The sequence below is a fragment of the bacterium genome (genome assembly GCA_016786595.1).
In the GTDB taxonomy this organism is placed as follows: Bacteria; Bdellovibrionota_C; UBA2361; order SZUA-149; family JAEUWB01; genus JAEUWB01.
Genome location: JAEUWB010000051.1, coordinates 1 through 105,846 on the forward strand (window position 1 = coordinate 1; position 105,846 = coordinate 105,846).

Genomic DNA, 105,846 nt, shown 5'->3' on the forward strand with positions numbered 1-105,846 from the left:
TTCTCAAGTGAATCGGTAGATCCCATTAGCAAGTGCGGCACTAAAATATTTTCAGTTGCACGCAACACGTGTCTAAATCTGGACGATAATGTAGTTGGAGTAGTATCTAGGGACGGCGCACAATACGCTAAAAAGTAACCCCGTACCCACGGCCATGCTACGACCATTAAACTTTTTCGGTGTCATCTTGAGCGAGCATGTTGCAAAACGGAAGTTTTGCAACCGCGCAGTTGAAAGATCTCCAAAAATGCGTTGACCTCGACACGGGAAAGAATTGGAGATCTTTCGACTCACCTTGCATTCACTTCGTTCATCGCAAGACTCGCTCAAGATGACGCCCTGAGACGATAAAGCGATAAATATAAATAATAATACTAGAGGCTATTGGGCGATAGCATCCGACTGAGCTGCATGCTGGTTACCTAAGCCGGATTTAGTTGCTCGCGGTGAAGGCAATAGTGCCTTCTGAGTCGGAGTCTTAATTTTATGTGTTAGAAGTTTTGCGAGCGTCCCTTCAAAAATAACTCTTCCACCTGCATCGCCCGGCCCTGGACCAAGTTCGATGATGTGGTCTGCCGCTCTAATCAAGTCCAAGTCATGCTCAATCACTAACACTGAATTACCTTTCTCTACTAAATCCTTAAGGACCCGATTTAAGCGTTCCACATCTTGCATGTGGAGCCCTGTTGTTGGCTCATCGAGAATGTAAAGTGTGTGGTTAGTGCTTCTGGTCGAAAGTTCACGAACGATCTTTAGGCGCTGTGCCTCCCCTCCTGACAATGTTGCAGTTGGTTGACCGAGAGTTAAATATCCAAGGCCAAGCTTTTCTACGTATTTTAAAGTCGTGTGAATTTTTGGAAAATTTTCAAAAATTTCAATCGCTTCACGACACGTTTTTGACAGCACATCAGCAATCGAGAAGCCTTTAAATCGGATGTCACAGATTGCCGGGTTATAACGACGTCCATTGCAAGCTTCACAAAGTGTAATGGCATCCGGAAGAAAACTCATCGGGACTTTTAAACTGCCGCGACCTTTACACTGCGGACACTGGCCGACTTTATTATTAAAAGAAAAAGCGCTTGCTTTTAGACCTTGCGCTTGAGCATCTGGTGTTAAGGCAAAGACCGAACGGATTTGATCGAAAATTCCTAAGTATGAAGCAGGCACTGAACTTGAACTTTTCCCTGGAGGGCTTTGATCGATTTCAACGAGCGCATCAATCTTATCAAGCCCGGCAATTGTCAGTGTATCAAAACCCTTGCCTTGCTTGTGGTAATACTTAACAAGGCTTTCGTGGACGAGGGAGCTTTTGCCGGCGCCGGAAACTCCGCAAACTACGGTAAAACAATTAAGCGGAATACTGAGGTCAATATTCTTTAGATTATTTGCTGTTGCGCCGCTAATGTCTAGAGTTAGCGGATGTTTTACTTGAGAGTTCTTTTGCTTACTCGGGCGTGATGACAACTCACTTCCAGTATTCATGCGCTTACGAATTGCAGTTGCAGTGGGAGAGGTTTGACTACTTAAAATTTGTTTAAAGCTACCAGTAGCGATAATTTCCCCACCTTCGGCGCCGCCACCTGGCCCCATATCGATAATGTAATCAGCATTACGGATAGTCTCTTCGTCATGTTCGACAATTAAAAGAGTATTACCTTGGTCACGCAGTTTTCTTAAGGTCTCTAGGAGTTTTACGTGATCTTCAAGATGTAAGCCAATCGTAGGCTCATCAAGTACATAGCAAACTCCGCTTAATGGCGAACCCAAAGCGCGAGCAAGTCTTAAGCGCTGGGCCTCGCCTCCAGAGAGAGTCGAAGATTCGCGGTCGAGTGCAAGATAGTCAAGTCCGATATCGGAAATAAGTTTCAGGCGACTCAGTAATTCGAAGATAATTGGGTCAGTGATAGTTTTTAATCGTGCATCAAATTTTAAATTTTTTATCTGCTGATATAATTCTGGCGCGCTGAGCGAGACAAATTGATGAATATTTTTTTGATCAATTTTAACTGCTAGTGCCTCAGCATTCAGTCGCTGCCCAGCACAATCCGGGCAGACTACTTCGCTACGTCGTTTCTCAATCTTTCCGCGCCCTTCACAGGTCAGGCACATTCCACGTCGGCTGCGAAACGAGAACAATAAGGGGTCTGGAGGTAGAAACCCCTTTTTACAGACCGGGCAAGAGCGGTCGAGTGAGCGTGTGCTGGTTGATGCATGCTTATCTCCACAGGCAATTTCAATTGAACCGTTACCTAAGGCTAAACATTGCTCAATCGCTTGAGTTAAAAGTTCAAGATCACAATCATTTACTTTGAGTTGTGCAAGTAGTAGCGAAACCCAGTGAACTTTGTGTCGGTCAAGCCGCAGGCCTTCACTAATGCTTTGGACTTTGCCGTCAATTTTTGCAGCAGTGATGTCAGCTCGTAAGGACCGCGCAAAAAGCTCTGCGTAGTGACCTTTTCTGCCTAGAACAACTGGCGCAAATAAGAATATTCTTTCGTTACAATTGTTCCTCACGAGCTCCTCGGCAATTGCTTGAGCTGAGGTAGTGACGATTGGTTGCAAATGAGTCGGACAATGCTGCGTGCCTACTTTTGCAAAAAGTAGACGTAAGTATTGGTAGAGTTCAGTTGTCGTGGCAATTGTTGTGATGCCCAGTGGTGGGGCTGTTTTTTGAGAGATTGCAATTGTTGGAGGGATATTATCGATGAAATCAACTTCAGGCCGGGTTAATTGCGTTAAAAATTGACGCGCATAAGGAGAAAGACAATCGATATAGCGACGCTGTCCCTCAGAAAAAATTATATCAAATGCCAGGCTAGATTTCCCCGAGCCAGAAGGCCCGGTAATGACATTTAACTTGTTAGTTGGAATTTTTACGGAAATATTTTTAAGATTATGATGCTGCGCGCCAGTGACAGTAAGCTCTGTTGCAGTTTGCGTAATCTGTTTAGCAAGCGCTTTAGTGCTGATTTTTTCACTGAGCTTTTTTGCCTGTAATTTGCTCTGCTGCGTCCCACGCCGCAAAATCTCTAGTGTTTTTGTATTAACAGTTGATCTTAAGAGTTTGTGTAAGTTATCGGCTACAAGTAATTCTCCGCCACTGGCTCCACCGCCAGGCCCAAGCTCGATTAAATAATCACTTGCCCCGATTAGTTGCAAATTATGTTCAATGCAGATCACGCTATGTCCGTAATTAACAAGTGTGCGTAGCGCCTGAATTAAATTTTTTACGTCATGCGGATGTAGGCCAGTTGTCGGTTCATCGAGGATAAATAAAATCGGGTCAGCTTGTGTTTGCGCAAGGTATGAAGCTAATTTTACTCGCTGTGCTTCGCCGCCAGATAAACTATTGAGTGGTTGTCCAACGGTTAGATAGCCTAGGCCAAGTTCAAGCAAGGGGTTAATTAACTTACTGATTGCTTGGGCTGATTCGATCTCGACAGCCGACTTAAAAAATTCAGGAACTTCGGCAAGGGGCAGGCGTAAAATATCTTCGATTGATTTTCCGCCAAGCTTAATCCCCAGCACAATCTCGCGGAAACGCTTACCTTGGCAGCGCTCGCACTCGACAAAAACGTCAGCCAGGAATTGCATTTCAATTTTCAACTGCCCTGCACCTTTGCAAATTGGGCAACGTCCACCATCGACATTAAATGAAAAAGCAGATTTGTTTAGCCCATGCTTGATTGCATCCTGACTAGCTGCAAAGCACTCGCGAATAATATCCCAAGCCTTGGTATAAGTTGCGGCATTTGACCGCGGTGTATTTCCAACCGGCGATTGGTCGACCAAAACAATTTCTGAAAAAATTTCATAGCCACTGATTTGTGAGACTTTATTGCCAGTTGTGGTTTTAGAGATTTCTAAAATTTCACCAGCCCTCAGGCTGCGTACAGGTTCATATAAACAATCATAAAGTAAAGTTGATTTTCCAGAGCCACTGACTCCAGCAACTGCGATTAACTGCTGCAGTGGGATACTAAGACTAATATTTTTAAGATTATGCGCACTGGCACCTTTAATTTTAAGCTGCTCAGACTGCGCTTGGGATAAAGCTGCGTCAGCTAAAATTACTGTGGAGTCTAGATATTGCCCAGTGAGAGATTTTTTTTCACAAGCTAAGTCCTCTGGGGAACCTTGGAAGACAACCTCACCACCATGCAGACCTGACTTAGGACCAAGGTCTATTACGTGGTCAGCTGCTTTGATAATTTCTGTGTCGTGTTCGACTACGAAAACTGTATTATTGCGCTTGCGCAGATTCTTAATGACTTCAATTAATTTTGCTGAGTCAGTTGCGTGTAGACCGATTGAGGGTTCATCTAGGACAAGTGTTGAATTTGTTAATCTGGATCCGAGCAAGGCAGTCAGATTCACACGCTGCATTTCACCACCAGAAAGCGTGCGCGATTGACGGTCGAGTGTCAGATAGTGCAGTCCTACATCTAGCAAGTAGCTAAGTCGGCTAGATACTTCAGCGTGAGCAGATCTTACCGTATCGCTAATTGTCAAAGGTAAAACTAATCGAGTAATCCATTGTTGCAGTTCCTGAATCGAGAGCTTCCAGAGCGCGCCAATTGGCATGCCAGCTAGGCGATAGGCCGCCGCGGTGCTAGTTAACCTCGAACCATTACAGCTGGGACAGAGTTCCTGAGTGCGGTAGCGTGAAAGGAAAACGCGCACATGCATTTTATATTTTTTGCGCTCGAGCATTTTAAACCAGGCATAAATCCCTCTGAAGCCGTGTGCTTTGCGAGTAGCATTAAAAATTAGCTCTCGCTGGGCAGTAGTTAGTTCATGCCAGGGAGTAGTGATTGAGATTTTTTGTTCAGCGCAGAATTTTTTCAGCGCACTAAATTCCCGGCGCGTTGCGGGACTAGACCAACAGGCAAACGCTCCCTCTGCAATACTTAGGGTCGTATTCGGCACGCAGCGTTTAGGATCAATCACTAAGACGTGCCCAAAACCTTTACACTCTGGGCACGCCCCGAGTGGACTATTAAAGGAAAAAAGTGAAGGTTTGGCGTTTTGAAAAATTTGTTCACAACTTTCGCAGCGAGCGATTTGAGAAATATTTTCAATGTGCCAGCTAGCTTTTTCTTGAGCATAAAAAAGCTGAGCTTGGTTGTGACCTAGTTTATAGGCTTCGGCGATGCTGTTACGAATCAGGGTTAGGTCTTGGGCTTTAGGCTGTGGATAGCGTGAGGCAATAACTGTGATTTTTTTCGACTCGAGCCTAAAGTTACTGTTGTCAATTTGATCAATTGATAAAATTTCCTTTTGTGTCACATAAAAGAAACGACTGTAGCCTTGTAATTGGAGGGCATTTTTGATTGCTTCAATGTTACTAAATGACTTGAGGTCAATATTAAATCCGATTGCAAGTAACACTGTCTTTTCTTTTTCTAGTTGATCAATCACATGCCCTGCAGCACTTGCTGGAGTGTGAATTTTAACTTCCCGTTGACAGCTTTCGCAGTAAGCTGTGCTGAATTCAGCAAAAACAACTTTTAAATAATCATTGATTTCTGTTACTGAACCCACAGTCGAGCGCGAATTATTGATGCGATTGCGTTGTTCAAGTGCTAATGCTGGCCTCACCCCACTCATTGAGTCGAGATCGGGTTGATGGAGCCGGTCTAAGAACTGCCTTGTATAGGGACTGAAGGTTTCAATGTAGCGCCTAGCGCCTTCAGCATAAATAGTGTCGAAGGCCAGAGTTGACTTGCCTGATCCGGAAACACCTGTAATCGCTACAAAAGTATTATGTGGAATCTCGAGGTTTAATTCTTTAAGATTGTTTTCACGGACACCACGTAGAATTAAAGTGTTAGCTAAGTTTTGTTGTTTTGCTGATGACATCTGAGTGATTGAAAATAGCTTGGCTGACAAAGCAGAGCAAGGCTGGAACAGTAAAAGATTTATGAAAATTTTAATTAGCGGAGCATCGGGATTTATTGGCCAGAGGTTAGTTAAGATGCTTACTGAGTCAGGACACGATGTTGCGCGACTTGGGCGCGGGACTACCCGACCAATTCATACACAAGACTTTGTATGGAATATCGAGACTGGGACTTGTAGTTTAAAGTCGCTAGATGGATTTGACGCAGTGATTAATCTTGTCGGGGAAAGTGTTGCCGCCAGGCGTTGGACTAGCGCTCAGAAAAAGCGCTTGGTCGATAGTCGAATTCAATCAACAGCACTGTTAGCCAAGCTTTTCAAGGCAAGTGCTATTCCACCAAAAATATTTTTATCGGCTTCAGCAGTTGGAGTTTATGGCAATCGTGGTGATGAAAAATTGACTGAATTAAGCTCTCCCGGGATAGGTTTCCTTGCGGTCTTGGCTCAAACCTGGGAACAGTCGGCGACTTTGCATGACTCGAGAATACGACAAGTTCTTATGCGTTTTGGAGTAGTGCTTGATCCTGCTGGTGGTGCACTGAGTAAAATGCTTCTCCCATTTAAACTTGGGCTTGGTGGTACGCTTGGCTCGGGGCGGCAGTACTTCAGTTGGATTAGTTTAGCAGATGCTTGCCGGGCGATTGTTTTTTGTCTTGAAAACCAAAAAATTTCTGGACCAGTAAACATTGTTGCTCCAGATGCGGTGACTAATAAAGAGTTTACAGCAACGCTCGGGAAGGAGTTACAGCGCCCAACGATTTTCAAGCTACCAAGTTTAGTGCTTAAAATTGTGCTTGGTGAAATGGCAGAAGCATTACTGCTGAGCAGTCAGCGCGTTTATCCAGAAAAACTTATTGGCGCAGGATTTGAATTTAAGCACGCAAAGCTCGTAGACTGTATCAAGTTGAAAGTTGAGGAGTAAGATTTTTCAGCTTGCTTCAAGCGAGAGCGCCTGCGCGAAGCTAACAATTCTTCGAATTAAAGAATTGTATATTGAAAATGCGCGTTTTGGCTCCCGATCGTTTAACTGAGTATAGAGCGTATGCTCATACGGGGTGGGAACATGAGTGGTCTGTGGAATTTTAATCCCCAAACCGCTAAGCCGCTCGCTGGCAATTAATACCAAAAGCGCTTCGTCTGTAATATTTTTACTTTTCAAATCACTTAATCCCTTCAAAACAAGATCGCCCCCGGGGAGCAGATTCAAGGAGACTTTAGATGAATTACTTTGCATTATGCACTAAGCTCTAGAACTATTTTCTTTAAGCGCGCTTCAAGGTCAACGGGGTTGAGTGCGGGGTAGCGAATCAAATTTGGCTTGATCTGTTCAAAATACTCACTGAGCTTTTGTGGATTAACTTTGCCTTTTTTAACAAACTCTCTAACATCAGATAAATCGTGTTGATGGCCACGCTCAATCTTTGCTAGAGCTTGTCCGTAGAAATCATAGTGATAAAATTCTACTTGGCCACTACGGGCAATAAACTCACTGCGCTCTTGCCAGCCGGGCAGAGCTGGCACAAAGTCATCCGGTGCAGCCAATTCTACATTAATTAAGAGTTCATCCTTTAATGTTGCAATTCTTTGAAAGACTCCTGGTGGTTCAGGATCCAGTTTAATATCGATATCAATAGTCTGATTACGTATACCTAATAATAGCGCGGTTGAACCTCCGACAAAGTAGACCCTTCCAGGCCCAGAGCTTGATTTGCCAATAGCCTCAATAAAGGCTTGAAGTTTTTCTTTTGTGACAGCATCGCGCATAGCTAAATATTAACTTTTGTTGGTTAATTTGTAAATGCTGTGTAACTGGATTGTCGAGTGAAATTTACTTCTCAACAATTTCAATGATGTTGCCTGTTGGGTCAGATAAAAAAGTAGAGCGCCAGCCTTCCCGACGCTCTTGTAGCTCGCCCAATGCACTTGCATCTTCCCGCACAAATGCCAGGTGCGCAGGCTCTTGGCTAGGTAGCACTAGCGTTAATTTAACATTCTCAAACTGCAATACTGCACGCTGCAAATCTTGATATTGAACTTCACAGGCATAGCTTGTCGTGTACCAGTTAAGGGCAGCTTTTAAATCTGCAACATTAATGGCGATATGATGAATTGTATCCAGGGTTTTCATGGCTTAAAATAATCACATTCTTTGGTTATTGGACAGCTTTCGCAAAGTGGATTTCGCGCCTTGCAAACGCGCCGTCCGTGAAAAATAAGCACGTGAGAAAACTTACACCAATCTTTAGGCGCTAAAAGCTTATTGAGGATTGCCTCAATTTTTACAGCATCTTCCGTCTGGCAGATACCGAAGCGATTACATAAGCGTGTCACGTGAGTATCGACAGGCAATCCAGGCTTGCTGAAAGCATTCCCTAAAATAACATTTGCAGTTTTTCGCCCAACACCAGGGAGTTTGACGAGCTCCTCCATCGTATCGGGGACTTTGTTGCCATGTTCCTTGATAATTGCAGTCATAGCGCCGCGAATACTTTTTGCCTTATTCTTGTAAAATCCAGTTGAGCGAATGAGCTTTTCTAATGTAGCTGGAGTAGCCTTGAGATAATCCTCAGGTTTTTTAAATTTCTTGAATAAGTCTGCTGTCACAAGATTGACCCTGACGTCGGTGCATTGTGCCGAGAGGATTGTCGCTACGAGTAATTCGAGAGAATTTTTATAATTTAATTCACACTTGGCATCGGGGTGCAATTTTTTTAGTGCGCGATAGATTGAATTAATTTTTTTACCATTCTTTGTATTCATGATTTATCTTGAAAATATTTACCTATACGCGCACAGTCAAAAGTATTCAAAATCTGTTCGGCAGTAGCACCTGCCTTCTGCGCCATGGCGATACCCCAACGCACATGAGTGATTTGATTGAGTGCATGCGCATCAGGGCAAATCGCTAAAATTAGTCCGCGCTCTAACCCACGCTTGGCAAATGACCAGTCTAAATCAAGTCGCCGCGGGTTAGAATTAATTTCAATGACAACTTTATTTGCAATGCAAGCATCAATAATTTTATCAAGATCAATCTGATAACCTTCGCGTTCGAGTAGAAGTCTGCCTGTGGGGTGCCCAAGAATTGTTGTCGCTGGATGCTCAATTGCACGAATCACGCGTGCGGTCATTTCGGCCTTAGCAAGGTTAAAACGTGAATGCACTGAGGCAATCACGAAATCAAAATTCTTTAAAAACTGATCACTATAGTCAAGCGACCCATCAGCTAGAATATCTGATTCGATGCCTTTAAAGATCTTGAAATCTCTGTTTGCGGCGTTTAGTTTTTCAATTTCGTGATGCTGAGCTTGGACTCGAGCTTCAGCCAAGCCGCCAGCATAGGCGGCACTTTTTGAGTGATCGCTGATGCCTAGGTATTGATAGCCTTGTTGGGCGAGGTAAGCTGCTAAGCTTACTAAACTGTCTTCACCGTCTGAATAAATAGAATGCACGTGGAGAATGCCACGCAGGTCTTGGACTTGAACTAAAGACTTAAATTCTTCCTCCAGTTTTTGGGCCTTAGATTTCCGTGTTAAATATTCTTGGGCACTAAGACTATAAAAAACTACAGGAGTTTGACTGCTGAGGGCATACTGCAGGGCTGAAGCTGATTTAGTTTTTAAGTTTAATTCTGGTAATTCCTGTAACAAAGTCTCCAGTGCATCGAGCTTCAGATCGGTTGCAAATTCGAGTTTAGTGTAGGTTGTTTCGCGACTTTCGAGCTCGCCAATTGGAAGTAAATCAAAATTCTTATTTTTCAATACAGTTTCAATTGCCGTAGCAATGCTGCAGGCTTCTGAAATTAAGAGTTTACCGCGATTTTCTTTCAACATCGCAATATTTGTCAGTAACTCTGCCTCAGATTTTTCGGAAAAACCTTTAAGCTTTTGAACTAGACTTTTTTTGCAAGCTTGCTCGAGATCTTCAATGTTTTGGATGCAAAGTTCGCTGATTAAGAGCTTGATTTTCTTCGGACCAAGTCCTTTAAGTCGCATTAGCTCTTTAATTTCTGGCGTATATTGCTTTGCTAGCTCAACTAAGTAGGGCATTTTGCCGGTCTCAATTAAGCTCAAAATATTTTCCGTTAAAGCTGGGCCAAAACCTTTAAGTTTCTTTTCGCTGAGATTTTTAATCAGTTCAGCAATTGTTGGTTGCGGAGTTTGAGCTTCAAGTAAGGCTGCCGCTTGCGACCACGCACGAACTTTAAAGATGTTTTCTCCCTCAAGCTCAAGTAGCTCCGCTACTTGTTTAAGAGAGAAAATGATCTCGGAAAGATTTATACCCACGTTAGGAAACGATGAAACTCAGGCGTATCGCCGTGAACAGTTTTTAAGTAATAGTCTTTAATTTGTTTGGTGATGGGGCCAACTGTGCCAGTGCCAATTGCGCGGTCATCAATTGAGCGAATCGGCACAACTTCAGCTGCCGTTCCCGTAAAGAAAGCCTCTTCGGCTTCAAAAGCCTCATCCAGTTTAAGTTGCTTTTCTACGATGCTATAACCTAAGTGTTTTGCGATTTGAATTACGGAGTCTCGTGTTATTCCCGGGAGGATCGTCCCTAGGCTTGGCGTATAAAGAGTATTTTTCTTGATGATAAAGAAATTTTCACCTGGGCCTTCAGCAATATTACCTTGAAAATCCAAAAATAGGGCTTCGTGGTATTTAGTGCCTTCAACTTCCTGAGAGGCGAGAATACTGTTGATGTAGTTACCGGCAATTTTTGCATCAGCAATTGAACTACGGGGGTCAATCCGAATATATTTACTGACTTTAAGATCAACCTGATCGTGCGGGAGATAAGCGCCCCAAGGCCAACAGATCATCGAAACATCTCGGGTGGCTCCACGTGGATTTAAACCCATCTTACCTGAACCGTAATAGGCAATCGGCCGAATATAAGCTTCTTTAACTTCGTTTTTCCGGATCAAGTCACAAGCTGCTTGCGAGAGTTCTTCTGTCGAATAGGGAATCGTAAGCTTAATCGAATTTGCAGAATAAATTAAGCGCGTCATGTGTTCGCGTAAGCGAAAAATTGCAGGACCACGCTCAGTATTGTAGCAACGCACACCTTCAAACACGGAAGTGCCGTAATGCAGGGCGTGAGTTAAGATGTGAACTTTCGCGTCCTCCCAGGGAATAAAATTACCGTTAAGCCAAATTAACTTTGTACTATTCATGCAACCACCTTTCCGTTCTTGATTTGCAGGCCTTCATGCTTTAATAATTTTTCTTTTATACCTACACCGCAGGCAAAGCCAGTCATTTTGCCAGTGCTACCCACGACACGGTGGCAAGGAATTACTAATAGTAATGGATTTTTGTTTAACGCATTTCCAACTGCCCGAGCTGCTTGAGGTTTTTTGACCATTTTTGCCAGTTCTCCGTATGTAATAACTTTCCCAGCTGGTATCATTTTAAGTTTACTAAATACTGTTTTTTGAAATGGAGTAAATTGGGCATCGATCGGGAGTTTTTTTACTGGGCTAAAATTCCCCTGCTGGAAAGCCTTAAATGCAGTGTCAATTTGTTTGCCTAATTTTGTATTTGGGAGTTTTGAAAGAGTTTGTTTGGGCTTCACCGCGGAAACTGATTTAATCCCGCGCGCAGTTATTTCAATGTAAAACTTGCCAGTGGGTGAGGAGACTGCGAATGTTTGAGTTGATATGTTTTTCATAGTCCTTACTCCTAGTTTGAATTATACGATACACCCGCGACGCGGGAGATTGCCACGACCGCTAACACGGCCTCGCAATGACACGTCGTGCGAGAGGATTTCAGTTTTGAAAAAGACGAGGCGCGGAAATTTTTCAGGATTTCCAATGTATTGTAATACATGAAATCTGAAAAAATGTTCTGCAACGAAGTATTTTTCCAAAATTGGAATCCTTTTTAGAAGGCAAAACATAGTTGAATTATCGCCTGCTGCTCCAGCGCATGCGCCTTGGGTGAGCCTGTTGCAGGGCTTGCACTAGCTGAGCGCTTTACTGTGCGCACAGTTTTATCACCTGCTAAACGGTCTAAGAAAGGCTTCACAAAAAATAGCGCACCCATATTTGCTGGCTCTTCTTGGACCCAGACAATTGAATTAGCTCTAGTGTAGCGGTCTAGTTCGATGCGTAACTCTTCCTCTGGAAAGGGGTAAAGTTGTTCGAGGCGGACAATTGCCACGCGGCGATCGTCACGTTTGCGACGCTCTTCTGTTAGTTCGTGAGAGATCTTGCCTGAGCAGATCAGCACGCGCTCTGCTTCAAAATGCTCTGCATCTCCAATTACCGTCTGAAACTGTCCATTTTCAAGTTCACTTACGGGAACAGTTGCTGGAGCTGCTCGGAGCATGCTCTTAGGCGTCATGACAATCAGTGGTTTTCTCCAAGGGCGTTTAACTTGTCTTCTCAACAAATGAAAGTGCTGGCCGGCATTAGAAGGCACGCAAACCTGCATATTATCCTCGCCGCAAAGTTGTAGGAAGCGTTCAAGTCGGGCACTTGAATGCTCTGGGCCTTGCCCTTCAAACCCATGCGGGAGAAGTAAGACTAAACCAGAAAGTAATCCCCATTTGTCTTCACCTGCCGAGAGAAACTGATCGATGATGATTTGCGCACCATTTACAAAGTCGCCAAATTGAGCTTCCCAGCAAACAAGGGCCTCTGGGTAGTCACGACTAAATCCGTATTCGAAGCCAACAGCAGCGGCTTCAGAAAGTTGGGAATCGTAGACTGCAAAGCGGGACTGGTTATTGTTTAACTGGCGCAGCCCAATATATTCTTGATTTGTTTTCATGTCGTATTGGACGGCATGACGATGGTTAAATGTACCGCGGCGACTATCTTGACCGACAAGACGCACTGGATGGCCTTCAAGTAGTAATGATCCAAAAGCAAAAAGCTCAGCTGCTCCCCAGTCCACATTGCGTTTGCCTTGAGACATTTCAATGCGTTGTTCCAGAAGTTTTAAGACCTTCGGGTGGCAGTTGAAATTCTCAGGCGTTTTACAAATCGTATTGGCAATTTGCTGAATTGTCTCCAGCGCTACTCCGGTACGTGCCTCATATTCTTTTTTATAGATGCCACCTTCATAGCCGTTCCAGTATTCAGGGAGCACAAAGTAGGTGGGCTTTTCTTTATAAGTTCTGCCCTCGTCAAGGTCATGGCTATAGACTGTGGTAATTTCTTCTTCAATCTTGGCAAGCTTCTCTTTGGTGTAGCCAATTTGCTCAGCATAGATTTTATAAAGTTGTGGACGCTTCTTTAGCGCCTCATAGAGCACTGGAGAAGTTGCTGTCGGGTCGTCGGCTTCGTTGTGTCCGTATTTGCGATAACCAATCGAATCAATCAGCACGTCATCTTTAAATTCATGACGGTAATTAAACGCAAGCTCGGCAACACGCACCGCTGCATCAACTTCTTCACCGTTCACGTGAAAAATTGGTGCGGGCAGTCGTTTCATAGCGTCAGATGCGAAGCGTGATGAATGCAATGAACTTGGCACTGCAGTGAATCCCATTAAATTATTAGTAATGATCTGAATTGTTCCGCCGATGTTAAAGCCACGGAGTTGAGCAAAGTTTAATGTTTCAGCAGTAATCCCTTGGCCAGCAAAGGCAGCGTCTCCATGTAGAATAATGCAAAGGACTTTCTCGTGCTTAGTATCGTGGAGGCGCTCCTGGCGCGCGCGCGCACGTCCCATGATTACAGGATTGACTGCTTCAAGATGGCTGGGATTTGAAGAAAGATGCACACGGATAGTTTTGCCATCGGGCGTTTCGTAGACTCCGTTTGCGCCGCGATGATACTTTACGTCACCACTACCAAGCACACTTTTGGGGTCAACATCTTCAAAATCTGCAAAAATCTTTGCAGGAGAAGAACCGAGGCAGTGTGAAATGACTGTTAAGCGTCCACGGTGCGCCATCGCAATCATCGCAATATCGTAATTGGCTTCAGCGGCAAGTGTGAGAATGCGATCCATTATTGGAATAATTGCAGCGCTACCTTCGAGTGAGAAACGTTTGGCCGCAACATAACGTGTATGCAAAAACCCCTCGAAAAGTTCTGCTGAAGCAAGTCGCTTAAGCACCCATTCTCTATTTTTTGGGGAAGCTTTTGTGTTCTCTAGTTCGTTAGTAATCCACTCGACTCGATCGCGAAACGGGATGTGCATGAACTCAGCACCGATCGGGCCACAGTAGATCTTCTCGAGTCTTTCTCTCTCGGAAGGATCGATTTTTAATTCGGCAATATCAGGATGTGTAATCGGTTCTAAACGATTGAAATAATCAAGATTTGCTTTGAGGTATCCCCAGGATCGGTATGCAGTTAGAGCTGTATTTTTCGACATAAGTATTAAAAAACAAACAAAATTTAAGCGGACTATAAGTATTAAGGATATGCCGACAAGTCAAATTTTACTTAATTTGGCTGGTATACCTATTGCCAAAAGTTTTCTTGGGTAAAGAAACTTTCGCCAACGCGGTTGTATGTATTTGTCCAGTAAAATTAGTTTACTGGACGGTTAGGGATTGCCGTATGAAGCTAGACTGTTTTGCTCTAAGAACGTTGGTTAGCTGGAAGAATATTCTTACGCAGGCGAATTGAAACCGGAGTAACTTCAATAGATTCGTCGTCGCGGATGAATTCAATCGCAAGCTCAATATTCATTGGCTGAACTGGACTTAAAAGCACGTTATCATCTTTTCCGGATGCACGGACGTTGGTCAATTTCTTAGTTTTACAAGGATTGACGTTAAGATCGTTATCACGGTTATGCTCACCGACAATCATGCCTTCATAGACAGGAACGCCAGGAGGAACAAAGAGCACTCCACGCGGTTCGAGATGGAAGAGGGCATAAGGAATCGTATCACCATTACGGTCGGAGACAAGTGAGCCAGTCACACGGCTTGGAAAATCACCCCGGAATTCTTCATAGCCGAGTAAATATGAGTTCATAATTCCTGTGCCACGTGTGTCGGTTAGAAATTCAGTGCGATAACCGATTAAGCCACGTGAAGGCACAGAAAACTCAACACGCACGCGTCCAGTGCCGTGATTGATTAAGTTGAGCATGCGTCCTTTACGGATTGATAGTTTTTCGGTGACAACCCCGATAAACTGCTCATCGGCATCGATAAAAAGATGCTCAATCGGTTCGTGTTTTTGTCCGTTAATTTCTCTATAGATAATCTGCGGCTTGCCGATCGTAAGCTCGTAGCCTTCACGGCGCATAGTTTCAACGAGAATTGCCATTTGGAATTCGCCGCGCCCTTTGACCGTAAAGCTTTCGCTGCCAGCTACCTCTTCAACGCGGATAGCAACGTTATGTAGCGCTTCTTTTTGTAAGCGTTCTAGAATCTTGCGAGATTGCACAAATTTTCCTTCACGTCCGGCAAGCGGGGAGGTGTTAGGCCCGAAGGTCATTGACATCGTCGGCTCGTCAACTGTGACGCGGGGCAGTGCTTTTGGGTTTTCTTTAACGCAGACAGTATCGCCAATTTCAGCATCTTCAATGCCAGAAAGAACAATTACGTCTCCAGGATGAGCTGCTTGACTTTCGCGAAAAGCAACACCTTCGTAGGTTTGAATTTTTGAGACGCGTAAAGGGACGATATCTCCGTGCTTATTTAAGCAGACAAGCTGATCGTTTACCTTAGCACTACCGTTATAGACGCGTCCGATCGCAAGTCTCCCAAGATAGTCAGAGTAGCCGATATTGATCACTAGCATCTGAAAAGGTTCACTCGTGTCGTATGTTGGAGGTGGAACGGTTTGGATAATTGCTTCAAATAATGGTCTGAGGTCCGAACTCTCATCAGTCAGAGATTTTTTCGCCATGCCTTCGCGACCAATTGCATAGAGTACGGGAAAATCGATTTGATCTTCATTTGCATCGAGATCGATAAAGAGATCGTAAATTTCATTTAAAACTTCTTGAGGGCGAGCATCTTGCCGGTCGATCTTGTTAATCACAGCGATGATTGGCAATTTTGCTTCAAGTGCTTTACGCAGCACGAAACGAGTCTGTGGTAAGGGTCCTTCGGAACTATCAACCAGCAGAATTGCCCCATCTACCATTTTTAACGCCCGCTCTACTTCACCTCCGAAATCAGCGTGTCCAGGAGTATCGACAATATTAATTTTAATGTCACCGTAACGAATCGAACAGTTTTTTGCGGCAATCGTAATCCCGCGTTCGCGTTCTAGATCCATCGAATCCATTAAGCGTTCAGCAACATCTTGGTTTTCTCGGAATGTTCCGCTTTGGCGTAAGAGATGATCGACAAGTGTGGTTTTGCCATGGTCGACGTGAGCGATGATGGCAATATTACGGATCTTATTGTTTTGTGCAGTTGTACTCATAGGAGCGGGGGGTCATATTGAATTATTTGGATTCTGGCAAGTTCCATGCTGCAATTGCCACAACTGTCAGTTGTGCGATGCAACCGACAAGAAATGAGAACATTGCGATTGTAAGACCGCTGGATGATTGAGTAAAAACTCCATAACCAAGCACAATCAATAGACTTAGCACCATAGCAATCACGCCATAGGTCATATTTTTTGTTTTTCCAGCCGCAATATTTAATCCTTCGTAATAGTTAGCTAGCGCTGCAGAGAGTGGTAAACAGAAACAAATCCACAGCGAATTGACGCCTTGTTTGGCTAATTCTGGCTCAAGCCCTGAAATGTCTTCAAACCAAAGACGGGCAAGGGGACTGATTAAAAACAGTAAAAATCCTAAAGTCGTATAAAAACCGATCCAAAGTGTGAAGCGACGAATTGCAGGTCGTGACTCAGGATAGCGCGCTAGGGCAATAATTAATTCGCAGAGGGAAACGCCAAATGAGCGAAAAATAAAAAGCGGACTTCCTGCAGCGGCCCAAACAGCTAAAGAATTAATTGCATCAGGCATGCGCGTTACCGCAGCTGCTGTAACGGGTCGCGACATGATCCAAATAATAGTTCCAATGGCCAAGGGCATATAGAATTTCATGAAAGAGTTAAATGACAGCTTATCGGTCTCGGCCGTATGGGAGTCAGGGAGGGTTGCTGCAATTGGCCGAGAGTAATACACAACGTAAAGCATTTCGCAGACAACGCCGCAGGAAAGTGCCAAGCCAATCATCATGCTGCCATTAATTAATTCAGGGAAAGTTTTTTCTAGGAGAATACAGGCAACGCAAGCTAGCGTCCCGGCAAGTAGACGCACGAATGTTCCCGCGCCAATTGCCCGGGTTTTCCCTGTATAAATCAAGACCCCTTGATAGAAGCGTCGGATTGCAATCGACCAGGTCCAAGGAATCAATACGATTAAGGCTGTTTGCGTTAGATCGTAGAGCTCATCAGGTGTTGCGATCAGATGCTCTGAGACAAATCCATAGAATGGTTCGAACGAAATTAAGATATGCAGCGCTGTGAGGCTTCCACCAATCCACATCGTGTAGCGAAAAACTTTGTGTAATGCGTCTTTGTTTACGCAAAGCGCTGTCGAGGCTGAAAGTAGCGCAATCACTGGGGCTTCAATCGTCATCGCAATCGGTAGGGCAATTCCTCCGGCAGCCGCGATATGTATTTTAGGATCAGCTAAATACGAAAGTGCAAAAGTAATTAAGGGAAATTCTAAGCCCATCATTAGCCAACTTAGCGCCATGGGAATCCAAACTGGAATGATTTCAGCAATCGTAGTTGGAGGTTTTTTGAAGTGGAGCATTAGCGTTAGCGGTTAAGAATTAAAAGAACCAAGAGCCCTAACCCAATTCGGTAGAATGCGAATGGTTTCAAGGAATGGGTGGAGAGGAATGTGATTAAAAAGCGAATTGCAAAGATTGAAACAATAAATGCGGTGATAAACCCAGTTGCAAAAATAATCAGATCATTGGCACTCAAAAATTCCCGGTGGCTCACCAGGTCATAAACGGAAATTACTGAAATAATAGGCACTGCAGCGAAAAATGAAAATTCTGCTGCAGTTTTACGATCAAGCCCTGCCAGTATGCCGCCAACAATTGTACTTGCTGCGCGAGACATTCCCGGCCAGAGCGAGAAACACTGAAACAACCCAATATAGAAAGCTTGATGATAAGTGATGTGATCAAGGCTTGCGGTGCGACTCCGATGCTTTGTTTGTTCAACCGCAAGCATTAAGATTGCACCTGCAATTAAGCCAATCGCCACAACGAGTGGGTCGAAAAGCAGTTTAATCTCTTTGCGTAAAAGATAACCGATCACTAGTGCTGGCATCGAGCAAATGCAGAGCAACAGTAGTGCGCGAACCCCACTGAATGTATTGGAGCTTAAGGAATTTTCACTTGATAACTTGAGGTTAAATAAGGACCGAAAACGGTCTTGATAGAGCACAATCACTGCAAGGATTGCTCCGAATTGGATTGCGACTTCGAATACATCAGCAAATTCACCAGTAAAGTTAAGCGAATTACCGCAAAGAATTAAGTGTCCAGTGCTTGAGACTGGAATAAACTCAGTTAGTCCTTCGACTATTCCCAAGATAGCGGCTTTTAGGATATCGGTTAACATCTGCAGATTTTTAACATAGGAACGAGTTTCACACACGTATGGATTTAAGTTTTAACCCAGTTGAGTTGATCTTGCACATCGATAAGCACTTGCAAGAAGTTGTTAATTTTTGTGGTCCCTGGACCTACGTAATTCTTTTCTTGGTGATTTTTTGTGAAACAGGATTGGTGGTCACACCTTTCTTGCCTGGCGATTCATTACTTTTCGCAATTGGAGCGCTTGCGGGGATTTCAGTTTTAGATATTAAAATCGTGATTCCACTTTTGTTTGTTGCTGCAGTTGTTGGTGACGCTGTAAATTATAGCATTGGTCGCTATCTTGGTCCTGCCGCATTTGATCATCCTAAATTAAAACCTTTCTTAAAGCCGCAATACTTACGTAAGACCGAGGAGTTTTATGAACGCTACGGTGGCAAGGCAATTGTGATTGCCCGCTTCGTTCCGATCGTTCGAACACTCGCGCCATTTTTAGCTGGCGTAGGTAAGATGAACTATAAGAAGTTCTCTTTTTACAATATATCTGGTGGGGCTGTTTGGGTACTCTCGCTGACAATCGCAGGCTATTTATTTGGTGAATTGCCGATCGTAAAAAATAATTTTGGTCTTGTCGTGATTGGTATTATTATCGTCTCTGTGATGCCAGCTGTGTTTGAGTATATTAAGGCATCTCGTGAGGCACGAACGGCTTAGTAGAAGATGAAACGTATTCTCGAACCTGAATTAATGGAAGATTTAGCGCAAGCCTCGGCATATCACTATGCTAATTTCAGTGAATCGCATGGTCGCAGAGTTGAAATCTTTAAGCAGTGTTTCCCAGGGGTAAAATTAGACAAAAAGGTTCTAGATTTAGGTTCTGGCTCAGGCGATGTGTTGTTTCGATTTGTCCGAGCGTTTCCTGAGGCAGGCTTTATTGGCGTTGATGGTTCAAGGGCAATGCTTGATATTGCAAACTCTGAGATTGAGAAGGATGCAGATTTGCTACGCAGAGTTACTATGCATTTAGCGACCATTCCTTCGCCAAGTATCCCTAGATTCCCCTATCAATTAGTGATGAGTCATAGCTTGTTGCATCACTTGCACGACCCACAAGTGCTTTGGGATACCGTCAGAACATTTACACCGAGTGGCGGGGCTATTTTTATTGCTGATTTGCAGCGCCCAGCTTCCGTTGAAGCAGCAGAAAAAATTGTCGAAGAATTATCTGCTAATGAACCTGAGGTGCTTAAACGAGATTTTTTTAATTCGCTTTGTGCTGCTTTTGAGCCAGAGGAAATTTATGAACAACTTTGTAAAAGTGGGCTCGAGCATCTAAAGATTGAAGCAGTTGGGCCAATCCACCAAGTCGTCTATGGCAGGCTCGGATAAAGAATAATTCGCGAAGGTGCGGCATCTGTCTTGAAGTGGGGGATTTGGATTGCAACCAAGTAATTCCCATCTTTAATGCTTTCAGGCACGTAAACCATTTCTGTAATTGTGGCATCCCTGCGTTCACCTGAGGTAAGCTCTCTTACCCCTGGAAGTACATTCCAAAAAATTCGATGATTACTGAGTAGTCCCTGATCGGCAGCACGATCGACTGAGGGGAGATCCACTAAGAGATGTCTTACTTTACGCTCAACGATAAACTGCATGGCCTCATTTGTGAAAAATGGCGCAGCTTGAATGCTGTAGTTGCGCGAACATTTCGTTTGGTCGTTAGGCTGTGTGCGGATGATCAGTGCCGAGGTAGTAGCCTCTGAGTTTAAAGCGTCCTCCAATTGTTGACGAGTGATTAAGCGGTCGTCAGCTTCAATTGTTGGCAAATAATGCTCAACTGTTGTTGTCTCGGGAGTTACAGAAATTAATTTAGCGTTAAAAGTTAAGTCTAGGCCGAGCACATCACAGATGGGAATTGCGTCTGAGAGGAGATGCGCAATACTTTCAGTGTGGGTGCCATTGCAGTGCGTAGTTAAGCTATATTGCTCGCAATTGAGGTAGCCACCACGACTAACTGAAGCGATGAAATTTTCTGCTTGAAGTGGTCGAGCGGTTGCGAGCTCGGCCCCATAAGCATTGGGTTGCAGACCGTTGAAATAAAGTGGAATTGAAATTTCAATTCCCTCGCGCAACTGACGATCGCTTAAAATTCCTTTTGCATCTGGGCTACTCACTCAGACAGCCTTTTGAGGAGGCTCCATTACTGCGTTACAAGCCTGACAAGTGCGTTTTGTGGAATCACTATAAAAGCGCTCGAACACTGGAGGTAATTGCGTAACGATATTTGTCAGATGAAAATATTCATCGTGCAACTTGGTATTGCATTTTTCACAGTACCACTGCACGCCATCATCTTCATCCTCCGCACGCTTGCGTTCAATCACCAGACCGATTGTGTTTGGACCGCGCTGTGGTGAGTGGGGAATGCGTGGAGGTAATAAAAACATCTCGCCCTGCTTAATCTGAATATCACGAGGTTTGCCAGCTTCGATAATCTTAAGGACAATGTCGCCCTCAATTTGATAATATAACTCTTCACCTTCATTGAAATGATAATCTTTGCGGGAATTTGGTCCACCAACAATCATGACAATAAAATCTGTGTCTTTGTAAATTGTTTGGTTGCCAACCGGAGGTTTGAGGAGATGACGATTCTGGTCAATCCATGTGGTTAGATTAAATGGCTGCAACATAAATCCCTCCCTTGTTTAGAGGCTTGAGTTTAACAGGAAACGTTAATGGAAATCAATGCTCATGGGGAAACAAGAAAGAGATGAATTTTTTGGTAATTAAATTTACTCACACGAGGTTTAATTACGATGCACTCACAGTGCAGAAGTACGGCCGCCGTCAACCGGGATACTAACACCTGTAATGTAACTTGCTTGAGGAGATGCTAGGAAGGCAATCGTCGCGGCAATTTCTTCAGGCTTACCGAAACGCCCCATTGGAATTTCTAACTGCATTTCACTTTCAATCAGCGCTTCACTGACCGATCGTTTTTCGGCTTTGTTCTTAATCAGTGCTGTTAAGCGGTCAGTTGTGGTTGCTCCAGGTAAAATATTATTTACAGTGATACCATAACGCGCAACTTCCATGGAGAGCGTCTTTGACCAACTTGCCATCGCGCCGCGTATTGTGTTTGAGACTCCAAGCCCAGGGATTGGCTGCTTGACTGAAGTTGAAATGATATTAATGATTCTTCCGTAATTTGCAGCACGCATTCCGGGGAGTAAGCGTTGGACTAAGCTGTGGCTACAAAGTAAATGCGTTTCAAAGGCGCTTTTAAAAGCATCAAGCTCAGCATTTAGAATTTCACCAGCTGCGGGTCCACCGGCATTATTAATTAAAATTTCAATCGGCTTGGCAAAGAGATTTGCGTTTGCGCTAAGTGCCGTTTGTAGAATTTCTACTTTAGTTAAGTCGGCGGTGATGTAGTGATGCCCGGTGCCTGGGAGTTCGCGCAGCGTTTGCTTTAAAGTTTCTTCACTGCGTGCAAGTAAAATAACCTCGCAGCCAAGACTGGCCAGTTCAATTGCTGCAGCTTTGCCTAGTCCTCGCGACCCGCCACAGACTAGTGCTCGCTTTCCCTCAAACCGATATTGATTACTGCTCATAAGTGTATATAAATCCTAAGCTGCGCTCTATTGTAGCTGGTAGTTTGGGTAGTTGCGAGCGCGGAATAAAGAGAGTTGTGATACTCATTAAATCTTTGAACACACGATGCGCTTCAATTGTTTTTATCAAATAGTCATAGCCTGAGGACCCTCCAGTGCCAGGCTTGGATCCGACCATGCGCATGACCATTAGCGCGTGGCGGTAACGCCAATGTGCCAATTCTCCGTCAATTCGCGAAACAGCTTCTAAAACTTTAAAGGGTAAGTGCACGATGGGCTCATCGCGGTAGAGAGAAATAAACAGTGCCGCAAGCATCGCACGGTAGGAGAATTTGCGGTTTCCAGCTGTAACTTCTTGATTGTGAGCATTTTCATCGAGTACGGTTGCAAACTGTCGGTTGATTTCAGTAATCCGCTTAAGGCGGATTTCTTTTTCATATCCAGCACATTTTTGTATTTCACACATTTCCTGCTCAACTAAAGACTTTGTTGCCTGCGCGAAAGCATCAACAAAAGAATAATCCTTAGATTTAATGAAGGGCATGCGCTCGAGCCAGGTTTCAATCACCGTAAAAAGTGTTGGGGCACTTTCTGCATCTGCGATTTGCTTTCTCTCGCCCTCAACTAGGTCGGCATCGACCGGACGATTGTTGTAAAGCAAACGTTCACTGCGCTTTAGGCCAAGCTTGGCCTCGATTAAGCGAAACTGGAAACTTTGAAACCCCGATGCGCCTACAAGTAGATTAGCAAAATCTAAAAAATCAAGTGGCGTCATTGTTTCCAAGACTTCAATTTGCTGGATAAAAAGCTTTTGAATTTCGGAGATGCGATTAAGGCGAGCATAGGCAATGCCAATATTACGCTCGTCGATAAAGTTGCTCTGGAACATTGACACTACGGAATCAAACTCAAATATAATTTGCTTCATCCAGAGTTCGAAAACTTGGTGCACGGTAACAAATAACATTTCATCGTGGGCAGGCTGATTGGTTTTGAAGCTAACCGGATGCTGGATTGATAGTAATTCAGGGATTTTAAGATACGAAGAATAATTGAAACGTTCAGTGCTCATATTTTCCTATTATCTTTTTTTATATACTCAGCAAGTACGGGGCTAAGTTCAGTTTCAATTCGAGAACGAGCATACTTAATATCAATTTGATCGTATTTGCCAAACTTTTGGCGAAATTCGGTAAGTAAACGATTTTCGATTTTGCCTGCTTCAAGTGCCACGCTGTATGGGACCTGGCTAAAACTTACAAGTCGATAGCGTGAAACATATAAATCCGGGAATTCGCGCTCAATTACTTTCTCAATTTGACGCTCGGCTTGAAAATACTCATCGGCAACACGGTCACGCATTTCAATGAAATTTTCTTCAGCTAAGTCAGCGATTGCATCTGTATTGATTTTCCGTCGCTGTTCAAGCTGGTTGAAAGCGCTTTCCCAATTTGCGCCAACAGTCTCAAGTATTGAGTCGAGCACCGTTAAATCTTCAAAGCCTGCATTCATGCCTTGGCCAAAAAAAGGCACAATTGCATGTGCCGCATCACCGAGTAGTAAGCACTTACCAGTGTGTCGCCAAGGCAAGCATTTTACTGTAAACATTTCTCCAGTCGGGTTAGAGAAGAAATCTTCACAAAGTCCGGGAAGCAATTTTACCGCGTCCGGGAATTCGTTTTGGAAAAAATCCTCAACGGCGCTTGTCGTTGTAAGTTGCGCAAAACTGACCGGTCCTTGAAAGGGAAGAAACAGTGTCGCTGTGAAACTGCCATCTAAATTGGGAAGAGCAATCAGCATGTATTGGGAACGTGGCCAGATATGTAGAGCATTTTTTTCAATCAAGAATTTATTGCCATTTGTGCCAGGTGGAATGACTAATTCTTTGTAGCCGTAGTCAATTTTTCGTTCACTTAAATTTGCACCTGGCTGATTAGCTAAAGCTCGACGTATGGCTGAGGCCGACCCGTCTGTCCCAAAAACTGGAGCACGGGAAATTTGGAAGGTAGTTTTTGTCTGGAGATTCTCACACTCAAGAGTTGAAGTCTCAAGCTCGTATTTCGTTACACGGGTATTAAAATGGAAATCGACCTTTCCTGTATTTTCTGCGGCACTGAGTAGCATTTTATTTAACTCACCACGTGAAATCGAATTAATTGCTTCACTGGAGTCTAGCCCGTAAGGATAAAAATGAGTTGTTGAGTCTTTTAAATGCACCATCCGACCCGGCATCGGTATTGCAATTTCTAAAGCTTGTTGTTTAAGCCCAGCAAGTTCCAAGGCATGCAGTCCGCGCACGGAGACGGCAAGATTAATCGAGCGACCACGGTCAATTACTTCTTTACGCATGTCGGGGCGACGTTCAAGTAAGTCTACTGTGTAGCCGCGCTTGGCGAGAAATACTGCTAAGAGCGAGCCCACTAAGCCCGCACCGATAATTATTACATCACCTTGAAAATTTTCTTTAGACATTTTTGTATTAGGCGTTAGTATATTCTCGCAAAAGCATTACAAATTTATAGACGTCTTGGTATGAGTTATAAAGCGGTGTCGGTGCAGCGCGCATAATGTCAGGCTCGCGAAAATCGCAAATTACACCACTGGCCTCTAGGCGCTTTTGAATTTCCCGAGGACGACCTTGCAGCCGCAGCGAAAGTTGGCAACCGCGGCTCTTTGGGTCGCGAGGTGTGACAATCGTGCAGAACCCTGGCGGTAAAATTGTTTCGAGTAAAAATTCTAGGTAACCAGTAAGACGAATGCTTTTTTCGCGGAGTGCATCGATTGTCGCAGCTTGAAAAATTTCTAAAGAGGCACGTAATGCTGCAAGCTGTAAAATCGGCGGGTTACTCAACTGCCAAGTCTCAGCGCCGCCAATGGGAGAAAACTCAGCTAACATTTTAAAGCGAATTTCTTTGTTATTTCCCCACCAACCTTCAAAGCGAGGGAGTTGTGCATCGGCGTGACGCTCATGCACAAAGCATCCAGCGATTCCTCCCGGCCCCGAGTTTAGATATTTATAACTGCACCAGGCCGCAAAATCGACATTCCAGTCATGTAAATTAAGTTTAATATTTCCTGCAGCATGTGCGAGGTCGAAACCAACCAGGCAACCTTTTTTATGGCCTGCCGCAGTAATTGCTTGCATGTCAAAGGCTTGGCCACTGAGGTAGTTAACTCCACCAAGGAGGATCACCGCAATTTTGTCACCTTGCTTCTCGATGAAATTTAAAATGTCTTCGGTGCGAAGAGTTTCTTCTCCCACACGTGGTGTTAACTCAACCACAGCACTCTTTGGATCGTAGCCATGGTAGCGTGCTTGCGAAGCAACTGCATATTGATCGGAGGGAAAAGCGTTACTTTCAATTAAAATCTTAAAACGTTCAGGAGTTGGTCGATAAAAAGATACGAGTAAAAAATGTAAATTCGCAGTTAAGGAATTCATGGCGACAACTTCAATTGGTTTTGCTCCGACAACGTGAGCGAGTCCCTGCGTGCAAAATTCATGATAGGGTAGCCAGGGGTGACGTGCGCGGAAATGTCCCTCAACTGCAAGATTCGCCCAGTCTTCAAGCTCTGCTAAGACACAGTCTTTGGTTTTCTTTGGCTGTAATCCAAGTGAGTTTCCTGTGAGGTAAAGTGTTGTTTGCCCAGAGGCTGTTTGTGGAAAATGAAATTGGTTGCGAAAGTCTCTTAAGGAATCCTGTCGATCTAGTTCTAGTGCGCAGCTTTCAGTTGCTTCAAAATTAATGATTTCTGACATAGCTATTTTCCTTGATGGCCATAGAGCCAAATCAAAGCATTATCTGTGAGTAGTTTACTTTTAACTTGAGCGCTAATCTCAGTTAAACCCTCGATTAATTGGCCAGGTTGATCTTCTCCTAGCGGGAAAGGGTAATCACTGCCAAGCATCACGTTACTCTCTCCAAAGAGCTTTACGATCTGTAATAATGTTTGAGTATCGTGGGTTAAAGAATCAACGTAAATTTTATGCAGTTGCTGGCGCGGTGAAATTTTAGTTTCTGTGGCAACTAGGTCAGGGCGACAGTAAAATCCCTTCTCGATACGCCCTAACATTCCGGCAAATGATCCTCCGCCGTGAGCAAAGGCGAGGCGCAGGGTGGGAAGTTTCTCGTAAATGCCGGATAAAAGCAGTGAGCTGATGGCAACGGCGATTTCAGTCGGCATGCCGATTAACCAGGGGAACCAAAATTTATTCATGCGCTCCGGAGCCAGCATGTCCCAGGGGTGAACAAAAATTGCAGCGTTAAGCTCTGCTGCTGCTTGAAAAAAAGGAAATAGTTTTTCTTCGCCGAGATTGGTTCCATTCACGTGCGAACCGATTTGAATGCCAGCTAGTTTGAGCTCTTTAATGCAGCGCTTCAGCTCATCAATTGCAAGTGCAGCGTCTTGTAGCGGCACGGTGCCTAGCCCTACAAACCGGTCAGGGTAATTGGCTACAGTTGTTGCGATTTGATCATTTAAGAATTTACTGACTTCAAGTGCATCCTTGGGTTTGGCCCAGTAACTAAACATCACAGGCACAGTTGAAAGCACCTGTAAGCGGATTCCAGATTTGTCGCAGTCGGTAATACGTTCAATTGGGTCCCAGCAGTTGCTTTGAATATCTCTAAAATGCGTACCGTCGTCACGGATCATGCGAGCCGTGCAGGCCGAGCAATGATCGAGTTCGATAAACCCGCCGTAACCAAAGCGTGATTTAAATTTAGGGATCTCACGCGGCAGGATGTGAGTGTGCACGTCAATTTTATGTAAATTTAAATTACTCATTTTTATTGATCAATTGTCGCAATGCATTTTAGCTCGATTGCAATTGGGGTAGGTAGCGAAAGCACCTCAATGGTTGTGCGGCAAGGTGGTGAAACTTTAAAATATTCTGCCCAAAGACGATTGTAGATCGGAAAATGTTCCTGCATATTCGTAAGATAGACTGTGACGTCAACTAAATTCTCCCAGCGACTACCGGCAGCTTCAAGAACTGCGCGCACATTTTTAAAGACTGCATGGCATTGAGCTTCTATATCTGAAGACAAAATCTCGCCATTGCCACCAAGCTCAACGCCGGGGATTTTTTTACTCCCGCGTTCGCGTGGCCCGACCCCTGAAAGAAAGAGCAAGTTACCAACACGTTTTGCATGCGGGTAGTGACCCACGGGTTCAGGTGCTTTGGAAGAATGAATTGCATCTGTCATGGAAGTGACAATTACACGTGGCAAAATCCCAAAGCAAGTTAGCTATATAAAGTGTTAAAAATCCAGGATTAAAAGAAGGGGAAGTTCTCACGCGAAAAAACGCTATATAACCGGTAGGACAGTATCACTACTGTCTTTAAGAACTTCTTACCTTCATCGCGATCGGTCAAATGCGAGTTGCGCGTTGACTAAGGATTCCCCCAATACGGGTTTTAATTTGGCTGACGACTTCGTCGACAGTACCGTATTCTGTTGTATATCCGCCTTCGACACCGAGTTCGCTGAAAAGGTTGCTCAGGGCGTTTTCGGTCGGTTCCATATTGTCCCGTATGAACTCTAATTGCTTGGAGGTCAGATTGGCTAGCCCAGCTAGCACATCGTCAAGTTTCGTTATCATTTATTGTTCTCCTGAAGACTGGCTTTAGTCATTCCTTAAAGTTTTCGCCTTAAGGAATAACTGAGAGTCTTCAGACCTAAGAAAATAAAACCTGAAATCGTGAGAACTACCCAAAAGAAATTTTAAAAGAACAACAACTAGTAACTAATGCAAATACTTTTAGCTTCAGTAAAGAAGTGCAGTGCTTCCACTCCACCCTCACGCCCAACGCCACTTTGCTTAACTCCTCCAAAAGGAGTCCTTAGATCTCTAACCATCCAGCAATTAATCCAAACTAACCCTGCTTCAAGAGCAGTTGCTACGCGATGGGCTTGTGAGATGTCCGTGGTCCAGACTGAAGAACTTAAACCATAGGCTGTGCCATTTGCAATTTTAATGGCTTCCTCTTCGGTTTCAAAGGGAATTAAGGTTGCAGCTGGGCCAAAGATTTCTTCTTGGTTAGTGCGGCAGCTTGGATCGAGCCCTTCAATTAAAGTTGGCTGATAAAAATAACCTTTAGCACAACGGCCTGGAACTGTTGCGGGCTGGCCACCACAGAGAATTTTTCCACCTTCACTGCGGGCGAGATCAATTGCTGCAGAAACTTTCTCAAAGTGCGCCCGAGAAACTAAAGCACCTTGGTTAGTATCCTCTAACAGCGGGTCACCAACTTTTAAGGCTTTAACTTTTTCTAAGAGCGCTTCTCTAAATTTGGGGTAAATTGATTTTTCGACAATAATTCGTGAACCGCAGAGGCAAATTTCACCTTGATTATTGAAGGCTGCTCTTAATGCTCCAGTCACGGCTTTTTCGAAAGTTGCGCTAGCGGAAGCCACGCTGGCAAAGACAACCGTTGGATTTTTACCACCCATTTCCAGGGAAAGTTTTTTAAATTGAGTGGCAGTGCTTGCGGCGATTGCTGCTCCAGTCTTAGTGCTGCCAGTAAAAGATATTGCTTTAATCTTCGGGTGGGCGGTTAGCGCTGCGCCAGCGCTCAGGCCAGTGCCGTGCACTAGATTTAGCACACCCGGAGGAAGCCCTGCTTCTTTAACAATAAAACTCAAAAGATGAGCAGTCATTGGAGTTACTTCTGACGGTTTAGCCACCACAGTATTTCCAGTGATTAGTGCCGGAGCAATTTTCCAAGTGAAAACATAGAGCGGTAAATTCCAAGGAGAAATTGTGCCGACAACTCCCAAGGGGCTGCGCGTGGTCCAATGCATCGCTCGAGGTTCGTCTGAATAATAAGCCTCCGAGGCAGCTTGAGAAATTGTATCTGCAAAGAAAGAAAAATTCTTAATACTTCGTGGAATATCAACGCTGCGAGCTAGTGAAACTGGTTTCCCGTTATCAATTGATTCGGCACGAGCAAGTTCTTCGTGTTTTGCAGTTAAAATATCTGCAATCCGACGGAAAATTTTAGCCCGCTCGATACCTGGAGTTTGTGACCATTGGGGAAAAGCAAGTTCTGCAGCTTCGACAGCTAGTGCAACGTCTTCTGAATCTGAATCTGGCACAGTAGAATAAACTGTGCCTGTGGAAGGGTCTTCGTTGGGCAGAGTTTTTCCGCTCAAAGCGTTTTGATGTTTTCCGCCAATAAAATTTTGTATTGTTTCCATTGTTTTCAAATAGCTATATAAACCCACTTATAGCAAAGATACAGTTTATACTTTCCTTATCTTAGTGGCCGTGACCCAATAGCAAAAATGTATAGCAAAAAGAGAGGGCTAATTCTATGAGTCGTGAATTACTGAAATCAACTAAGTTTTATGCCCCTAAATTTCGTTATACACCCTGCGTCAAAACTGGCCCCTGGTATACTTTATCAGGGATGGTGGCAATCGACCCAACGACGGAGAAACTTGTCAGTGGGGGACCATACGCAGAGACAAAACACATTTTAAGCTTGCTTCAAGCTGGCAGTAGCGAATGGGGACTGACTTTAAACCATTTGATTCAGGCAAGAATTTATACGACTAAATTCGATCAATTCCCGGAAATCAATAAAGCCTGGGAGGAGTTTTTTACGACAATTGACCCTCCGGCGCGAACCTCAATTGGAGTTGCAGCTCTGCCACTGGGGGCTACGGTTGAAATGGAATTTTCCTTCTACGCAGCTTAGTCGACCCGGGTGCTACTTACCAACGAGCGATCGATAAATTCTTACTCGTTTCGTAAGACTTGCTTGATTTGCTCAACTACGGCGGTGCATTCAGATTGTAACTGAGTGACTACGGTAACATGTCCCAGTTTTCTACCTGGACGCTCTTGCTTGCCATAAAGATGAATAAAACTCGAGTTGATTTTCTTAAGTGCTTTTAAGTCCGGATGTTTGCCGATAATATTTAACATTGCACAAAATCCAATAGCTTCGGTGTCGCCAAGTGGTAGATCGCTAATCGCGCGAAGATGATTCTCGAATTGACTCGTTTTAGCTCCTTCAATCGACCAATGGCCAGTGTTGTGGACTCGCGGAGCAAGTTCATTTGCATAGAGTTTGCCTTGCACTTCAAACATTTCGAGGGCCAGCACTCCGACATAGTTTAAGCTTTCAGCAATTGCTCTCACGTATTGTTGGGCAGAGTCGTCTTGGGTCTTAGAAACGTTTGCTGGTACGGTAGTTTTAAATAAAATCCCTTCAGTGTGGATGTTTTCTACGAGCGGGTAGAATTTCATTTCACCGCCTTCAGCGCGCACGGCAATTTGAGAGAGTTCGCGAGTGAATTCGATAAATTTCTCGGCGATGCTTGGGCCTGTAATTTGTGCTGCCTTTAGATCGTTTGCTGATTTTACTACTTGCTGCCCTTTGCCGTCATAGCCAAATTCGCACGTTTTAATGACAAATTTATCACCAAGCTTGGCCGCTGCGCGGGGCAGATCGAAATTGCTTGAAAGTTCAAAAAAGTCAGCGGCGGGAATTCCAAGTTTGGCAAATAAAAGCTTTTCATTAACTCTATTTCTGCCAACCGTAAAAGCATCAGGATTGGGTAAAACTGGCTTGAGCTTTGCGAGGAATTTTAAGCTTTGCGTGGGCACATTTTCAAATTCACAACTAATTACATCAACCAGCTCTGCAAACTCGGTGAGTAGTTTTGGATCCTCATAGCTGCCGCAAAGATGCAAACCCTGGGCACGGGCAGGTGCGTCTGGGGCAGGATCGAGGAAAACAAAGGTGTGGCCAAGAGATTTCCCAGCTAATGCCAGCATTTGACCTAACTGACCACCGCCGAGAATGCCAATTTTCATTATCTGCCTTTTGCGGTTTTTCTTTTCTTGGTTGGATTTTGCTTGGTACTGCGTGGGTCAGGATTTTTCAAGACAGCTTTAGTTTGAACCGCACGAAACTTAATTAATGCGCTTTTAATTTGCGGGTATTTGTTACTTAGAATCGCTGCTGCAAGCAGTCCTGAATTTGCAGCACCGGCTTGCCCAATCGCCAGCGTCCCAACTGGGATTCCCTTAGGCATTTGTGCGATTGATAATAAGGAATCAATCCCGGCGAGAGTACGGGATTCTACGGGAACGCCTAAAACTGGGAGATGAGTTTTTGCTGCAGTCATCCCAGGTAGATGCGCCGCTCCGCCTGCTCCGGCAATAATTACTTCAAGGCCGCGGTTGTTAGCTTGGGTAGCATACTTATAAAGTAGGTCTGGAGTGCGATGAGCGGATACGACCTTAACCTCATAAGCAACTTTCAACTGATCAAGTATTTCCGCAGCGCTACTCATCGTCGCCCAATCAGATTGCGAGCCCATAATAATGCCCACCAGTGGTTTTTTACTCATCGAAGTTGACCCTCAAGCTAGAGGTAAAGAAGCTATAATGATTCAAGGTAAATTTCAAGGAACTTTGCTGAAAGTATCGAAGATAGTGTATTTTGCTTTTATTCTTTTTGGAGGTTTAGACCCGATGAAAATATCTGTAGCTTTAATCAGTTTAACGAGTTTCGTCATGCTAAGTTTTTCAGCATGTATTCAGCGTTCAGAAGGCCCAGCCGAGAAAATGGGACGAGGTGTTGACGTTTTTATGAGTGGTGTTGAAGACATGCGCGCCAAGGATCGAGCTGCAAAAGCAGAGGAAGAAAAGGATCAGGCACGCACAACTTACAATCGTAACAACGATACTGATCGTACGGATACAAGATACGAAGACCCTTCAGATTACTATCGCCACCCAGCACCAGAAGGTAGGTACTAAATACTTGTAACTTATAAATGGATGAATGCTTGAACATGCGAACAATTGAAAATGATTATAATGAAGCCTTGGATAAACTTGGCCCGATTTGGCGAGTTGAGCGAACTTGCAAGCTGTACGATGCGATACGGGAAATGCTTGCGATTCAGATCCAAACAATGAACCCAGGCTTATCGTTAAAGGAATTGAAAGGTAAAATTGCAGAACGCATGTATATGTCTGATATAGAAACTTTAAAATTAATTCAGTTGGCTGATAAGTAATATTTATGGAAGATTTCAAGGAGACTTTGGTTAAAACTTTGAATGTACTAGCTGAGCTTGGCATTCCCCATTTAATTACTGGTGGGTTGGCTGCTTCATATTATGGAGAGCCGAGGTTTACCCAAGATATTGATATCGTAAAAGATTGATCCGAAGAATCCGATTGTCGACCGACTGATTGCGCTATTTTCTGCAGATTTTATTCTTTATCCTGAAACAATTAAAGATGCAGTCAGCAGGCAATCGATTTTTCAAGTCCTAGATAAGCAAACAATGATTAAAGTCGATTTACATGTTGGTGAGAACGTGCCGGGAGAGTACGAACATGTAGTCAACGTTGAAATTTTATCCGGCGTTTATGGACCGTTGATTTCTAAAGAGGACGCAGTCCTTTCAAAGCTGCTGTGGATCAAAAAAGGTAGCCATAAAAGTAGGCAAGATGTTCAAATGATTTTACGTCGAAAAGAGCCAATTGATTTGAACTATCTGGTAAAGCAAGCAAAACTATTATCTGTTTTCGAATTACTTAAAGAACTTGATGGCGGGGTGTTGATAGTCGAATAAAAAATTAATCTTCGAATTTAACTTTTCCGCGCATTTTTTTCTTTTTTCCGGTCAAGGTTTTTTGATTAAGCCTTTGTGCTTTTGAACCTAAGCTCGGTTTGGTTTTTTTGCGAACCATGGGACGATGCAAGGCTTGGCGTATCAGCTTGATAAATTTTTCTAGACAATCTTCCTTGTTGCGAATTTGGTCACGAAAACGGTTACTGGTGATAATTATTTCTCCGGCCAAACTGAGTTTTGTTGCGGACGAATTTTGAATTAATTTGCGCTGTAAAGCACTCAGGCATGGAGAATGAAAAACATTCCAACGTAACTCAGCCTTAGAATTAGTTTTATTTACGTTCTGCCCTCCTGGTCCAGAACTGCGCACATAGTTAAATTCTATTTCCGCACGTGGAATCTGCAGAGTTGAGTTGATAACAATTCTATTTGATGCCTGGGCCATTTGCTTAGCGTTTGACTTGCTTGCCTAAAACATACATTTTTTGACTGCAATTGAGTAGCTAAAAGGTAGTTATAAATATGTCACTTTCTATGCCATTTTCCCAACAAGCAAACTTTGCCAGTCGCCACATTGGGCCACGTAGTAATGAGTTGAGCGAAATTTTAAAAGTTATCGGGACAACATCTCTTGAAGAGTTAATCGATCGAACAATTCCAGCAGCGATTCGAATTCAGCGTAAACTCGATTTACAACCTGCACTTTCGGAGACCGAGGCTTTGGCATTACTACAAAATTATGCCAGTGAAAACCAGGTTTTTAGATCGTTCCTCGGAATGGGTTACTATAATACCCACACGCCACTTGTGATTCAAAGAAACATTCTAGAGAACCCAGGTTGGTATACACAGTACACTCCGTATCAAGCAGAAATCGCACAGGGGCGTCTGGAAGCTTTAATTAATTTTCAAACCATGGTTTGTGATTTAACGGCAATGGAAGTTGCGAATGCCTCGCTACTAGATGAAGGAACAGCTGCCGCAGAAGCGATGCAAATGAGTCATCGTGTTTGTAAAGACCAATCCCGGAATAAATATTTTATTTCTACGCACTGTCATCCGCAAACTATCGCTGTAGTAAAAACCCGTGCCCAGGCATTAGGCATTGAGGTGATGATCGCCTCTGAAGATAACTTTAAGGTCGACAATTCGTTTTTTGGCGCCTTGATCCAATATCCTCGAACAGATGGGGCATTGGGAGCGCCTGAAAACTTTATTCAAGCCGCACGTGCCTGCGAAGTATTAACCACAGTCGCTTCAGACTTAATGGCACTGTGTTTGATTACTCCGCCAGGTGAATTTGGTGCTGATATTGTTGTGGGCAATTCCCAACGTTTCGGCGTGCCACTTGGATTCGGTGGACCACACGCAGCTTTTTTTGCAACAAAGAATGAATACCGCAGGCAACTACCAGGGAGACTTGCCGGGGTTTCTAAAGACCGTTTTGGTAATCCAGCTTACCGCCTCACATTGCAAACACGTGAACAACATATTCGTCGCGAAACAGCGACAAGTAATATTTGCACAGCACAGGTGCTACTTGCTGTGATGGCTAGCATGTACGCAGTTTATCATGGACCTGAAGGTTTGCGAGAAATTGCAACAACTATTGCCACGCAGACTAAAAAACTGAGCACTGCTTTGAAAAACGCAGGCTGTAAAATCTTAACAGAGAATGTGTTTGATACAATTTGCGTGGCACCTCCCCAGGGAACTTCGGTGTCGACCGTGATGCAGCGCCTCAAAGAAAAGAAAATAAATCTGCGCAATCTTAACCAGGACTTTTTCGGAATTTCTCTCGACCAGACTACGACTGCAGGGGATCTTGTCGACCTCGTCTGGGCCTTAACTGGAAGCACAATCAAGCTCCAAGCCGGAAGTGAATTGCCTTTTGAGCAAAAGTACCAACGCAAGTCTACATATTTAAGCCATCCTGTTTTTAGTAAATACAGATCAGAAACTGAAATGTTACGTTATATTAATTGGCTCCAAGATAAGGATTTATCGCTAACGCATTCGATGATTCCACTTGGATCTTGCACAATGAAGCTGAATGCAACTGCACAGATGGTTCCTGTTACATGGAAGGAGTTTGCTTCGATTCATCCCTTTGCACCTGCCGACCAAACACGGGGCTATCAAAAACTTTTTGCTGACTTAGCAAGGGATTTGGCAACGGCAACAGGTTTTGCTCGTGTTTCTTTGCAGCCAAACTCAGGCGCGCAAGGTGAATATGCCGGGTTGATGGTGATTCGTGCCTACCTGGAGCAGCGCGGAGAAACAAAGCGCACAATTTGTTTAATTCCAGAATCTGCACACGGCACAAATCCAGCGAGTGCCGTGATGGCTGGATTTAAAGTTGTGCCTGTAAGTTGCGACGATTCAGGTAATATTGATTTAGGAGATCTTAAAGCTAAGGCCGACCAGTATCGTGACACGCTAGCAGCAGCGATGGTTACTTATCCCTCCACTCACGGTGTATTTGAGGAAGGCATTAAAGAGTTATGCCAAATTATTCATGCCGCAGGTGGTCAAGTTTATATGGATGGAGCGAATTTGAACGCTCAAGTTGGATTTACTAGCCCGGGAGATATCGGTGCAGATGTTTGCCACTTAAATTTGCATAAAACTTTTTGTATCCCACATGGTGGTGGCGGCCCAGGGATGGGACCGATTGCCGTCGCAGAGCATTTGGCGCCATTTTTGCCAGGGCATCCAGTGGTTGCCTGCGGTGGAGAAGCTGCAATTGGACCAATTAGCGCAGCTCCTTGGGGCTCTGCGCTGATTCTTACGATTCCATGGGTCTATATTAAGACTATGGGTGGTGAAGGATTAACTGCAGCAACTGCCATGGCCATTGCTAATGCAAACTATCTAGCCAAACGCTTAGCCCCGCATTATTCCATGCTCTATCAAGGCAAAAATGGTTATGTTGCGCATGAGTGCATTCTGGATTTACGCGAATTTAAGCACACTTTGGGAATTGAGGTTGAAGACATCGCCAAGCGCTTAATGGACTATGGATTTCACGCTCCAACTGTCTCTTGGCCAGTTCCGGGGACATTAATGATTGAGCCAACTGAGAGCGAATCTAAGGCTGAGCTTGATAGGTTTTGCGAAGCGATGATTGCGATCCGCGGAGAAATTCAAGCAATTGCCACAAATAAGTTTGACCTTCAGGATAATCCCTTGAAAAATGCACCACATACGATACTCGAACTAAGTTCAAATCAATGGAACCATCGGTATTCACGTGAAGAAGCAGCTTATCCGGTTGCGAGCTTGCGCACACAAAAATTCTGGCCTGCCGTTGCACGGATTGATAATACCTATGGTGATAGAAACTTATTTTGTAGTTGCATTCCGATCGGAGAATATCAATAATAATGCAATTTTCACTGCGCTTGTTCGCGGGAGTCTTAGCTGTTGCAGCGCTAGCCTTTACTGCTGGTCTGATTTGGGCCCGAATCAATACTCCCTTGTGCATTGAGCAAGTGCTTGAAGATCCACGCCAACTAAAATCAAGCGCAGCAGAGGACGCTAAACCCGATCACGATTCGGATCGCTCAGGTTCAGCAGTGCAGGCAAATCAAGCAGACCTCACAGGGGATCATGTAGAGTTGAAAGAAAAGTTTAATCAAGATCTTGCAGCCGGGGCTAATACCGATTTTGCCTTACGTCGCTTAAAAATTCTGCAGAAGTTTATTACAGTCGATGCTAAGCAGGAAGTCGAATTGCTTGAGGTCTTTCGTGGTAAGAGTAACAAGCAACTCGCTGATATAGTTGGTGAAGATCAGGCCAAGTTTTATCGTGAACAGGTTGAGCAGTCATTTAAAAAGTCAGAGTATGAAGGAATTGAGAAAGAGCAATTTTATTTCACTCGCAAATTGGCCTTGGCACCTCAGCAGGAAGAAGCTCTGCGTTCAATCTTATTTTCAACAGCTGCAGCGAATGCAGAACTCTTCGCGAGCGCAGATCATCAGAAATTGAGCATGCAGGAAAAGGTTAAGCTTTTCCTTGCTCAAGAGCGAAATCTAAGTAGTGCTCGAGATTCACAATTTAAAAAAATATTGTCCAAAGAGCAGTATCTGCGCTATCTCGAGTTGAAATCTAACTCTGCCTCTTCAGACTTAGAACTTTTTCACGATAGCGCTGACGTCAGCACTCAAATGAAGGCAAATAATGAGGGTATCAAATGAAGCATCTTAATAAACTATGGTTACTTGTGTTCCTACTCCCCAGCTTTTCAGCTTGTGGCGGGGCAATTTATGGTATGGCTAATGCATTAAGCTCTTCAACCGCGATGCAAGACCAACCTGCACCAGAATTGTATCAAGGTCGCTGGCTAAATTCAGATGCATTGTCACTAGCGAGTTTAAGCGGAAAAGTTGTGTTGATTGATTTCTGGAGAAGATCTTGCCCGCATTGTCGTAAAATGTCTCCCCAGCTGCAGTCCTGGCATAAAACTTATGGCAAGTCTGGATTGGCCGTGATTGGCATTCATACCCCGAATTCTAAAGACGACACGTCATTTTTATTGCTTCAGCAGTATGTGCTTGCAGAGGACGTTAGTTATCCAATTATGACAGATAATTCTGGCAAGAATTGGGAGAACTTCAAAATGGAATACTGGCCGACAATTTACTTGATCGATCGAAAAGGGATCATTCGTTATGTGCAAGTCGGCGCAGGAAAATATGAAGAAACAGAGGCAGAAATTAAGAAATTATTAGCAGAGTAAGGCGCTGAGCTAGGATTCGCATTTATGTTGCAGGCTGAAATTGGAAGCGCAATTAAGGCTTTAGAAATGTGGTCGAATGAAGTTTTTCAAGAGCTTGTTTCGACCAATAGTTTTTCTGAAAATTTTCCTGGCGTATTAGCCGCACAGAAAATATTAGAACGAGAATTGTCCGCTGCTGGTTTGGTATGCGAATATTTACCATCGACTGATTCTGCCAAGCATTTAGTTGCCAGGAATAATTCAGCGCAGTCATCAGCGAAAAGAATTGTTCTATCTTGTCATGTGGATACCGTTTATCCACCCGAAAGCTGGAGTGGTGGGCTTGAAGTTATCGATCGAGATTGGCTACTTGGGCCTGGTGCTGCAGACATGAAGGGCGGGGCGATCGTAATTTTACTAGCCTTACGTGCGATTTCCTCCTTGAAATTGATCGATAAAGTTCCAATTATGGTGATCAGCAATGCCTGCGAAGAGCGTCCCTGCAGCGGGTTTACCAATTTAGTTAATCAACTTCGTGATCAGATTAAATTTGCCTTAGTGTTTGAGGCAGCGCGAAAAAATCATGGGGTTGTGATTGCTCGAAAGGGGAGAGCTTGGGGAAATCTAACGATTGAGGGTATCGAAACCCATGCTGGTAACGACCCGCAGGGAGGAATTAGTGCGATCCTTGAGGCTAGCCGCATTATTCTTGCCTTGGATCAGCTCAATGATTATGCAAATGGCCTGACTTGTAATGTTGGCTTAATCCAAGGTGGAACTGTTGCGAATACGATTCCAGGATTCTGCAGTTTTGAATTTGAACTCAGAGCTAATACTCAACGGGACTTGAAGTTTTTAATTAATTCGATCACTAAATTTGATGGCAGAAGGGATTCTGGTGCAATTGTTAAAGTTAATGTCAAATCTGAGGGAATGCCCTTAGAGGAGAATCAATTATCGTTAGTTATTTTTAATTCATTGAAATCTGTTGGAAAAAATTGGCAGCTTAACTTAGAACTCTCGCCACGTGTCGGAGGCTTGAGCGATGCGAATTATTTTGCCTCTGCTGGAATCTCTTCAGTAGATGGACTCGGCCCATATGGCGAGAATTTTCACGTGATTGGCAAGGAACGCGTGCTGGTTAAGGAAATTGCACAACGTGCAGGCTTAGTTGCGGAGTGGCTGATTACTCAGCAGGCATAGCTGCCAGAATGCTTTAAGATTCAGGCAGCTATCTTAAAATGGCCTATCCGTTAGTCTTTTCAATCGCAAAATGAGCGCGACGGTTTTGGTAGAAGGCATCTTCACTAGCACCTTGAGCAAGTGGAATTTCTTCACCATAACTAACTGTGCGAAGTTGAGTTGAAGGAGCGCCATAATTTACAAGCGCTGACGCTACGGCTTGGGCACGACGCTCCCCGAGCGCCATATTGTATTCATTTGTGCCACGGCTATCGCAATGACCTTCAACTGTGATTGTAAACTCAGGGCTAGATTTAATCTGCGCAGCATATTGTTCGAGCTTGGTAGTGTATTCCGAACTAACTGCAGAGGAATCAAAATCAAAATGAACGTCTTCGAAAATGCTTCCGCCTTCAGCTAGTGGAATATTTCCAGAATTTGCTCCGCTGCCCCAACGATTACCTGCAGCTAAATCTGCCTCGGATAGATTGCCATTAACGGCATCTCCGCCAGGCTGGTTTTTTTTAGAACAACCAGAGATCAGAATAGTTAATGTGATGATTGTAATCAGTGCGATGTGTCGTTTCATATCTGTGTGCTACCTACTGCTGTTAAGAAAATTACTAGGATTGTTTTCCCAAAATACTAAATCTTAGGCAAGCGGTAGCAAAAGCCTGGGAATATGGCTACAAATAAATTACCTGAAATATTGAAATTCCTACTGCGGATCTAGCACTCCGGATCTAGCAATGTGCAGTCGCTTGGTGCTCAAGTGTGGAGATTACACCACCACAGGTTTTCACCCAGGCCATATACTGATCTGCTCCACAGGCATAGGTAATGAAATTTACAGCGTGTGATTCGGAGCTGCCATCTGCGCACTGCACGAAGATACCATGAATTTGTACATCAACTGGGACAACCATGCCGGGCAAGGCATTTGCTAAGTCACCAGCTAATGGTTCACCGAATTGTCCAGACCAGTCATCAATTAGCGCAATTCCTTCAATGCTTGATGAGCCAGCTTCGATTGCTGTTAGTCCGTTACGCTGTGCGACTTCAGCTTTGCCATACTCAGCTGCGTCAGAATAAATTTGTAGCGAGGAAGTCATAATGCCAGCAAGAACGCCGAGTATGCTGGTGATTACCATGAGCTCAAGTAAGCTCCACCCCGATTGATTATTGATACGCTTAAACATGTTATACCCTCGACCCCTGAAGCACCTTTTGTTATTTGTCTCACCCGCAACTAAGAACATAGAGTTATTAGTTGCATACATATCTTACTGATTTTTAACTAAGCAATTCTCGTACCACTAGGAGTTATTTCGGCACGATCTGAATTTAGCTTGAGATCTCAAGCTAGTAGAATAAGTTATTAACCAAAGCACTGAAGGAAAATGTCTCAACTAGTTAAGATCGTGTCAGATATTGTCTTAATTCCCGACTCTAAATCTGCTAAATTGGCTAGGATTGATAAGAAAAGATGCGACTGATACCGGTCGCCGTAGAAATAACCTGGATGGACCAAAATCCCACGCCCCAGCAGGCTCAATGCAAATTTTTCACTGTCGAAGTTTTCAAGCAGCACTTTCGGAAAAAGAAAGCACCCACCATCAGGTAGTGGGCAATCTAGTTCGGGGACGCTTGAGAGTAATTGCTGAGCTCGAGTAATATTTTCCTGGCAACGCTTATGGAGCAACTCGGTCCACTTGGAGCCCTCTGGGCTAAATAATTCGATAGCGATATTTTGCACTAAGTAACTAGCACTCAAGTATGTATCATTCAAAAATGCAAGTCGCTGGAGATATAAATCTTTGGCAACTTGATTCATGGCGATCCAGCCAAGCTTTAAGTCCGGCAAGCCGAATTGCTTAGAAAGACCACCGAGATGGAAAACTGGCCGGTTCTTGATTAAGCTGCCCGCATGTTGTCTCGGGTTAGTGTGCCATTGATATGGAAAGAATACCTGATCAGCAATCAGCGCTACTTCTGCAGGGACTAGTTCAAGCAAGTCGCTCTTCACGACTGCGCCAGTAGGATTATGTGGAGAAACTAAAATCACGGCACGCGCCTTAGCATCGTAAGCCTGCGCTATTCTTTCAGGGCAGTAGTTTAAAGTTAAATCGAGCGTAAAACTTTTTGGCTCGACTTTGGCATCGAGCGCAATAATTTCTGTGAGTGGATAACCGACGGCGGGCGTTAGGATTTTATCGCCAGCATCGCAAAGTAAGGTGAAAAGTAGGCGATACGATTCCGATGAACTTGAAGTGATCACAATTGATTCGGCAGTTATTTCTTCCAATCCACCTGAACGCCTGTAATCAGCGGCAATTTTTTCACGTAACGCAAATAGTCCCTGCGGATCGGGCTGATATTTGCGCGTTGCTAGATAGTGGGTGGCTGCTTGCTCTAGCACTGACTTGGGAAAAGCTAGTCCGAGGGCTGCAAAGTCACTATTAGATAAATCAAGTAAGCGCCTTTTAGAGCGAAGTGCTTGCTGCTTGGCTCTTTCAATTGAATTTGGTTCGAGATTTAGTGACGAAAATATGCCAGGCATGTTCTTTCAGCTTTGAACTATACGTTGTAAGATGATTTAATGCCAAATTCAATTTTTATAGCAGAACCAGAAAACTTGTCACTGCTCAATGACGAAATTAAAGCAACATTAAGCCCGCGGAAAGTAGAGAAAATTTCCGAACGTGCACTGCTGGTGAATCATAGTAGTTGTAAGAATCAGCCCTTATTGGCATTTGCGAAGCAAGTTCTACTCGAAGTCGATCAGTTTTCAGCGCCAAGCGTTTCCAAGGCAGCTAATTTTTTATTTCAGCTATTATTGGCCAGAGAAGAGTTGAAGCGGCCACTCTACCTCCATGTTTTTGATTTGTGGCGTGGTGTAACTCGCAGAAGTGACTTGATTCGTAACGAGCTATCGGAGTTACTTAAACAGAAAAGGCGCTCGATTTATAAAGACCTTGCCGGTGAACCATTAAGAACCGAGGAGTTTTCCGTGTTGCAACTTGCACTGGCGAATAATGAAGCTGGCTACGTATCGCTACAAAATTTTGTCCAAGGTCAGCCACTCTTTGATTGCGTATCTAAGTATCCTGGAGGCGATCTCAAGCTAGCAATCGACAAGAATCCGCCTTCGCGCGCTTATCTCAAGCTCGTTGAAGCTCAACTTCGATTTGGGGAAGCGCTGAAAACTAGAGATACTGTGTTGGACCTAGGGAGCTCTCCCGGCGGCTGGGCATATGTGGCACTGCAAGCTGGAGCAAATGTGATTGCAGTCGACCGTTCAGAGCTTCGTAGTGATTTAATGCGTAACCCCAGGTTACAATTTCATGCACAAGATGCCTTTAAGTTTGTGCCAGAGGCGCAAGTAGATTGGCTAATTTGTGATTTAATTGCTTTTCCTGAGAAAACTTTAAAGCTACTAGAGCTGTATTTAGAGAATAAATATTGCCGTAAGTTTATTGTCACACTTAAGTTTCGTGGCAATGAGGATTATCAAATCCTGAGTGCTGCGAAAAAAATTGTTCGTAAGTTTACTTCACGATGTTATGTTGGCCGGATGCAGTCAAATAAGAATGAAGTAACTCTTTGTGGAGAGTGTTTTTAATGCTGCGTTATTTTTTAATTTATTACTTTGTTGCCATGCTTGTTGTGAGTGAAAAAGCTGTAGCTGACCCAGTCAGTGAGATTCGTGCTCTTTTAGGTAATGGCGGGCTTTATGCAGAAACTTCAGCAGGTAACGTAGTCTTAAACATTCGTGGCAGGGAGCAATTCATCCCAGCCTCTGTGCTTAAGGTTCTGACAAGTTTTTGTGCGATTAAATTTCTTGGATTAGACTATCGTTTCCGCACTGAGTTTTACCAGGATTCAATGGGGAATTTAAGCATTAAAGGTTATGGTGACCCCAGCTTAACTTCGGAAGAGATAAAATTTATCGTTGAGCAATTGTCCTCACGTCTACGCGAAGTAAAAAATATTATTGTCGATACCAGCAGTTTCGCTCCGAAGATTAAACTTGATGGTTCTGCTAACTCTTTGAATCCATACGATGCACCAAATGCGCCGCTGGTTGCTAATTTTAATACCGCACTAGTCAAGCGCTTTAAAGCTGGAGGAGTTATTTCAGCTGAGCCGCAGACTCCACTGACTGAGATTAGTCGTAATGCCGGTAGAAACGTGAGTAGTTCTCCGCAGCGCATTAACCTAGGGGGAGATGAGGTGCTGAGTGCGAAGTATTTTGCAGAACTACTACAGACATTCTTAGCTGCTCGAGGAATTAATAGTTCTGGTAAAATTGAGCTTGGTGCGCCCGGGGAGGGTGCGCGTTTAATTTACGTGCATAACTCCAAGCCACTCAGTGAAATCCTTAAAGGTATGCTTGAATACTCTACGAATTTTACAACCAACCAAGTTTTTCTCAGTTTGGGCGCGCAACTTGCGGGCTATCCGGCAACTCCACAAAAAGCGCGCGAGGCAATTAGTCAGTGCCTGACGAAGTTTAACCTACAAGGTCCGGTGGTTGAAGAAGGTTCGGGGCTTTCGAGGAAAAATAAAATTTCCCCTCAGCAATTAGTTGCTGTGCTTAAGCAGTTTTCCACATATCAGAATTTATTAAAATTTGACGCTGGGAAGTTCCGTGCAAAGACAGGAACGCTTACCGGCGTGACAAGTTACGCGGGCTATTTTCAAAGCACACTTGGACAGGAAATCCGCTTTGCTGTGATTATTAATGATACCCTGCCAGCAGAGCGGAGGTTACAAATCGCAGAAATATTATATCGCTACGCTTCAACTAAGGCCAAATAGTCTTTAAAGCTTAGCGTGCTTTTCAGCGTGTAAAGTTTGGGGTGTAAAGTGACTTGCGCCTATTCGTCGTTTACAGGACCAACGATTAATAACCAAAGTTTTAAAAAATTTATTACTTGCTGATTAGTTAATTTTTGAGCCTTGAGATTGTAGGTGACTTCACTGTTAATCACGCGGGGCTCTTCCTCGGTTCCTGGGGTGTTAAGAAAAGTATCTTGATAGCTGATTGTTCCGCCAAGATGGGGGATATTTGGGTCAACTGAGAAAAATGCTTCTTCGTTAGGAAGTTCACTAAAAAAGCCTGACTCGTCGTTACGGTTGTCGTAGTTGGCCTCGTTTAGACGCAAGTTAAATTCATAGTAACCCTTGCCATTTACAAGTCTGTTTGGATCTTCAATCCATTTGATTGAACCAGTTACGATATCGCGGATTGTTTTCCCTTGGAAATGATAGCGAAACTCGATGCCGTTGGTGAGCCAATTTCCTGTGTCGTAATCAAAATCTAAATTCCCATTAACGATTGCTGTTGGATAAATCTCAAGTGGGCCAGCAGCGAGTTGCAGATTGCTGAATGCTAAAGGGTCGGTTTTACGTGTCTGCAGTTTGATTGTCTTTCCGCGTAAAATGCGAGTGTATTCGGTGATTTTATTTTTTAATGTTCTGGCCGCTTCTTTCTTGCCCAGAATAGTTCCACTAAAGTTGCTGCTTCTCTCAACTTGGCCCTTGGCATAAGTGCTTAAGCGCAGCCCCGCGTTATGCTCATTGTTGAAACTATATTGATTATCGCGGTCGACAAAAATTGAGCCGAGCATGCGCGCCATGCCGCGCGTTTCAGCGGTAACCCCCGATAGGGCCAAGGTGTAATTTAATTCCAAGGCGCGTTGTTCGCGGCCGAGAACTTGTGAAACTAAACGGGGTTTGCGCACAATATTACCTTTAACTCGTAAGCTATTGGGCACGTTTAAATCTAAACTATAAGTATCCACTGCTTTTTCGGGATGTTTTGAACTTTCATCCGCGTTAAGTGAGCGCGAAAGAAATTCAATTGTCATCTTGCCGGCGATTGCAGTGGGCACTGAATCAACTTCTGTAGTTTTTGTTGCCACAGGCTCGCTAGCTGGAGTGGTAACAGTTGTTTGCGCTGGAAAAGTTTGCGTTGAAGTTGGCACCAGCTCTTCGTTAGCAGGAACTGGTTCGGTAATTGTATTTGTTGCAACGGTTGTCGGCTCAGCTACAACTTGTGGAGCGTTCTCAGTTAAAAACGCGCTAGTCGAAGTGCGCGCTTCAGGCATTTGTGGTTCAAGTTCAGGACTGGTGGTTGTAACTGGAGCACCGGCAGTTGTAACTGTAGCCGGAGCCGTTGGATTAATATCTACGTTAATCTGTTCTTCGACATTTGGCGTTTCAGTTGTGGTTATAACTGTTGGCACAGCTACCGAAGTATTTGCCGCTAGTTGATTAGTCGGCGGCTTCTCTAGGCCAACTTTGGCAAGTGCCGGCTTGGCGGGTTTAGCTTTGACTTGCGTTTTTACTTCAAGATTTGCTTGCGAAGTCGTAGCGACGACCGGAGCTTTGGTCTCAGCTCTTCCCCCCTGCGCCTGCTGTTTCGCACACGCAGTAAGTATTGAAACTAATACAAAAAGAGAAACTAGTTTTTTCATATCTTACCTTCAAAAGCTTTCGCTTAGGGGTTGAGGTTGAGCTGAGGTCGAAGAACGGGAATTGCGAGGACCGTAAGCATATTCAAATATGTGCGGACCGGAGCAATTTCCCGTTCTGAAGAGATCGGCTCAAGATCGACCCCCAAGCAAAGCTTTTTATTCGTCGTTAGTTGGTCCGACGATGACCATCCAAAGTTTGAATAGATTTACGGCTTGCTGTTTAGTCAGCTTATTTGCATGCAGATTGTAAGCAACTTTGCTGCCAAAAACAGTTGGCTCTTCATCGGCAGCTGCCTGTGACATGCTGTCCTCAAAAGAGATTGCCCCTGTCATGCTGGGGATAGAATTATCAACCATAAAGAAGGCATCTTCGCTTGCCATTTCGTCGCCAGCAAAAGCAGCACCTTCATCACTGGCAGGTTTATTCTTTTCTTCATTGAAGCGTAAGTTGAATTCATATTGGCCTTTGCCGTTAGTTGAGCGATTTGCATCCTCGACCCATTTAATTGAACCTGTGACGACATCTTCGGTTTCAACTCCGTTGACTGTATATTTGAAACGAATGCCATTTGTGTACCAGTTTCCAGTATCGTAGTCGTAATCGAGGTTGCCGTTGACAATCGTGCGTGGGTAAATTTGGGCAGGACCTTCGCCGAGAATTAAATTGCTAAAAGTTAGCGGGTCACTTTTCTTCACAGTAACCTTCACTTTCTTGCCCTTAACCATACGAGTATACTCGGTGATTTTCTGGCTGAGCATGCCTTTCTTTTCTTCACTCTTACCGAAGATTCTTCCGCCGAAAGGTCCGACAAATGCTTGAGCTTTCCCTACGGCATCAATCGCCATACGCAGTTGGCTGGTATTGGGGTCACCAGCGCCAAAGTCATATACACCTTTGTTATCAATCGACACTGATCCGACCCACTTGCCGACAGTTTTCTTCTGTTCGAGATCTTTAGGATTTCGCACAGCCAGTCCGATGTCATAAATTAATGCTGCTGGTTGTAACTCGCGTCCCAGCAATTTGCTAACTAGTCGAGGTTTACGAGTAATTTTTCCTGAATATTCTGTGGTCTTAGCGACATTTAAATTGAGTTGATAAATATCTTGGCTATTTTCTGCAGGAGAGCCCTCGACGAGTTTCCCAGTCGTATCCAGATTCTTTCTTGTGCCAAAGTCAATATTCATCGTTCCTGAAATAAATCCGTTTTCAGATAAGACTTCAGGAGCTTGAGCGAGCACAGGAAGCACAAAAAACGAGTATAAACTAATTGTTATCAATGCGTGGGTGAAGATTCGAAACATGACATCCCTCCTAAATAAAGGCACGTAAAATAAATTCACGGCTGTAGTTATAATACATAACTGCAAGAAACCCTGAGCTGTAAGGGATATACTCTAGGGGGAAGTAACTGTAAAACAAAAGAAATTACTTGCGAGTTTTAAGTAAGCTGGCAAAAATACACCCAAATTCGAGGTTGGAAATAAGTCCATACCCGCTGATGAAAGTTTCGTTAACCGAAAAGTCTTTTAGCAACGAGTATAGCAGCCTGCGATCAAATATTTTAGGGAGCTAATGAGTTTATGGCTGATAGTCAAAATCCACCGCCAGCGTCCTCGTCTACTGCAACAGGCCAAGCGACAACAACAGAACAAACTAATCCAGCACCACGTCCTCCCGCAGTCGAGCGTAAACCGTCGGTTTGGGATATTTACTATCCACGCAACATCACTGGTCACCAAGATGCGATTTACTTGGCCTCATTTCCCGAAATAGTGTTTTTCTGGCCAACAATTTTAATGTTCTTCACGAATGCATTTCTTCAAGGAATTTTTGGAGTGAATACGAGCCTGCTCGGATGGTTTGCCGTGATCGTCTTGTTTTTTAACCTTGTGGCGCTCGTGCAGGACTTTGACCAGAAAAAATTTATTATCTTGATTCTGATTGTCATGACATCATTCTTGGCGCTGTGGATTCTCGATTTGTATGGCGTCTCGATCTTTAAGCGTTTTGCGAGTTGGGTATTTTCTTTCCAGCCGGCATTTAGCACCGATGCTTATTTTCTGATGGGCTCGATGTTTTTAATTCTTTTTCTTTGGGGGATTATTTATCCGCTGTTTGACTATTGGCGCCTGGAGCAAAACGAGTTCATCCATTATTCCCAACCGGTTGGCAAAGACATGAGTATTGCCCGAGTTGGCTGCTCAATTTATAAGGAAATACCTGATATCTTTGAGTGCATTTTAACCGGTGGCGGTGGAAATCTAATTATTAAGCGCGACAATAATATCTTGGCAACAATTCGTAATGTTCCATTTCTTGGTAAGCGCATGGCAGCAATCGAACACATGCTCTCAGAGACGCGCGTGATTATTGATAAGGAAGCATAGTATATGAGTCATGAAATTTCTCGCCGACAGGCAATTAAATTTATCACTGGAAGTGGCGTAGCCTTATACTTGACCCCACATTTAAATGCCTGGGCGCAAACAGTTCCAGGTATGGCGGGGGCAGCAACTGCCAGCGCTTTTAATTTAAGCAATTTTTCCCCGATCGATCGCAGTCTGCCACAAGTTGCAACAAAGGATTTTTTTGCAGATGATCCCGAACGTGCGCACAAGATCCTTTGGGATAAGGCGACTTACTTAAAAAGCATTAGTGGAAAAATTCCTGCAAATCCAGAGAAAGCTCCCTTGGTTGTTATCGGTGGGGGCATGTCCGGATTAGTCAGTGCATATTTGTTACGCGAGTATCAGCCGATTGTTTTGGAAATGGCTCCGCGCTTTGGGGGTAATGCTAAGGGGCAATCCTGGCAGGGCATAGATTATTCGATTGGTGCCGCATATTTTATTGAGCCTGAGGCTGAAACTGATATTGCGAATTTGATCACTGAACTGGGGATTGACCAAATTTGGAAGATTAAATCCGAGGAAGACCCAGTTGCGATTAATGGCAGTATTTATAAGGCTTTCTGGTCAGGTGAAACACTCGGGGATGATGCTTCTGCGAAAGAGCAATTAGAGAAGCTGGCCACTTACTTCAAGACTGTGAATGAAGGTGAAACAATCCCTTATCCAGATATCCCAATTACTGATCCCGAGCAGGAATCTTACATTAAGGAACTGGACAAGGTTTCATTTAAAAGTCACCTGGAGAAAGTCGCTGGCGGGAGATTGCATCCACACATCGAGACGGCAATTGAACAATACTGTTGGTCGTCTTTGAATGCTTCTGCTTCTGAGGTTAGTGCTGCAGCGGGACTTAATTTCTACGCCTCTGAGTTTAGTAACATCGCCTTACTTCCTGGCGGTAATGCCGCAGTTGCTGAGAGAGTGTTGGAGCGACTTTCTCAAGCTGTTCCAGCCGCGAACCTACGTGCTAATTCGCTAGTTTTTGATGTGACAGTCAAGAGCGATGGGGTGCATATCACTTATGTGAATGGCGCCGATCAAGTGCAGACGATCGTTGCCCAAGCTGCGATTATGGCTTGTCCTAAATTTGTTGCAGCCAAAGTGCTCAACGAAATTGAAGCAGAGCGTCTTAAGGAAATTCAAAAAATAAAATATCGTAGTTACTTAGTGGCTAACGTTTGTTTGCAGACTGAGTTCGGCCAAGATCCCTTCTATGACCTCTATATGCTGGGCGATGGCAAACTCGATACCTCAAACACTATGGCAGCAGCTCAGGGTCGCAAAGTTACCGACGTAATTCTTGCTAACTACGCTAAGTCTGTTGCCGGCCATACTGTGCTCACGCTTTATCGTGGGATGCCGTATGAAGGTGCCCGCGCCGATCTTTACGCACCTGGATCCTATGGCCGTTATCGCGATTCATTCGAAAGGCAAATTAATGAAACAATTTTGCCGCTACTGAAACTGAAGAAAGAAAGTGTTGTTGACTTGCGCATCGCGCGCTGGGGGCATCCGCTACCGGTTGCTGCAACAGGGATGATCGCCAATGGCACAACCGCTGCCTTACGCAAGCCTTTCCGCGGAAAAGTATTTTTCGTTGAACAGGATAACTGGGTCTTACCTGCCTTTGAAACTGCATTGACTGAGGCTTTACTTTGGGCGCCGGAAGTAAAGAAAGTTTTACCTAAGGCTAAGCAAGCGTAGCGGACATGAGCAGGTCAATTCACTAACTCCGTATCCAAAAGATACGTGATATGTAGACTTGGTTAGAGTATGCATACAAAATTCTCATATCGAATATCCACGATAATAATATCCTAAGCTAAAATTAATTGATTCTCGATTTTCGAAAGCTTGGCAAAATAGTTATCCAGCATAATCCGGGAAACTACACTATTGATAATTATTTATTAATAGTGTAGTTTCCCGGACTCTCTAATTTGAATATGGGTAGAAGGTAGCCAAAAGGTTTTATTACTAAGATGGCGAGTTCAAGTTCAGAAAACGACACTTTAAATGACAGTAAGTTTAGTGTCGCTTTTCTAGTTTGAACTCGCCATCTTCATCCCGACCATAATTTCTCTGGACAAAATCATGAAACACGCATTTCAACTTAAGACACTCGTCTTTGCGGTTCTGTTCGTGCTCGGCACGCTCAGTTTTGCTCAAGACACCACAACAATGAGATACAAGCAGTGGCAGGAGTCTCAACGACGTTTCTCGACTGCTGAGTCCCCAACATCCACTCAAAGGCACAATGTCCTGACGTCGAGTCAGGTTGAAGCCACTTCGATGACCTGGAGGGAGTATCGGGTTCTGCGCGCCAGCTCGAACACGACTAATCATCAAACAGGCCACAAAGAAGCTCCGACAGAAGCTAACACTACTGCGGGGTTCTTAGATACAGGCCCTACTTACGCCAGCATCGAACCTCCACAAGTTTTCGCCCGACAAGATCCGCCAAAGGAACCTTTGAAGGCCAGCGACTTTGTTAGAGAGGGAGTCATGCCACGGTCACAACGCAGTCGCCTGGAGCTAACTGCGGGACCAAAGGCCAGCACGGCCGTTATCGTCAAGGAACTCGGAGCAAATACTGCTCTTAAAGTTGCGGTAGCGAACTTCCGCGACACAGAACAGTCAGCACGTGAGCGTTCATTCACTTCTGCGCTTATTGATATGCGCTTCGGAGAGGAAGAACGTGGAGCGGCCTTTACTGCTGGAATTGGATCGCAAGACGGGTTGACATATGCACTTGGTTCGGCAAGGGCCTACTGGTTAGAGTCGCTTGGTAGAGATCTGTCGATTCAAGCTGAAACTGGCCTCTATTACTTGCCTTATCGAAGTTATTTTTTCCCATCTGGTGACGATCCGCGACTAACGCAAGATTGGTATCTTCCCAAAGGTGCCAAACCTGAACTTAGCGCCGCAACTCAACTTAGTGTAAAACACAGCTCTAGAATCAATGCCGGAGCAACTCTCGTAAGTGAGTTTAATCCAACTAAACACATTCTTGAGCGTGCTTACCTGAGCTACGACCCTCATCTTGTTTTACTTGCCGATCCAGGTACGGAACGTACAGGTCGATTCAAAGCTAGAGAAATTTGGCTAAATCCCTCGTTTGGTATCTCGACTATAGCAAGTGAAGCATTCCCGACAACTGGAACGTCTCGCGATCAACTAACTGGACTTGAGGCTGGAATGGGTGCCCACCTGATTTGGGGACCACTTCTGGCAGATCTTGATGTTCAAGTTTTCTCACCATTTGATCGCAAGATAAATCCACAACTGTCCCTTGGTGGGAAAATCAGTTACCGCATCAACGATAAAACAACTGCTGTTGTTGGGTATCAGCAAGGTAGTGGACAATTTCTTAACTGGAAAGATTCTAGTAGCGTAGCATTCCCGTTTCACTCCGGAAGTGGCACTTGGTATGCGGGCATTAGAATCAAACTCTGACAGGAAATGACAATGAAGATAGGAAACTTTCTCGGACTGCTCTGCGCAGCCATTTTCGTAGTTCTCGTCTCCACTCTGAGCGCTCAAGCACAACTGGGTGGAACCTCGACCAATAAAGCGACTGCTAATCCAGCACTTAATGTCGCCTTACAAAATGCAGACGGAGGCAAGACAAGCCTTGCGGATCTAGTTCGTAAAGGGCAAAAACCGCTTGTTGTTTTCGCAGTGGAAGTCGACTGCCAAGGCATGCCGGTGTTAAAACCATATCTTAACGAGCTGATCGAGCGGGTGAAAAGTCAGGCTGAAGTAGTCTTCATTTACACTTGTAAACCAACCTGCGCTCGAGAATTTCGAAAGACAGTTGGGATCAAAGGAGGTACCTGGCTTAGCGATACAAAGCTCCAGGTTCTTCAAGGATACGGTCGTCAAGAGAAAGATCGCCTGCCGCTGACCCTATCTGGGCAGTGCTTAGTCATAACTTCGGGTCTTACAGTCAGGCCAGTTGTTTTTCCTAAGCCTCCTAGTGGCGTTAGGAATTTTCAGCCCTATGCAGGAGTCGATCAGTTGATTGGCGCAAAAGGCCCGTGTGCTGCAAAAGTGACTGTTCCAGCTGGGCAGAAGCTGACGTACTGCCTAGTCGGTGAAAGCCCTCACGATCACTAAGATCTGAACATCTGGCGGGGTGACAATTCATCGTTTTAAATCGATTCGATGGCTATCTTCTTCCCGCCTTTTGTTCATTTCTCAAGTCGAGAAGCTCTCAGATAAATATTGATCTTGGCATCGAGCCACTTTGGCGCGTTCAAAAATATTCTGAATCACGCGCAACGAATAGATAAATCTGGACGATAATATAACTAACGGTGTATTTTCATCACATCAAGAAGGCTCGAACCCCGTGCCTAAAATTAAGTATGAGCTTGCCTTGACGAATCAGAAAGTATGCAGCACTACGAGCAGACGCCGCTACTTAATTAATCGCAAATGCTGGCCTTTATTTTTCTTCGGATCAGTCTCGCTTGGTTCAGTTTTCTCTGATGTTGTCGCTGCTTCAGGAAATTGAGTTTCGTCAGGACGTCGTTCTTTGATTTTCTTGCCAAAGAAAAGCTTTTTCATCATCAAGCCCAGCTGATTTTTTGCTAGCTGGACTAGTACTTCCTTAGGAATATCTTCAGGCCATAAAATTTGCTGGCCATGTGAAGGCGAAATGCCCCAGACTGAAGTCCAGGGTAGGATGCAAAGCTCGTATTTATTATTAAACAGTAGATATGCTTCAATTCCGCTATCGTTACGTTCGATTTTACCCTGAAACTGATAACTTAACTTGAGTACTAGCGCCGGGTTATTCAGTAAATTCTCAGGCACAGTTACGCCAGGCTTGCGGCTATCGACGTGCATCAGCACAAATTCGCCCTTCATCAGTTCATCAAACGCTTTAATTTTTTCTTCAGGTGTTTGCATTAAGTCGTTACTAAAGCCAATCCCAGTTATAGCCGTGCTCGATTGTATTCTGAGCGATTGATTCAATCAGCGCATCGTCGTTGTGGCTGAGTAGTCGCAAATTGCCACTGACCCGACGTTTTGCCTCGCTCAGGAAAAGTTTAAGTAAGAGCTGCTCAGCGACAGTCTGTGCTTTTCCTTGAGCTTCAATTGCACTGTGCACACGGCTTAACATAGATGATGCTACAAACAAGTCAATTGCTGAGTCAGCCACGCGCTTACTGAGTAATTGCTTGCCGACGATATTTTTCCCGTGTGCGCGCAGTAGGGCCTCAATTCCTCGAGCAAATTGAGTCGTGAGCCACTTTAATGAAGCTGTTTCGTCGGGTAGAATCCGTTCAGCAAGCTCGAGACGCTCTGATTTAATTGACGACCACGGCGAGAAGCGCCTTGCCGCATAAGACCCGAGCACCCCAAAACCCTTAATCGGGTCATGGAGAAAATTCCCTAAACCGGACTTTAATTCAGTAAAAACATTGCCAACTTCTTGGTATCCAGAGAGAGCAATGTAGAGTCTCAGGATTTCGTTTGTGCCTTCAAAGATCATGTTAATCCTTGAATCGCGCAGTAAACGTTCGTAGGGATAGTCCCGCATAAAACCGTTGCCGCCGGCAATCTGTAACCCCTCATTGACGCTCAGCCACAGTGCTTCAGTCGAGAAAATTTTACTTGCCGCAGCTTCTAGTGAGTAGTCGTCTGATTTTTCGTCGATTAATTTGCCAACGATACCCACAGCACTTTCAGCTGCGTAGCAATTCAGCGCCATGCGGGCCAGCTTCTCTCTGACCAAGCCGAACTCAACAATTGGCCGGCCAAATTGCTTGCGTTCCTTGGCATAAGTTGTAGCGAGTTCAAGCACGCGCTTCATTCCGCCTACCGAACCACCGCCTAAGCCGGTGCGACCGTTATTTAAAATTGACATCGCAATTTTAAACCCTTTACCAGCTTCGCCAAGTAAGTTTGCCTCAGGGACGATTACATTTTCAAAGACAACTGAGCTTGTTGCGGAAGCGCGAATCCCCATTTTGTCTTCCTTCGGCCCGACTGAAATTCCTGGCGTGTTGCGATCGACGATAAAGGCGGAAAGCTTACCCGAAGTTGCGTCGGTTCGCGCAAAAACTGTGAAGAGCCCGGCAATCGGTGCATTGGAAATCCAAATCTTTTCACCGTTTAATTTCCACGAGCCGTCTGGCAATTTCTCAGCAGTAGTGCGAATTGAGGCCGCATCGGATCCAGCACTTGGTTCAGTCAGGCAAAATGCAGCAATCAATTCTCCGCTAGCAAGCTTGGGAAGGTAGCGTCGTTTTTGTTCGGAATTGCCAAAGAGGATAATTCCCTTCATGCCAATTGAGCTATGCGCGCCGATTGTGATTGAGGTTGAAGGATCATACATGCTTGTTTCTTCAAGCACCCGAGCGTAGCCGAGATTTGATAAGCCGAGGCCGTCATGATCTTCAGGGATAATTAAGGCAAAAAGTCCAAGCTCACGTAATTCTTGAATATATGAGTCTGGATACGTGCCACTGACATCGGCAGTACGGAAAAAGTCTTCCCGCGGGGCAAGAAATTTACGGATCGAATCGAGAATGGCGCGCAGGGTTTCTTGTTCGGCTTGAGCAATTACCGGGAAGGGGAAAAGCTCTTGATAGCGGACATCGCCCAAGAAAAGCCCCTTAACTACCCCCTGTGCCTCAGCAATTTCTGCGGTAACTTCTTTTTGCATAAATCCTTAAAAAACTCGAAATTTCACCTACTTATAATCCTTATCGGTTGATCTGGCTAGTAAGCTTATGGGGATTTTTAGCCAACTCCGACTAGGAGAAAACACTAGTTAAGGTACTGACGTCGTATGTCGATATATCAGTTGTAAACTATATGGATCTGATTGTTTTTTAAACAGTTTTTTTTGAGTTCAAACGCTTTGCAACTGAGGTTTTTTAGACGTGAGAGTGCATCCTTCAATCATCACTAATTCTAGTGCCAAGTGGTATTTCCCAGCTAGCGTGATTGTGCTGCTTGCCATTTTAGGAATGAATATCGTGCGTGGTCCGAATAAATCCGCCACAGCCTCAATGCCAGATCAAGCTTCACGTCAAGTTATTGTTGCCAAAGTTGCACTGCTTCCAGGGAAAAAACTCAGCAAAGAAATGTTGATGATTGACACGCGACCGCTCAGTACTCTACCGGGCGATGTCGTCACACAATGGGATGAAGTTTCTAGTCAAGTTCCACTCGGTCCAATCCCAGCAGGATATCCTTTAGCCAAAGCGCTTTTTACTGACCCAAAGGAATTTAATAAAACTCAAACTTCAGCACCAACCCAGCAGCAACTTGCCGCAACGGCCAATGCGCTGGCTGAAGCGCGCCTGACTCCAGTGCGTGAGCGAACCGTTGCAGTTTCGCTGGCGCTTAAAGGCGCACGACCCGAACCAGGATCACGCGTGGCGTTATCTTTGCAAGGCCCCAAAGGAAACTCTGCCCTGGTCTGCGATGAAGCTTGGATTGAGCTTTCTGATCCGAAGTCGACTGAAATTCTTGTGCGGGTCAAACCGGTGATGGCTTTATTTTTAGAGGAAATTAAGTCTTTTGGAACTTTTTCGTATTTAGTAATTGCCGATCAAGGTGAAAGCCCATTTGCTGGACAAACTCTGGCAAGCGTTAAGGAATTGCGTGAGAAACTTATCCCTCCAACAACGCAATTAAGTAACCCTACTGCAGCGATAACGAATGCCACTTCAGGGAAATCTCAAAAAGAAGAAGTTCTCGGGCCGGGAAGTTTTACGAGTTATGCTTGGACCAATGGTGAGGCGATTAAATACAGCGTTGATAAGGATGGTAGGATTTTTGTGATTGATGAGCGCGGACTGGTGATTCCACTCCATGGTTATCCATTTTATAACGAGCGCTGGGTTAGACTTAAAACCGAAGAACTTGCGCATCAAGCGCAACTTGAAGCTGAGAATCAAACAAAAAAAGAAGAATTAAATCAAGAGTCCGAGGCGGCTGTAAAGAACGAGGCTCACGTACCTAGTGCTTTATAGTCCGAGGTAAGTTTTAAAATTTTTGGAAAATTTAGATGGCGCTTTTAAAGCAATTACAAAAATCGCAGAAAAAATTCGACTCAGCTGAGCGCGATGTGTTTGCTGAGGTTGATGAAACTGGTCGATTCGAGGCTTTGGCCGAGCATTTCCAGAAAAACGAAATAGAGCCTGAGGCTGAAGTAAATACTGCACAAAGTAAAATTAGACTTACCTCTGGATTGCCTGAACTAACATCAGAGCATCAAGCCAGTAGCTTACGTAGCGGCACTGCAAGTCAGCACAAGCGTGAGACCAATACAGCTAAAGTTGTGCGCCGTCATAATCCAGCCGGTCAACCCCGTGCACGGGCAAGTAACCTTGAAGAGGGGATGCCGTGGTGGCTTACCGAAGTAAAAAAACCTAACCCGCAGATTGAGCTTTTAGTTCCGCAAGCACGCAAAATGCTCAATGAGATTATCCCTAGCGACGGCAATATCTCGATTGATTTAAAAACCGCAGTACAACACTCTGTCGAACTAGCATCAGAACTAATGCGCGGTGAGGTGCGCATCACTGACCGTGATATTGAACAAGCTGCCAAGGAGCTTTATAGCCTTGTTGCCGGGAAGGGCCCACTCCAAGCGCTCTATGACGACCCCTGGATTACCGATATTTTTATCGATAATCATAAAAGCATTAAAGTAATTCGTCGTGGTCAGGCGCTTGAAACCCCATTCTATTTCCGCAGCAAAGAAGAATATAAGGCGTTTATTGCGGGAATGCTCCAATCTGTTGGGCGCGCACTGAACATGAGTTCGCCAATTATTGACTGTGTGCTCGATGATGAGCATCGCAGTCGTATTAACGCCGTGGATGCTTCGCTGATTGATGGAGATGAGCCGCGAGTCTGTATTCGCGTTCCGCGACTACAGCATGTGGCATTTTATGACATTATTCGTTCGAAAACTTTACCCCCTACATTAGCTGCATGGCTGACAGAGCTTGTCGGAACGGGTGAAGTTAATATTCTAGTAGTTGGTCCAACAGGCGCTGGTAAAACTGTCATGACCACGGCGCTGCTAAGTTGCGTGAATTCAGATGAGCGCATTATTACGATTGAAGACGTGCCTGAAATTTTTGTGCCAACTGCGCATCTAGAAAAATTAGTTTCGCGCCCAGCAAATTCGCAGGGCGAGGGCGAAATAAAAATGCCCCAACTGCTACGCGCCGCATTGCGTCGTGCCCCGCATCGTATCGTCGTTGGAGAAATTCGAGATGAAGAGGGGAGACTATTTTTACGTGCCTTGGAGACTGGACATGCCGGTTCGATTGCAACAATTCATGCTGAGTCAGCACGGGATAGTTTGTGGCGCTTACTGGATGTGGTTGCAGCCTATGAATCTGCTCCGCAAGAAAGTATTATGCGACGTATCGCACGTTCTGTGCATATCGTGATTACGATGAAGAAGATTGATGGTCGGGCGTGCCTGGTTGATGTCTCTGAAGTGCGAACTCCAGTTGAAGGTGAGTTTATCGTGCAGCCACTAGTTGAGTTTGAACGCGAAGAAGACGGGAAACGTCAATGGCGCTTAAAGACTAATCATTCATACTGGATCGATCGACTACGCGAAAAAGGCATTAATCTTTCTGCTGGTCCATACTTGCTGCAACCCGATCACGGGGAAGAGTAGGGAGTAAGCTATGCGGGAACTGGATCGCTTCAAAGCATTAAAAATTCAAGGTCTAACGGCTGCGCAGAAAACTGAGAAACAGCAAAGTCAAAAAAAGACGACCAAGGATGCTAAGCGTGGCAGCTACTCTGAAAGGCTGCTGCAAGCCGGAATTTATTTACCGAGTAGCGTTTACATTGTTGGAATAATGCTTGTAGCTATTTTCTTTGGCATTTTGATGGGGCGTTATATTGGGCCACTTGCTGGGCTGATTTTTATCCCTGCCTGCCTCTACTACTTTCTTGATGTTTATTTAGTAGCGCGCGCCGAAAAGCGCCGGCGTGATGCGGTGATGCAACTCCCGGGATTTGTGGATGCGCTCTCTGCCTCTCTGCAAACGGGCTATAACATGGAAAAGGCAATCGATCATGCAACGGTTGCTTTACCTCAGGGTGTTTTTAAGCGTGAACTTCGGCGCGTAACTGAGTTATTAGATAAAGGAGTTGCACTGGATGATGCTTTGATTGTGATCAGTAATCGCATTACTGGCCAAGAAATTGTTTCACTCTTAGTCACAATTCGTTTGTTTTCTGATATGGGCGGACGGGTGCTTGAGCCATTTCGACGTCTGGGATTTAAAATTCGTGAACAGCAAGCCGTGCTGGAGCGCGCACAGCGCGATTTAGTCGGCACCAAGCAAGCTTTTTTTGTAATTTTTGGCTTATCAATCATTGTTCCAATCTCACTGCTCTCAACGCAGCCGGATTACTTGCAGCAGGCATTTGCCGACCCGCGGATTGGGTTAGTGATGCAGCTTGCGATTGTGATCCAACTGGTCTGCTTTTTATTGTTCAAGCACTTCACGACGCTTAAGGTTTAGCTTATGTGGGCAATCTTATTTTGTGCAGTAATGCTGGTCGTCTGGATGGCTCACTTTGCTGAAGTGCAGCAGGCGCGTCAGCGCGAGCTAGGGCGTTTTACTGCCTTTCGCAGCATCCAGCGCGAGTCATTCGATAAGCGACTGGATCGTTGGTTTGAACTACTCGGACGTAGGCTGACTGGATTTAGCGCAGAGCGCCAAGAACAGTTACACCAGGACCGTGAAGTTAAACGTAAGCTCAAAGAGGCAGGCTTAGAGACTTTGAGTGATCAGGGGCGCTTTGTTTTAATCCGGATTGCTTGTTATTCACTCTGGCCGGTGATTACGATTTTTGCCTGGATTAATTTCAGAACCTATTATGCAAACGTCACGACAATTTTTAGTTTAGCTTTACTAGTATTAATCCCTGAACTCTGGCTCAGCCGAAAAACGCATAACCGCAAAGAACAAATTCGACGCGAGTTGCCCTTGGTGATTGATTTAACCAATTTAGCAACTTCTGCCGGCTGGGACGTGTCTTCAGCGTTGGAAAAAGTAATCGACTCACTTTCGGTTGAATTTCCGAATCATCCCTTAATTAAGGAGTTGCGTAAGGCACGCTGGCTTGCCACTAGCGGCTATACCTGGGAGGAAGCACTCGACCGTGTGGCGAAAAAACTTGATGATGATACCGTCTCCCGCGTGTCCGAGGCTTTGGCTTTAGCGCTTGATAAGGGCGGAGATCGCTCCTTACAGCTAAGTGGGATTGCGCAAGACGCTCAGCGCACATATTATGCAGCGCTAGATAAGCGCTTAGCGGCAATTCCGGTTAAGGCTTTGATTATTACGGTGGTATTATTTTTAACTTATTTTTGTATTCTACTTGCACCGGCAATGGTTAATGTGCAGGGCAAGATTTTATAGTAGCGCGGTTTAGATTTAACGATGGCTCACCGAGTATTAATTGTAGAAGATTCGCAAGCGCAGTCGGCTTTGATCGCAAGTATTGTCGAGCAGGCTGGCTATAAGCCGATTGTTTATAACGATATTACCACAGGGATTGGACAGATTCTTACGCGTGAAACTCCAGATATTGTGTTGCTTGATCTTAATCTAGTCACCCCTCAAGGCGTGCAGATGGCGGATGGGTTTCAAGTTTGCCGTCAAATTAAACGCCAGTGTCCGAATGTGCCGGTGATTATTGTGACTTCAGAAGGTGAAGATGAGGCTTGCGAGTGGGCTTTCCTCCAAGGTGCTGACGCCTTCTTTCAAAAACCCTTTTCTCCGACAGAACTGACAAAGCTTATACTTGAGCAGCTATCTCGTAAGTCAACTGACAGCTAGGGGGAGAGTTCTTTTTTTGAAGACCTGCTTCCCTCAAGGTCTCGTTCAAGATGATGAAATGGACCTTTTCTTTTCCTTTACTCTACGCTCCGAGTGCTCGAGTCGAAGGCACGCCGAGGTCTCCAAAAAACTTAAAGCTTAATTTATAAAAGAAGGTGGCTGCCAGGTTCATGTCTAAAACCTTATGTGACAGCCACTCAGAAGTTTGTCTCTAGTCTCTTTTCTCGAGAGTTTGGTAGAGCACCCAAACTGCATTCTGAGCATCTCCCAACTCATCGCGGCTTCTCTGGGAACGCTGTCCTTGATAGTCATGAGTGAGCGCATAGATAGACCAGGCAGTGCCTTCTCCCAAGCTTTGCATTAGTGTCCAGGCGTTTTTGTCATGATGATTCGTCACGGCGAGTTTCGGCGCAAGTTTCGTCAAGCACAAAAGTAGGTCGAGCATTGTCACCTGTGCGGTATGCGGGTTTTTCGTTGCAGTACCAGTCAAGACAGTAGCAAGGAGTTGAATATCTCCGAGTGAATTAGCCGCAGTGCGTGCCAGCGACCAATCTTTTTTGGCGATTGCATGCTCAGCCACATGACGTAGCAGCGCTTTGTGGCTAGTATTTTGGGCCATGCGGCAGACTGTTCCCCACTCGTTTTTAGCAATGTAGTGATCGGCGATTTCTCTAACTAAGGTGTGGTTTTTCGCCGCACATGCTGCTTTTTTTGCATCGTCCCATCTTCCAGCATCGATGTGGGCACGCGCCATGGACTTGAGCAGTTCACGGTCATTGGCCTTCGAGGCGCAAACCTTCGCACGATAGTAGTCTCCTTTGTCAAAGAACACCTGTGCGTAGGTTGAAAGCGTATGTTGGTCTTTCGAGGTCCGAGCAAGCCTAAAGGCTTCCTTGGGGTTTTCCTCGAGTAAGTGTCGAAATTCGATGGCAGTGTCAGTAGACATGTTTGTTCCGAAACAGCTCCACGGTCAATTGGGTGGAGCCATTCTTTTCTTAACTTGGTGTAAGCTCAGAAAAGAATGGCCCGCACTGCGGAGTTGAACTCACCGGGTTTAACTCCCCGGGTTGAACCCGTGCTACGAATGTAAATTTTTCAGTAAAACCTTAATGATTTTTGGCAGCCACGCTTTACAGATGCAATTTGGGGTAGACAAATTACAGACAAATTGAGCCTGCGAAGCGTGGTTGTGATACTTTACCCAGATAGAGTTGATGGAGAGCAAAAAAGAAGAAGTTAGATAGCACAGATAAAATTATCTTTAAACTTACCCTGAGAGTTTGCTAGCAGTACACAATAAATCTAGGTCTTTTCAAGCGCTTATCGAGTAAATTAGGTAGCAGTGACAATAAATTAACTAACTAACTACTTCGCAGTGGCATTTTTTATACTTATGTAGTATAGTTATATAGATATGGCGATTGTCTCGTTTAAAAACAAGGAAACGGAAGAAATTGCACATGGCAAGAAAACTAAGCGCACAGTTAAGTTGCTTCCGACAGAGCTCCACTATGTTGCCTATAAGAAGCTTATCTTTCTAGATAATATTAAAACGTTAGAAAGCTTACGTGCCTGGCCCGGACTTCGCCTTGAAAAGTTATCTGGGACAAGGAAGGAGCAATACAGCATTCGGATTAATGACAAGTATCGAATTTGCTTTAATTTTAATAACGGTGAAGTTTTAAATGTTGAGATTATAGATTATCACTAGGAGTTAATCATTATGCTACCAAATACAATACACCCAGGTGAATTCTTACAAACAATTCTCGAAGAGCGTAGCATTTCGCAATCGCGCCTAGCCGCACACATTGGAGTTGAGCCCGGTGTGATTAACCTTATTTGCAATGGTAAACGCGGCATTTCTGCGGTCATGGCAAAAAAGCTTGCAAGAGCACTTGGCACAGACTCAGAGTTATGGATGAATTTGCAAATCTCTTATGATTTAACTAATGCTGATGACCCAGAGTTTGGCAAGCTTAGAGCCTAAGGACTATCTGAGCATTCGAGACGAAGACGCATAGCAGCTGATAGTAACCTTCTAAGGCAGATTCAAAGCCAAAGCAGCCAAGTAGCGCAGTACTCTTAAAAAGCCTTATTTATTAGGATTTAAATCGCATATTAAGAATTGATGCATCGCGGCATATTTTAGGGTTATAACTCAACAGGTTATGAGAATTCTTGTTGTCGATAAGGATGAGGCTAGTCGCGCGCTTTTAATGTCTCGTGTGGAGGAGGCAATTCGCCAAGTCGGGCTAAAGCGTGTCGATCTCGCGCTTGGTGACTATAGCTTATTCAGTGAACTTGCCACGACCGAACCTTGTGGGGCAATTTTTCTTGGACCGTCTTTAATTGGCGAAGTCGAAAGTGCGATGCAACTTGCCCGCGCGGGCTTCCCCAGCGTTCCCTTGGCGCTTGTTCTCGATAATGAAGTTTATGCTGAGCGTGCCGTAGAGCTACGTAGACTTTTACCAATCCGCCTGATCGCTATTGCCGACATCCCACAAATGGCAGCTTTCCTCCTCGACTCAGAGACAGAATTAAATACTCTACCAGGGAATAAGAACCGCGGCGTTGTTGCAGTCACGCAACTCAAGGGTGGCGTTGGCTGCTCGACAGTTGCTGCCGCTTTAGCTTCTTGCTGGGCTAGACACGGCTTAAGCACCGCATTGGTTGACCTTGATGACGTAAACCCACAGCTTTCTGACTGGGCACGCGCTAACACTTCTCAACGCCTTGCCGTTTCCGAACTGCTACGCCAGGGAGAGGTTTCCAAGCAACGCATCAATGACTTGGTCAGTCCAGTTGATGGTTATGATGGAAAACTAGTCGTTGTTCCGCAACCTGAACTCTATCGCGAGAGCTTCCACTTTAAAGCTGACGTCCTCGAGCATGCGCCCAGTGCAGTAAACTTCGTAAAAACATTAATTAGTTTATTACGGGAGGAGTTCGATGTTGTTGTTGTTGATGTCGGTCGCTCCTGGGGCGTTGCCAGCTTTGCGATGCTACCGATTAGCCAGCACATTCTTTTAGTAATGGATGATGATGGCATGTCAGTGCGGCGAAGTATTGATAACCTTCAGCGTTTGGTTAAAGAGTCTGACGATGCCGAGGAGTTTGATTTAAGTCGTTGGTCAGTTGTGCTTAATGCTGTCACCGGAAAGTTGCTTACAGCTAAGGATGTAGCAACTGAATTACAAGAGTTGGAACTCTTTCCTGAGACTTCAAACTTATACACCATGCCTTTTTCCGAAACAGGCAGACAGTGGGGCGCGCCTGGGCAAAGCTACTTTGATCTAGCTGAGCCACAAGGGCGTCAGGCTGTGCAACATATCGCTTTTAGTATTATCCCGTTTCGTCAAGAGTTGGTGATTGAGCAACCACTAGAGAAGTTGATCAAGGGTGTGCAGAAACTCACCGGTCAAACTTTGTTTGGCCAGAAGCTTGCAAGTTTCGTGGGGGCTCCCGCTAGAAGCAGTGAGTCGGTAAAGAAATGAACGAACACAAGGAAGACCTAGAGAGTGCGACTTATAAGGTATTACACCAACCAAAAGAATTCATCTGCTTACTTGCCTATCTTCCAGCGCTATTAGTTTTATTTATCTATGCGGGGTTTTGTTCTCCAGTTGACCCTGATTTGGGTTATCATCTGACAGTCGGTGAACAAGTTTTAAGCCGCTTTGCCGTACCAACAATTGATAGTTTTCGTTTTGATTCTCAAGATCCAGAGCTTGCCTATTCATGGCTACCGGCAGTTTACTTATATTTCGCTCATAGCTTTGGCGGCGCATGGGGGCTTAAAGTTTGGCTGTTAATTCACGTAAGCTTCTTAGCGATTTTGCTTTCCTATACTGTCTACGATCGCATTCGCCCATTTAATGCCGCGGTTTTATTATTGCTTGCTTCAATTGCGCTGCTGCAGGTGGTCACTCCGCGCCCGCGACTTTTGGCGCTGATAGTTTTTGGCCTTTTTCTGGGCTACGTAAAAATACGCGATATCAACCATGAGCGTAGTCAGCAGAGATTTGGTGACCGCCAAACCATTGCGGCAGTCTTCTTGCTTTCGCTCGTTTGGGCTAACACGCATATTTCCTGCGTGCTGGCACCGCTAATTTTGCTGTTAGATTCGGTGATTGCGCTCTCGATTAATCCGCGACGCTCTAGTCTCGGTTACGAGTGCTTAAGACTACTGGCTTGCATTTTGGGGCTTTTATTTAATCCTTACGGGGCAAGAATTTTTCAAGCCGCCACACTCTATACGCCCGAGTCTCAAAGTATGGTTGCCCCCTATGTGCTCGAGCTACGTGGTTTTTTTGACGTGCTCCAGCCGTATCCGCTTTGGTTTTGGGCAACCTTGGCGTTTGTTGTCGTTGCCATACTCCAACTTGTGATTACGCTACGCATTGCCTTTGAACGCCGTAGCTTGTTGCAGCATTTACTAGTTGGCTTCGGGTTAGTAATCTTTACAGGGTATTTGACGCTACAATCTTCGAGAAATCTTTCCTTTTTTATTCTCAGCACAATTTGGATGCTTGCGACAATTAAAGTTCCACAGCCGAAGTGGGCAAGAAGTGCATCGTGGTTGGGAATTGCGCTAGCTGGAGTTGCTTTTGTGGTGGGCATTCAAGCCAGTCAAGCGCGTGGTAGATACGATCAAGTTGAAGGATACTTTGCTAAAGCCCCAATCAGCGAAGGGCTAGAGGTAGTGCGCCCCTTAATTTCTCAAGGTAAGGTGGGAACTAAGGTTTGGCGAATTTTTACAGCACCAGATAAAGGGCATTTTGTGAATTGGTGGCTTACGCATTATCGTCTACAGAAGCGTGCTAAGGTTTTTGTTGACGGTCGCACGGATGCGCTTGGCGTGAAGCGTTTTTTTACGGCGGAGGAAGCGCTTTGGGGACCGTGTTTCGAAAAAACTCTAGATGATATCCAGGCCGATATTGCTATTGTCAATCTCAAACACCCGCTCTTTGAGCAACTCTTGCAAAATAAAAATTGGGTCCCACTTGGCGGCGCGACAGAAGTTACCTTTGTTAGAGCACAACTGTGACTTAATTTTGCTCAGATTTCAATCTAATCTTTTCTAACAAGCCCTTGATTTTGCTTGGATGATAATTGCTAAAATAGCTTTTCCAATAAGTTTGTTCCCAGACTTCGTCATTTGCGTATAACAGCACATCGTTCATGGAGTTGTAAATCAAGCGCTTTGCTGATTTTTTTACAGAACGAGACTTTGGATTGTACGCTATCGATCGGCCAGCTAATTTTAGGGCACAAATATCATTTTCTCCGTCACCCACATACAACACTGACTGAAGTTCTATCTCTAATTTGTGGGCGATATGCAGTAGGACATTGGATTTACAAAACGTATGCGCTTTGCACCCGTTTGGATGAAGCATTAGTGGAGAAATCGTTACTTCCCCCGTCGATACTCCAGCTCTGTAGCGTAATATATGGGCGACGCAAAAATCAGCAAACACTCTTCTGCGAATGATCTCGGCTGGTAAATAAAAGCTGTCTGTCACAATTCCTACACGGTAGCCTATTCGCCTCAAAGAAATTATTGTTTCACAAATGTTGTTGGTCAGCGGGATTGATTTAGCCACTTTTTTGACAGTTTCGCGAGATGTACCCGCCAATACGTTTGCAATTTTTCTGGTTCTTTCCTCATCGCTGATAGAGGTGCTATCTAAGAACCTTTCTAATTCACTTGATTTCCTCTCATGATCTGCAAGAAATTTTATGAAGCGGCCTTGAATAATCGTCCCATCCATATCGAAGAGCGCAAGTTTGTCTGCTTCTCCAAGCTTGTTTAAAGCTACAGATAATTCTGCATGCGCGTGGTGCTCAATTTCCTCCACTTCTCTTAATTGCGCTACATGAAGACGGCCGTATCTTGAGGCACGGTCAATTATTACTCTAGATACCTGCTTTGCCATGTCCGCCAAGACATCCAGATCATGGCTGTCATGTTCGATATGGCCGATATCAATTTGAGTTATTTTTGCACCTTGGTAATGCGAATCCAAAAGCAGCCCAACGTCAACACCGTAATCAGTTTCGAAATCAACTCGCTTTAAAATACTTTTCTTCCCTGCGACAATACCCCCCAAGGGTTGGCTGATATGTGAAAGTTCAGGAAAGAAAGTTTGCAGTAATGGTTTGGCCGTTAGAGTCGTAACTCTGCCACTTTTCCTGGAGAAACTAGCCTTTACAAAATCACTTTCATCATTAATGATTGGCGTGCAAAGTTTCTCAACAATATCTTGGTCTAAATTCTGTAAATCTCCATCGAGAAACATAATTATCTCAGATTCTGCTATTCGGACCCCATCCTCTAATGAAGCACCCTTACCTAGTAGGGTGCTCATTATAACAGTAGCTCCAGCGGATTCTGCTAATTGTCGAGTTTCATCAGTAGAGCCATCGTCAATCACAATCACTTCTTTGACTAAGGGAGATTTTTTTACAAGGTTGACGATTTCATAAATACGCTCAGATTCGTTTAGCACCGGGATAAGAACTGTTATCATAAATATTGTGTCATATCCAAAAGAAGAATCTACCGCGAGGTTGTTGCATATAATATAGTGAATGCGCAAGGACAGAAATAATATGTCAATTATTAGCGTCGACTTTTCTAAAGAAGCAGAGGACCGTTATTTAACTTATGCGTTGAGCGTAGTGAATAACCGTGCGATTCCGGATGTGCGTGATGGCTTGAAGCCCGTGCAGCGCAGGATTTTATTTGCAATGTATAGTCATTTGCATCTAACTCCGGAGAAAAATTTCAGAAAATCTGCGGCGGTAGTCGGCGAGGTTTTAGCGAAATTTCACCCCCATAGTGACCAAGCTTGCTATGAAGCAATGGTGCGCATGGCCCAAGACTTTTCGCTGCGCTACCCACTGATTAAAGGTCAAGGGAATTTCGGATCGCTTGATGGGGATGGCGCGGCGGCATATCGCTACACTGAAGCCAAGCTCTCGAAGTTCGCACTCGAAGTGATTGGAGACATCGATCATAAAACCGTTGATATGCGTTTTAATTTCGACCAAACTACCGATGAACCGGTAGTGCTTCCCGCGCGCGTACCGAATCTACTTGTTAACGGATCGTCGGGGATTGCCGTTGGACTTGCAACCAACATTCCACCGCATAACCTCAGTGAAGTAGTTGAGGCGCTCAAGCTCATTCTAGCTGACCCAGAGGTAAAAGATGCAGAACTACTGAAAGCGATTAAAGGCCCAGACTTTCCAACTGGCTGCTCAATCGTCAATACCAAAGCTGAGATTAAAGAGATTTATGCAACTGGCCGCGGTACAATTTACATGCGCGGAGATTACTTAGTTGAAGATTTAAGTCGGGGGAAAAGGCAGTTAGTGATCACCTCGATTCCTTATGGCGTGAACAAATCGCAACTTGTCGAAAAAATAGCTGAACAGATCAGTAATAAAAAAATTCAGTTGATCAATGACATCCGCGATGAATCAACTGATGACATCCGGGTAGTTTTAAATCTCGTTGGTGATGCTGACCCAGATGTGGTGATGGCCTTTTTATATAAGCACACGCAGCTCGAATCTCCCTTTGCAGTAAACCTTACTGCGTTAGTTCCCACTGACAATCCTTTTGCGACTCGACCAAAAACGCTTTCCTTAAAGCAAGTCTTGCTGCAGTTTTTAAATTTCCGTCGTGATGTAACGCGCTCAAAACTTGAATTCGAGAAGGCAGAGTTGGAGAAGCGCATTCATCTGCTAGAGGGCTTAAAAATTGTCCTCGATGCGCTAGATGAGGCGATTAAAATTATCCGTAAAAGCGATGGGCGCAAAGATGCCGAAGAGAAGCTGATTAAACGCTTTAAATTGACTGAAACCCAGGCAAGTTACATCGTTGAGCTACGCTTATACCAACTCTCTAAGACTTCAGTTGATCAAATTCTTGAAGAATTAACTGAAAAGAAAAAGCGTGTTAAGGAAATTGTTAAAATTCTTGCTAGTGAAAAGCTTTTACTAGGCTTAGTTGATGCTGACTTAGATCGCGTTGTTGAGGAATTTGGCGATAAGCGGAAATCGAAAATTATTACCACCAGTCAGGAGTTTGAATATGATGCTGACAGCTATATTCAACACGAAGATGTTTCAGTCCTAATTACTAGAGACGGCTGGGTCAAGCGTCAAAAGAAGGGCTTGAGTGTGGATTCGGCAAGGTTACGCGAAGGCGACGCAGTGCAGTTTATTCTCGAAGCCTCAACGCAAGACACGCTTAGTGTGATTTCCTCGCAAGGCGTAGTCTATGGGCTGAAGGTCCTGGATTTGCCACAAACCAGTGGCTTTGGTGACCCAATTCAAAAGCACGCTAAATTTTCTGACAACGAGCGTATTGCCGGGATTGATTTAATTAAAAATGAGAAAATTTCTGGTGAAGCACTTGTGCTTACTACGCGTGGCTTAGGCATGCGCGTGCCACGCGAATTAATGCTTGGGGCAAAACGCGGTGGGAAGAAGCTCTGCAAAATCTCAGAGGGGGACGCCCTAACAGTTTATCTTCCAGTTGAAAAAAATAGCTTAATCTTTAGCCTAACGTCTGGCGCTTATGGACTGCTCTGGAAAGTTGAAGAACTGCCTCTCGTTTCAGGACCTGCCAAAGGCGTGATTACAATGAAGCTACCGACTGAAGAGCAAGTAGTCGGCGCCTTAGTTGTAACTAAAGACGCCAAAGTTTTGGCTGTAAAAGAATCTGGTTCGACCAGTCAAATTGACGTAAAAGACTTATCCCTTTCATCGCGAGCCAAACGTGGCCATAAATTGGTGCGTAACGGACTACCCCTAATTGGTTTAAAACAGGGATAAGCGCGAAAGGTTTTATAGTGATCGCAGTGAACGTGTAGGTACAAATGGGCAAAGATAAATCTGCCGCAAATTTAAATACTAAGAAGCGATACTCTGCCGAAGATATCGAAGTGCTTGAAGGTTTGGAGCCTGTGCGTGAGCGCCCCGGCATGTATATTGCGGGCACAGACACGCCCCAAGGCTTACATCAGCTTGTTTCAGAAATTGTTGATAACAGTGTCGATGAGGCGATGAATGGGCACGCTGACCAAATTACTGTCACTCTGCACAAAGATAGTTCGAGCGTAACTGTGACCGATAACGGCCGCGGTATTCCGGTTGATCAACATAAGAAATTTAAAAAATCTGCCCTCGAGCTAATTCTGACAACGCTCCATGCGGGCGGTAAATTTGGTGACCAAAACTATAAAACAGCAGGCGGTTTACACGGCGTGGGAAGCTCTGTCGTAAATGCGCTTAGTGTTGAACTAATTGCCCGCGTGCGACGAGAAGGTGGTGAATACGAGCAAACTTTTTCGCGTGGTAAACCGACTTCAAAACTAAAAAAGCTCCGTGACTTCCGCGGTTCAGGCACGACAATCTTTTTTAGACCAGACCCGGATATTTTTTCTTCGATTAAGTTTTCTAGCGATATCATCCGCCAACTTCTAAAGGGCAAGGCTTACCTTAACCCGGGGCTGATGATTACGTTTCTCGATGAAAAATCGGATACCAAGGAAGAGTTTAAATTTCCCGATGGCATTCGCTCACACCTGGCAGAATTACTAGCAGAAGACCAACAAGAGCCGCTGCAAGCCGAGACTTTTTATCTCGAGCGTGATGACAAAGCTCAAGTTCAAATTGCCCTGGCCTGGACTGAAGCAACAGCTGAAAGATTTTTCTCCTATGTTAATGGCATTCATACTCCTGATGGTGGCACGCATGAGCAAGGAGCAAAAAACGGCATCGTTAAAGCCGTGAAAAATTACTGCCAAACTCACGAGGTTTTACCCAAGGGCGTAAAACTAATTGCCGAAGACATTCGTGAAGGAGTGTTTTGCGTAGTTTCTGTCAAACTGCCTGGCGGGGCGTTTAAAACTCAGTTTCAAGGCCAAACAAAAAGCAAGCTTAATAATCCCGAAGTAACCCCACTAGTTGAGAATGTCACACGTGGACTAGAGAAGCTGCTTAACGAAAAGCCCAGTGCTGCCCAGGCAATTGTCGAGCGCATTATCCTTGCTGCCAAAGCTCGCGAAGCTTCACGTAGCGCCGTGCAAGCCGTAACTCGCAAACTTGCGGGAGGTTCGCGCTTAACGCTACCTGGTAAACTTTCTGACTGTAGTTCGGGTCGTGCGGATGAAACTGAACTTTTTATCGTCGAAGGGGACAGTGCCGGGGGAAGCGCTAAGCAGGGGCGCGACAGAAATTTTCAAGCCGTGCTCGCCTTACGTGGTAAAGTTTTAAATACAATTTCGGCAAACACCAAGCAGATTTTAGAAAATAAAGAATTTCAAAATATCATTTCAGCTTTAGGCTGTGGCTTTGGGGAACATCTTAAGCTTGATAAACTTCGCTACGGCAAAGTCATTATTCTTACCGATGCCGATGCTGACGGCATGCATATTTCAACTCTGCTACTTGCATTTTTCTTCACGCACCTCCGTGGCTTAATCGATCGCGGCGCGATCTATCTCGGGAAACCGCCACTCTACGGAGTTTTTCCTAAGGGTAGTGGTGAAAAGAAACCGTTCTTTGCTTTTTCTGATAAAGAATTAGAATCACAGATCGGCAAAAAAGGACTCTCCACTGCGCATATCACGCGCTATAAAGGGCTTGGTGAAATGAATCCCGATACGCTTTGGGACACAACTCTTAACCCCAAGACGCGCACGCTACTTAAAGTTAAGGCCGATGACCAAATAAAAGTCACTAAAAAACTCCAGGACCTGATGGGTAATGACTCCAAGTATCGCTTCGAATTAATCCAGTCCCGCGCGCACGAAATTGAGATTGATGTGTGATCGGCGCCCTTCGGCTTGAACTTATACTTTTCCATTTTACTTGAAATGGAAAGAGAGAAACTTAAGTATAAGTTGAAGCTGAAGGGAAAGCGCTAAAAATTAATAGGTTAAACTAGTTTCAACGCGCTTGATCCATGTGGAAAGTGACATGGCTTTACGCTTTTTCGAGCGTGGGACTTTCACTCTCACAGTATTTGTCACAAGCTCGCCGTAACTTGGGCACTGCAGGCGTGCGCGGAAATAAGCGTATTGAGATTTTTTCTTAATTGATTTTAGTCCAGTGCGTGAATAGAAGTAATCGATCCCTCCCGGAGCTGGTGCTGCTACAACCTGTGAGCGGAGAGACGAAAAGCTGCTTTTGTGTGATCCATCAAAAATTATTGTGCAGGCCTCGGCTAGTGTATCTGTATTTAGAGCTAAAGTTACTTGTCCACGACTCTTACTAAAAGATGCAGCAAGGGAGACTGATGGTGGTGGTGGGGGTGGTGGCTCCGGAGGAAGCGGTGGATCACCTTCTTTGAAAGTTAGGCAGGCAGTTCCCGAATCTGCCAGATGTGTAGCAATATCGTTCTGCGAGGTTGCAGAGAAAAATGCTTGTGCAGGATCGAAGAGTGCAGGATACATCAGCGAATAAGGCAGTGCTGTATCGTGCGGCGCTCCGAAGTTGTGACCAATCTCATGCGCAATGGTTAAGTGGTCAATTGCCGGATTAAATACTTGGGTTAAACCGTAGCTCCAAAGATTACCATAGAGGCAAGTGACTCCTGTATAAGCAAGGCCAATAATTGAGCTATCAATTTCCTTACCGGTAACTAAATGAAAAATACTTGCTGCCGGTTTGCTTTCCAGTGCATTAACATAGTCCTTAAACTGCGGAAGTAACACGAAAGAATCAGTTGAAGTAAAAGGCTGCGTCGAGCTTGTCTGCGTTTCCGTGGAAACGATATTAAACGCTAACCTCAAATCTCTTGCGTAAATTGTTTGCGCAGCATTCAGGATTAAAGCCATTTGATTGTTAGCGTTTACGCCATACTTTAGGTAGAGCTCGTAGTCTCCATACAAGGCAATTGGAGTTTCATAATATCCAATAGTGCTCGTGTGTCGTGAAGCCGACTGAGTAGCGGCATGTTCACCATCATCAGATCCGCAAGTGCTCGGTGTTAGTGCTGCCAAAGCGTCATCTTCAAGCATGCCTACTTGATCTGTGGCGCTATCAACTAGTGGCGCAGTAATCTGATAGGAGCGTTCCCCATAACGGTGGTCGTGGAAACTAATTTGTAGCGTCGTTGTGCCATTACGTTCGTCAATTCCACCAGCGACTGGAATAATATTGCCTTGGGAATCTTGCAGCGAACCACGTAAAAGCACTAGCTCGCTCTCGTCGGCGCTAATCTCTCCAGCATGATTAAAACTAGCATTCCAATTTTTGCGTTGCACCGCAGAGAATACTCCCTGCAGTTCTCCGAATTTATCTGAATTAATTCCAATTGGAATAGTTTGATCGATGCGTTCAGCAAGAGTGCTGCGCTGCGTGAGTAATTTATTGATTGCTGAAGATTGAATCTTTAACTGTGCTGTATCTTGTGCAATTGCATCGATGACAACTGTAAAAGTTAAAATGCTAAATGCAATAAATCGAATGCGATTCCAAAACATTAGTTAAAAACCTAAGTTAAAATATTGGGAACTAGCGCGAAAACCTGCTTGCCCCATTTAAGGAAGCGACATCTTTCGAGAATAACTTAAGAACTTCTTACTAATCTTTATGACCAGCCTGTTCGAATCTGTTGAAAATAGTAATTTTCAGGAGGAAACATTAGAATAAGCATTCTCTTGAATGCTTAAAATTAAGCTGTAATTATTGTAGAAAACTTGTTTCCAGCAATGTGCGCGCGCAGATCGCCTAAGAGGTAAAGTGAGCCAAAAATAAGGATGGTTGCAGCTTCAGGTGACTTTGTTGCTGCGCAATCAAGGGCAAGCTTGGGGTTTGGGATTACCTCTCCTGTCTGGAAGAAAGCTCTTAGCTCGTCTGGATCAAGAGCCTGAGGGTTTTCAGATTTAGTCCAAATTATCAAAGCACTTTGCCGCGTTTCAAGAAAATTTTTAACTCTACTGAGCATTCCCGGCCAATCTTTATGTGCTAAAATTGAACAAATAAATACGATTGGGCCCTTGAGTGTCGAGCAAAACTCTAAAAGAGCTTCGACCCCTTGAACATTATGTGCGCCATCTAAAATCACGCGTCGTGGCGGGTTCCCATAATTAAATTCTTCAAGCCTTCCCGGCCAACGCGCGGCTATTGCGCCTTGCTCAATAAATTCGCGATGAATTCCTAGTGCTAAGGCCGCACGCACTGCTAGTGCCAAATTATGCAGCTGATGTTCGCCGAGTAGTTTAAACCCGGTGAGATCGAGTTGGCATTTTTCCCCTTGGAAATAAAAAAAACGTAAACTCCGGTCGAGCTCAAAGTCTACCCCCAGTAACTCTAGATGGGCACCGCGCACAGTTGCCATCTCAACTAACATCGTTTCCGGCTCTTCACTTACTGGCCCAACTAAGCAAAGCTTTCCACGACGCATCACACCAGCCTTCTCTGCTGCAATTAGCGTGAGGGAATTTCCAAGAAATGTCGTGTGGTCAAGCGCAATCGTTGTCACCAACGAAAGTTCTGATGCTTTAATCGTATTGGTTGCATCTAATCTACCACCTAAGCCGACTTCGGTGACGACATAATCCAAATTTTTCTCTGCAAATACTAAAAATGCTGCTGCGGTGATGGCTTCAAAATAGGACGGAGTGAGTTGATGCTCGTTACTGACATTCATTACCTTTAGTAGTGCCCGGTCTAGTTCCTGCTCTGGCACGGGCAGCCCATTAATTAGGCAACGCTCGGTAACGCTAGTTAGGTGCGGAGAGGTATAATGACCTACAGTTGCGCCAGAGGCATAGATCATGCTTGCTAAGATTGCACCAGTTGATCCTTTGCCGTTTGTTCCTGTGATGTGAATTGTTTTGACCTTGTCTTGCGGATGATCGAGCGCGGCCATTAAGGCTTGCGCAGTTTCAAGCGTAAAGCCACGTGACTCAATAAAAGGCGGGCAAGAATTTAGGAAATCTAGTCCTGTCATAAATTATTAATTTAAAGCTTTGGCATGAACTTATACTTAACCTTAGTCTTATACTTTCCCTTTGAAGGATAAGACTAAGGTTAAGTATAAGTTCATGCCAACGTCAGTTTTCTCTATGAGTTTTTAACTATACCCCAGCACTTCCATGATAAGATCATGAATTTTTGGTCGAAATTCTCTGATTAACATGTTCTCCGCTGAAGGATGAATGCGATTAGCCAGTAAGATTACGGATAATTCCCGCGTAGGGTCAATCCAAACCGAGCAACCCGTAAAGGCTAGATGCCCGACACTTGCTGAAGAGAAATAGTTCCCACTAGTGCTTAAGCCCTGCGTCGGCGTATCCCAACCTAAGGCCCAAGTGCTTTTCGCAACACTTGTATCACGAGTCCAAAATCCACGAATAATTTCTGGATTAACAAAACTACTTTTTCCGATGTAAGAGCGGATTAATTCCATCGTAATTTTATTGACATCGTAGGCAGTTGAAAAAATACCCGCATGACCTGCAATTCCACCCATCGCCCAAGCATTGGGATCGTGCACTTCTCCACAAAGTATTTTTTTTCTCCAGGCGCATTTCTCAGTTGGTGCAATAATTGAAGTGTCAGGTTCATAGCCTTGCTTGCCGACACGGCTAAGATCGATAAATCCTGTGCTTTCTAGTTTGAGTGGAGCGATGATTTTTTCATAGGCTAGCTTGTCTAGTGTTTTACCACCGTAGCAGGCTTCGATAATCACGCCGAGTAAGATAAATCCAAGGTCACTATAGAGCGCAACTTTTCCGGGTAAGTTTTCAATGCGGCTACGTGAAATTAGGTTCAGCATCATTGTGGTTGCGGCACGGCTACGTAGCACTCCAGATTGAGACTTTTGTGAAGCCAGCTCAATATCTCGATAAAATGGCAAAGTCGCACTGAAGCCAGCAGAGTGGTTAAGTAAATTTCGAATTGTGATGCGCTCTTTTCCGAGCGAGCCAAAGTCCTGCAGAAATCGCGAAACCTTCCAGTCTAAATTCAGTTTACCTTCTTGTAGGGCCATGCTCACAAGCGTTGTGGTGATTAAGGGTTTAGTCAGCGAAGCAATGTCATAAACAGTAAAGACTGCGTTTTGGGTAAGATCGGGCTGAAGCGAGCGCAGTCCAAAAGACTTTAAAAATTTAATTTCCCCGGCTTGAGAGACTAACAGCACGGCACCAGGGAAGGCATGTTTGGGTTTAGCGTTTGCGCTATAGGGCTGGTCCAATCCATGACTGGCTGCTGCCATTGCTTGTTCAACTTTTGACCAGTCAGCTGTTGCCATGTGTCTATGCTTCTACTGCCGTATCCTTGGTCACTAACATACCTTCGGGCTTAATCTGAGCTTTGCTGCCGAAGGCAAGCGGTAAATTCTTTCCATCATGTCCAACCGGCAAGCCATAGAGAATTGGAAATTTTGTGCCTGCAAAGAGTTCATCAACGCTCTGTTTAATCATTTCATCGACAGTGCATTGACCACTAACGTTAGTCGTATTGTTGTGCGAGAAGCGTCCAAAGACAAGACCACTTAGCTGAGCTAATTTCCCAGCTTGCTTTAAATGTAAAAGATTACGATGAACTCGATACGGAGCTTCATTAACATCTTCGATCACTAAGATTGCCTGGTCAAAGCTCAGATCCCACGGCGTGCCTAGGAGTGAAATTAGCATCGTTAAATTTCCGACAATCAGCCGACCTGAGACTTTAGTAGTGCCAAATTGTAATTCTCTGGCAACTAAGCAATGCAAGGGTTTTTTATGTTTTTTCCCCTGCGCCAGGTCGAAAGCTAAATCTGAACTCAAGCGAGCTTCCGTATCGCTTTGAGCGCGAGCAAGTTCTGCACTTAAAGTTGCACCATGCACGCTGGCTAGTCCAGCTTGGCTGGCAAGCGCAACGAGTAGCACTGTGACGTCAGAGTATCCCATGAATAACTTGCGACTTTCCCGAATTTTTTCAAAATCAAGTAGCGTTAATAATTCAGCTGAACCATAACCACCGCGAGCGGCAAGAATTAGTCCAACCTCAGGATTGGAGACGAGATCCATGATGGCCTGGGCGCGTGCTTCTGGGCTTGCGCTGGTGAAGGCATTTTTGCCAAGGCCCTTTGTTGGGTCAAGCGGACAGAGCGCTTCAAAGCCGCGACGCTTAATTTCTGCAAGTCCTGCCGCAAAACGATCTTCGGACATGGCCGAGCCTGGCGCGATAATGCCAATTTTCTGACCAGCTTCTAGGGGCTTTGGTTTTAAGAAATTACTTGAGCGAATTTTTGCGATTCGTGCCATATTGTTACTAATGAGTAATGATCCTTCAAATTTATCTTTCTCGTCGCTATCTTTTTCATCCGACAGCTGGCTGCTTGATCATGTCGCCTATGCTGTAAATAATCTTGACTCGGCAGTCCAGCACTATCAAAAACTCTTTGGACTTAAACTCCTTTTTCGTGGAATTTCTGAGAAAGACCAGATTGAAGCAGCTTTTTTGGGTCTAGCCAATAGCGCAATTGAATTAATTGCCCCGCTGCCGGGAAATCAAAAAATCAGGAAATTTTTAGACACTCGTGGTGAGGGGTTGCATCATCTTGCTTTTGCGGTTCCCTCAGTTGCTGAGGAGCTTACACGCCTTACGGCACTTGGCGTGGAGCTGGTTGATAAAGTGCCTCGCCCGGGGCTTCGACATCACGAAATTGCGTTCCTGCACCCGCGCGCGACCGGTGGGGTTTTGATTGAACTATGCGGGAAATAGCACGATATACATTTTGGCACTCAGTCTAAAATCTGTTAAAATGATTAGACTTCCATGGAAAAAGATGCTGAAAAACAATCGATAAAAACTTGGCTTCAAGGGCAAGTCAATACACAACAACTTATTGCCGAAGAGCGCAGCAACAATCTCCCGAAAATGTCTGATGCTAAAGCGCTGCAGATATTTTTTTCGCTCTTAAATTTTGGCGGTAAAATACTACGTGATAATCCCGATTCAAATTCTGAATTACAACGTCTCGAGCAGCACGCAAAGCTTAGAAAGTTTTTTTGTAAGCTGCCGCTAGTAAAATAAAGTGAAAAGCAAGCAGACCAAAACGAACCTCGCAATTAGCCAAGAGTTTACCGAGGCTTTGCGTGAGGTAAATTCATATCTTACTAATTTGAACTTGAAATATTGCTTAATTGGTGGGCTGGCAGTGCAGTTACAAGGCGAGCAACGTTTCACCAATGATATTGATTTAACTGTTGCAATTTCAATTGCAGACGAAATGCTCGAGGAAATCGACCCGAATGATTCCAGGCTTGGACACTGGAGAGAAAGGCGCGCCGGCTAGCTTCTAGCAGTAGCTACTACGACCCCGACCACAACTGAGTCATCTCTCAGTCGGTCGGGGTTGTAGCGGTTTTTCAATATCTGGTTAGTAATTCCGTTAGCGCCATCTTGTTTGCTTTGCATGGCTTCACGGCAATGTCGTAGTTGTGTTAAACTATCTCAGATGAAACAGCTGATTCTCCTTTTCCAGAAAGAGTTTATTAGGCAATGACTAAAAACTACGAGCCCGCATTAAGGCATCTGGAAAAAGTGCTTGAGGGAAAAAAGGAGCTAAAAAAACAACTCATTGCGCTACCGTTTGCAGAGAAAATCCGCCGCATTATCGAAATGCAAAAGTTCGCTGCCGCCATCCGTAAACCTGGCTCGAAGCCAGTTTTTATTTGGGAATTGGAGTAGTGCCCTAAATTTGCTTAAGAATCAGCAAATCGGACCGAAATTAATCACAATATTCCAAAAAACACACCTTCTGTGTATTGATAGCGCCCACTATGTTTGATTCATTATCTAGTAAACTTGAAAGCACATTTTCTAAGCTGATTAAGCGCGGCGTCCTCGGAGAGAAGGAAGTCGATGAAGCTTTGGCTGAAATTCGGGTAGCGCTACTTGATGCTGACGTTAACGTCAAAGTCGTCAAAGAATTTGGCGAAACCGTCCGCCGCGAAGCTCTCGGAAAAAAAGTCATCAAATCCCTCTCACCTGGACAAATGGTGGTTAAAGTCGTCCAAGACGAACTGACAAAGCTGATGGGTAAGCACGAGCCGTTAGGTTTAAATCATGCTCCACCGGTAATCATCATGATGGTTGGTCTGCAAGGTTCTGGTAAGACGACTACTTCTGGTAAGCTTGCACGCTTACTTAAAGAAGACAAACGCCGCCGCCCCTTACTAGTTTCAGTCGACGTTTATCGCCCAGCTGCAATTGAACAGTTAAAAACCCTCGGCAAAAATTTAAGCATCGAAGTTTTCCCTTCAACGCCTGAACAAAAACCAATTGAGATCGCAACCGCTGCAGCTCAATACGCAAAAAACGCAGGCTTTGATACTTTGATTATCGATACCGCTGGGCGCCTACAGATTGACGCACAAATGATGAATGAGCTTGTAGAAATCGTTGAGGCAGTTGAGCCTCATGAAATACTGCTTGTCGTTGACGCCATGACAGGTCAAGAAGCTGTTAATGTGGCCCGTGGTTTTGACGAAAGCCTTGATTTAGATGGTTTAATCTTAAGTAAGCTTGACGGTGACACTCGGGGTGGGGCGGCGATTTCTATGCGCGCCGTTACGGGAAAACCGATAAAATTCATTGGTTTGGGCGAAAAAATGGACGCTTTAGAGCTTTTTCACCCAGATCGCCTAGTTTCCCGCATCTTAGGCATGGGGGATATCTTGACTTTGATTGAAAAAGCAAGCAAAGAAGTCGACCTTGAGGAATCGAAGAAGCTCCAGAAAAAGCTCAAGAAAAATGAGTTTTCCTTGGAAGACTTTTATGCCCAATTGCAAAGCGTTAAAAAGCTCGGCTCAATTTCCTCAGTAATGGGCATGGTTCCCGGCATGGGTAAAGTTGCCAAGGGAATTGATGAATCAGTTGCAGACAAGGAGCTTAAGCGCCTTGAGGCAATGATTCTTTCGATGACTCCGGGAGAGCGCCGCGATGATTCGCTCATTGACGGTAGCCGCCGCAGCCGAATTGCTAAAGGCAGTGGCACGACGGTAGAAGATGTAAATCGACTACTAAAGCAGTTTAGCGAAATGAAGAAAGTGATGAAGAAGGTGACCAGTGGGGCAAACCTTCAGAACTTACTTCGTGGCGGAATGCCCAGAATGACTGGACTACGCTAAGTTTATATATAAGGGAGAAAGAAAAAGTGGCAGTAATTATCAGACTTGCTAGACATGGACGCAGAAACCGTCCTTATTATCGTATCGTTGTAACCGACCATGAAAATAAACGTGACGGTCGTTACCTTGAATTGCTCGGCACGTACAATACCTTAACCAAGCCTTCAGCAATTACGCTTAAACAGGACCGCGTAAAATACTGGCTTTCTGTTGGGGCCAAGGCGAGCACCACTCTACAGTCAATCTTTGAGCGTGAAATGCCAGGACTATATAAGTCGATGGTCGAAAAGCGCCGCACCAAAATTAAAACTACTCGTGCAAAGCGTAAAGCGCGCATCAAGGCTCGCGGTGGAAAGAAGACCACTGCTGCTGCAACTAAAAAAGCTGCAAAAAAGGCTAAAGCAAAAGCCCCTAAGAAAGTTTCAAAGAAGAAAGAAGCTACAGCTTAGAGCGCAGCATATTTATATCAAAAAAGCGGCTGAGCAGTTTACTGCGCAGCCGCTTTTTTATTTATATGAGGCAGGGCAGGCTCGGTTGACAGATTGCAGTCCGCTTACTTTGCTAGTCGGTTGCCATTGCAAATTAGCTGTCATTGCGAGGAGCCGAAGGCGAGGAAGCAATCTGTTCACTTAGTAATTCATAGGTCATTGCGAACGCAGTGAAGCAATCTGTTCATTTAAAATGATAAATATAATTTAGCGGTAAACAGATTACCGCAGTCGAACAAACAAGTTTGTTCTCCTTCGCAATGACACGAAAAGCAAACAGATTGCCGCGCTTGCTATCGTAGCCTCGCAATGACACGTGGCGCAAACAGGTTGCTATCCTTAGACTCGCTCAAGGCAGGCACCGCAATCTGTTCACTGAATACAAGGAAATACAATTTAAAGACTTTCCTCCACTGCTACTGAATCGGCTGGGGAGGCTTAGCGGTTGTCAGAGACGTTGTCAGGTTTCCCAGCAAATCATAGAGCATTACAAATTTGGGAGAAATTTCTCTGAGTGTCGCGATATGCTTTTCGATGGTCTGCTTATCGCGTCTGATAAACGGGCCCGTTAAGAGTTTGGAGATTGCTTGACCTTCGTCTAAATTTTGTAAGCCCTGGCTTTGAGCAGTTAGTAGCGAATAGAGAATTTTCTTTACTTCATTTTCTGCGATCCCACTTGTGGCTAGAATTTCCCCGGCAACAGTGATTAGTGCCGCAACGTGACCTGCCGCCATAACGCATCCAGAATGGTAAAGAGTACGATTTACGTCGTTGAGCTTAATGAACTCATAACCAGCAGCCGTTATGACTTGCGTGAGAACTTCACCCAAATCTTTATCGCCGCAAAAAGTAAAAGCAGAGCCGGGAGTAAATTTCTCTACTGGGCTACTAATTGGGCAAGTTAAGTGCAGAGCTCCTAGTCGTGCCCCACGTTCGGCAAAAGGTTTTAATATTTTTTCATCAAAGCTTGCCGAGCCGTGGATTACTGAGCAATTTTTCCAACTCAACCTGAGTTCTGAAATTTGCTCAGCAACACGCTTAAGCTCATCGTCATGCACAGCGATAAGAACTAAAATGTCGCTCAAACCCTCCAGCTCATCGCTGAGAGTTTTGAGTTTCCCTTGTTGCTTGCTGTCGTAGAGTAATGTTTTTGGTGTGGATTTAAAGTTAAGTCTTAACGCCGCATTTGTGCGCGTGGTGCGGATTGCTAAATCCGCACCGGCTTGCTCGAGTAAATAACCAACACTTTGGCCAAATCTACCCGAGCCAATTAAGACAATGTTTTTATGCACGTGGTGTTTAGTCCTCTATCTCCAAAGATCTTTCCACCACTTATCACCACTTGAGCCATTTGATCCAGAATTAGATTGAGCGCCTGAAGTTCCAGGGTGTAAGCCCATTTTCCTCTCAATCGAATCAACCTCCCAGCCAGTTAGAGTTGAAAGCGTTTCAACTTCTTTAGTTTGACGACGCTTTAGCTCTTCACGATAGGAGTTAGCTTCGGGGCATTGATCGGATCCCTGCCAGGGGTGACGAAGCACGTAGCGCGCCTGGAAATTCTCCCTGTTACCGGTTTCCTGAAACATTAAATCCTCAGGAAAATGCTCTGCGTCGTAACGCACATGTAAACGAGTTACGTAGACATTGGCAGCTGCAGGAACTGGGGCAATTGCACTTCCACCCCAAGCATTTCCAACTTGGCCAGGTTGGCCGCTTTGGGGTTTACGATAAACTGGCATCGGCGTAGGGTCTTCTACCCAGAAAACGCCAAGTTCCTTAAGCTCCGAGTTCGATAAAGGATCTGCCGCACAAGGGTCACACCAGGACATATCCCAAGCGTATTCAAGAAATACCGCCTGCATGTCTTCTTTCTTAACTTGTGTGCTAAACATGTCGCGGTAGAAATTTGCGAAATCATCTTTGACATAAGCTGGAAGATCCATGCCTTCAGGGAGCTTGACTGTGCGATAGTTTGTGGACTCAACTCGCCCAGTTTTTGTTAGTGCGAAAACAAATAAATCCTGCGTGCCGTTAGCATTGACCGTGCCCAGGCGAATCGGCAGCATAAATTTCGGAGATTCAAAGGCAATTTGTAGCGGCCTTAAAAAGTTGAATCCAAGTTTTGATTGTTCCTCCAGGTTTACCTTAGCGACAAAGAATTTAACATTTTGCCGGATATAACTACCAAGCACTTCACTTGCTCCACTTGGAATTTTATAGCCGTTATCGGTTAGCCAAGTTTCCAGTCCGGAACTTTCTTTGGCAGATAAAATGAGAATGTCATACTCACCAACTGTGTATTCGGCTTCAATTGTAACACCAAGCTTTTTTGCAGCCTCGTTTCGTGCCGCGCCAGCTGGTGCAGCCGCATCCATGCTCATTGCGCTCATTGCTTTATAGACTCTTCGATTGCAAGGATTTTCGTCAAAGTATTCAACCAAACGCGGCGCAGTGTAGCTGTCTAGGTGGTCAATCAGTGCGGGGTTTGCCACATGGATTTGATCCTTTTCGAGCATGGTCGGCACAGGTACAACGATCGCAAACTCTTTTGGTTCGCCTTGATAGTCATTAGCCATAGTGAGGACTGTGCGATTGCCGTCGCGGACCATCACGACTTTTGAAGCTTTGTTAAAAAGTTTAGTGTCAGCTTTAGCAACGTAAAAACCACAAAAGGCTTTTGCAGCAAGTGGCGTGACAGTGACAGTGGCAAGCAGGATTAAATAGGGAATCAAACGTTTCATGTAGTCTCCTTTATGAGTTTCATGTTTTTTTGTGAAATACTTTCTTTGAGCCATTCGAAGCGGTCGGCCTTAAACAGCACGTCTAAGATTGGCACTAGCGGGGAGAGGAAATAAAGTGCGTAGAGCGGGGTATTATTCCAGTAGAGTTTAAAGCGTAAGTAATAAGCCAGCAGTGCTACGGCCACGCCAAAAAGAAGGCGAGGCAGTCGCGCATCGGGTGTGACTCTTGGGTCGGTAATCATGAAGCACGAGAAAATTAAAAGCGCGCCACTTTGCAGCTGATGTAGTGGAATCGACAGTGGGTCGCCAAGATAAAGTGCGCGTTGGAAAAGTAGTCCAGCGTAGCTTGCGAAAAATACAAGACATAAATCAATGCGCGCGGCTTTTGTGGTCACAAGCATGCCGCAGCAAATTAAGTAAAAAGCTAAGAGTGTAGTGCTACCCCACTGTGCCGGAGAGAGCCAAGCTTCCTCGCAAAGTAGTGCTAGGGTGATGATTCCAAAATTTGCCGGATTAAATACATGTTTGCCATTCACACGGATGATAAACTTGCTACCAATTGCCAAAAATGCGGCAAGGGCGCTGAAATAAAAAAAGTTTGAACGCAAGAGCAGACTGAGTGATAGCCCAGTGATGAGCCCGCTCTTATATTCAAATTTTTGCCCAAGATAGTAGCGGTCAAAAATATATTGAGAACATAAGGTGGTTGTGAGCGTTGTTAGGATGTGTTGAGAAGTGAGGTCGAGGCCCAGAAAGAAAAATCCATAGCAGAGTAGCGAGCCGAGCACTGCAATTTGAAAATATCTAGCGTCTTTGAGCCTCAAGGTGACACCTGTTAAGCAATCAGTTATATCCCTACATTCTTAGACAAACGTTTTACTATGAAGTTCCAAGTCCTCACACTTTTTCCTGAGCTGATTGAATCTTTTCGTCAGACTGGACTTGTACGCCGCGCTATTCAGGAGGAAAAACTGGCAATTGAGCCAATCCATTTAAGGACTTACGCGATTAATGCACATGGTCAAGTTGACGACACTCCTTATGGCGGAGGGTCAGGCATGGTGCTTCGGCCTGAGCCGACAGTGGCTGCAATTCGTGAGGCCAAGGCTAAGGACCCAGCGGGAACTGTAATTTACTTCACTCCTCGCGGGAAGCCCTTTACTCAGGCTTTGGCAAACCAGCTCTGTCAGCAGAGCATTGAGAGTAGTTCTGGATTTATTTTGCTGTGCTCGCGTTATGAGGGTTTAGACGAGCGCGTTGCGGCCAATTACGTTGACCATGAAATTAGTCTTGGAGACTACGTGCTGCAAGGCGGAGAGATTCCAGCGTTAGCTTTTATTGAGGCAGTATCGCGGTTAATGCCTGGAGTGTTAGGTAATGCCGAGTCTCTCAGTCAAGAAAGTTTTTCGGCAGGGCTTCTTGAATATCCGCAGTATACAAAGCCCAAGGAATTTGAGGGGCAGTCAGTGCCTGAGATTTTAACAACCGGTAACCATGCCTTGATTGAGAAATGGCGTGAAGAGCAAGCGTTAGCTGATACTAAAAAGCGCCGCCCTGATTTAATTGCACGCAAGGGGCGAGCAGGTGCTCCGCTTAAAGCGTCTGTCTATGTGGCCTTGATTCACCATCCGGTACTTGGCAAAAAGGGAGAGATTATTACCTCTTCAATTACCAATCTAGATCTGCATGATATCTCACGCAGTGCCAGAACCTTTGGACTTAAGCAGTTCTATGCCACTCATCCGGTGCGAATTATGCGGACCTTGGCGGAGAAGATTTGCGAGCATTGGGAAACTGGATTTGGTGCAAGTTACAACCATAACCGCTCGGAAGCCTTGTCACTGATGCGGGTAGTTACTGATTTAGATGATGTTTTAAATGACATTGAAGAAAAAACAGGTCAGTTTCCGGTGATTGTTGCCACATCAGCGCAAGTAGCTCCTGGAGTTTTAAGTTTTGAGCAGTTACGAGCGGAGCTTGTGAGTGATGAAAGGCCATACTTGATTTTACTAGGCACGGGCTGGGGACTTGCCCCTGAAATTCTCGTTCGTGCGACGTGTCGCCTTGGACCAATTAATGGCCCTGGCGAATATAATCACCTGTCGGTGCGTGCCGCTGCGGCGATTATTTTTGAAAAACTACTCGGGACTTCGGAGTAGTAGCGCCCTAGGGAAGCAGAGTCTCCCTAGGCAGCAAAACCTTTGCTACAAGCTACTGCTCAGATGAAAATGGAAAAGAACATATGAAGTATAACCACTTGAGGCAGTCATATCTACTTATCAGAGGCTAAGCTAAAACAGCGAATAAAATCAATCAAGGTATTAAATTTTAACTAGAATAAGAGGAAGGGCCAAAGCTTGTAGATAAAAGAGGTAGAGAAGGAATGGTTTTTATGCATTCCTTCTCGAAAAACCTCAGCTGCAAAATTTAGCCCTCGACACGGCAAATTCGCTTGTTCGGACGGCTGTTTTCGCGCCCCTCATAAGTGAGCCAGCGGTGCCAAGCTTGATACCATGCAGTTTTTGCTTCGCGATGGGTGTTGCGGTGGAGGGTGACAAAAAGTGCGTTTCCGTCATGCACGACAACAGGTCGATAGGTGCCCGTGCTTGCAGGATCCGAATTGAATGGAGACGCACTGAGGCTGCTAGCAACGACGAGAAGCGCTAAAGCGCTGATGATTCTTGTTCGCATCATGTTTTTCTCCGGTAGCCAGACAAATTTTGTTGATGTCTAACAAACCCTTGAGTAGTGCGGACATATTCAAGGGTTTGTTAGTAAAAACCATTGCTACAAGCTTCTGCCCGGATGCGTGATGGAAAGAACCTAAATCATTTCCTCAGAGGAAACAGTAGTAGATTACTATTTGTAGAATGCTTAAACAAGATAGGATTTTTGGGAAGCCTTATCGGCGTAATAGATAGTTACAGGCTCTAACTTCCACCATCGCGTGATTTATTGACGATCGTCAGCTTACCGTCCTTGATCATCTGGAACAGACGCGCGATCTCTTGTGATTCTGTTTCGTCAAGTTCCCCATCGCCATACATGGCTTCAATCAGCTCTTCATGTTCATCCTCAGTCAGGACGCCATCGGCGATTACGCGGTCTAATAAAGCTTTAATTTCTGACATAGACAGATTCTCCAGAGTGAGTTCCGGACTAAACTTTACACATTATTCAGCCTTAAAGGCAAACAATTGACTTGCTTCATTGGCACTTGAGTCATCCTCAGTTGAACTTGCCTCGGCCGTAAAGACTTTCACAATTTGATTAGTTAGCGTTGTGACTTTTTCAAGATTAGAGTCAATTACAATTAATTGCGCTAAGAAATTCTGCCTCACTGTGCTACTGTTCGCTACCGTAGCGTTAACTAAGCCCCAAATCCCAATCACTGTTTTCTCGTAGGTGCCGTCTCGAGCATAGACAATTTTATAAACCGGAAGGCCGCTTTCTTCATCGACCACCAGAACTTGTCTACCAGTAAGGAGAAAACCATCTTCTGGGATGATCTCGTAAATATAAACTTTGCGCGGAACATAAAAAGCAGCAGTTGGCATCCAGGCTGCTTGCTCAGGGTAACGCTTCGATTGATAGTTTAAATGCGCAATCCGCGTACTACCATCAACTGTCAGTTCTGGGCGTTCAACTAAAAACACCCCCTGGGCTGCGGGTGGCAGTGTATTGCTTGCAGCAGTGCTGGTTCCTGCGGCTTCTTCTGGGGCCGTTTCAGGAATTAACTTGTAGGGTTTGAGCCTGGCAAAGGGCACAAGCAAGGTGCGCTCGTCAATAAACTTTATTGTTGTCTCTGTCGGCTTGTTAAACCAGACATAGAAATCTTGCGGCGTGAGGTTGCTGTTTAGAATTGGGTCAGAAATGTTTGAATTAAAGACACGCCGTGTTTTGCCGGTCACTGGGGAAGAAATAAAAATTTCATCTTCACGCGCTGAATCGAAACGGAAGTTAAAAATTGAAAAGCCAAAAACTACAGCCGGACTTAAGAGACGAAAAACCGTGCGGCTTTCCAGTGCTGGGCCAAGTAAGGAAGCTTGCGTGGCACTTGCTGGATAGTATTCGGAATAGATCAATCCACTGGCAGTGCGTTGCGGTTCGCTTTGATTAGCACCAAACCAAGCAAGCTCAAATCCATTGACTAAACGCGGCGTTCCAGAGGTGCGAAAAATTATTGATTTTAATGTTTCTGCATTTCTCGTGACGTTAGATTTTGCTGCTGCTAGCGGACCTCTCCAGGGGAAATCGAGCCGTGAATATGTAGGCAAGGTAAGTAAACGGTTTTTTACCAGCGGGGCTAATGTTGAGAGGACAATTTCATGAAAAATTGCGATGTTCCCACTGTGAATTAATAATGGTTTCTCATCTCCAGTCGGTAGCGGCAGTGGCGGAAGATCTTGCGGAATGCTAGCAACGGCCGGCCGCATTTTTTCTTGGGCAAAAGTGGCAGTAGCGAATACTAACAAGCTGAGGTTCAGCACTAAGCCAACGAGGCAGCTAAGCTCAAAGCCAGGCTTCAATATCGAACTTCGACCTGCCCTAGTAGTTGCTGCTGAATGGATTTTTTTCGACATCTTGCATGTGCTGCAAATGCTCTTGCATTAGTGCTTCGGCACCTTTGGTTTCAAGCACTTTAGACCTGAGCATTAGTGTTTCCTTATCTTCAATAAACGCCCGCGGGTCAGCCGGATAAATTTCTGGGTGGATTCCAGTGTCCATGCGGATGGCATCAACTGGACAGGCATCAACGCAATAACCACAGTAGATACAAAGTAGCGTGTCGATTTCATAGCGGTCAGGAAATTTCTCGATATTGGGGTCATCGTGTTCTGCAGCTTTAATGTAAATACATTTAGCTGGACAAGCTGTGGCGCAAAGAAAGCAAGCAGTGCACTTAACGCTACCATTATCATGCAGCGTTAAACGGTGGCGGCCACGGAAGCGTGGCGAATAATTCAAATGCTCATTGGGGTATTCAATTGTTGCCCAAGGACGTTCTTTGGTTTTAATACCGACTACACTCAAGAGATAACGGGCAAGATTCCCAATCAGGTGCCTACTGGTAACGAGCACACCTTTGAAAATCTCTACGAAATATAGGCGCTCAAGGAGCGTCATTTGTTCGATACGTTTCACTGCTTTTAAACCGTCCTTTTAAGAATCAGAATAGTTCTTTAGCACAAACGGGTGTGTATTTGACAAGGTTTTGAAATTATAAGAGAAACTGGGGGAATATTTGTTATTTATAAAGAGTTTATACACATGACCCAAGTTGTCGAAATTTTCTACTCATTTCAATGTCCTTATTCATATCTAGGGATAGACCGCTTATCTCAACTCGAACAGAAGTTCGATGTCAGGGTTCTTTGGCAGCCGTTTTCAGCTAAAGCTGCAGGACAAGCCGGACCAAGCGCAACCTATTCGCCAGAACGCGCAAACTATATTCGCGAAGATGTAGTGCGTTTAGCTAAGCGTATGGAGTTGCCACTCGTGATGCGCGCTGATTGGCCAGAGAAGGAGCCTGATCCGGAGCGTAGTACGCGTGGCGCTGTGATTGCAGGTGATATGGGCCTTTCCATGGAATACAACATCAAGATGTTTGACTGTTGGTGGGGAACCGGAGAGGATCCAAATGATCAAGCCTTTTTAATTCAATTGTGCGATGAGCTTGATGTTGATCCAGGTGAGTTTCTGGCAAAGCTTTCCAGTCATGATACCCGTGAGCGTGTGCGCGGCCTTTATAAGCGCGGACGTAAGCTGATGGTGTTTGATACACCGATGATTATGATTGGCGAAGAGCGCTATCAAGGCATTGACCGCATTGCGATGGCCGAAGAGCGTTTAACTGAGATGGGATTAAAGCGCTCGCGCACAGTCTAAACGCACTTATCAACGCGTAACAAAATTAATTATTCGCGCCGCGAACTGGCAGCTTATTATTGTAAGGCATGCATAGGGAAGCTCTGATTACGAGGAGAAGCGAGCTTGCGTAAGATTCGATTTCTAGCCGAAGCAAATTTACGTGAAGTGGATTTACCGCTTGTTGCCAGTGCTGCATGCACGATCCGCGGCCCCGAAGCAAAGCATGCCGCCCAAGTTCTGCGTTTGGTCAGCGGGGTTTGCGTAGAAATTCAATTCCCAGATTTGCAACAAACCTGGCATGCACAAATTAATTCTCTCTCAAGTTCTGCAATTGAACTGACCTTGTTAGATCTAGTCATCACAAAAGATTTACCCATCGTGCACCTTGTCTGCGGTTTATTGCGCGGTCCCAAGAACGACTATTTGATCGAAAAAGCAGTCGAGCTTGGAGTTACTTCAATTTCGTTTTTTAAAGGAATTCGCTCTCAGGGCGAGGTAAGTTCAGATTCACGCTTGCCGCGCTTTAATCGGATTGCTCAAGCTGCACTCAAGCAATCGGGTGGAAGTTTGATCCCACAGATTGCAATCTATGACTCGCTTGCAGCAGCGCTAAAAACACTACATCCTAACTCTCAGCCGCGCTTGTCGTTAGCACAAAGGCAAACCCTTGATAGCTCACCAGCCGAGATTCGTTTATTCTGTTCGGAATATTCTCGCACGATGCTGGTGGGAGAAACACAGAGGCAAGTCACTGAAATTAATAGACAAATTAATCGTTTTGGATCGAATCAGTACAATCTTGAGAAATTTAGCAATCCTGCCGACATTAAGAGTACGGAAATCCAGAGTACTGGCAATGACTTATTACAAACATTCATTGTCATTGGTCCAGAGGGCGGATTAACTGCTGAAGAGGAAGCTCAGGGTTGTGAGGGATTTGGTTATAAACAAGTTTTATTAGGTTTTAAGACACTTCGCGCAGAGACTGCTGCAGTAGTTGCTTGTGGAACGCTGCTCCAGATTTTAAGCGAGGCCATGTTAGATTCAAATGCGTTGTCCAAAGTGTAGCTCAGTATCGTCAAACAAAAAGGACTTATGTCCCAAGTGTCGCACTGACTTACGCGCCTTAAAGAAAAAACTCGGAATTCCAATTCATCACCCGAAGTTGTCATATTCGGCACTACGCGCGGTTGAGCTAGGTGAAGAAAGCTCAAAATCGAAAATGAAAAAGGCTGAGGAAGCCAATCAGCCTGCAGTTTTAAACCAGCCACCACAGGCACAGCAACCTCAGAAGCTAGCGCCCCAGCTAGTGCAAGCAAAAATCCAGCAATCTCAAGCGCCAAACCCGAAGCAAGCGGCTCCGCAAGTTACTGAGCCAATGCAGGAAATTCAGTATGAAGAAGTTAGCGAGAAAAAATCCTTTTTCACCTCACTACTCGGCAAATTTAAGAAGACCTCTGGCTCAGTAGATGATGATGCAGAAGTGTTAGACATTAAAGCTCTGCCTACTGAAGAAGAAGAGCTTTTTGAAATTCCAGAATTGCTAACTCCAGGACAAAATTCAACCCAGCCGCTACCTCAGCTTCAGCAGACTAATGTCGGGCAGATACAATCTAAACCCACTCAGCCAATTGCCTCTCATTCGCAAACATTGCCAGCGCATCCAGTAACACAAAATTCTTCGAAGCTTGATCAATCAACACTTCAAGCCTCAACCCCTAGCAGCGCTACCGCAGATAAAATTACACCAATCATTGCCCAGCCTTCTCGCATTCCGCCCAAACCAGCAAGAACAAACACCGACGAATTGCAGAAACTTGTTTCTCAGCAACCGTCGACAATCAGCCTCAAGCCAACACAACCAGTCGTCAGTTCACAGCCTGGTGCGAGACTTTCTGCGCATCCTGCGGCGGCAGTCAATACTCAGGCAGTGCAGTCAGACACGCACAAAATTCCTCCACAACAACAGCGCGATCAAATTAACAACGAATTAATACAAACTGATTCCCCAGTGCGACATGCACTAGAAGGCGCGCTCCCGAGCATCGCTTCGCTTGAAGCCGTCGAGTTTAACGATGACTTGGCAGATTTAGAAAAGCAGCTCGATGCCTTACTCGGAGATGAAGTCGTTGACATTCAAGCTGTACGTGAGGAGGAATCGGAAACCTCAGCGCAAGGCGAATTTTGCTCACTTGAAGTTGATTTTGAAGGCGACGACGCAGACGAAGAAGAGCAAGAAGCGGCTGAAGAGCAAGCTGCAGTTAGTGAAAAAGACGCAGCTGTTGCCAAAGTCAAGAATGACCGATTGGAACTTGAACTTAGAAAGCTTGAGACGATGATTAGTCGGCTTGGTGGGTCTAAAGATGAAGTCAAAGAGCTAATTGAAATGGTTGCCGGCATGTATGGCATGACTGTTGAAGAAATTGAGTCACGCTTAGACCAGAAAGAAGTAGCTGCAGAAGCTGCGGCAGCGCCTGCCCCTGGAGTGATTTTAAGCGCGCCCGTTGAAGTCGATTTAGACGTGGTAGTTGAAGAGGCAGATGAAGATAGCCTTGAAAATCTTGATCAAGAGCTGGAAGCAGCAATCGCTGCGGAACTTAAGACTACTTCCGCAATCGATCAAGCCATTAACCTCGCAGATGGCATTGAGGCTTCATTTACTAACCTTCCTGCCTTTAATCCACTTAGTTCACTTGAAGCAACTTCTGATGTCGCACTTTGGGCGAGATTGACGCAAGATATTCAAAATTTCTACCAAGATGAATATGAAATCGCAGTTCACGATACAATTGGTTTTACGCGTCATAACGACTTTGACGTTCTTTTTGCTCTAGCTGAAAAGGAAATTCGCGACCCAACTACAATTTCTCGCTACATGAACGCCGTAACAATTGCCGATGCCGACAAAGCTCTCGATACAGTTGATTTGATGAGCGAATTTGCGAAATATTCCGAGCAAGCAATCAAGGCTGATGAAGACATTGAGGAAATGAAGAAAATCGGCAGAGCCGTTTTCGTTGCCGAAGAAGAAGAGTCACTGGCTTTGATTGAGTCTAAGCCGGTTGAGCGTTTGGCTGCGTTTGTTGTTGACTTTATCGCTAGTGCAGCGCTGGGTATTGTGCTTTTTTGGTGGTCGCTAGTTCCCCTCGCAGTGCGCCAAGCAATTATCGATGGCGACAAGGTTTACACCTTTGAAATTTACTTAGTAGCACCGAAGCTACTTGCCGCGATTTTTGTGTCCTGGCTTGTCTTAACTACATTGCAACTTGCCGCTAATGGTGCGACCCTAGGTAAAAAACTTTTTCGACTAACTGTCGTTACTCATCACGGCTACATGCTGAGCTTCAAGGAGGCCCTGCTGCGCACAGCACTCCAATCAACTGTTTTCCTCACCCTTGGGCTAACAGCCTTAACAATTCTGCAAAAGAAACCAGCCCTCTACGACCGCCTTGCTGAAACTGCGGTAACTAAACGCCAAACGGAAAAGAAGTAGAACTTTTTCAAGAAGGGGAAGAAAAAGTTAAAGCCTAAGCCTAAGTGGCAATTTCCCAGATAGCGAGGTCAGGCAAGAGCTTTCTTCAGAGTATCAAGCCACCCCGAGCACTCACTTAACCTTGGAAAAATTCAATCGTTTGACGACTTAAACGCCTCTGTCGTATGACCCTACACTTACTGATTTCATTCCAACTGCGCCCAGGTAGCTCAGTCGGTAGAGCAGCGGCCTGAAAAGCCGCGTGTCGGCGGTTCAATTCCGTCCCTGGGCACTCCGATGGGGTTGGAATTTTTCTAAAATCCTACTGCGACAAACACTTTTGGTCTGCGACTTCGTCAGCAACTATAAAAAATCCTGCAACGTATCGCAGGCTTATACGACTCGGATTTTTTATAGTCGCTTCCTCGTCTCGCCTCAAAATTGTTTGCCTCGCTACGGATTTTATAAAAACTCCAACCCCATATCGTTCGCTAAAAAGCTACATTATTTAGACTAAATTTATTGGGCAGTATGTATTTTGCCTCGAGATGTGTTCTAATGTGTTCTAGTTATTTTATGACTAATCGAATCACAGTTGATAAAATCTTGGCGGCACTGACAGGGGCAGGGGAGAAGTCACTACTTGAAGCCTTACGAGAATTAAATTGCACAAGTCCAGTTTTAGTCAGTGGCAAAGAACCCTTTCGGGTCACACGCTTTCTGGATTTTATTAAGGCCGAGGCTAAGCAGCGAAAACTCGAACCCGTAACTTTCTACGCCCAGGATTTTACTACCCAAGGTAAGCAACGCGAACTAAAAAGCCAGCTTGCTAACATTTCGCTCTTTTGCCCTGAATCATTGACGATCATTAAGGGACTTGAAGGCGCTAAGGCGGGAGTAATTGATTTTCTTAACAGCGCACTTGTAACGCTCCCCAGCCATTCGACTGTAATGCTCGTTGCCGCTGGTAGTGAAACCAATAAGGCCCTGGAAAAACTCGAGGTTAAATCAAATCTTGAAATTTCTGCACTTAACCCAGAAAACCTTAAACGCTGGATCTCACGCGAAAGCGAACGTTATGGACTAAAAGCAGTCGAGAGTGAAGCTGCAAGTTTGTTGGCAGAATTATTTCAAGAAGACCTTGCTGGTCTATCGCTTGAGCTTTCGCGCATCGCCTTAATCTTGAATCCTGGGGAAACTGTCACGCGCCAACATGTCGAAACGCTAACTCATCTTGAGCGTGAACAGTCGGGATATTTCTTAATTCGCTCAATCGCGGCACAAAACCTTTCTGCTGTGCTTGACCAAGTGCAACGCTTAATGCGCCAAGGTCAACATCCACTTCAAGCCGTCTATTTTTTGAGCCAAGCCACACGGGCATTAATCGCGGAAAAAGAATACGGGAAAGCGGCTTCGACTCAGGCCAAAGACGTTGCTAAGTTTTGGGTGCTGAAAAACCTTTCTGGCGTTTCTAATCGTTTTAGTCTGGAGGCTTTAACGCAGATGCTGAGCGAACTTGCTACTCTGGACCTTAGTATTAAAAGTTCAAATCTCACCCCAGAATTCCTCTATGAGCAGGCCTTACTTCGTAGTACGCTCTATCCATTAAGTCAGCAAATGGAGACAATTCGTGGCGCTTCCTGAAATCCCACCCGTACTGCAAAAGGCATTTATGCTTTTTTGCGATGAATTTGCCCAGCATGAGAAAATTTTTACAGCGGCGTTGAATGCCCCTGAGCAAATGACAGCTTTACTGGAGCAAGTGCGCCAGCGCCTACATACTATCCGTGGCGGCGCGGGCTTTTTTCAGCTCAATGAAATCGTCGACTCGAGTAAGGCCGGAGAGCTCTTGATTAAATCCCTTGGCGGCGCTGCTCCAAGTCCTGAGCAGCTGCAAGAAATTTCTGGGCATGTGCAAAAGGTTTTAGCCCTGGGCCGGGCTTTGGTTGCGGAAGTGAAGGGCGGAGCTAAATAAGCCTCTAATCAAAACAATCTTGTTATTAATGAATTTAATTGCCTGTAGATGGCAATAGTGAAGACAAAACTTGCAATTAGCTGTGACTGCGAACAAAGTCCATTCGGCGAAGCCCGCTCTGACTTCTACCCGAACGCTCACGCCGAGGGAAGCGAAGTCGAACGGGCTCAGGGCAAGCTCCGCAAGCTGTTCACTTGGTTCTTCACCCGTCATTGCGAACGAAGTGAAGCAATCTGTTCACTGAGCACGAGAAAAATATTGTTTACCGGTGAACAGATTGCCGCAGTCGAACAAACAAGTTTGTTCTCCTTCTCAATGACACGAAACGCAAACAGATTGTAGAACCTGGTCTGCGTTCAGCTCCGGCTATTCTTGCCCTGAGTGGGTCGAAGGCAGAGCAACCTCGGCCTTAATTTCTAGCTCTGCTTTGTTCCTTCGACCTGAATCTCAATCTTCACCTCATCGCCTACGGCAACTCCACCAGTTTCAAGTATTTTGTTCCAAGTCAGGCCGTAATCTTTGCGGTTAATTTCAGTGCTTGCGATAAAAGCTGCATGCTCCTTGCCATAGAAGGGGTCTTTAGCTGCACCTTCAAAAGTTGCACTTAAAGTGACGGGCTTTGAAATGTCTTTAATTTTTAAAAGCCCATGGATTTTGAAGTTCTTGTCATCGACTTTTTCGACAGACTTGCTAGTGAAAGTCATTTTCGGGAATTTCGTTGCGGCAAAGAAATCATCGCCACGTAGGTGGTCATCACGTTTAGTTTCATTCGTATTAATACTAGTCACATCGATTTCGGCATTAACTGCTGACTTTGTAATGTCCTTTGTGTCGAACATAAAGTCGCCTTTAAATGTATCAAAGCGCCCGACCACGGTGCTGATACCTAAATGCTTGATTTTAAAAATTACTTGAGAGTGCGCAGTGTCGATTGCATAGTTGTCGGCGGCTAAAGCCGAGGTTCCAGCAAAAATAGTTAGTATTGAAAGTAATTTAAAGCGTTTCATTCATATCTCCTTAGATCGGCAAGCACCCTTAAAAGCGGGCTTATTTAATAACAACAACCAGGCGCATTCTATCCGGAAAATCTTTCTGGGCAAGGCGCTGTGTATGCAAGAAGACTTGATACTTTTAAGCTTTCTGATAAACTTCATGCCTATTTCGTAATTCTAAGTTTTATTCTTTGGGTAGATGACTAATTACTTTTCGCCTCAAGTGCGTGACAGGACGCGTGTAACTTGCGGCGAGGAGAGAGAATTTTTAGGTTTTTAACATTGACGATCGACTTTTTTAAGTCTGTGGGCCGTTTTGTGAACTTTGATGGCAGAAATTGCTTATTTGAGTTTTCAAAACGGTTCAGGGACGCCTGTAATCGGTAATCCTTCCGGACAGGAGGGGGTAAGGAGAACGCAAGAAAGATGATCGATCTACAATGGTTAGGAAAGTGCATTAAGCTACTTGAAGGGCTCGAAAGAAACATCCGCGAATGCGGATTTGAAGACCAGGAATGCGGGTATGACGACGGAGATCTGTGCCTTGCTGCGGACGTATGCAAGGGCGCTGCCGCGATTTTGAGCGGTAAGGGCGAACCCAACAAAATTGGATCTCCTGAAACTCAGGACTTCAATAAGGGAAAAACCTTGACGACGCTGCTGCTCTTGATTGGCGGAGCACTTCGCGAAGTCGAGCCAATGATTCCCCACATGCAAGCTTCCGATGCTGCGCGGAGTGTTCAAGAGGCTGTTGATTCGCTCGACATGCAATTGAATGCGGTGAGGACTGCGATTACGAAGCGCAAGCAACAAAAGGACTTCGCACGAGCTGGTTCGGGATAGGTTCAAAAGGGAGGTGGTGACAGCACCTCCCCAGAACTTTTCAGGATTAATTCTCTCTCTCAGCCTTTTTCACCGAGCCTGCTTCTCCGCACCTGCTCTGGCTTTTTCCAGTTGCAATATCTCTAATATAATATTCCCAACTCACGCCACTTTAACTTAATCAAGCCCTGAGCAGGAAAAAATCTATCTTTTTTTACCTAAAACTAAGAAAAATATTTCAAAAATGAACACACGTTCCATTGCTTAACTAGATCCCGACTGCTACGAAATAATTTGAGACAAAGATCTTGCTCAACTCGGCAGATGATTTTCGAAAGATTACATCCAGCCAATGTCGTAAATACGAATCAGAGTATATGCCGGCGTGTATATACTGAGTGTTTAATAAGTTGTGGTGGTGAAAGTGGTCGATTTCAATGTTTTTGCCGAAATCGACCACCGCGGTGGCGGATGAATAATTACTCAGCATTAGACATCGACCTAGACTCTAGAAAAATACTGGAGACTAAGATCATGAGTAGCGACTCACAGGGACCAAGGAATTTAAGTACAGGCAACGCTGTTCTGAAAATTAACCCCGAAACTAAGCAAATTCATTTTGATTACGCAGAATTTCTCTACATTCTTTGCCAAAAAGCAGATTACTTAATCACCTGTCTAGAGCGACAGAAAGAGCCACTGCGCATGCTCGAGAACGTCTTTTCCGTAGCTGTCACATTGCTCGACTCCTTTTCGATTTCGGATACGACAGGCAAGCATCGTAAGCTGACTTTAATCAAATCCGGGGAAAATGATTTTCCCAATAGCTACCGCAGTATCGAAAACAATTGCCTAAAAAGTGACGGCTTACTCGATCTCAAGCTTTTGCTCGAAAACATCTGCAAGCGCGGTGATGAAATTAGTAAATCAGAGGAAACCGAAAAAGAAAAGCTCGTGGCATTACGCGATATTCTCCACAATGCTACTCACCTGATTCGTAAAGAACGAATCCTCCGTTTTGGTCATGACGACTGGTCCGAGAGGCAGATGTGATGTAGCAGGCCCCATCACAGACTTAGGCTTGAACTTGGACTTAACCTTCCCCTTTATCCCCCTATCCCTAGTGTCATCCTACTATAGAAACCGCAGGTCTATAGTAAGATGACAGGAGGGGAGAATAAAGGATAAGGTTAAGTCCAAGTTCAAGCCTAAGAACTAAAGTAAATCTTTGGTTGATACTTCCTACCTTGCCATCAAATGGAAATGCAAATATCCAATGTGTTGATAGCCGGGGCCGTTGGTGAAGATTTTATAGCCATGATATTTTTCCTCGCGAATGTAGCGCCCCATTACGGCGTAGGCATCTTCGATATAAGTTAAATCGTCTTGGGAGAAATCCCCAACTTCCTTGATGTCTTTCTTAGGGAAAATCACATAGTGAATTGGCGCCGAAGGAAAGGGGTGCTTGATCATGATCGATTTATCGGTTTCATAGACAAGGTCAGGAATTGTTCCAGAGGGGAGCTTTTGAGCCCAGACTGAAGTGATAAACCCAGTGATTTTTGCTGGCGTCCAGCAATTTTTATTACAAGCCTCAGTCGGCACAAACTGCCTGATACAGGTGTCAGAGAATAAATAAACTCCAGAGCCGAGCCCAAGCACCAGCCCAATTAAAATTCCAATGACAGTGTAAAATCTAGCACTCATGACTTTATATCATCTGGAAAAATCTCTCGCTCCTACGTGTCCGCCGGAGCCGGCGTAGCCGCGTAGGCGGAAGAAATTGGCCAACATCAGACGTAATCATAGTAGTTCGTTGGCGGCCTGAGCGAGATCACTACGGATGATATTGGTTAGATGTAAATGCACCGCTTGCGGCCAGTCTCTAAAAGCATTGATTGCATGGACTAGTCCATTGTTGCGGCGTGATAGTAGTTGATTGTCGATCTGACTTTCATCCCCAAGCACAACTACGACACTGCCTTCGCCAAGACGAGTAAGTAAGACCTTAAGCGGGCCGCGTTCGATATTTTGTGCTTCTTCAAGGATTACAAAACAGCGCCTAAATGTGCGGCCACGGATATAAGTGAGCGGTACCATTTCGAGGCGGTCTTCCATCTCCAGCCAAGTCTTAGCATCAAATCCTTTCTGCGTGGTTTGCGCTCGATAAACCCCGCGTTGTTTGCGCCCTTCATCTGGTGAGGGAACTTGCACAATCGCGCGCAGGTTATCCTCAATCGGACCTCCCCAGGGGCGGACTTTTTCTTCGAGAGTGCCAGGCAGATAACCCATCGAAGTGCCAACTTCAACCATCGGGCGAGTGATAATAATGCGATCAAACTGATTACGTTCGATTCTTTCCCAGGCAGCAGCAAGTGTTAGAAATGATTTACCGCTACCAGCTGGGCCAGAGATTGTAATCAAGCGCACTCCACCTTGAGCCATCGGGTCCGATTCTCCGCAGCCCATCAAGGTCCAGAGTAATAATTTTTGTCGCGTGTTTTTGCCTTGCACTTCGCCAGCAACTTTTAAGTAGTCGACTTTGGAGCGATCGATGATTTCAGCTTGCTTGCGCTCGGGGTCGCGCATCAAGGCATAGCAGTAGTGCACACTTGGGTTCTCACGATTTACGAGGTGAAAAAACTCGTTCATAAAAGGCTTAAATTTCGGCTCGTAATAGCCAGCATTAATCGCCCGATCGAGTTCTTCGGGGCTAAGTTCAATGCGGTGGTAGCCCATTTCGTAGTTCATTTCTGGAGCGCAGACTGATTTTAATTCCTCGGCGGCAAGTCCATAGACGCTGCGTGCCAGCACGCGGATGATGCGGTCTTGAGTGATGAGTGTGACGTGTTTATCGTCTGTGCTAGCTTCATCATCGTCACTTTCGCTGCGCTGAGCTGCAAGACTATCTTCAATCTCCAGGGCGGTGGCAAGAATTTCGTGTGCAGCGTTACTTGCCTTTAATCCCCAAGCGACAACTTTGTTCGAGTTTGGGCGCGGGGCAATTCTCAGCGTGCCGCCTTTTTCTGTTTCTACACCTTCAAGCAGTGAGCCCAGGCTTGAATAATACTCAAGTTGCCGTCCGGCTTCTGCGGCAACTTTTGCCCGGTCGCCAGAGTCGTCTTTGATCGAGTCGAGTTGATCGAGCACGACCCGTGGGATGATAATTTCGTTATCGCCTAAGACACCTGCGAATGCAGGAAGTCCGGAGCCGACACGAAATGTAGTGACGTCTTGAACGAGTGAAATAATAGCGGATGTATCTAGAACGAAAATTTTACTTGTTGGCATATATATTGGGGACTGTCGCCCAATTAAATTTCTATTGCAAGGAATACATTTTGGCTGCGACTTTGTCTGGGGCTCATAAAAAATCCTGCGACGTATCGCAAGCTTATACGACTCAGATTTTTTACTACCCATCCTCGTCTCGCTTAAAATCTATTCCTTTCATGACGAAATTTGATTGGGTGACAGCCCCCGAGCAGTATTCGGAGTTATTTTACTGCTTAGTGGGCATAGAAAATCTTGAATTTTGATAATAAGTTCTATACTGTCACGGTCAGTATGTGGGTTGTAAAGATTCAACAGATAGGCGATGAGCTCGGCATAATTTTGCCTGAAGAAATAACTAATGCCTTTGGTCTAGTAGCCGAAGGAGAGTTTGATGCAGTAATTGATGGGCGCAATTTAGCCATTGACCTTATTAAGCAAACGAATCAAGAAGAGTAATTTATTTTTAGTTCAAGGTTTATTGCCCTAGCTACAAAGTCGCTCAAGTGCCTTGGGATATTTAAATCCTTTGACGTCACCCACGGTAACCGCTGTCCAGCCCTTGGGTTTAAGAATTTGGTGGCTTAATTCAATCAGGTGCTTGAGGTTTACGTTATCGAGTTTTACGAGCACTTCTTCGAGCTCGATATAGCGCCCAAAGATTATTTCCGTCTCGATTAGTCGCCAGAGTTTGGTGGAAAGACTTTCACTGGCAAGTAAAACTTGCGCACGAAAGCACGAGCGCGCCCGAGAAAACTCCTCCTCGCTGATGTCGCCTTCACGAATCAAGCGCAGCTCCTCGGCAATTAAATTTAGCGCATCGCCGTATTCCTCGCGGTTAAAAGTGCCAGATATCACAAAGGCGCTACGCGTAGAGTAAGAATCAAGAAATGTAAAAAGCGAATAAGCAAGCCCACGGTCTTCGCGCACTTTTTGAAATAACCTCGAGCTTGATCCCTCACCGAGCAGCATGCTGAGTAAATTTGTGGCGATAAAATCTTCATGTTTAAGGCCAGGTGCTTTAATTCCGAGAGCTAAGTAGCACTGCGAAGAAGGGTGCATGCGAATTGCCTGTCCAGAGCCAACACTTTTAGGGATTTTTAATTCAAACGCTTCACCACTAGGAAGGCTACCGAAAAGGGCCGCAATTTTTGTTGTTAAGTCGAAATTAATATTGCCCGCCGCGCCAATCAGGATGCGCTTGCCGCAGAGCATTGCTTTGATACGCTTGTAAGTCATCTTTAAGCTAAGCTTAGGGACGGATTTAATTGTGCCAAAAACTGGTTTTGCCAATGCCCCGGTCAGCCAAAAGCATTCGCTGAATTCTTGTGTGAGGACATCAATTGGATCATCTTGGGCTTCGAGAATTTCCTGGGCGATAATATCTTTCTCGAGCTTTAAGTCCGATTCATTAAAGGCAGCTTCAAGCAGCATGTCCGAAAAAAGTTGCAATAAATCTTCCGCCCGATCAGCGGGGACACTTCCCACAAGAGCAATGCTTTCTGTGTCAGTATATGCGTTAACATCGCCACCGAGTTCGTCCATCAACGCGGCGATTTGTTTATTCGTTCGTGATTTTGTGCGGCGAAAAAGCAAGTGTTCAAGCAGATGAGTAATGCCAAGTTCAGAATTTGTTTCATCGCCACTGCCTCCACGGACCACTATCGCCAGGGAGAGCGAGCGCGAACCGGGCACGTCTTCGCTAAGAATTGTTAGCCCATTGGGCAGGATGTGACGCAGGCGGTTAGTCATATATGTAGGATTATAATCCTTGCTCTTGCACTTGAACTTGAACTTATGCTTTTACCTTAATTTTAACACTATTCTTATTTAAGGTTAAGAGTAAGGCTAAGTTCAAGAGCAAGGGTAAATAATTTAGTAGGAAATAGAGAGCTATGATTGAGCCACGAGTCCTTAAGGGGTTTAGGGATTATTTGCCGAATGTCGAGATTTTACGTCGTCGCATGATGGCCGACCTCTCACAGGTTTTTTCGTTATTCGGCTTTGTGCCGATTGATACTCCGGCGCTTGAATATAGCGAGATTCTTTTAGGCAAAGGCTCCGATGAGTCTGACCGCCAACTTTTTCGTTTTAATGATCAAGGCGGCCGCGATATCGCCATGCGTTTTGACCTGACCGTGCCACTAGCGCGCTTCACCGCACAGCACATCGACACTCTCGGTACACCTTTTAAGCGCTATCACATTGCTCCAGTTTGGCGCGCTGAGAAACCGCAGCGTGGGCGTTACCGCGAATTTGTGCAATGCGATTTCGATACGATTGGCACAAGTTCACCTTATGCGGACGCAGAAATTGTCGCCGTAATGAATGCGGCTTTAACTAAGCTTAATATTCCACACTGCATTAAAGTTAATAACCGCCGCGTCTTAAATGGCTTCCTCGCGTCGCTTGGGGCAGACAGTTCAGGTAATGCTGTTTCGGGGACTTCAGTCTTGCGTGCACTCGACAAACTGGAAAAACTTGGCCGTGAGGTTGTCACTGCTGAGCTTGAAAAAGAAGCGCGACTTTCTCCGGAGCAAATTGAAAAGGTATTTTCCTTTGTTGCGCTCTCAAAAGGTGATGCTGCAGCAGGCACAAAGGACAGCCAGGCTTTAATTGAAAAGCTCTTTGCAACTTACCCTGCTGAAGATGCCAAAAATGGAATTACTGAACTGCAAACCGTGATCACTGGCGCGCATGCATTAGGCGTTCCTAAAAATCAGCTCGTGATTGACCTTTCCATTGCCCGTGGACTTGATTACTACACGGGGTCTGTTTTTGAGACCGTGCCGCTGGATCTTCCGGAAATTGGATCAATCTGCTCAGGGGGGCGCTATGACAATTTAGTGGGGAGTTTCTCTAAGCGTCACCTCCCGGGTGTGGGAGCTTCAGTCGGACTGGACCGCATTCTTGGACTTTACGAAGCGCTGGCCAAGCTGCCTGAGCAAGCTTCAACTGCTTCAATCTTGGTAACTGTGCTTGACCAAAGTGGCTATACGACCAGTGCTGGAATTGCCACAAGTATTCGTCAAGCTGGTCTTGCCTGCGAGGTTTATCCGGAAATTTCTTCGCTGAAAGATCAGATCCGCTATGCTAACAAAAAAGGCATTCGCTATCTTGTGATTGTCGGTGCTCGCGAAGTTGAGTCGGGAGCTGTGGCAATTAAAGATCTAAATGCTCAAACGCAAACTGACGGAGTAAAAATCGCTGCAGTCGCGACTGCATTACAAAAGCTAATGTCCAATGACTGACCAAACTTTCTTTTGCGGAAAAGAAAGTTTGGATCAAAGAAAACGAATGTTTTATGTCAAATTTACCGTACCGCAAAAACGTCGCCATCTTTGTCCTCAACCATGAAGGTAAAATCCTCCAGTGCCAGCGCACGGACCTAGCAACTGTCTGGCAGATTCCGCAAGGCGGCATTGACGAAGGGGAGCATCCGCAGGAGACGCTAAAGCGCGAGCTTTTCGAGGAAGTTGGTATTAGTGAATACGCACTCCTTGGACAGCTTTCTCAGGAGCTACGTTACGACTGGCCGGAAGCGCTCTATGACCGCGGCTTTCGTGGGCAAGACCAGACCTATTTTGTAGTGCAGATCAAAGCTGGAACTGAAATTTGCTTTAACGCTGATCCGCGTGCTGAGGTTGAGTTTGGTGCGTATGAGTGGGTTACGCCTGATAAGTTTATGGACCGGATTCAAGGCTTTAAGCGTCCGCCGTATGAAAAAGCCCTAGAGCTTTTGCTTAAAGAGTTTGGTAAATTCGTTTACAGCAAGTAGACCGAGTATAAAGCGAGCAATATGTCATTAGAAAATTTAAAATCCGCCTATCAATCAATCAAGAAATCCGCCTTAGATCGTTACTTTGAGTTTATTCGTTTTGAGAGTGTCAGTTCTGAAGCTGAGTACAAGGATGAAGTTCTGAAGTGCGCCGACTGGCTTGATGCTGAAGTCAAGAAGCTCAATTTCAAAACTACCTTTTGGCAGACTGATAACTATCCGGTGCTTTTTGCCGAGAATACTGAGGCAGGGCCGACTAAGCCGACGGTGCTGCTCTATGGTCATTATGACGTTCAGCCGGTTGACCCGCTTGAGCTCTGGGAGTCGCCTCCCTTTGAGCCAACGATTAAGGGCACGGAAGTTTACGCGCGTGGCGCGGAAGATAACAAGGGCCAGTGTAGTTATGTTTTAGCTGCGCTTGAGATGTTGCAGACTGTGCATGGCAAGTATCCGGTTAACATTAAACTTTGTATTGAAGGCGAGGAGGAAATTGGCAGTCCCGGATTACTTAAAATTGTATCTCAGCATGCACGCGAGCTAAAAGCCGATCATTTATTAATTGTTGATGTTGGTCTGGAGGCGGCAGACAAGCCGGCGATCACGCTTGGGGTGCGTGGTTTGGTAACGATGGACGTGGAGCTGACTGGATCGCGTGGCGATTTACATTCTGGAGCAAACGGCAATTTGGTTTATAACCCGAATCGTGCGCTGGTGGAGATTTTAGCGAAGGCTCGGGACGAGCAGGGCAAAGTTTTAGTGCCTGGATTTTATGACAAAGTTTTACCGGTTAGTGCTGATGAAAAGGCGTTGATTAATTTAGAATTTGATCAAGCCGAGTATGAGCGTTTAGTTGGGGCCAAGGCAATTAGCGGAGAGCAGCCTTATCCGCTGCTTGAGGCGCATTGGTTGCGGCCGACCTTTGAGATCAATGGCATTGGTGGCGGATATACTGGCTCGGGTTTTAAAACTGTGATTCCGGCCAAGGCGATTGCCAAGATTTCTTGTCGTTTAGTCCCGAATCAGGATCCTTGGGAGATTGGAAAGTTGGTTCAGGAGTTTATTGAGAAGAATGTGCCTGAGGGGATTGAGTGTAAGGTGACGATTCGGCCGGGGGTAGGGACTGCGGTGCGCTCGAGTCCGCATACTACGGTTGCCAAGGTATTGAGTCGTGCCTATGAGGAAGTTTTAGGAAAGTCTTGTGATTGTATTTTAAATGGCGCTTCGATTCCGATTACGGCGGAGTTGGCCAAGGCAAGCGGGGCGGATATTTTGTTAGTTGGTTATGGCTTGATTGACGACAACATTCACGCCCCGAACGAGCACTTCGGCCTAGGCCGTTTTGAGAATGGGGCGTTGACGATTGCCCGTGCTCTCGAACTATTCGGTGAATAATCCCTGTCTAAGTTCCTGTCATTGCGAGGGAGCGCAGCGACCGTGGCAATCTCCCGCAATGCGGGGCAGCGAGGTCTCACGGGAACCCCTTTTCGCTCATTCTCGCACGCTTCTCGACCGAAGCGTGCTCCGAGGCTCAGGCGATTTTTTCTGCGTATAACGCAGTCGAAAAAAATCGCCATCGAATCCGCTCAAACAGCTTCCCCTGAGACCTCGCTGCTAAGATCAGCAAAACAGCCCAGCAAATTGTCATCTTGAGCGAGTATGTTGCAAAACGAAAGTTTTGCAACTGCGTAGTCGAAAGATCTCCAAGCAGAACCTGTAACGACCGGAACTCTTTACCCGCGAAAACACAGTGGAAATTTTCCGATTAAAGTTTTTCTGAGACTGGTATGGGGTTACTATCCTTAACAAATTGGCAAGGACCATTCTCACATAATCACAAGAATATTTTATAAGTCAGGCAACAAACATCTAACAGTGGACGATAATCTATCTGGAAGTGTATTAATGTGCTGTTAAGTATGGCTGCAAAAGTAACCCTGTACCATTAGGTGAATAAATCGTCTTTTTTTACTTCAATAAACTTCATTTCCGGACGATAATAAAAGGCGTATTAATGCCTTTATGACCGATTCGTTCACAGGTGAAAAGTTCATTTTTGTTTTTCTCGACGATGGCACTCTTGATGTCGTTAGTCCCAGAGGCGATCTGATGGGTGCCTATGAAGGAATCGATGTAGGAAATGGCGAATACACCTTCTTCGACGACCAACTTAGAAAAATGGTTGCTAACTTTACTAAGCCCAACCGGGAAGGAAAATTGTTAGGCTTTATTAGTTGGGTTCAGTCGGGAGAGTATGAATTAAAGGCGGAGCAACCAAGTAAAAAAGAATTCATATATCGATTAAGTTTTATATCAAGTGTGAATCCTAATTCGTGGTTCAAAACCATCGAAGAAATTCGAGAATATGCAGGGAATTTACCAGATACAGATGAAAATTTTTCTCCAAGTTTGGAAGGCAAAGAAAAATTTATTGGAAAGTATCTGCTGGTTGGTCTCGATTATTTAGATACAGATGGAAACCTAGATAGGCAGGAACAGGTTCACGGCGTTATTATTTCCATTGACCAATCCGGGCTCATTATCAGAAAGAGTGACGGCTCAGAATTTAACTTACCACCAGCCCTAGCTAACCTTGAAAGCGCAGCTGAAGGAATATATCGTTTACGTGGAACTGGCGAGGAAGTTATCGATCCTGACTATTTAATGAATTGGACCATTCGTCCTCCTAAAGAAGAAGTATGAAACGAGGTTGGGTAACATTTGCTTTAGCTTGCTTCCTTGAACTCACTGGTGCCAGCCTCCTCAGCAACTAGTGAAAAATACTTATAAATTTTACTGATACTGCTACGGGGTTACTATCCCCGATAAATCGGGAAGTAATAATCCAAGTTGAGTGGATTGGGTTAATAACAGAACTTGAAGACGCCCATGAGCACCTCAAAGATCTTATTGATGAAATAGCCGCTAAGGGGGATAGATATGACGAGGATGAGTTCTACATTTCGCTAAGGCATGTTTATGCGCACATTAATCGAGCATGGAATGCTCGCAATCACATAGGCGATATAAAAGATTTAGAATGGGCGGAATATAGTAACTTTCCTACTGATATTAAGCCAGTAAGGTAAGGCATGAAATTCTTAATTGCGATTTGTAAACGATTACTTTCTCACTTTAAGAAAGAATGGAATTTTGAGGATTATCCAGTCGAAACTTGGGAGCTTCCAAACGCCTCTGATGACAGCGACCGCGTTAGTGCTGGAATAATAAATTGGCCTTCAATGGTTGAAAGAGGTTCTACCGCTGAGGAAGCCATAAAAAATCTCAAAGAAGACTTTTTGCGATATAAAGAGCACAATACATCACTGCCGAGGCCTGGGACTAAAGTTCCGCTTAAATTTGCTCCTACTGCACAAATGGACAAATACGAAGATGTAGCAGTGGACTATTTTGAGAAGGTTCTTCGGCAAGATTACTACGATGGTTTTTATTCTGATGGATCTTGCTTCAATTATTTTGAACCAGTTGAAGACGAAGAGGGTGCCAAGCAATTCAAAGAAATGGTCATAAACCGAACTCGTGAAATATATGATATTGATGTTTCTGATATCTATGACGGCCCTCTATATGCAGTGTTGGCGCGAATTAAAAATAAACAATAACCTGAAGCCAATTAACTGGTGCCAGCCTCCTCGGTAACTAGGCAGTCGATGCCAGGTGGTGAAAATGATGAACGTATGCTTTCTTCCCCTGGTGGATAAATAAGTCCTTGGATAAAATGATTTAGATTAGAAATTTTTCTTTACTTAAAAAGTATGAATGTATTTCAACAACTAGGTGATTGGTATATGTCCCAGTGCGATGGTGACTGGGAACATTCATACGGCGTCGTCATAGAAACCCTGGACAATCCTGGATGGAGAATCAAAATTGATTTAGCAGAGACTAGGCTTTCTGGGCGATTTTTTGATGCTGTTCAAATCAATAATTCTGAAACAGATTGGATTGTTGTAGAAATTCAAGAAGATGCGTTTATCGGCCATGG

99 protein-coding genes and 1 tRNA gene are annotated in these 105,846 nt (G+C 44.9%); 51 read left to right on the forward strand and 49 right to left on the reverse strand.

The annotated features are described in order from the left end of the window. Nucleotides 1–381: 381 nt before the first annotated feature. Complete coding sequence (gene uvrA, locus JNK13_07735) at nt 382–5,865, reverse strand: excinuclease ABC subunit UvrA (GenBank protein ID MBL7662626.1); 5,484 nt, start codon at nt 5,863–5,865, stop codon at nt 382–384. 61 nt (nt 5,866–5,926) lie between these two features. Between uvrA and JNK13_07740 the strand changes: the two genes are divergently transcribed. Next, on the forward strand, nt 5,927–6,826 hold the full coding sequence (locus JNK13_07740; protein MBL7662627.1) for a TIGR01777 family oxidoreductase: 900 nt from the start codon (nt 5,927–5,929) through the stop codon (nt 6,824–6,826). Between the two features lie 6 nt (nt 6,827–6,832). On the opposite strand, the gene JNK13_07745 is transcribed toward JNK13_07740, so the two are convergent. The 11 genes from JNK13_07745 to JNK13_07795 form a co-directional block, all read right to left on the reverse strand. Continuing rightward, a complete protein-coding gene (locus JNK13_07745) occupies nt 6,833–7,138 on the reverse strand; it encodes a hypothetical protein (GenBank protein ID MBL7662628.1) in 306 nt (101 codons plus the stop codon). Beyond that, nucleotides 7,138–7,668 (reverse strand): hypothetical protein, encoded by a 531-nt coding sequence (locus JNK13_07750; GenBank protein ID MBL7662629.1) that lies wholly within the window; start codon nt 7,666–7,668, stop codon nt 7,138–7,140. The genes JNK13_07745 and JNK13_07750 overlap by 1 nt, the downstream gene beginning before the upstream one ends. Nucleotides 7,669–7,732: 64 nt before the next feature. Further along, nucleotides 7,733–8,032, reverse strand: coding sequence for a VOC family protein (locus JNK13_07755; protein MBL7662630.1), 300 nt, complete (start codon nt 8,030–8,032; stop codon nt 7,733–7,735). After that, nucleotides 8,029–8,664 carry an endonuclease III gene (gene nth / locus JNK13_07760; GenBank protein ID MBL7662631.1) on the reverse strand — a complete coding sequence of 212 codons (636 nt, stop codon included), beginning with the start codon at nt 8,662–8,664 and terminating at the stop codon, nt 8,029–8,031. The genes JNK13_07755 and nth overlap by 4 nt, the downstream gene beginning before the upstream one ends. Continuing rightward, nucleotides 8,661–10,190 carry a hypothetical protein gene (locus JNK13_07765; GenBank protein ID MBL7662632.1) on the reverse strand — a complete coding sequence of 510 codons (1,530 nt, stop codon included), beginning with the start codon at nt 10,188–10,190 and terminating at the stop codon, nt 8,661–8,663. The genes nth and JNK13_07765 overlap by 4 nt, the downstream gene beginning before the upstream one ends. Further along, nucleotides 10,181–11,080, reverse strand: a complete 900-nt coding sequence (locus JNK13_07770) for a branched-chain amino acid transaminase (GenBank protein ID MBL7662633.1) — start codon at nt 11,078–11,080, stop codon at nt 10,181–10,183. Before JNK13_07770 ends, JNK13_07765 begins: the two co-directional genes overlap by 10 nt. Beyond that, nucleotides 11,077–11,577, reverse strand: a complete 501-nt coding sequence (locus JNK13_07775; GenBank protein ID MBL7662634.1) for an MGMT family protein — start codon at nt 11,575–11,577, stop codon at nt 11,077–11,079. Before JNK13_07775 ends, JNK13_07770 begins: the two co-directional genes overlap by 4 nt. A gap of 215 nt (nt 11,578–11,792) precedes the next feature. Continuing rightward, a complete protein-coding gene (locus JNK13_07780) occupies nt 11,793–14,240 on the reverse strand; it encodes a 2-oxoglutarate dehydrogenase E1 component (GenBank protein MBL7662635.1) in 2,448 nt (815 codons plus the stop codon). Between the two features lie 209 nt (nt 14,241–14,449). Continuing rightward, nucleotides 14,450–16,258 carry a translational GTPase TypA gene (typA, locus tag JNK13_07785; protein MBL7662636.1) on the reverse strand — a complete coding sequence of 603 codons (1,809 nt, stop codon included), beginning with the start codon at nt 16,256–16,258 and terminating at the stop codon, nt 14,450–14,452. A gap of 22 nt (nt 16,259–16,280) precedes the next feature. Then, complete coding sequence (locus JNK13_07790; protein ID MBL7662637.1) at nt 16,281–17,609, reverse strand: hypothetical protein; 1,329 nt, start codon at nt 17,607–17,609, stop codon at nt 16,281–16,283. A gap of 5 nt (nt 17,610–17,614) precedes the next feature. Next, nucleotides 17,615–18,433: an undecaprenyl-diphosphate phosphatase gene (locus JNK13_07795; GenBank protein ID MBL7662638.1), complete on the reverse strand. Its 819-nt coding sequence runs from the start codon at nt 18,431–18,433 to the stop codon at nt 17,615–17,617. A 38-nt stretch (nt 18,434–18,471) separates the two neighbouring features. Here JNK13_07795 and JNK13_07800 point away from each other — a divergent pair, with 38 nt between their 5' ends. Both JNK13_07800 and JNK13_07805 read left to right on the forward strand, forming a co-directional pair. Further along, nucleotides 18,472–19,122, forward strand: a complete 651-nt coding sequence (locus JNK13_07800) for a DedA family protein (GenBank protein ID MBL7662639.1) — start codon at nt 18,472–18,474, stop codon at nt 19,120–19,122. 6 nt (nt 19,123–19,128) lie between these two features. Beyond that, nucleotides 19,129–19,797, forward strand: a complete 669-nt coding sequence (locus JNK13_07805; protein ID MBL7662640.1) for a class I SAM-dependent methyltransferase — start codon at nt 19,129–19,131, stop codon at nt 19,795–19,797. On the opposite strand, the gene JNK13_07810 is transcribed toward JNK13_07805, so the two are convergent. The 10 genes from JNK13_07810 to JNK13_07855 form a co-directional block, all read right to left on the reverse strand. Beyond that, the gene (locus JNK13_07810) at nt 19,779–20,582 is read right to left on the reverse strand and encodes a cyclase family protein (protein MBL7662641.1); all 804 of its coding nucleotides are present in this window, start codon (nt 20,580–20,582) and stop codon (nt 19,779–19,781) included. The two genes, JNK13_07805 and JNK13_07810, sit on opposite strands and share 19 nt — an antisense overlap. Next, the gene (locus JNK13_07815; GenBank protein ID MBL7662642.1) at nt 20,583–21,101 is read right to left on the reverse strand and encodes a 3-hydroxyanthranilate 3,4-dioxygenase; all 519 of its coding nucleotides are present in this window, start codon (nt 21,099–21,101) and stop codon (nt 20,583–20,585) included. A 132-nt stretch (nt 21,102–21,233) separates the two neighbouring features. Further along, nucleotides 21,234–22,025: an SDR family oxidoreductase gene (locus tag JNK13_07820; GenBank protein MBL7662643.1), complete on the reverse strand. Its 792-nt coding sequence runs from the start codon at nt 22,023–22,025 to the stop codon at nt 21,234–21,236. Continuing rightward, complete coding sequence (locus JNK13_07825; protein MBL7662644.1) at nt 22,015–23,097, reverse strand: tryptophan 2,3-dioxygenase; 1,083 nt, start codon at nt 23,095–23,097, stop codon at nt 22,015–22,017. The genes JNK13_07820 and JNK13_07825 overlap by 11 nt, the downstream gene beginning before the upstream one ends. Continuing rightward, on the reverse strand, nt 23,094–24,497 hold the full coding sequence (locus JNK13_07830; protein MBL7662645.1) for an FAD-dependent monooxygenase: 1,404 nt from the start codon (nt 24,495–24,497) through the stop codon (nt 23,094–23,096). The genes JNK13_07825 and JNK13_07830 overlap by 4 nt, the downstream gene beginning before the upstream one ends. Nucleotides 24,498–24,504: 7 nt before the next feature. Next, nucleotides 24,505–25,785: a kynureninase gene (gene kynU / locus JNK13_07835; protein ID MBL7662646.1), complete on the reverse strand. Its 1,281-nt coding sequence runs from the start codon at nt 25,783–25,785 to the stop codon at nt 24,505–24,507. Between the two features lie 2 nt (nt 25,786–25,787). After that, on the reverse strand, nt 25,788–26,813 hold the full coding sequence (locus tag JNK13_07840) for an amidohydrolase (GenBank protein ID MBL7662647.1): 1,026 nt from the start codon (nt 26,811–26,813) through the stop codon (nt 25,788–25,790). A 2-nt stretch (nt 26,814–26,815) separates the two neighbouring features. Then, nucleotides 26,816–27,235 (reverse strand): RidA family protein, encoded by a 420-nt coding sequence (locus JNK13_07845; protein MBL7662648.1) that lies wholly within the window; start codon nt 27,233–27,235, stop codon nt 26,816–26,818. Nucleotides 27,236–27,401: 166 nt separating this feature from the next. After that, the gene (locus JNK13_07850; GenBank protein MBL7662649.1) at nt 27,402–27,554 is read right to left on the reverse strand and encodes a hypothetical protein; all 153 of its coding nucleotides are present in this window, start codon (nt 27,552–27,554) and stop codon (nt 27,402–27,404) included. A 215-nt stretch (nt 27,555–27,769) separates the two neighbouring features. Continuing rightward, nucleotides 27,770–29,230 (reverse strand): aldehyde dehydrogenase, encoded by a 1,461-nt coding sequence (locus JNK13_07855; protein MBL7662650.1) that lies wholly within the window; start codon nt 29,228–29,230, stop codon nt 27,770–27,772. A gap of 116 nt (nt 29,231–29,346) precedes the next feature. On the opposite strand from JNK13_07855, the gene JNK13_07860 reads away from it, so the two are divergent. After that, complete coding sequence (locus JNK13_07860) at nt 29,347–29,733, forward strand: RidA family protein (GenBank protein MBL7662651.1); 387 nt, start codon at nt 29,347–29,349, stop codon at nt 29,731–29,733. A 41-nt stretch (nt 29,734–29,774) separates the two neighbouring features. Here JNK13_07860 and JNK13_07865 read toward each other — a convergent pair whose 3' ends face one another. Both JNK13_07865 and purE read right to left on the reverse strand, forming a co-directional pair. Next, nucleotides 29,775–30,857 (reverse strand): 5-(carboxyamino)imidazole ribonucleotide synthase, encoded by a 1,083-nt coding sequence (locus tag JNK13_07865; GenBank protein MBL7662652.1) that lies wholly within the window; start codon nt 30,855–30,857, stop codon nt 29,775–29,777. Beyond that, a complete protein-coding gene (gene purE / locus JNK13_07870; protein ID MBL7662653.1) occupies nt 30,857–31,396 on the reverse strand; it encodes a 5-(carboxyamino)imidazole ribonucleotide mutase in 540 nt (179 codons plus the stop codon). The genes JNK13_07865 and purE overlap by 1 nt, the downstream gene beginning before the upstream one ends. Before the next feature lie 124 nt (nt 31,397–31,520). On the opposite strand from purE, the gene JNK13_07875 reads away from it, so the two are divergent. From JNK13_07875 to JNK13_07890, 4 genes are all read left to right on the forward strand, one after another. Next, nucleotides 31,521–31,808, forward strand: coding sequence for a hypothetical protein (locus JNK13_07875; GenBank protein MBL7662654.1), 288 nt, complete (start codon nt 31,521–31,523; stop codon nt 31,806–31,808). Nucleotides 31,809–31,843: 35 nt separating this feature from the next. Beyond that, nucleotides 31,844–32,071, forward strand: coding sequence for a hypothetical protein (locus tag JNK13_07880; protein MBL7662655.1), 228 nt, complete (start codon nt 31,844–31,846; stop codon nt 32,069–32,071). A 5-nt stretch (nt 32,072–32,076) separates the two neighbouring features. Then, complete coding sequence (locus tag JNK13_07885; protein MBL7662656.1) at nt 32,077–32,220, forward strand: hypothetical protein; 144 nt, start codon at nt 32,077–32,079, stop codon at nt 32,218–32,220. 124 nt (nt 32,221–32,344) lie between these two features. Then, on the forward strand, nt 32,345–32,635 hold the full coding sequence (locus JNK13_07890; protein ID MBL7662657.1) for a hypothetical protein: 291 nt from the start codon (nt 32,345–32,347) through the stop codon (nt 32,633–32,635). A gap of 4 nt (nt 32,636–32,639) precedes the next feature. Here JNK13_07890 and arfB read toward each other — a convergent pair whose 3' ends face one another. After that, a complete protein-coding gene (gene arfB / locus JNK13_07895; GenBank protein MBL7662658.1) occupies nt 32,640–33,080 on the reverse strand; it encodes an aminoacyl-tRNA hydrolase in 441 nt (146 codons plus the stop codon). 77 nt (nt 33,081–33,157) lie between these two features. On the opposite strand from arfB, the gene gcvP reads away from it, so the two are divergent. Genes gcvP through JNK13_07915 form a run of 4 tightly spaced genes read left to right on the forward strand, consistent with a single transcriptional unit; the run spans nt 33,158 to nt 38,558 of the window. Beyond that, nucleotides 33,158–36,019, forward strand: coding sequence for an aminomethyl-transferring glycine dehydrogenase (gene gcvP / locus JNK13_07900; protein MBL7662659.1), 2,862 nt, complete (start codon nt 33,158–33,160; stop codon nt 36,017–36,019). A 2-nt stretch (nt 36,020–36,021) separates the two neighbouring features. Further along, nucleotides 36,022–36,834 carry a hypothetical protein gene (locus tag JNK13_07905; protein MBL7662660.1) on the forward strand — a complete coding sequence of 271 codons (813 nt, stop codon included), beginning with the start codon at nt 36,022–36,024 and terminating at the stop codon, nt 36,832–36,834. Then, on the forward strand, nt 36,831–37,376 hold the full coding sequence (locus tag JNK13_07910) for a redoxin domain-containing protein (protein ID MBL7662661.1): 546 nt from the start codon (nt 36,831–36,833) through the stop codon (nt 37,374–37,376). The genes JNK13_07905 and JNK13_07910 overlap by 4 nt, the downstream gene beginning before the upstream one ends. A gap of 24 nt (nt 37,377–37,400) precedes the next feature. Beyond that, nucleotides 37,401–38,558: a M20/M25/M40 family metallo-hydrolase gene (locus JNK13_07915; protein ID MBL7662662.1), complete on the forward strand. Its 1,158-nt coding sequence runs from the start codon at nt 37,401–37,403 to the stop codon at nt 38,556–38,558. Between the two features lie 43 nt (nt 38,559–38,601). On the opposite strand, the gene JNK13_07920 is transcribed toward JNK13_07915, so the two are convergent. The 3 genes from JNK13_07920 to JNK13_07930 all read right to left on the reverse strand — a co-directional run bounded on the left by JNK13_07920 (nt 38,602) and on the right by JNK13_07930 (nt 41,097). After that, nucleotides 38,602–39,126 (reverse strand): OmpA family protein, encoded by a 525-nt coding sequence (locus JNK13_07920; GenBank protein MBL7662663.1) that lies wholly within the window; start codon nt 39,124–39,126, stop codon nt 38,602–38,604. Between the two features lie 154 nt (nt 39,127–39,280). Continuing rightward, nucleotides 39,281–39,736: a type II secretion system protein gene (locus tag JNK13_07925; GenBank protein MBL7662664.1), complete on the reverse strand. Its 456-nt coding sequence runs from the start codon at nt 39,734–39,736 to the stop codon at nt 39,281–39,283. Between the two features lie 206 nt (nt 39,737–39,942). Then, the gene (locus tag JNK13_07930; protein MBL7662665.1) at nt 39,943–41,097 is read right to left on the reverse strand and encodes a pyridoxal phosphate-dependent aminotransferase; all 1,155 of its coding nucleotides are present in this window, start codon (nt 41,095–41,097) and stop codon (nt 39,943–39,945) included. A 39-nt stretch (nt 41,098–41,136) separates the two neighbouring features. On the opposite strand from JNK13_07930, the gene JNK13_07935 reads away from it, so the two are divergent. Further along, nucleotides 41,137–42,159 (forward strand): hypothetical protein, encoded by a 1,023-nt coding sequence (locus tag JNK13_07935; GenBank protein ID MBL7662666.1) that lies wholly within the window; start codon nt 41,137–41,139, stop codon nt 42,157–42,159. Then, nucleotides 42,159–43,358 carry a D-alanyl-D-alanine carboxypeptidase/D-alanyl-D-alanine-endopeptidase gene (gene dacB / locus JNK13_07940; GenBank protein ID MBL7662667.1) on the forward strand — a complete coding sequence of 400 codons (1,200 nt, stop codon included), beginning with the start codon at nt 42,159–42,161 and terminating at the stop codon, nt 43,356–43,358. Before JNK13_07935 ends, dacB begins: the two co-directional genes overlap by 1 nt. 59 nt (nt 43,359–43,417) lie before the next feature. On the opposite strand, the gene JNK13_07945 is transcribed toward dacB, so the two are convergent. After that, on the reverse strand, nt 43,418–45,019 hold the full coding sequence (locus JNK13_07945; GenBank protein ID MBL7662668.1) for a hypothetical protein: 1,602 nt from the start codon (nt 45,017–45,019) through the stop codon (nt 43,418–43,420). 156 nt (nt 45,020–45,175) lie between these two features. Continuing rightward, nucleotides 45,176–46,324, reverse strand: coding sequence for a hypothetical protein (locus tag JNK13_07950; GenBank protein ID MBL7662669.1), 1,149 nt, complete (start codon nt 46,322–46,324; stop codon nt 45,176–45,178). Between the two features lie 279 nt (nt 46,325–46,603). Here JNK13_07950 and JNK13_07955 point away from each other — a divergent pair, with 279 nt between their 5' ends. The 4 genes from JNK13_07955 to JNK13_07970 all read left to right on the forward strand — a co-directional run bounded on the left by JNK13_07955 (nt 46,604) and on the right by JNK13_07970 (nt 51,550). Then, entirely contained in the window at nt 46,604–47,410 is an 807-nt protein-coding gene (locus JNK13_07955) for a hypothetical protein (GenBank protein MBL7662670.1), read from the forward strand. 3 nt (nt 47,411–47,413) lie between these two features. Continuing rightward, a complete protein-coding gene (locus JNK13_07960) occupies nt 47,414–49,135 on the forward strand; it encodes an FAD-dependent oxidoreductase (GenBank protein MBL7662671.1) in 1,722 nt (573 codons plus the stop codon). 390 nt (nt 49,136–49,525) lie between these two features. Then, nucleotides 49,526–50,887 (forward strand): hypothetical protein, encoded by a 1,362-nt coding sequence (locus tag JNK13_07965; GenBank protein MBL7662672.1) that lies wholly within the window; start codon nt 49,526–49,528, stop codon nt 50,885–50,887. 12 nt (nt 50,888–50,899) lie between these two features. Beyond that, nucleotides 50,900–51,550, forward strand: a complete 651-nt coding sequence (locus JNK13_07970) for a redoxin domain-containing protein (protein ID MBL7662673.1) — start codon at nt 50,900–50,902, stop codon at nt 51,548–51,550. A gap of 303 nt (nt 51,551–51,853) precedes the next feature. Here JNK13_07970 and JNK13_07975 read toward each other — a convergent pair whose 3' ends face one another. After that, the gene (locus JNK13_07975; protein MBL7662674.1) at nt 51,854–52,348 is read right to left on the reverse strand and encodes a hypothetical protein; all 495 of its coding nucleotides are present in this window, start codon (nt 52,346–52,348) and stop codon (nt 51,854–51,856) included. Nucleotides 52,349–52,358: 10 nt separating this feature from the next. Further along, nucleotides 52,359–54,110 carry an acyl-CoA dehydrogenase family protein gene (locus JNK13_07980; GenBank protein ID MBL7662675.1) on the reverse strand — a complete coding sequence of 584 codons (1,752 nt, stop codon included), beginning with the start codon at nt 54,108–54,110 and terminating at the stop codon, nt 52,359–52,361. 220 nt (nt 54,111–54,330) lie between these two features. On the opposite strand from JNK13_07980, the gene JNK13_07985 reads away from it, so the two are divergent. The 5 genes from JNK13_07985 to JNK13_08005 are packed head-to-tail and all read left to right on the forward strand — an operon-like array spanning nt 54,331 to nt 59,280. Next, entirely contained in the window at nt 54,331–55,428 is a 1,098-nt protein-coding gene (locus JNK13_07985; GenBank protein ID MBL7662676.1) for a hypothetical protein, read from the forward strand. Nucleotides 55,429–55,463: 35 nt separating this feature from the next. Next, entirely contained in the window at nt 55,464–57,098 is a 1,635-nt protein-coding gene (locus JNK13_07990) for a CpaF family protein (protein ID MBL7662677.1), read from the forward strand. A gap of 10 nt (nt 57,099–57,108) precedes the next feature. Then, nucleotides 57,109–57,957: a type II secretion system F family protein gene (locus JNK13_07995; protein ID MBL7662678.1), complete on the forward strand. Its 849-nt coding sequence runs from the start codon at nt 57,109–57,111 to the stop codon at nt 57,955–57,957. Between the two features lie 3 nt (nt 57,958–57,960). Further along, nucleotides 57,961–58,860 (forward strand): type II secretion system F family protein, encoded by a 900-nt coding sequence (locus JNK13_08000; GenBank protein MBL7662679.1) that lies wholly within the window; start codon nt 57,961–57,963, stop codon nt 58,858–58,860. A 21-nt stretch (nt 58,861–58,881) separates the two neighbouring features. Continuing rightward, complete coding sequence (locus JNK13_08005) at nt 58,882–59,280, forward strand: response regulator transcription factor (protein MBL7662680.1); 399 nt, start codon at nt 58,882–58,884, stop codon at nt 59,278–59,280. A 211-nt stretch (nt 59,281–59,491) separates the two neighbouring features. Here JNK13_08005 and JNK13_08010 read toward each other — a convergent pair whose 3' ends face one another. After that, nucleotides 59,492–60,226 carry a hypothetical protein gene (locus JNK13_08010; GenBank protein ID MBL7662681.1) on the reverse strand — a complete coding sequence of 245 codons (735 nt, stop codon included), beginning with the start codon at nt 60,224–60,226 and terminating at the stop codon, nt 59,492–59,494. Nucleotides 60,227–60,694: 468 nt separating this feature from the next. Between JNK13_08010 and JNK13_08015 the strand changes: the two genes are divergently transcribed. The 4 genes from JNK13_08015 to JNK13_08030 all read left to right on the forward strand — a co-directional run bounded on the left by JNK13_08015 (nt 60,695) and on the right by JNK13_08030 (nt 64,330). Further along, the gene (locus tag JNK13_08015) at nt 60,695–60,991 is read left to right on the forward strand and encodes a type II toxin-antitoxin system RelE/ParE family toxin (protein ID MBL7662682.1); all 297 of its coding nucleotides are present in this window, start codon (nt 60,695–60,697) and stop codon (nt 60,989–60,991) included. Between the two features lie 12 nt (nt 60,992–61,003). Next, nucleotides 61,004–61,270, forward strand: a complete 267-nt coding sequence (locus JNK13_08020) for a HigA family addiction module antidote protein (protein ID MBL7662683.1) — start codon at nt 61,004–61,006, stop codon at nt 61,268–61,270. A 181-nt stretch (nt 61,271–61,451) separates the two neighbouring features. Then, complete coding sequence (locus tag JNK13_08025; protein ID MBL7662684.1) at nt 61,452–62,777, forward strand: AAA family ATPase; 1,326 nt, start codon at nt 61,452–61,454, stop codon at nt 62,775–62,777. Further along, nucleotides 62,774–64,330, forward strand: a complete 1,557-nt coding sequence (locus JNK13_08030; protein MBL7662685.1) for a hypothetical protein — start codon at nt 62,774–62,776, stop codon at nt 64,328–64,330. The genes JNK13_08025 and JNK13_08030 overlap by 4 nt, the downstream gene beginning before the upstream one ends. 1 nt (nt 64,331) lies before the next feature. Here the strand turns inward: JNK13_08030 and JNK13_08035 are convergent, their stop codons facing one another. Continuing rightward, entirely contained in the window at nt 64,332–65,816 is a 1,485-nt protein-coding gene (locus tag JNK13_08035; GenBank protein ID MBL7662686.1) for an HAD-IB family phosphatase, read from the reverse strand. An 82-nt stretch (nt 65,817–65,898) separates the two neighbouring features. Here JNK13_08035 and JNK13_08040 point away from each other — a divergent pair, with 82 nt between their 5' ends. Next, a complete protein-coding gene (locus JNK13_08040; GenBank protein MBL7662687.1) occupies nt 65,899–68,133 on the forward strand; it encodes a DNA topoisomerase IV subunit A in 2,235 nt (744 codons plus the stop codon). A 44-nt stretch (nt 68,134–68,177) separates the two neighbouring features. Further along, a complete protein-coding gene (locus JNK13_08045; protein ID MBL7662688.1) occupies nt 68,178–70,133 on the forward strand; it encodes a type IIA DNA topoisomerase subunit B in 1,956 nt (651 codons plus the stop codon). 99 nt (nt 70,134–70,232) lie between these two features. Here JNK13_08045 and JNK13_08050 read toward each other — a convergent pair whose 3' ends face one another. From JNK13_08050 to JNK13_08065, 4 genes are all read right to left on the reverse strand, one after another. Further along, a complete protein-coding gene (locus tag JNK13_08050) occupies nt 70,233–71,789 on the reverse strand; it encodes a hypothetical protein (GenBank protein ID MBL7662689.1) in 1,557 nt (518 codons plus the stop codon). 191 nt (nt 71,790–71,980) lie between these two features. Further along, a complete protein-coding gene (locus JNK13_08055; GenBank protein ID MBL7662690.1) occupies nt 71,981–73,261 on the reverse strand; it encodes a hypothetical protein in 1,281 nt (426 codons plus the stop codon). A gap of 123 nt (nt 73,262–73,384) precedes the next feature. Further along, the gene (locus JNK13_08060; protein MBL7662691.1) at nt 73,385–74,563 is read right to left on the reverse strand and encodes a serine hydrolase; all 1,179 of its coding nucleotides are present in this window, start codon (nt 74,561–74,563) and stop codon (nt 73,385–73,387) included. Between the two features lie 4 nt (nt 74,564–74,567). Continuing rightward, nucleotides 74,568–75,560, reverse strand: a complete 993-nt coding sequence (locus JNK13_08065) for an LD-carboxypeptidase (protein ID MBL7662692.1) — start codon at nt 75,558–75,560, stop codon at nt 74,568–74,570. A 10-nt stretch (nt 75,561–75,570) separates the two neighbouring features. Between JNK13_08065 and JNK13_08070 the strand changes: the two genes are divergently transcribed. The 6 genes from JNK13_08070 to rpsP all read left to right on the forward strand — a co-directional run bounded on the left by JNK13_08070 (nt 75,571) and on the right by rpsP (nt 78,880). Then, nucleotides 75,571–76,020 carry a VOC family protein gene (locus JNK13_08070; GenBank protein MBL7662693.1) on the forward strand — a complete coding sequence of 150 codons (450 nt, stop codon included), beginning with the start codon at nt 75,571–75,573 and terminating at the stop codon, nt 76,018–76,020. A 54-nt stretch (nt 76,021–76,074) separates the two neighbouring features. Next, nucleotides 76,075–76,332, forward strand: a complete 258-nt coding sequence (locus JNK13_08075; GenBank protein MBL7662694.1) for a hypothetical protein — start codon at nt 76,075–76,077, stop codon at nt 76,330–76,332. 1 nt (nt 76,333) lies between these two features. Beyond that, nucleotides 76,334–76,594 carry a hypothetical protein gene (locus JNK13_08080; protein ID MBL7662695.1) on the forward strand — a complete coding sequence of 87 codons (261 nt, stop codon included), beginning with the start codon at nt 76,334–76,336 and terminating at the stop codon, nt 76,592–76,594. A gap of 206 nt (nt 76,595–76,800) precedes the next feature. Further along, nucleotides 76,801–76,989: a hypothetical protein gene (locus JNK13_08085; GenBank protein MBL7662696.1), complete on the forward strand. Its 189-nt coding sequence runs from the start codon at nt 76,801–76,803 to the stop codon at nt 76,987–76,989. A 92-nt stretch (nt 76,990–77,081) separates the two neighbouring features. Beyond that, nucleotides 77,082–78,431: a signal recognition particle protein gene (gene ffh, locus JNK13_08090; protein MBL7662697.1), complete on the forward strand. Its 1,350-nt coding sequence runs from the start codon at nt 77,082–77,084 to the stop codon at nt 78,429–78,431. Between the two features lie 26 nt (nt 78,432–78,457). After that, on the forward strand, nt 78,458–78,880 hold the full coding sequence (gene rpsP / locus JNK13_08095; GenBank protein ID MBL7662698.1) for a 30S ribosomal protein S16: 423 nt from the start codon (nt 78,458–78,460) through the stop codon (nt 78,878–78,880). Between the two features lie 455 nt (nt 78,881–79,335). On the opposite strand, the gene JNK13_08100 is transcribed toward rpsP, so the two are convergent. The 3 genes from JNK13_08100 to JNK13_08110 are packed head-to-tail and all read right to left on the reverse strand — an operon-like array spanning nt 79,336 to nt 82,484. After that, nucleotides 79,336–80,211: a DUF2520 domain-containing protein gene (locus JNK13_08100; protein ID MBL7662699.1), complete on the reverse strand. Its 876-nt coding sequence runs from the start codon at nt 80,209–80,211 to the stop codon at nt 79,336–79,338. 15 nt (nt 80,212–80,226) lie between these two features. Next, nucleotides 80,227–81,660, reverse strand: coding sequence for a DUF2330 domain-containing protein (locus tag JNK13_08105; GenBank protein ID MBL7662700.1), 1,434 nt, complete (start codon nt 81,658–81,660; stop codon nt 80,227–80,229). Next, nucleotides 81,657–82,484: an RnfABCDGE type electron transport complex subunit D gene (locus tag JNK13_08110; protein ID MBL7662701.1), complete on the reverse strand. Its 828-nt coding sequence runs from the start codon at nt 82,482–82,484 to the stop codon at nt 81,657–81,659. The genes JNK13_08105 and JNK13_08110 overlap by 4 nt, the downstream gene beginning before the upstream one ends. 57 nt (nt 82,485–82,541) lie before the next feature. Here JNK13_08110 and trmD point away from each other — a divergent pair, with 57 nt between their 5' ends. Further along, the gene (gene trmD / locus JNK13_08115) at nt 82,542–83,819 is read left to right on the forward strand and encodes a tRNA (guanosine(37)-N1)-methyltransferase TrmD (protein MBL7662702.1); all 1,278 of its coding nucleotides are present in this window, start codon (nt 82,542–82,544) and stop codon (nt 83,817–83,819) included. Between the two features lie 268 nt (nt 83,820–84,087). Here the strand turns inward: trmD and JNK13_08120 are convergent, their stop codons facing one another. The 4 genes from JNK13_08120 to JNK13_08135 form a co-directional block, all read right to left on the reverse strand. Then, nucleotides 84,088–84,354 (reverse strand): hypothetical protein, encoded by a 267-nt coding sequence (locus JNK13_08120; protein ID MBL7662703.1) that lies wholly within the window; start codon nt 84,352–84,354, stop codon nt 84,088–84,090. 236 nt (nt 84,355–84,590) lie between these two features. Continuing rightward, nucleotides 84,591–84,791, reverse strand: a complete 201-nt coding sequence (locus tag JNK13_08125; GenBank protein ID MBL7662704.1) for a hypothetical protein — start codon at nt 84,789–84,791, stop codon at nt 84,591–84,593. A 42-nt stretch (nt 84,792–84,833) separates the two neighbouring features. Further along, nucleotides 84,834–86,243: a hypothetical protein gene (locus JNK13_08130; protein MBL7662705.1), complete on the reverse strand. Its 1,410-nt coding sequence runs from the start codon at nt 86,241–86,243 to the stop codon at nt 84,834–84,836. Beyond that, the gene (locus JNK13_08135; protein ID MBL7662706.1) at nt 86,209–86,787 is read right to left on the reverse strand and encodes a 4Fe-4S dicluster domain-containing protein; all 579 of its coding nucleotides are present in this window, start codon (nt 86,785–86,787) and stop codon (nt 86,209–86,211) included. The genes JNK13_08130 and JNK13_08135 overlap by 35 nt, the downstream gene beginning before the upstream one ends. A 144-nt stretch (nt 86,788–86,931) precedes the next feature. Between JNK13_08135 and JNK13_08140 the strand changes: the two genes are divergently transcribed. The 6 genes from JNK13_08140 to JNK13_08165 all read left to right on the forward strand — a co-directional run bounded on the left by JNK13_08140 (nt 86,932) and on the right by JNK13_08165 (nt 92,978). Further along, on the forward strand, nt 86,932–87,549 hold the full coding sequence (locus tag JNK13_08140) for a DsbA family protein (GenBank protein ID MBL7662707.1): 618 nt from the start codon (nt 86,932–86,934) through the stop codon (nt 87,547–87,549). Nucleotides 87,550–87,654: 105 nt separating this feature from the next. Beyond that, nucleotides 87,655–88,599 (forward strand): RsmE family RNA methyltransferase, encoded by a 945-nt coding sequence (locus JNK13_08145; GenBank protein MBL7662708.1) that lies wholly within the window; start codon nt 87,655–87,657, stop codon nt 88,597–88,599. After that, nucleotides 88,580–91,024 (forward strand): RDD family protein, encoded by a 2,445-nt coding sequence (locus JNK13_08150; protein MBL7662709.1) that lies wholly within the window; start codon nt 88,580–88,582, stop codon nt 91,022–91,024. Before JNK13_08145 ends, JNK13_08150 begins: the two co-directional genes overlap by 20 nt. A 198-nt stretch (nt 91,025–91,222) precedes the next feature. Further along, nucleotides 91,223–91,295 (forward strand) — tRNA-Phe (locus JNK13_08155). A 284-nt stretch (nt 91,296–91,579) separates the two neighbouring features. Next, nucleotides 91,580–92,647 carry a hypothetical protein gene (locus JNK13_08160; GenBank protein ID MBL7662710.1) on the forward strand — a complete coding sequence of 356 codons (1,068 nt, stop codon included), beginning with the start codon at nt 91,580–91,582 and terminating at the stop codon, nt 92,645–92,647. After that, nucleotides 92,634–92,978 (forward strand): Hpt domain-containing protein, encoded by a 345-nt coding sequence (locus tag JNK13_08165; protein MBL7662711.1) that lies wholly within the window; start codon nt 92,634–92,636, stop codon nt 92,976–92,978. The genes JNK13_08160 and JNK13_08165 overlap by 14 nt, the downstream gene beginning before the upstream one ends. Before the next feature lie 416 nt (nt 92,979–93,394). On the opposite strand, the gene JNK13_08170 is transcribed toward JNK13_08165, so the two are convergent. After that, the gene (locus JNK13_08170) at nt 93,395–93,985 is read right to left on the reverse strand and encodes a polyisoprenoid-binding protein (GenBank protein ID MBL7662712.1); all 591 of its coding nucleotides are present in this window, start codon (nt 93,983–93,985) and stop codon (nt 93,395–93,397) included. A gap of 411 nt (nt 93,986–94,396) precedes the next feature. Here JNK13_08170 and JNK13_08175 point away from each other — a divergent pair, with 411 nt between their 5' ends. Both JNK13_08175 and JNK13_08180 read left to right on the forward strand, forming a co-directional pair. Beyond that, entirely contained in the window at nt 94,397–94,813 is a 417-nt protein-coding gene (locus JNK13_08175) for a hypothetical protein (protein MBL7662713.1), read from the forward strand. A gap of 450 nt (nt 94,814–95,263) precedes the next feature. Then, entirely contained in the window at nt 95,264–95,845 is a 582-nt protein-coding gene (locus JNK13_08180; GenBank protein ID MBL7662714.1) for a hypothetical protein, read from the forward strand. A gap of 189 nt (nt 95,846–96,034) precedes the next feature. Here JNK13_08180 and JNK13_08185 read toward each other — a convergent pair whose 3' ends face one another. Both JNK13_08185 and JNK13_08190 read right to left on the reverse strand, forming a co-directional pair. Next, on the reverse strand, nt 96,035–96,499 hold the full coding sequence (locus JNK13_08185; protein MBL7662715.1) for an HIT domain-containing protein: 465 nt from the start codon (nt 96,497–96,499) through the stop codon (nt 96,035–96,037). Nucleotides 96,500–96,595: 96 nt separating this feature from the next. Further along, complete coding sequence (locus JNK13_08190) at nt 96,596–98,083, reverse strand: PhoH family protein (GenBank protein MBL7662716.1); 1,488 nt, start codon at nt 98,081–98,083, stop codon at nt 96,596–96,598. Between the two features lie 237 nt (nt 98,084–98,320). On the opposite strand from JNK13_08190, the gene JNK13_08195 reads away from it, so the two are divergent. Then, entirely contained in the window at nt 98,321–98,524 is a 204-nt protein-coding gene (locus JNK13_08195) for a hypothetical protein (protein MBL7662717.1), read from the forward strand. Between the two features lie 27 nt (nt 98,525–98,551). Here JNK13_08195 and JNK13_08200 read toward each other — a convergent pair whose 3' ends face one another. Further along, entirely contained in the window at nt 98,552–99,817 is a 1,266-nt protein-coding gene (locus JNK13_08200; protein ID MBL7662718.1) for an insulinase family protein, read from the reverse strand. Nucleotides 99,818–99,960: 143 nt separating this feature from the next. Here JNK13_08200 and hisS point away from each other — a divergent pair, with 143 nt between their 5' ends. From hisS to JNK13_08230, 6 genes are all read left to right on the forward strand, one after another. Continuing rightward, nucleotides 99,961–101,316: a histidine--tRNA ligase gene (gene hisS, locus JNK13_08205; GenBank protein ID MBL7662719.1), complete on the forward strand. Its 1,356-nt coding sequence runs from the start codon at nt 99,961–99,963 to the stop codon at nt 101,314–101,316. A gap of 53 nt (nt 101,317–101,369) precedes the next feature. Then, a complete protein-coding gene (locus tag JNK13_08210; GenBank protein ID MBL7662720.1) occupies nt 101,370–101,843 on the forward strand; it encodes an NUDIX domain-containing protein in 474 nt (157 codons plus the stop codon). 21 nt (nt 101,844–101,864) lie between these two features. After that, on the forward strand, nt 101,865–103,235 hold the full coding sequence (locus JNK13_08215; protein ID MBL7662721.1) for a dipeptidase: 1,371 nt from the start codon (nt 101,865–101,867) through the stop codon (nt 103,233–103,235). 627 nt (nt 103,236–103,862) lie between these two features. Further along, nucleotides 103,863–104,543, forward strand: coding sequence for a hypothetical protein (locus tag JNK13_08220; protein ID MBL7662722.1), 681 nt, complete (start codon nt 103,863–103,865; stop codon nt 104,541–104,543). A gap of 389 nt (nt 104,544–104,932) precedes the next feature. Next, on the forward strand, nt 104,933–105,463 hold the full coding sequence (locus JNK13_08225; GenBank protein ID MBL7662723.1) for a hypothetical protein: 531 nt from the start codon (nt 104,933–104,935) through the stop codon (nt 105,461–105,463). A 153-nt stretch (nt 105,464–105,616) separates the two neighbouring features. Further along, the coding region (locus tag JNK13_08230; GenBank protein ID MBL7662724.1) for an immunity 53 family protein at nt 105,617–105,846 on the forward strand (230 nt) is incomplete at its 3' end.

What these genes read in the sequence shown, in the direction of transcription:
- uvrA (MBL7662626.1), bottom strand. Translation starts at nt 5,865, where the DNA reads ATGTCATCAGCAAAACAACAAAACTTAGCTAACACTTTAATTCTACGT.
- JNK13_07740 (MBL7662627.1), top strand. Translation starts at nt 5,927, where the DNA reads ATGAAAATTTTAATTAGCGGAGCATCGGGATTTATTGGCCAGAGGTTA.
- JNK13_07745 (MBL7662628.1), bottom strand. Translation starts at nt 7,138, where the DNA reads ATGCAAAGTAATTCATCTAAAGTCTCCTTGAATCTGCTCCCCGGGGGC.
- JNK13_07750 (MBL7662629.1), bottom strand. Translation starts at nt 7,668, where the DNA reads ATGCGCGATGCTGTCACAAAAGAAAAACTTCAAGCCTTTATTGAGGCT.
- JNK13_07755 (MBL7662630.1), bottom strand. Translation starts at nt 8,032, where the DNA reads ATGAAAACCCTGGATACAATTCATCATATCGCCATTAATGTTGCAGAT.
- nth (MBL7662631.1), bottom strand. Translation starts at nt 8,664, where the DNA reads ATGAATACAAAGAATGGTAAAAAAATTAATTCAATCTATCGCGCACTA.
- JNK13_07770 (MBL7662633.1), bottom strand. Translation starts at nt 11,080, where the DNA reads ATGAATAGTACAAAGTTAATTTGGCTTAACGGTAATTTTATTCCCTGG.
- JNK13_07775 (MBL7662634.1), bottom strand. Translation starts at nt 11,577, where the DNA reads ATGAAAAACATATCAACTCAAACATTCGCAGTCTCCTCACCCACTGGC.
- JNK13_07780 (MBL7662635.1), bottom strand. Translation starts at nt 14,240, where the DNA reads ATGTCGAAAAATACAGCTCTAACTGCATACCGATCCTGGGGATACCTC.
- typA (MBL7662636.1), bottom strand. Translation starts at nt 16,258, where the DNA reads ATGAGTACAACTGCACAAAACAATAAGATCCGTAATATTGCCATCATC.
- JNK13_07790 (MBL7662637.1), bottom strand. Translation starts at nt 17,609, where the DNA reads ATGCTCCACTTCAAAAAACCTCCAACTACGATTGCTGAAATCATTCCA.
- JNK13_07795 (MBL7662638.1), bottom strand. Translation starts at nt 18,433, where the DNA reads ATGTTAACCGATATCCTAAAAGCCGCTATCTTGGGAATAGTCGAAGGA.
- JNK13_07800 (MBL7662639.1), top strand. Translation starts at nt 18,472, where the DNA reads ATGGATTTAAGTTTTAACCCAGTTGAGTTGATCTTGCACATCGATAAG.
- JNK13_07805 (MBL7662640.1), top strand. Translation starts at nt 19,129, where the DNA reads ATGAAACGTATTCTCGAACCTGAATTAATGGAAGATTTAGCGCAAGCC.
- JNK13_07815 (MBL7662642.1), bottom strand. Translation starts at nt 21,101, where the DNA reads ATGTTGCAGCCATTTAATCTAACCACATGGATTGACCAGAATCGTCAT.
- JNK13_07820 (MBL7662643.1), bottom strand. Translation starts at nt 22,025, where the DNA reads ATGAGCAGTAATCAATATCGGTTTGAGGGAAAGCGAGCACTAGTCTGT.
- JNK13_07825 (MBL7662644.1), bottom strand. Translation starts at nt 23,097, where the DNA reads ATGAGCACTGAACGTTTCAATTATTCTTCGTATCTTAAAATCCCTGAA.
- JNK13_07830 (MBL7662645.1), bottom strand. Translation starts at nt 24,497, where the DNA reads ATGTCTAAAGAAAATTTTCAAGGTGATGTAATAATTATCGGTGCGGGC.
- kynU (MBL7662646.1), bottom strand. Translation starts at nt 25,785, where the DNA reads ATGTCAGAAATCATTAATTTTGAAGCAACTGAAAGCTGCGCACTAGAA.
- JNK13_07840 (MBL7662647.1), bottom strand. Translation starts at nt 26,813, where the DNA reads ATGAGTAATTTAAATTTACATAAAATTGACGTGCACACTCACATCCTG.
- JNK13_07845 (MBL7662648.1), bottom strand. Translation starts at nt 27,235, where the DNA reads ATGACAGATGCAATTCATTCTTCCAAAGCACCTGAACCCGTGGGTCAC.
- JNK13_07850 (MBL7662649.1), bottom strand. Translation starts at nt 27,554, where the DNA reads ATGGAACCGACCGAAAACGCCCTGAGCAACCTTTTCAGCGAACTCGGT.
- JNK13_07855 (MBL7662650.1), bottom strand. Translation starts at nt 29,230, where the DNA reads ATGGAAACAATACAAAATTTTATTGGCGGAAAACATCAAAACGCTTTG.
- JNK13_07860 (MBL7662651.1), top strand. Translation starts at nt 29,347, where the DNA reads ATGAGTCGTGAATTACTGAAATCAACTAAGTTTTATGCCCCTAAATTT.
- JNK13_07865 (MBL7662652.1), bottom strand. Translation starts at nt 30,857, where the DNA reads ATGAAAATTGGCATTCTCGGCGGTGGTCAGTTAGGTCAAATGCTGGCA.
- purE (MBL7662653.1), bottom strand. Translation starts at nt 31,396, where the DNA reads ATGAGTAAAAAACCACTGGTGGGCATTATTATGGGCTCGCAATCTGAT.
- JNK13_07875 (MBL7662654.1), top strand. Translation starts at nt 31,521, where the DNA reads ATGAAAATATCTGTAGCTTTAATCAGTTTAACGAGTTTCGTCATGCTA.
- JNK13_07880 (MBL7662655.1), top strand. Translation starts at nt 31,844, where the DNA reads ATGCGAACAATTGAAAATGATTATAATGAAGCCTTGGATAAACTTGGC.
- JNK13_07885 (MBL7662656.1), top strand. Translation starts at nt 32,077, where the DNA reads ATGGAAGATTTCAAGGAGACTTTGGTTAAAACTTTGAATGTACTAGCT.
- JNK13_07890 (MBL7662657.1), top strand. Translation starts at nt 32,345, where the DNA reads ATGATTAAAGTCGATTTACATGTTGGTGAGAACGTGCCGGGAGAGTAC.
- arfB (MBL7662658.1), bottom strand. Translation starts at nt 33,080, where the DNA reads ATGGCCCAGGCATCAAATAGAATTGTTATCAACTCAACTCTGCAGATT.
- gcvP (MBL7662659.1), top strand. Translation starts at nt 33,158, where the DNA reads ATGTCACTTTCTATGCCATTTTCCCAACAAGCAAACTTTGCCAGTCGC.
- JNK13_07905 (MBL7662660.1), top strand. Translation starts at nt 36,022, where the DNA reads ATGCAATTTTCACTGCGCTTGTTCGCGGGAGTCTTAGCTGTTGCAGCG.
- JNK13_07910 (MBL7662661.1), top strand. Translation starts at nt 36,831, where the DNA reads ATGAAGCATCTTAATAAACTATGGTTACTTGTGTTCCTACTCCCCAGC.
- JNK13_07915 (MBL7662662.1), top strand. Translation starts at nt 37,401, where the DNA reads ATGTTGCAGGCTGAAATTGGAAGCGCAATTAAGGCTTTAGAAATGTGG.
- JNK13_07920 (MBL7662663.1), bottom strand. Translation starts at nt 39,126, where the DNA reads ATGAAACGACACATCGCACTGATTACAATCATCACATTAACTATTCTG.
- JNK13_07925 (MBL7662664.1), bottom strand. Translation starts at nt 39,736, where the DNA reads ATGTTTAAGCGTATCAATAATCAATCGGGGTGGAGCTTACTTGAGCTC.
- JNK13_07930 (MBL7662665.1), bottom strand. Translation starts at nt 41,097, where the DNA reads ATGCCTGGCATATTTTCGTCACTAAATCTCGAACCAAATTCAATTGAA.
- JNK13_07935 (MBL7662666.1), top strand. Translation starts at nt 41,137, where the DNA reads ATGCCAAATTCAATTTTTATAGCAGAACCAGAAAACTTGTCACTGCTC.
- dacB (MBL7662667.1), top strand. Translation starts at nt 42,159, where the DNA reads ATGCTGCGTTATTTTTTAATTTATTACTTTGTTGCCATGCTTGTTGTG.
- JNK13_07945 (MBL7662668.1), bottom strand. Translation starts at nt 45,019, where the DNA reads ATGAAAAAACTAGTTTCTCTTTTTGTATTAGTTTCAATACTTACTGCG.
- JNK13_07950 (MBL7662669.1), bottom strand. Translation starts at nt 46,324, where the DNA reads ATGTTTCGAATCTTCACCCACGCATTGATAACAATTAGTTTATACTCG.
- JNK13_07955 (MBL7662670.1), top strand. Translation starts at nt 46,604, where the DNA reads ATGGCTGATAGTCAAAATCCACCGCCAGCGTCCTCGTCTACTGCAACA.
- JNK13_07960 (MBL7662671.1), top strand. Translation starts at nt 47,414, where the DNA reads ATGAGTCATGAAATTTCTCGCCGACAGGCAATTAAATTTATCACTGGA.
- JNK13_07965 (MBL7662672.1), top strand. Translation starts at nt 49,526, where the DNA reads ATGAAACACGCATTTCAACTTAAGACACTCGTCTTTGCGGTTCTGTTC.
- JNK13_07970 (MBL7662673.1), top strand. Translation starts at nt 50,900, where the DNA reads ATGAAGATAGGAAACTTTCTCGGACTGCTCTGCGCAGCCATTTTCGTA.
- JNK13_07975 (MBL7662674.1), bottom strand. Translation starts at nt 52,348, where the DNA reads ATGCAAACACCTGAAGAAAAAATTAAAGCGTTTGATGAACTGATGAAG.
- JNK13_07980 (MBL7662675.1), bottom strand. Translation starts at nt 54,110, where the DNA reads ATGCAAAAAGAAGTTACCGCAGAAATTGCTGAGGCACAGGGGGTAGTT.
- JNK13_07990 (MBL7662677.1), top strand. Translation starts at nt 55,464, where the DNA reads ATGGCGCTTTTAAAGCAATTACAAAAATCGCAGAAAAAATTCGACTCA.
- JNK13_07995 (MBL7662678.1), top strand. Translation starts at nt 57,109, where the DNA reads ATGCGGGAACTGGATCGCTTCAAAGCATTAAAAATTCAAGGTCTAACG.
- JNK13_08000 (MBL7662679.1), top strand. Translation starts at nt 57,961, where the DNA reads ATGTGGGCAATCTTATTTTGTGCAGTAATGCTGGTCGTCTGGATGGCT.
- JNK13_08005 (MBL7662680.1), top strand. Translation starts at nt 58,882, where the DNA reads ATGGCTCACCGAGTATTAATTGTAGAAGATTCGCAAGCGCAGTCGGCT.
- JNK13_08010 (MBL7662681.1), bottom strand. Translation starts at nt 60,226, where the DNA reads ATGTCTACTGACACTGCCATCGAATTTCGACACTTACTCGAGGAAAAC.
- JNK13_08015 (MBL7662682.1), top strand. Translation starts at nt 60,695, where the DNA reads ATGGCGATTGTCTCGTTTAAAAACAAGGAAACGGAAGAAATTGCACAT.
- JNK13_08020 (MBL7662683.1), top strand. Translation starts at nt 61,004, where the DNA reads ATGCTACCAAATACAATACACCCAGGTGAATTCTTACAAACAATTCTC.
- JNK13_08025 (MBL7662684.1), top strand. Translation starts at nt 61,452, where the DNA reads ATGAGAATTCTTGTTGTCGATAAGGATGAGGCTAGTCGCGCGCTTTTA.
- JNK13_08030 (MBL7662685.1), top strand. Translation starts at nt 62,774, where the DNA reads ATGAACGAACACAAGGAAGACCTAGAGAGTGCGACTTATAAGGTATTA.
- JNK13_08035 (MBL7662686.1), bottom strand. Translation starts at nt 65,816, where the DNA reads ATGATAACAGTTCTTATCCCGGTGCTAAACGAATCTGAGCGTATTTAT.
- JNK13_08040 (MBL7662687.1), top strand. Translation starts at nt 65,899, where the DNA reads ATGTCAATTATTAGCGTCGACTTTTCTAAAGAAGCAGAGGACCGTTAT.
- JNK13_08045 (MBL7662688.1), top strand. Translation starts at nt 68,178, where the DNA reads ATGGGCAAAGATAAATCTGCCGCAAATTTAAATACTAAGAAGCGATAC.
- JNK13_08050 (MBL7662689.1), bottom strand. Translation starts at nt 71,789, where the DNA reads ATGTTTTGGAATCGCATTCGATTTATTGCATTTAGCATTTTAACTTTT.
- JNK13_08055 (MBL7662690.1), bottom strand. Translation starts at nt 73,261, where the DNA reads ATGACAGGACTAGATTTCCTAAATTCTTGCCCGCCTTTTATTGAGTCA.
- JNK13_08060 (MBL7662691.1), bottom strand. Translation starts at nt 74,563, where the DNA reads ATGGCAACAGCTGACTGGTCAAAAGTTGAACAAGCAATGGCAGCAGCC.
- JNK13_08065 (MBL7662692.1), bottom strand. Translation starts at nt 75,560, where the DNA reads ATGGCACGAATCGCAAAAATTCGCTCAAGTAATTTCTTAAAACCAAAG.
- JNK13_08070 (MBL7662693.1), top strand. Translation starts at nt 75,571, where the DNA reads ATGAGTAATGATCCTTCAAATTTATCTTTCTCGTCGCTATCTTTTTCA.
- JNK13_08075 (MBL7662694.1), top strand. Translation starts at nt 76,075, where the DNA reads ATGGAAAAAGATGCTGAAAAACAATCGATAAAAACTTGGCTTCAAGGG.
- JNK13_08085 (MBL7662696.1), top strand. Translation starts at nt 76,801, where the DNA reads ATGACTAAAAACTACGAGCCCGCATTAAGGCATCTGGAAAAAGTGCTT.
- ffh (MBL7662697.1), top strand. Translation starts at nt 77,082, where the DNA reads ATGTTTGATTCATTATCTAGTAAACTTGAAAGCACATTTTCTAAGCTG.
- JNK13_08105 (MBL7662700.1), bottom strand. Translation starts at nt 81,660, where the DNA reads ATGAAACGTTTGATTCCCTATTTAATCCTGCTTGCCACTGTCACTGTC.
- trmD (MBL7662702.1), top strand. Translation starts at nt 82,542, where the DNA reads ATGAAGTTCCAAGTCCTCACACTTTTTCCTGAGCTGATTGAATCTTTT.
- JNK13_08120 (MBL7662703.1), bottom strand. Translation starts at nt 84,354, where the DNA reads ATGATGCGAACAAGAATCATCAGCGCTTTAGCGCTTCTCGTCGTTGCT.
- JNK13_08125 (MBL7662704.1), bottom strand. Translation starts at nt 84,791, where the DNA reads ATGTCAGAAATTAAAGCTTTATTAGACCGCGTAATCGCCGATGGCGTC.
- JNK13_08130 (MBL7662705.1), bottom strand. Translation starts at nt 86,243, where the DNA reads ATGTCGAAAAAAATCCATTCAGCAGCAACTACTAGGGCAGGTCGAAGT.
- JNK13_08135 (MBL7662706.1), bottom strand. Translation starts at nt 86,787, where the DNA reads ATGACGCTCCTTGAGCGCCTATATTTCGTAGAGATTTTCAAAGGTGTG.
- JNK13_08140 (MBL7662707.1), top strand. Translation starts at nt 86,932, where the DNA reads ATGACCCAAGTTGTCGAAATTTTCTACTCATTTCAATGTCCTTATTCA.
- JNK13_08150 (MBL7662709.1), top strand. Translation starts at nt 88,580, where the DNA reads ATGCGTTGTCCAAAGTGTAGCTCAGTATCGTCAAACAAAAAGGACTTA.
- JNK13_08160 (MBL7662710.1), top strand. Translation starts at nt 91,580, where the DNA reads ATGACTAATCGAATCACAGTTGATAAAATCTTGGCGGCACTGACAGGG.
- JNK13_08170 (MBL7662712.1), bottom strand. Translation starts at nt 93,985, where the DNA reads ATGAAACGCTTTAAATTACTTTCAATACTAACTATTTTTGCTGGAACC.
- JNK13_08175 (MBL7662713.1), top strand. Translation starts at nt 94,397, where the DNA reads ATGATCGATCTACAATGGTTAGGAAAGTGCATTAAGCTACTTGAAGGG.
- JNK13_08180 (MBL7662714.1), top strand. Translation starts at nt 95,264, where the DNA reads ATGAATAATTACTCAGCATTAGACATCGACCTAGACTCTAGAAAAATA.
- JNK13_08185 (MBL7662715.1), bottom strand. Translation starts at nt 96,499, where the DNA reads ATGAGTGCTAGATTTTACACTGTCATTGGAATTTTAATTGGGCTGGTG.
- JNK13_08190 (MBL7662716.1), bottom strand. Translation starts at nt 98,083, where the DNA reads ATGCCAACAAGTAAAATTTTCGTTCTAGATACATCCGCTATTATTTCA.
- JNK13_08200 (MBL7662718.1), bottom strand. Translation starts at nt 99,817, where the DNA reads ATGACTAACCGCCTGCGTCACATCCTGCCCAATGGGCTAACAATTCTT.
- hisS (MBL7662719.1), top strand. Translation starts at nt 99,961, where the DNA reads ATGATTGAGCCACGAGTCCTTAAGGGGTTTAGGGATTATTTGCCGAAT.
- JNK13_08210 (MBL7662720.1), top strand. Translation starts at nt 101,370, where the DNA reads ATGTCAAATTTACCGTACCGCAAAAACGTCGCCATCTTTGTCCTCAAC.
- JNK13_08215 (MBL7662721.1), top strand. Translation starts at nt 101,865, where the DNA reads ATGTCATTAGAAAATTTAAAATCCGCCTATCAATCAATCAAGAAATCC.
- JNK13_08220 (MBL7662722.1), top strand. Translation starts at nt 103,863, where the DNA reads ATGACCGATTCGTTCACAGGTGAAAAGTTCATTTTTGTTTTTCTCGAC.
- JNK13_08225 (MBL7662723.1), top strand. Translation starts at nt 104,933, where the DNA reads ATGAAATTCTTAATTGCGATTTGTAAACGATTACTTTCTCACTTTAAG.